Below are 110723 nucleotides of genomic sequence, written 5' to 3' on the forward strand. Positions count from 1 at the left end.
GTTCGGCAGGTCAGGGGTGATCAGCGCCTCGATGCTCGGCCTCGGCCGGGCCCTCGGCGAGACCATGGCGGTCGCCACGGTCCTCTCGCCGAGCTTCCTGATCAACGCCAGCGTGCTGGAGTCCGGCGGCGGGACGTTCGCGCAGAACATCGCCAGCCAGTTCAAGGAGGCCGGCTCCATGGGGCGGGACGCCCTGATCGCCTCGGGGCTGGTGCTCTTCCTGCTGACCCTGCTGGTGAACGGCGCGGCCCGGCTGATCATCGCCCGCCGCAAGGAGTACTCGGGGGCCAACGCATGAGCCAGACCAGCCACACCACCGTGAAGTCCGCCCCGGCGGCGGCCGATGTCCGGCCCAAGACGCTGCGCCCGCCCCGGCTGCCGCGCTGGTCGCTGGCCGCGCTGCTGCTCGGCTCCGCCGCCGTCGGCGTGGCCGCCGGGCTGCTCGGCGGGCTGGAGAGCCGGGCGCAGTGGGGCCTGATCGCCGCGCTTGTCTTCGTGGTCGCCCGCTTCGCGCTGACCTCCGCCGTCGAGGGCCGCAGGCAGGCCGTCGACCGGCTGGCGGCGACCCTGGTGTGGGCGAGCTTCGTGCTGGCGATGCTGCCGCTGGCCTCGCTGCTGTGGGAGACGGTCTCGCGCGGCGGTCCGGGCGTCGACTGGTACTTCCTGACCCACTCCATGAACGGGGTGCTCAGCTGGCAGGACGGCGGCGGGATCTACCACGCGCTGCTCGGCACCGTCCAACAGGTCGCGCTCGCCTCGGTGCTGGCGATCCCGGTCGGGCTGCTGACCGCCGTCTACCTCGTGGAGTACGGGCGGGGCCGGCTGGCGAAGGCGATCACCTTCTTCGTCGACGTGATGACGGGCATCCCCTCGATCGTCGCAGGCCTCTTCGTCCTCAGCCTGTGGATCATGATGCTGGACCTCGGCTACTCCGGCTTCGCCGGCGCCCTGGCGCTGTCCATCCTGATGATGCCGATCGTGGTCCGCTCCACCGAGGAGATGCTGAAGCTGGTCCCCGGCGAGCTGCGCGAGGCGTCGCTGGCGCTCGGCATCCCGAAGTGGCGCACCATCCTGAAGGTGGTGCTGCCGACCGCGATCGGCGGGATCACCACCGGCGTGATGCTGGCCCTGGCCCGCATCGCCGGCGAGACCGCGCCGATCATCCTGCTGGTGTTCGGCAACAACATGATCAACGCCAACGTCTTCGAGGGCGCCCAGTCCTCGCTGCCGCTCTACGTCTACGAGCAGTGGGCCTACGGCACCGAGGCCGCCTACGACCGGGCCTGGGCCGCGGCGCTGGTGCTGATCGCCCTGGTGATGATTCTCAACCTGGTCGCCCGCGGCATCGCCCGCTGGAAGGCCCCCAAGACCGGCCGCTAGGACCGTTAGGAGAGGTGCCACCCATCATGGCCAAGCGCATCGATGTCAGCGGACTGACCGCGTACTACGGCGCCCACAAGGCGATCGAGGACATCACCATGCACGTCGAGCCCGGCGCGGTGACCGCGTTCATCGGCCCGTCCGGCTGCGGCAAGTCGACGTTTCTGCGCACCCTCAACCGGATGCACGAGGTGACCCCCGGCGGCCGGGTCGAGGGCCGGGTGCTGCTGGACAACGAGGACCTGTACGGCCCGGGCGTCGACCCGGTGTCGGTGCGGCGCACCATCGGCATGGTCTTCCAGCGGCCGAACCCGTTCCCCACCATGTCGATCTACGACAACGTCGCCGCCGGCATCCGGCTCAACGGCGGCGCGCGGCGCAAGTCCGAGATGGACGAGCTGGTGGAGCGGAACCTCAGGGGCGCCAACCTGTGGAACGAGGTCAAGGACCGCCTCGCGCGCCCCGGTTCGGGGCTCTCCGGCGGTCAGCAGCAGCGGCTGTGCATCGCGCGGGCGACGGCGGTCGCGCCGGACGTGCTGCTGATGGACGAGCCCTGCTCGGCGCTCGACCCGGTCTCGACGCTGGCGATCGAGGACCTGATCGACAAGCTGAAGTCCGAGTACACCATCGTGATCGTCACCCACAACATGCAGCAGGCGGCGCGGGTCTCCGACCGCACCGCGTTCTTCAACCTGGCGGCGATCGGCCAGCCGGGCAAGCTGATCGAGATCGACGACACCCAGCAGATCTTCTCCAACCCGTCCGTCCAGGCCACCGAGGACTACATCTCTGGCCGCTTCGGCTGACGGCCCGCGTCCCCTCGCACCGAGAGTGGGGGAGGGGAACGCGGGCCGCTCACCGGCTACTTGGTGAGGTAGGCGTCGAGGATGGTCTGCTCCAGGGTGTTGCCCTGGCCGTCCTCGATCTCGGCGTGCAGCGAGACGCTGCCGCCGGCCTCGGGGCTCGGGATCTGGGCGACGCCGTCGACGACCTCGACGTCCTCCCAGGTCTCGCCCCGGTCGGTGGAGTAGGAGAGCACGAGCGCGTCGGCGTTGTCGGCGGCCGAACCCTCCACGAGCACCGGCACGTCCAGCGTCTCACCGGCCGGCGTTGTGCTGTCCAGCGCCAGCTCGGGGGTGAAGCGGACGGCGCTGAACGGCAGTTCCGTCGTCTCCTCGGTCGCCGCCGAGGTGAAGCTGTAGGCGGCGGTCACCTCGGTGGAGACGGCCGCGACGGGCGCGCTCCTGGCCACGGTGGTCTCCAGCCGGTACTCGGCCTCCTCGGCGGGCAGTTCGAACTGCGCCTCCTCGAACGGGCCTTCGGCCGTCGCGAACTCCTCGCCGTCGCGGTAGAGCGTGGTGCTGCCCGAGTCGTACTCACTCAGCACGGCGTTGCCGGAGCCGTCGGTGAACGGTCCCGTGGCGCCGTAGAGCAGCTCACCCTCGCGGAAGAGGCCGGTGCCGCCGTCGGCCGAGGGCCCGTGGACGCCCACGTTGAACGTGAGGTCGTAGGCCTCGCCCGCCTCGTAAACGGAATAGCTTTCGGCGTAGCCGTAGACCGCGAAGGGGAGCTCCTCGGTCTCCTGGATGAAGTCCATCGTCCAGCCGGTGCCCGCCCGGAGGCGGAGGTCGGTGGTCAGCGGCAGGGCCACGATCGGGGAGGAGATCCAGCCGGACGCCTCGGGGTAGACGAACAGCGAGCCGGTGGTGTCCGGGACCGAGGAGCCGACGGACGTCCGCACCAGCGCGGTCTCGTCCAGCCCCAGGTGTCGGGTCAGACCGGTGGGGAACTCGCCGGGGAAGGTCGTGGCGTCCGCGTAGCGGGTGCCCGTCTCGGCGTTCAGCCAGTTGGCGTCGGCGGTGCCGAGGAACGCGTCGGGGTTGTTCGGCGCGTCGAGCGCTCCGGTGCGGAAGCCCTCGGCCAGGCCGCCCGCGGACCAGCCGAAGACGAGGGTGGTCTCACCCGTTTCGGGGTCGCGCGCCTCGAAGCCGACGGACAGGTCGTTCTCCTCGGCGGTCTCGTCCTCGACCGTCCACTCGACGGGCGCGGCGACGGAGGCGTCGGCGTTCACCGTGGTGGCCTCGGACACCTGGACCTCGGGCTCCACCAGCCAGTCGAGGCCGGTCAGCTCCTCGGCCTCCTCGTCGATGAGGTAGTGGCCCACCTCGACCAGATACTCGCCCTCCGGGACCCGCAGGGTGGCGGTTCCGTCGGAGCCGAGCGCCGTGAAGCTCTCGAAGGTGGTCGTGTCGATGGCCGTCACGTCGAACTCCGCGGACGGGTTCCCCTCGCGGTCGGTGCCCTCGACGGTGAGGTCGAACTTCTCCGACTCGCGTGTCACGGCGCCGACCGTGGTGACGGTGGTGTCGTCGCCGGTCGCCGTGACGGTGAGGGTGTGCGCGCCGAACGCCTCGCCGGCGGCGGTGGAGGCCGTGACCTCGACGGTCGCGGTGGAGCCGGCGGGGACGGTGATCTCGTCGGCGCCCAGCGAGAACAGGCCGTCGGGCGCGGGGGCGCCCTCCGGGTCGGTGCCGCTCGCGGTCAGCTGGAGGGTGACGTCGGCGTCACCGAGGTTGCGGTAGGTCAGCTCCCGCGTGACGGGCTCCGCGTCCTCGTGCGGGAACTCCACCTGGCCGAAGTTGAGGTCGGCGCCGTCGGCGATCACGCTCTGCGCGAGGGCCGCCGGCACGTCGATGCGGCCGGTGCCCTGCTGGAACGGGGTGTAGCCGTCGGCGGTGATCGCCGAGCCGGACAGCGCCGCCTTCAGCTGCTCGCCGGTGAGGTCCGGGTTGGCCTGGGCCAGCAGGGCCGCCGCGCCCGCGACATGGGGGGTTGCCATGGAGGTGCCGGAGATCGCGACATGGGTGTCGTCGACCGGGGTGCCGTACTCCCAGATCGCGGCGCCCTCGGCGCCGGCGGCGGCGATGTCCACGCCGGGCGCGGTCACGTCGGGCTTCACGCCGCCGTCGCGCAGCCGGGGGCCGATGGAGGAGAAGTCGGCCAGCGCGTCGTCGTCGTCCACGGCGCCGACGGTCAGCGCGGACTGGGCGGTGCCGGGGGAGCCGATGCTCGCCTCGAAGGGGCCGCTGTTGCCGGCGGCGATCACGAAGAGGGAGTCGCTCTCGGCGGAGAGGGCTTCGACGGCCTCCTCCATGGGGTCGACCTCGGTGAGGGCCGGGCCGCCGAGGCTCATGGAGACGATGTCGGCGTCCTCGCCGACGGCCCACTCCATGCCCTCGATGATGTCGGACTCCCAGCCGCTGCCGAAGTCGTCCAGCACCTTGCCGTTGAGCAGCGAGGCGCCGGGCGCGACCCCGGTGTACGGGTCGCCGGTGCCGGCGACGGTCGAGGCGACATGGGTGCCGTGGCCGTCGCGGTCCGTGGCGGAGTCAGAGTCGGAGAAGTTCTGCTCGGCGATCACCCGGTCCGCCCCGAGGTCGGGGTGGTCGGAGGCGATGCCGGTGTCGAGGACGGCGACGGTGACGCCGGTTCCGTCGAAGCCGGCCTCCCAGGCGTCGGGGGCGCCGATCTGCGGCACGCTGACGTCCAGGGACTTGGTCACCACGCCGTCCAGCGCGACCGACTCGACGGCCGGGACCGTGGACAGCGTGGCCGCCCCTTCGGCGCGTTCGGTCAGCTCGCCCCACAGCGCGGCGGCGTCGTCGGCGTCCGCGACCGACAGCGCCTCGCCGTTGACGGAGGCCAGGGTGGCCCCGACCTCGGGGTCGGCGTCGGCGAACAGCTCGTCGGCGCTCCTGTCCCCGGTGTAGCTGACGATCAGCCGCAGCGCGTCCGCCTCGCCGCGCGCCTCGCGGAGCGCGGTGACATCGAAGAGCCGGCGGTCCAGCTTGCCGTCGTGGATCAACGGCAGCACGTCGGCCGGCAGCACCTGCACGCTGTCACCGACGCGCGAGGTGCGCACCGGTATCGACTCCCGGCCCTCGGCCGGTATCAGCCCGGTGACCTCGCCGTCGTGGCCGAGGACCACCTGGTCACCGGTGATCAACGTGACGCGTTCGCCCCTCGCCTGCCCCTCGGCGACGGTGGGCACCTCGCCGGCGCCCGACGTCTCCGCCTGGGCGGTGGTCGCGAGGCCGGCGGTGACGGCGAGCGCGACGGCCGTGGCGGTGGCGGCCGTGGTGACCCGGAACCGGGCCCGCCGGCCGGCGGGCCGGACGCCTTCTCTGCCTTGACGTAGTCTCAAATCTACCCCTGACAACAGTGGTTGACGGGAGAAGCGGCTCCTCCCCGACTCCGATCATTGGCGAGAAGAAGAGGCGGAGGCTATGCCTCCGGGTGGCGAGAAGCGTGTGAAAGGTGTGACCGGTTCGTGACCGTGGCGCCGCGCGGGCGTTTTCTGTACGGCCTCGTACGGTTTCTCGACGGGCCCGCGACCGGCACCGCCCGCCCGTCTCCCCGGCGGCTCAGCCGACGACGAGATGGACCAGCCAGTAGCAGAGCGCGGCCACCCCGCCGGCCGCCGGCATGGTGATGAACCAGCCGCGCACGATGGACCCCGCCACGCCCCAGCGCACCGCGCTGACCCGCCGGGTCGCGCCCACGCCCATGATCGCCGAGGTGATCACGTGGGTCGTGGAGATCGGCGCGTGGAAGAAGTACGACGCCGTGTAGAGCACCGAGGCCGCCGTCGTCTCGGCGGCGAAGCCACGCGGCGGGTCCAGCTCGATGATCCGCCGCCCCAGGGTCCGCATGATCCGCCAGCCGCCGGCGTAGGTGCCGAGCGAGAGCATCAGCGCGCAGGAGATCTTCACCCAGACCGGGATGCCGTCGTCCTCGTCCTGCACGTCGGCGATCACCAGCGCCATCACCACGATGCCCATGGTCTTCTGCGCGTCCTGCAGCCCGTGGCCCAGCGCCATGCCCGCGGCCGAGACGGTCTGCGCCATCCGGAAGCCACGCTGCGCGCGGTGCGGGTTGGCCCGCCGGAACGCCCACAGGATGCCGACCATCACCAGATAGCCGAGGACCAGGCCGATCAGCGGCGAGAGGAACATCGGCAGCACGACCTTGGTGAGCACCCCGCCCCAGTGCACCGTCGAGCTGCCGGCCAGCGCCGCGCCGACCAGCCCGCCGAAGAGGGCGTGCGAGGAGGACGAGGGCAGCCCGTAGTGCCAGGAGACCAGGTTCCACGCGATGGCCCCGACCAGCGCGGCGAAGAGGATCACCATCCCCTGCCGCCCCGTCGGGGTGGCGATCAGCCCCTCGCTGACGGTCTTGGCCACGCCCGAGCCCAGAAAGGCGCCCGCCATGTTCATCACGGCGGCCATTCCGAGCGCGATCCTCGGGGTCAGCGCCCGGGTGGAGATGGAGGTGGCGATCGCGTTCGCCGAGTCGTGGAAGCCGTTGGTGTAGGTGAAGAAGAGCGCGACGCCGATGACGACGACCAGTGCGAGGGTGTCCACGGTGGTCTCAGGACTCCTTGACCACGATGGTCTCCACCGTGTTGGCGACCGACTCGAAGGCGTCGGCCGCCTCCTCCAGCACGTCCACGATCTGCTTCAGCTTCATGACCTCGATGGCCTCGAAGCCGCCGTTGAAGAGCTGCGCCAGCAGCTTCCGGTGCACCTGGTCGGCCTGGTTCTCCAGGCGGTTGACCTCGATCCAGTACTCGTTGAGGTCGCGCATGTCACGCAGCCTCGGCATCGCGGCGGCGGTCAGCTCGGCGGCCCTGCCCAGCACCTCTATCTGGCTCTCCACACCCTTGGGCAGCTCGTCGATCTCGTAGAGGACCACGAGGTCGACCGCCTCCTCCATGAAGTCCATGATGTCGTCGAGGAGCGAGGCCAGCCGGTAGATGTCCTCCCGGTCGAACGGGGTGACGAACGACGAGTTCAGCTCGTGGAAGATCGCGTGCGTGACATCGTCCCCCGCGTGCTCCGCGGCGCGCATCCGCTCGCCGATCTCAACACGCGTAGCGGCGTCGGCGCCGAGCAGCTCCATCAGCAGTTTCGAGCCACTGAGCACGTTGTCGGCCGCGGTGGCGAACAGCTCGTAGAAGCTGGTCTCCTTCGGCTTCAGGCGAAAGCGCACGGCAGTTCCTCTGACGTTCAGCGGCTGTTGTCCCGTTGATGCTAAGTGCAGGAACCAGCCACGGCTAACCCTCCCACGTCCCGCGCCGCCGGACGCCTCAGCGACCGCCGTTGTACGGGCCGTAGGGGCCGTCGCTGCTGCTCCAGCCGCCGCCGCGTCCACCGCCACCGCCGCCGGTCACGGCGCGCAGCGCCGGGCGGACGTCGACGAGGTAGACGATGGTGGCCACGGTCGACACCAGCACCAGCAGCAGCCAGGGGAAGACCAGCTGAACGGCGACCGCGCCGCCGAGGATCATCAGCCAGGTCGGCTTGGTCTGCTTGTCCGCCGCGCGGAACGCGTCCTCCCGCTGGAGGGCCGCGTGGATCAGCGCGTAGCCGCTCATGATCAGCAGCCCGAGGAAGAGGTAGAACCACAGCGACAAAAACGTCTCGTAAAACATGCTCCGCCACCCACTGTCCGTTTGCGGCTGTTTGCCGATGGTTGCCGTCCACGCTACCGGCCGGGAGCCCCGGTCGGTAATGCCCAGGGTTCCCGGCCGTTGACGCGGTATGCGCTCAGTCCTTGGGCGGCATCTTCTTCGGCCCGGACGGGGCGGCCTTGCGGGTGCCGTTGGCCCGGCGCGGCTTGGCGGCGGTGGCCTTCTTCGCGGCGGGCTCGGCCGACGCCTCGGACTCCGCCGGTGCCTCGGGCTTCTCGGCGGCGGGCTTCTCGGTGGCGGTGGCCGCCGCCCTGGCCGCGGCCTCCGCCTCCTCGGTGACGCTGGCGGGCTCGGTGAACGGCTCGGCGGCCACCGGCTCGGTGACCGACGCGCGCTCCACCGTCACCTCGTCCCAGTCGCCCGCGCCCTCCTCCTCGGCGCGGCGGCGCTCGACCACGGTCTTGCCGCGCTCGGCGAGGCCGTCATAGGTCTCCCGCGCCTTGACCGCGTACTCAAGCGCCACTCCGACGCCGGTCAGCGCGGCGTGCTGGGCGCGCTCGCGGATCCGGGGCAACTGCTCGGGCGCCTCGGCGCGCAGCCGCTCCAGGGTGGCGGGCAGCTCGCGCAGCTTCTGCGCGGCGAGATCGGCGGTGCCGGCCGCCACATAGAGCGGCGTGGACTCGGTCAGCGTCTTCCGCAGGTCGTCCGTGATGGCCATGGTGGTTTCCCCTCCCGTGGGTTCCCGTGGGTCTCCGGGATTCGGTGGTCAGTGGTCGTCGTGCGTGGCGTGCGTCTCGTGCGCGGCGTGCGCGTCGCCTGTGTGGCGCCTCTCGTCGCCGCGCGGGGTCCCGGGCGTCGGCGCCTCGTCCGCCGCCCCGCGCGGCTCGGTCGCGGCGGTCGCGGCGGTCTCGGCACGGAACGAGGTGTAGATCTGGATCAGGGCCGCCTTCTGCGGCTCGGTCAGTCCGGGGTCGGCGAGCACCGCCTCGCGCACCCCGGGGCCCGGGGCCGCGTCGGCCTCCTCCTGTACCCGCTCGTCGAGAAAGCCGGCCTGCACGTAGAGCGTCTCGGCGGAGATCCGCAGCGCCTTGGCGAGCTGCTGGAGGATCTCGGCGCTGGGCCTGCGCAGCCCGCGCTCGATCTGGCTGAGATAGGGGTTGGACACCCCCGCCGCGTCGGCGAGCTGCCGCAGGGACAGCTGCGCCTGCCGCCGCTGCTCCCGCAGGAACGCGCCCAGGTCTCCCACACCGAGTGAAGCCATGCGCTCCAGCGTGCACCAACGTGCTAGCTATTGCAAGCGCCCTGCTTGCGGCAGGCTATGGGGTGGTCGAGGGTGCCTCAAGCACGAAGAAGAGGAAGCACATCCTGGTCGACAGGTCGTGGAAGTCGTCGGGGTACAGCTCGCGGGCGGCCGGATCGGGCTGTGGCTCGCTGATGACGGCCAGACGGAAGCCGGCCGCGGTGAAGGCGTCGGTCATCGCGTGCAGTGGCCTGCGCCAGAAGGTCATCCGGGCGGGCCGCCCCAGCAGGTCGGTCCAGTCCTGGGCGTACTCGGTGGTCGCGTGGTAGTCGGGCCGGGGGTCCTGGTGGGCGTAGTCCACGAAGGGGTGCTGCACCGACGTGATCAGTCGGCCGCCTGGCCTGAGCACGCGCCGCGTCTCGGCCAGCGTCGGCCCCCAGTCCTCCAGGTAGTGCAGCACCAGCGACGCGAGGACGTCGTCGAACGCGCCGTCGGCGAACGGCAGCGGGTCGCCCAGGTCGGCCACCCGCAGGTCCGCGCCGGCACCCAGCCGCCGCCGCGCCAGCTCCACCATTTCGGCACTGGAGTCGAGGCCGGTGACGAGGGCGCCTCGGTCGCGCAGCGCGGCGAACAGCGGGCCGGAGCCGCAGCCGGCGTCGAGAATCCGGCGGCCGGCCACGTCCCCGGCGAGGGACAGCATCGCGGGCCGCTCGTAGTAGGCGTTCAGGAGGCTGGTCTCGTTGAGGGCCGAGTAGGTCTCGGCGAAGCTGTCGTAGTCGTTCACCCGGGCGGCGGGTGCGGACTGGGCGCGGTCCTCGGCGGCAGGCACGTCGCGGTCTCCGTCTCGTCGTCTCGGCGCAGCGCACGGGCGCTGTCTCGATGCACTACGCCGGCCGGCGCGTCGCGGTTCCAGACGTCCTTGTCGCCGGCTTCCGGCGCGCGGGACGGGGCCGCGCCCGAGCGACCGCACGCCAGGTCCGACCGGTCCCGGCTTGACCCTCACGCGGCGTGAGGCGGGAGGGTCGGGGCCATGAGCGACCACTACGACGCGTTCGAGATCAGCCCCGTGCCCACGCCAGGCCCCGAGGCGGTGCCGCCGGAGCCGTTCCGTGGCATCTACGGGATGCCCGCCTTCGCCACCGTGCCGACCGACGACCTGGCGGCCTCCGTCGACTTCTGGGTGCGCGGGCTCGGCTTCTTCGAGCTGTTCGGCATCCCCGGCACGCTGGTGCACCTGCGGCGCTGGGCGTTCCAGGACGTGCTGCTCGTCTCGGAGGCCGAGGCCCAGGAACGGCCGCCGGCGATGGGTCTGAGCTTCGCGTGTGTGCTGAGCCAGCTCGACGGCGTCGTCGCGGATTGCCGCGCGCTGCGCCCCGACTCCGTCGACGGCCCTCGGGACACCCCCTGGAACACCCGCGACATCACGGTGATCACCCCCGAGAACGCGCGGATCGTGCTCACCGCGGCGAAGCCCTTCGACCCGGCGAGCCAGGAGGCGCGGAACCTGGAGGCCATCGGGATCACCGGCCCCGGCACCCGCCCCGGCCGGGGCGACAATGGGGAACATGGCTGAAGCCGTCGACGCCGACGAGCCCTCGGACGCCGGAGGGCTCACCGTCGGACAGGTCTCCGCGCGTCTGGGCGTGACGGTCCGGGCGCTGCACCACTGGGACGAGATCGGACTCGCCCGGCCGTCGTCGCGCACGGCCGCCGGGTACCGGCTCTACGGCGCCGGCGACCTGGAACGCCTGCACCGCGTCGTGGTCTACCGCGAGCTCGGGCTCGACCTGGACGCGATCCGCGCCGTCCTGGACGACTCGACGGCGGACGTGCCGGGCGCGTTGCGCGCGCAGCGCGCGCAGGTGGACGAGCGGATCGAGCGCCTCCAGCGGCTCGGCACCGGGCTGGACCGGATGATCGAGGCCCACGAGCGCGGCCTGCTGCTGACCGTCGAGCAGCAGGCCGCGCTCTTCGGCCCCGACTGGGACCCACGGTGGCCGGCCCAGGCGCGGCGGCGCTACGGGGACACGGCGCAGTGGCGGCAGTACGTCGAGCGTGCGGCCTCGCGCGGGCCCGAGGAGTGGGGGGCCGTCGCCGACGCCGTCACCGCCCTCGACCGCGCGCTCGGCGAGGCGATGGACGCCGGTGTCGCTCCGGGCAGCGCGGAGGCCAACGCGCTCGCCGAGCGGCATCGCGAGGTCTTCGCCTCGTACTTCCCCCTCACCCGGGGGATGCAGGTCTGCCTGGGCCGCATGTACGCGTCCGACCCGGGGTTCGCGGCGCACTACGACGGCGTCCGGGTCGGCCTCGCGGCGTGGTTCCGCCGCGTGGTGGACGCCAACGCGCGGGCCCACGGGATCGATCCCGACACCGCGACCTGGAGCTAGGTCGCCTCGTTTGGATCTTCGCGGGGGCGCGACGCCAGCGATGGGGGCACCTCCCAGGCCCCCGAGGGGCCTGGGGGAACCTCGCTGCGTTACCGAATCGCGCGAATACGACCAAGTATGAGCTGCGATCCGGCGCCTTGCGATGCACCGCATCATGGGGGCACCTCCCAGCCGCGAGGCTGGGGGAGCCGCGCCCTGATCCACGAAGATCCAAACGAGACAACCTAGGGCCGGCGTCCACCACACCGGGCACCCGCACCGGGCACCCGCGCCGGGCAGCCGCGTCCCGGGGCACCCACAAAAAAGTGGGTACTTGGCGTCGCCCGCCCCCGCCGTCAGGCTGGTGGGGGCGGCCGGGGCCGGGCCGTGCGGATGAGGGCGGGCGGTGGCTTCAGTGGGCGGGCGCGGTGCCCGCCTCGACGAGCCGTTCCAGGCGGCGGTGGCCCCAGTCGGAGAGCGGTCCCAGGACCTCCGACAGCTCGCGGCCGAAGGCGGTCAGCGAGTACTCGGTACGCAGCGGGAGTTCGTCGTAGACGCGTCGGTGCACCAGCCCGTCGGTCTCCATCTCGCGGAGCGCCGTGGTCAGCACCTTCTCGCTGACGCCCGGCAGCAGCCGGCGCAGTTCGCCGGGGCGGTGCGGGCCCGACTCCAGCTGCCAGAGCAGGGCGGTCTTCCACTTGCCGTCGATCACGGCGATCGCGGCGGTGACGCCGCACACCTCGGTGTCGTTGGCGCGGCTACGCGTCATCGATACCCCTTTTATCCGTGTTTGTGTATGGGTCGTTACCCGTTGGGTCAAGGAAACAAGAAGGCGGAGCACCATGGACGAGTCCACCACCACCGCACAACACCCCGCGACCGACCGGTCTTCCGTGACCGTGCTCGGGCTCGGGCCGATGGGCCGGGCGCTGGCCGGGGCGTTCCTCGCCGGGGGCCACCGGACCACCGTCTGGAACCGGACGCCGGGCCGCGAAGGCGCCCTGGTGGAACGCGGCGCGCTCGCCGCCGCCACCGCCGCCGAGGCGGTCGCGGCCGGCGAACTGACCGTGGTCTGCGTGGTCGACTACCGCGCCGTCGAGGGCGTGCTCGGCGGCGAGGGGGTGGCCGAGGCGCTGCGGGGGCGCACGCTGGTGAACCTGTCCAACGACATCCCGCAGCGCGTCCGCGCACTGGCGGCCTGGGCCGAGGAGCACGGCGTCGACTACCTCGACGGCGCGATCATGACGCCGACCCCCACCATCGGCACCCCCGACGCGGTCTATCTGCACAGCGGCCCCGAGGCGCCCTTCCGCCGGCACCTGCCGGTGCTGGAGGCGCTGGGCGCCGCCCACACCCACCTCGGGGAGGAGATCGGTCTTGCCGCCGCCTACGACATCGCGCTGCTCGACGTCTTCTACTCGGCGATGGGCGGCTTCGCCCACGCCCTGGCCGTCGCCGGCGCGGAGGGCATCGGGGCGCGGGAGCTGGCGCCGTTCGCCAACGGGATCGCGAAGATCCTGCCGCCGATCTTCGAGGAGCTGGCCGAGGAGGTGGACCGGGGCACGTTCAGCGGCGACGACAGCCCGATGACCTCGGCGGCGTCGGCGGCCTCGCACATCGTCGAGTCCTCCGAGCGCCACGGCATCGAGGCGGGGATCATGCGTGCCGTCCAGGGGCTGACCGACCGGGCGGTGGGGCTCGGCCACGGTGGGGACGGCTTCATCAGGATCACCGAGCTGCTGCGACGCGGCGCGCGCGCCACCGCCTGACCGACGGCGCGGCCAGCGCCCCGCAGCGGGCGAGGAGCACGGCGGCCGACGCGGCGGCGCCGGCCGCCGTCCAGATCACCAACGCCGGCCAGACGTACACGACCTGGCCGAAGGTGCCGCGCCGGCCCATGGCCAGCCCGCACAGTTCGGGCAGCCAGAACAGCAGCGCGAGGGGCGCGAGCGGCCACAGCAGCCCCGGCGCGGAGCGCCAGCGCGGGCGGTCCGCCGCGCGCCGTGCCCAGCGGCGCGCGCGCCGGGCGCCCCACCCGCCCAGTCCGATGGCCAGCACGGTGAGCGCCGCCAGCACCCAGTCGGCGGTGAGGGTGAACGGCCTGTGGTCGCCGGGCGCGCGGCCCTCGGCCAGGTCGACCAGCCCGTCGGCCAGCGCGACGGCGTCGTCGCCCGAGACCATCCCGGTGTTGGTGGCCACGGCGATGCCGACGCCGCGTTCCGGCAGCAGGATCTGTATCGCGTTGTGGGTGAGCAACTGCCCGGTGTGTCGCAGCTTCACGGGGCGCTCGCCCTCCGGGCTCACGCTCCACCCCATGGCGTAGTCCCGCCCCTCGGGCGGGGTGTGCGCCAGCCGCGCCTCGGCCTCCGGCAGCACCCGGCGGCCGTCGGCCGACACCCCGAGGGTGTGCTGGGCCACCAGCCAGTCGCCCAGGTCGTCGGCGGTGGTGACCACCCCGAACGCCCCGCCGGTGAACCAGCGCGGATGGTCCCGTTCGAAGAGCCGCCCGTAGGCGCGCACATGGCCGCGCGCGCCCTCCGGCATCTCGGCCGTGGAGTCGACGGTGACGCTGTCCTCCATCCCCAACGGGCGGAGCACTGCGTCGGCCAGATAGTCGGCGAACGGCTCCCCGCTCACCACCTCGACCAGCCGGGCGGCCACCGCGTAGTGGGTGTTGTGGTAGTGCCAGGCCGTGCCGGGGTCGTCCGCGAGGCGCGCGTCGCGCAGCGCGGCGACGGCCTCGGCGAGGCTGTCCGGCTGGGGGAGCACCAGGTCGGGGTGGGTCGAGTCGGCCATCCCCGAGGTCTGGTGGAGGAGTTGGCGGACGGTGATCTCCTCGGCCCTCGGGTCGGCCATGGCGAACTCCGGCAGCTGGTCGGCCACCGGCTCGTCCAGCGCGATCCGGCCGTCCGCCGCCAGCCGCAGCACCGCCCAGGCCGTCATCGACTTGGAGAGCGAGGCGACGGGCACCGGGGTCCGCGCCGTCAACGGCCGGCCCCCGGCGGTGTGGCCGTAGCCGGCGGCCCGCACCACCCGTTCGCCGCTGGTCACCGCGACCACGGCGCCCGGCAGCCCGGTGTCGTCCAGATAGTCGCGCACATGGGCGTCGACGGAGGCGGCGTCCAGCGTCGGCCGCCCGTCGGCGGCCCCCGCCGCCGGGGCCGCGCCGGTCAGCGCCAGCAGCGCGACGGCGCCCGCCGCGAGCCGCGGCGCCGCGCGGCGCCGGGGCGTTCGGGCGGTCCTCGGGGCGGTGGCCCCCGCGTCTCTTGTTGCGTCTCTCCACATGGCCGCCATCCCAGCGCGAGGCCCCCGGCCCCGGCACTGACCCGCGAGAGACGGAAAGGGTAGTGCGGGCACTACCGCGCGCCCCGCCGGCCGGCGGCTATGGTCGCCCGGTGCGTGAACGAACCGCCTGGTCCGCCCTCGCGCGGCACCCGCTGCGCTTCCTCGCCACGCCCTGGCCGTGGCGGGCGCTGCTCTACACCGCGAGCGGCGTCGTCCTCGGCGTGCTGGCCGCCGTCGTCCTGCTGACGCTCGCGGTGCTCGGCCTGGCGACGGTGGTCGTCGGCGTCGGCGCGCCGCTCCTGCTGGCGGTCGCGCTCTCCGGCGTGTTCGTGACCAGGGTCGAACGGTGGCGGCTGCGGCTGGTCGACCTCGACCCGGTGCCCGACCCGCACCGCGCGCCCCCGCGCCCCGGCGCGCGCGCCTGGGTGGCCGCCCGGCTGCGTGAGCCGGCCACCTGGCGCGAACTGGGCTTCACCGCCGTCTCGTTGACCGCGCTGTGGTGGCTCGACCTGCTGGTGCTCGGCTTCGCGCTGGGGCTCCCGGCGCTGCTGGCGTACTCCCCGGTGGACGACCCCTCGGCCTGGCCCTGGCTCGTGGTCGGCGTGGCGCTGCTGCCGGCGGCGCCGTTCACGCTGACCGCGTGGGCCGGGGCGCGGGCGGCGCTGACCCGGATGGTGCTGGCGCCCAGGGACGGGGAGTTGGGGCGGGAGTTGACCGAGGTCAGGGCCTCGCGGACGCGGCTGGTCGACGCGTTCGACGCGGAACGCCGCAGGATCGAGCGCGATCTGCACGACGGCGCCCAGCAGCGGCTGGTGGCCGTCACGATGCGGCTGGGCCTCGCCCGGCTGGACGCGGCCCCCGACTCGCCGGCGGAGCGCCAACTCGCCGACGCCCAGGAGGAGATCGGGTTGGCCATCGCCGAACTCCGGGAGCTGTGCCGGGGCGTGCACCCCAGGGCGCTCGTCGACCACGGGCTGGGCGCCGCGTTGGAGAACCTGGCGGACCGTTCCCCCGTGCCCGTCGCGCTGGACGTGGAGCTGCCGGAGCGGCTGCCGCCGGGCATCGAGAGCGCCGGATACTTCCTGGTCGCCGAGGCGTTGACCAACGTCGCCCGGCACAGCGGCGCCGCCGGCGCCGAGGTCGAGGCGCGGGTGCGGGCCGACGTGCTGACCCTCGCCGTCAGGGACGACGGGCGCGGCGGCGCGGCGCCGGCCGAGGGCGGCGGCCTGGAGGGGCTGGCCGACCGGGTGGACGCGGCCGGCGGGCGGCTGCGGGTCTCCAGTCCGCACGGCGGACCGACGCTGCTCCAGGCGGAGTTGCCGTGTCGCTGACCGTGGTGCTGGCCGAGGACTCGGCGCTGTTGCGGGACGGGCTGGTCGGGGTGCTGACCCGGTTCGGCCACCGGGTGGTGGCGGCCGTCGGCGACGCGGACGCGCTGGTCGAGCGGGCGTTGGCGCACGAGCCGGACGTGGTGATCACCGACGTGCGGATGCCGCCGGGCCACGGGGACGACGGCCTGCGGGCCGCCCTGGAGCTGCGCGCCGCGCGCCCGGGGCTGCCGGTGCTGGTGCTCAGCCAGTATCTGGAACGGTCCTATGTCGGCCATCTGCTGCGGCTCGGCGGCGAGTTGGGCGTCGGCTACCTGCTGAAGGACCGGGTCGCCGCGGTCGCCGACTTCGTCGCCGCGGTGGAACGCGTCGCGGCCGGCGGCACCGCGCTCGACCCCGAGGTGGTGCGCCAACTGCTGCGCCGCGGCGCCGACCCCGTCTCCCGGCTGACGCCGCGTGAGCACGAGGTGCTGGCGCTGATGGCCGAGGGCCTGGGCAACGCGGAGATCGCCGGCCGGCTCCATGTCTCGGGCGCCGCCGTCAACAAGCACATCGGCGCGATCCTGCGGAAGTTGGGGCTGCACGAGGACATCGCCGGCCACCGCCGGGTGTTGGCGGTCCTCGCCTACCTCGGCGGCGGGGCGTGATCCGCGCCGTTCACCACGGCTCACTCGTGAACAGCCGCGCGTCGTGCGGACGCGGGCGCCCGCCGTCGGGGTGGGCGGCCGGCGAGCGGTCGGCGGGGGAGGAGTGTTCGGCCAGCTCGGCGAGGGTGGCGAGCCCGGCCAGCACCGGCGCGCGGTGCCGCCCGCGCTTCATCCACTCCGGCAGCCGGGCGATCATGGACGACGTCGGGGAGAACGGGCCGCGCTCGCGCATCGTCGCGCCGACATAGGCGGCCAACGCCTCGACGTGCGCGGCGTTGTAGGCCCACAGCACATGGCCGACGCACGGCGTCCGCAGCCAGAGCGGCCGGCCGAAGAACGGGTCGTCCGACTCGCCGAGCACCGCGCCGACCAGCGCGGTGCCCTTCCGCTCCGCGTTCCACTCGCGGACCAGGCCGCAGCCGCCGCAGGCCAACCTGCGCGGCATGAACAGCAGTTCGCTGCCGTAGCGCGGCGCCGGCAGGTCCGGCCTCGGCACCACCACGGCACGCCCGCCGCAGCCGGGACAGACCACCAGCAGTCGGTCGGCGAACGCGGTCAGCGCCCCACCCAGGTCCCGATGCCGCCGAGGCCCCTCCGCGCGCTCCCCGCGCTCGTCACCCATCCCCCCACCCTGCCACCGGTGCCCGGCCGGGGCACCCGGGTATCGCGTCACCCCGGAACGGCGAACGCCCCCGCGCCCGCCGCCAGGGCCGCCGTGCGGGCGGCGGTGGCGGGGAGGGCCGGGTCGGCGGGGGCGCGCAGCAGGGCGAGGCGGTGGTAGACGGGCGCGGTGGCGGCGACCAGCAGCGCGCGGTCGTCCGTGGCGGCGCCCGGCAACTCGCCGCGCGCCGCCGCCCGTTCCACCACCGGCGCGCAGCGGCGGTAGCGGTCGTCCCAGAAGCGGCGCAGCGCCTCGGCGGCCTCGGGGGAGCGGAAGGACGCGGCGATCAGCGCCATGGCGATCGGCGGGTCCTCGGTGAGCCCGGCCGCGACCTCCTCGTTGAGCGCGGTCAGGTCGCCTTCGAGCGAGCCGGTGTCGGGCGGCGCCCAGCCGTCGTCGGCCGCCGAGTCCAGCACGTCGGCCAGCAGCCCGCCGACGTCCCGCCAGCGGCGGTAGACCGTGGTGCGGTGCACGCCGGAACGGGCGGCGACCGCGTCCACCGTCAGCCCGTCGTAGCCCTCGGCCACCAGCTGCTCGCGCACCGCCCCGTGCACCAGCGCGCGGACCCGGGCGGTGCGCCCCCCGGGGCGGCGGCGGGGCGCGGGCGGGTCCTGCGGCATGTCGGTTGACGGTGCTGGAGGCTCCATGGCAACATCCTAATGCAACTGTTGTCGCATTTATGGGGTGTCCTGGTGCTCATCCGAGGTGTTCGTCCGACCGCGCGGCCCGTTCCGGCCGCTCCCGCCTCGCACACCACGGAGCCCACCCTTGCGCACCCAGATCACCGCACACGACCTCACCAGGACCTTCGACGGCCGCCCCGTTCTCTCCGCGGTCAACTGCTCCTTCCCTGCCGGTGAACGCGCCGCCGTCGTAGGGGAGAACGGCTCCGGCAAGAGCACCCTGCTGCGGCTGCTCGCCGGCGTCGACCGGCCCGACGAGGGCCGGGTCGTGGTCCGCGCCGAGGGCGGCGTCGGCCACTTCCTCCAGGAGGAGACGCTGCCCGCCGACCTCACCGTCCAGCGGGTCCTGGACCGTTCCCTCGCCGAACTCCGCGCCGTGGAGAGCCGGTTGCGCGCCCTGGAGGCGCGGATGGCCGCCGACGAGCGCGTCGCGCTCGGGCCCGGGGGCGAGGAGTACGGCCGGCTGCTGACCGTCTTCGAGCTGCGCGGCGGCTACGACGCCGACGCCCGGCTGGAACGCGCGCTCGCCGGCCTCGGCCTGTCCGCCCTGCCGCCCGAACGGCGCGTCGGCACCCTCTCCGGCGGCGAGTTGGGCCGGCTGCGGCTCGCCGCGCTGCTGGCCGCCGCCCCCGAGGTGCTGCTGCTCGACGAGCCGACCAACCACCTCGACGACCGCGCCGTCGACTGGCTCGCCGACCACCTGCGCGGCCGGCGCGGCACCACCGTGCTGGTCTCCCACGACCGCGACCTGCTGGAACGGGTCGCCACCACCGTCTGGGAGCTGGACGCCGACCGCCGCCGACTCGTCCGCCACGGCGGCGGCTACGCCGGCTACCTCGCCGAACACGCCGCCGCCCGCCGCCGCTGGGCCGACGCCCACGCCGCCTGGCTCGCCGAGACCGAGCGGCTGACCGAGGCCGCCGCCACCACGGCCCGCCGCGTCGCGCCGGGGCGCGGGATCCGCGACGGCAACAAGATGGCCTACGACCGGGCCGGCGGCCGGGTGCAGCGCTCGGTCGCCGGCCGGGTGCGCAACGCGGAGGAACGCCTCCGCCGGCTGCGCGCCGACCCGGTGCCGCCGCCGCCCGAGCCGCTGCGCTTCCGCCCGGCGCTGCGCGCCGACGCCCTGACCGGCACGGTCCTCGCCGCCGAGGGGCTCGCCGTCGACGGCCGGCTCGCGCCGCTCGACCTCGCGGTCGAGGCCGGCGACCGGCTGCTGGTCACCGGGGTCAACGGCTCGGGCAAGAGCACCCTGTTGAGCGTGCTCGCCGGCGAACTCGCTCCGGACCGTGGCCGGTTCACCGCGCGTGGCCGCGTCGCCCGGCTCGGCCAGGAGCCGCCGCCGGCCCTTCCCGGGCAGACCCTGCTGGCGGCCTTCGCCGCCGGCAGGCCGGGCACCAGGGAGGAACACGCCGAACGGCTGCTGGCCCTCGGCCTGTTCGCCGCCGAACGGTTCGACGTGCCGGTGGCACGGCTCTCCACCGGCCAGCGGCAGCGTCTCGCGCTGGCCCGCCTGGTCGACGCGCCCGTCGACGTGCTGCTGCTCGACGAGCCGACCAACCATCTCTCGCCCGCGCTGGTCGAGGAGGTGGAGGCGGCCCTGGCCGACTATCCGGGGACGGTCGTCGTCGTCAGCCACGACCGCCGCCTGCGCGCCCGCTGGCGCGGCGAGCGCCTCTCCCTCACACCCGCACGCCCCCCGGCCGCGCCGGCTCCGCCCGCCCCGCCGTCGCCGTGGACCGCGATCGAGGTGCCAGACGGGCGGGCCGGCGGCCCCTACGCGCTGGCCCTCGGACCGGACGGCGCGCTCTGGTTCACCCTGGTCCACGCGGGGGCCGTCGGCCGGCTCGCGCCCGACGGGCGGATCGACACCCACCCGCTCGACGACCCCGGCTGCGCGCCCACGGTGATCGCGCCGGGGCCGGACGGCGCGCTGTGGTTCACCCGCTACGGCGACCACCGCGTCGGCCGGATCGACACCCGGGGCCGCGCCACCTCCTTCGCGCCGCCCACGCCCGAGTCCGGCCCGTACGGCATCGCGGCGGGGCCGGACGGCGCGCTGTGGTTCACACAGTCGCGCGTCGACCGCGTCGGGCGGATCACGGTGGACGGGCGCGTGGACGAGTTCCCGCTGCCCTGGCCCGGCGCCTTCCCCGCCGCGATCGTCGCCGGACCGGACGGGGCGCTGTGGTGCACGCTCAACCAGGCCGACGCGTTGGCCAGGATCACTGTGGACGGGCGGGTCAGCCGCCACCCGCTGCCTACCGAGGGCGCCGCGCCCGTCGGGCTGACCGTGGGCGCGGACGGCGCGCTCTGGTGCGCCGAGATCGGCGCCGGCCAACTGGCGCGGATGACGGCGGACGGACGGGTGGACGAGTTCCCGCTGCCCGACCGGGGCTGCCGGCCGCACGCCGTGCTGCACGGGCCCGACGGCCGCTGCTGGTACACGGCGTGGGCGGCGGGGCGGATCGGGGCGATGGACGCGGAGGGGAGTGTCGAGGAGTTCCCGCTCGACGACGCCGGGTCGGAACCCCACGGACTGGCCTTCGACGCGGCGGGGGCGCTCCACGTGGCCCTTGAGTCCGGCACCCTCGCCGTCCACCTCGCCGGTGGGGCGCCGGTCGACCACCCACCCAAGCCACCCACGTGAGTGCTCGTCCGCGGCCCGTCACTGAGCATTCGCGCAGTTCCCCGCGCCCCTTGGGGCGTCACCGGCCTGAGGTGAGTGCGTTCCCAGGCCGCCCACCGGCGGAGCCAGGGGCGCGGGGAACCGCGCGGGCAACCGGCCGCCGGGGATGCGGTCGACCACGAAACCGGACGGTCCGGCTCGTTGGTCGGCCGCGGCCCGGGCCAGAGGTCACACCTGGCCGGTGGGGGTCACCGCCAGGTGCCGCACGTTGACGCGGGGCGGCAGCGCCGCGAGGAAGCCGACCGTGGCGGCGATGTCGCCCGCCTCCAGCCACGCGTGCTGCTTCCGCGTGCCGGCCAGCCACTCCAGCGCGCCCTCGTCCGTCACGTGCTCCTGCAACTCCGTTTCCACGATGCCCGGTTCGAGCGCGGTCACGCGCACATCGCGCGGGCCCAGCTCGGCCCGCAGGTTCGCGGAGAGGTGGGAGACGAACGCCTTCGTCGCCGAGTAGACGGAGAACTTCGGGTAGACGCCGGTCGCCGCGACCGAGCTGATGTTGAACAGGTCGCCGACGCCCTTCTCCGCCGCCGAGCGCAGCAGTTGCGGAACGAACGCGGAGACCACGTGCAGCACCCCGCCCGCGTTGAGGTCGAGCTGGCGGCGCCAGAGGTCCAGCTCGCCGGAGTCGACGGCCGAGGAGAGCATCACCCCGGCGTTGTTGAACACCAGGTCGGCGTCGCCGAGTTCGGCGGCGATCCGCGAGGCCGCCGCGTTCACGGCCGCCTCTTCCGTGAGGTCGACGCCCAGCGGCAGCGCCGTGCCGCCGGCGCCCTCGATCCGCTTGGCCAGTTGCTCCAGCCGCTCCTCGCGCCGCGCCAGTAGCGCGACCCGGGCGCCCAGCTCGGCCAGGTGCTCGGCGGTGGCCGCGCCGATGCCGCTCGACGCGCCGGTGACGACGGCGACCCGGCCCGCCAGCGGGCGCCCGGTGGCGGTCGGGGTGGTGGTGACGTTGGTGGACACGCGGTGTCCCCTTTCCCTGGGTCGTTGGGGGAGCCGGTGGCGTCTCACCGCCGGCCGCCTCTCCAGCACACCAGCCGCCGACCCGCCGCGGGGCGCCCCACGAGGCCCCCTCCCGACCAGCCCCGCCCGGACCGGTACCGCCCGGACTGGTACCGGCAGGGCCACCCAGCGCCCCCCGTCCGTGCGCCGCCACCCCGCACACTGGGGGAGTGGACCGTGGTAGCGAACTCTCCGACTTCCTCCGCACCCGCCGGGCCCGGGTCACCCCCGACGCGGCGGGGCTGGCGCCCGACCCCCGCCCCCGCCGCGTTCCGGGGCTGCGCCGCGACGAGGTCGCGCGGCTGGCGGGCGTGAGCACCGAGTACTACACCCGGCTCGAACAGGGCCGGGCCCGCAACCCCTCGCCCGAGGTCGTCGAGGCGCTCGCCGCCGCGCTGCGCCTGGACCACTCCGAACGCGAGCACCTGGGCAACCTGCTGGCCCGCCCCCGCCCGGCGGCGGCCCGCCGCGCCCCGGCCAGCCCGCAGCGGGCGCGGCCGGGACTGCGGATGACGCTGGAGGCGTTGGAACGGGTCCCGGCGTTCGTCATCGGCCGCCGCACCGAGGTGCTGGCGACCAACCGGCTGGCCCGCGAGGTGATGACCGACTTCGACGGGCTGCCGGCCAAGCAGCGCAGCGTCGCCCGCTTCATCCTGCTCAACCCGGAGGCGCGGCACCGCCTGGTGGACTGGGAACAGGGCGCGGCCGAGACCGTGGCGATGCTGCGGCTGGAGGCGGGACGCTATCCGCACGACCGGCAGCTGACCGACCTGGTCGGCGAACTGATGGTGCGTTCACCGGAGTTCGGCCACTGGTGGCACGACCACCGGGTGCTCAGCCGCACCCACGGGCTCAAGCGCTACCGCCATCCGCTGGTTGGTCAGCTGGACTTCCACTACGAGTCGTTCCCGGTGCCGGGCGACCCCGACCAGGTGCTCTGCGTCTACAACGTCGAGCCGGAGTCGGAGACGGCCCGCGCGATCGACATCCTCGGCGGCTGGACGGCGACCCCGCCGCCCGCCACCCCGGACCGCGCCGATCACCGCGCCGATCACCGCGCCAACGGGCCGAGCGCGGGCTGAACGGGTCGAACGGGCTGAACGGGAACGGCCGGTCGCTTCCCGTTCAGCCCGTCCCCGTTCAGCCTCGCTCGGTTCCGCTCAGCCGAGCGGTCCCGTCGCCGCGTAGGCGCGGCAGGTGTCGCCCTCCCAGTCGGTCGCGATCTGGAGCAGTTCCGTGCCGTCGGCCGAAGGCAGCAGCGGGGAGCTGTAGTTGGGGCAGAAGTTGGGTTCCGCCGTCGGCACCTCGACCGGTGCGGGGGCCGCCCGCCAGGGGCCGGCGCCGCCCTCGGTGTTGACCAGCACGATCCGGCCGTTCTCGGCGGCGGTGGAACCGTCCGCGTTCAGCACCATCTGGCCGACGATCACCAGTTGACCGTTCGGGTTGCCGTCGGGCGCCGGGGACCAGGCGACGGTCGGCGCGGCGCGCAGGTACTTGCCGTCGGCGGTCTCCGGGCGGAAGCCCAGGTGGGCGGGGTCGCCCCAGTCCCAGCCGTCGGGCGAGACGCGGTAGTGGACCACGCACTGGTACTGGCCGCCGGGGTTGCAGATCTCGAAGATCATGAAGTACGAGCCGTCGCCCAGCTGCCGGACGACCGGCATTCCGGGCCGGTCGGGCTCCCAGGTGCTCGCGACGGTGTTCCGGTGGTCGCCCCAGGCGACGCCGTCGTAGGAGCGGGCGGCGACCAGCTTCTGGCTGTGCGCGGGGTCGGTCTCGTCCGCGTAGTGCGCGACCAGCGCGCCGTCGGCGGCGATCGAGAACTCCGGTTCCCACAGCCCGCCGTCGTTGGCGGCGACCGCGATCGTGGAGAGGTACTCCCAGCTGCGGCCGACGTCGTCGCTGGCCCAGACGCGCAGCCCCATCCGCCGGTCCGCCTCGTCGCCGCCGGCCGACGAGGCCCACAGCAGGGTGCCGGCGCGCAGGTCGCCGACCTGGCGCGGCAGTTCGTAGAGGGTGGTGCAGCACAGGCCCTGGCCGCCGGCGGAGTCCGGGTCGGCGACGGTGCCCACCCGCGTGAAGCTGTCGCCGCCGTCGGTCGACTCGTGGATGGCGCCGAGGCCGTCGCCGCCGTCGAAGGTCACGGTGCTGGCGAGCACCCGGCCGTTGGCCTCGCCGTTGTGCGCCAGCCGGATCACGCGCGGGTAGAGCGCGGTGCCCTCGGTGATCGGGGTGCCGGTCGCGGTCGGCGCCACGTCGGTGGACGCCGGGTCCGAGGGCGCGGCGACCGCCGGCGCCTCGGCTTCCGCGCCGGGGAACGCGGCCGAGGCCGCCGGCGCGCTCAGCAACGCGGCGCACAGCACGGCCACACCGGCACCCAGCAGCGTCGTCCGTCTGGCCCGGCGCGTCGATATCAGGCTCGTTCGGCTCATGGAGGTGGTGTCCCTGCCTTCTCTCGGTGGGGTCCGTCGACCACGCGGGGTGGTCAACGGGCGGACAGGCGGAACGCGTTGCCGGGCACCGTTCGGCGGGCACCCGACGCATCGCGCACGTTCAGCACGGTGCACCGTGCGCGGGCGAACCGCCAGACGGCGGAGGGGTTGCGGAGTTCCCCTTCATCGATGTAAAAGTCTCGTCCGCGCACCGCCCGAGGGGCGAGGTGGGTGAACGCACGGATGTCCGACCCGGAACGGTCCGCCGTCGGTCGCCGCTCTTACGGTCGCAGTTCGCGGAAGCCGAACGGCAGTTCCCGTAACCGGGATGGCGTGCAACGGTCAGAGATGGTCGAGAGCGGTCGGAAGCGGTTTTGCGCGGGGGCGCCTGGGAAGCAGCAAGCGGCGGCACCAGGACGGCCGGGCCACCCCGCGACAACCCCCGAGCCGCTCGGCGACGAAGAAGGAGACGAAGAAGGAGGCGAAGAGGAGACGAAGGAGGAACAGAACCGTCTCGCGCCCCGCCTGACCAGTCACGACCGGAGCAATCCACCCGACCCCTCGCGCCACCCGCACCAACCCGCACCACCCGCACCACCCGCACCAAGGACCGAACGCCGGAGCAACCGGGCTTCGCGCGATCGGCGACCAGCACGGAGGGACCCCAACGTGCAGCACCACCGGCTCAGCGACCTCCACCCGCGCGAGCGGCTCGCCGCCACACTGCCCCCGCCGGGCGCCTGGCGCCCCCTGCCGCCCGCCTCCGACCGGGCCGCGTGGAGCCGGGTCCCCGAGCCGCAGCGCCTGCGCACCCTCGCCCTCGCCGAGGCCCATCTCGCCGACGTGCTGCCCCCGTTGACGGACGACGGCTTCGCCGCCTACGGCCGCACCGGCGACCGGGCCCGCCACGAGCACGCCTACTTCGCCCGCCGCACCCGGCTGACCGCCGCCGTCGTCCACACCCTGCTGGCCGGGCCCGGCACCGCCACCGCCGAACTGGAGTCGCTGGTACGGCTGCTGTGCGCGGAGACGACCTGGTGCGTGCCCGCCCACGAGCTGGGCCGCGACACCGACGGGCTGCCCGCGCCCGACCCCGCGCGGCCGACCGTCGACCTCTTCGCCGCCGAGACCGCCGCCCTGCTCGCCTACACCCGGCTGCTGGTCGGCGAGGAACTTCCCGACGCGCTACGCGAGTTGATCGCCACCGAGGTCCGCACCCGGGTGCTCGCCCCGTTCCGCGCCAGGGACGACTGGTGGTGGCTGGGCCTCGCGGGGGAGCGGCTGAACAACTGGACCAGCTGGATCGTCGCCAACCTGCTGCCCACCGCCCTGCTGCTGGAGGACTCGCCCGAGACGCTGCTGACCGACGTCGAACGGGCCGTCGGCGCGCTGGACCGCTACCTCGCCCAACTGCCCGACGACGGCGGCTGCGACGAGGGCCTCGCCTACTGGTGGCGCTCCGCCGCCTCCTACTTCGAGGCCGTCGAGACCCTCGCCGACGCCACCGGCGACCAGGCCGCGCTGCGGATGCCGCGCACGGCCGCGCTGGTGCGCTACCCGGTCACCGCGCATGTCGCCGGACCCTGGTGGGTCAACTTCGCCGACGGCCCGGCCCGGCTGCCCAACGTCGAGCCGGGGCTGCTCTTCCGCTACGGCGCACGGGTCGGCGACCGCGAGGCCACCGAACTGGCCGCCGCCACCGCGCCGGCCGCCTCGCTGGACGCGCCCGACGTCTCGCTCGCCCGGCTGCTCACCCCGCTGCTCGACGACGCCTGGCACGCCGCCCGCGCCGACGGCCTCGCCCGGCCGCCGCTGGTCCGCCAACGGTGGCTGCCGTACACCCAGTTGCTCGTCGCCAGGGAACGCGAGGGCGACCCCGACGGCCTCTTTCTGGCCGCGAAGGGCGGCCACAACGACGAGTCGCACAACCACAACGACGTGGGCACGTTCCTCGTCGCCCACCGGGGTGCGCCGGTGCTGATCGACCTCGGCGTCGGCACCTACGACGCGACGGCCTTCGGGCCCGACCGCTACGGCGTCTGGACGATGGGCTCGGCCTGGCACAACCTGCCACTGGTCAACGACATCCCGCAGTCGGCCGGTGCCCGCCACGCCGCCACCGACGTGACGGCCGAACTCGACGACCGCGCGGCCTCGTTGACGATGGACCTGGCGACGGCCTGGCCGCCGGAGGCCGGCGTCCGCGCGTGGCGCCGCACGGTGGCGCTGCGCCGGGGCGGCCCCGGCGAACGGTCCGAGATCGCCGTCACGGAACGCTGGCGCCTCGACGCGCCGCCGCACGCGTTGGCGCTGCACCTGGTCACCACCCACCCGCCGGCCGCGGGGCCGACGCCGGGCAGCCTGCTGCTGGGCGCGCCGGGACGGCGGCTGCTGCTGGACTACGACGCGTCGGTCTTCTGCCTACTGGCGGAGGAACGCCCTCTGGAGGACCCGAAGTTGGCCGCCGTCTGGGGCTCCACCGTCCACCGCGTCCGCCTCCTCGCGACGGCCCCACCCGCGACCGGCACCACCCACCTCACCCTCCACACGGCGTGAGCCACGGTCCACCCCAGGGGCGCGGGGAACTGCGCGAGCAACCGCCCACCGGGCCGCACTCGACCACGCACCTGCTCGGCCCCGCTCGTTCGTCGTCCGTGGCCCGCCCCGGATGCGCCGCGCAGTTCCCCGCGCCCCTTCGGGTCGGCTCTGACCCGCACGTTTGTCGCTGGCCGGTGCCACGGTCCACCTCGGGGGCGCGGGGAACTGCGCGAGCAACCGTCCACCGGGCCGCACCGGACAAACGCACCTGCTCGGCCCCGCTCGTTCGTCGTCCGTGGCCCGCCCCGGATGCAGCGCGCAGTTCCCCGCGCCCCTTCGGGCCGGTTCTGACCCGCACGTTTGTCGCCGGCCGGTGTCACGGTCCACCTCGGGGGCGCGGGGAACTGCGCGAGCAACCGCCCACCGGGCCGCACTCGACCACGCACCTGCTCGGCCCCGCTCGTTCGTCGTCCGCGGCCCGCCCCGGATGCATCGCGCAGTTCCCCGCGCCCCTTCGGGTCGGCTCTGACCCGCACGGTTGTCGCCGGCCGGTGCCACGGTCCACCTCGGGGGCGCGGGGAACTGCGCGAGCAACCGCCCACCGGCCCGCACCCGGCCACGCACCGCGACCGCGGCGCACCCCCACTCACACCTCCGGCAGCCACACCTGCATCGGCCCCGCCTCCCGGTTCGCCCACAACCGATACGGAACCGCCGTCAGCGCCACCCGTTCCCACGCCACCCGTTCACGTTCACCCACCTCCCGCGCCCCCGCGGAGCGGTACAGCGGGGCGTCCGGCGCCGGCGCCGGCCGGGCCAGGCCCTCGCCGCGCAACACCACCGTTCCGCCCAGCAGTTCGGGCCGCCACTCGGCCTCCCAGCCCTCCGCGCCGGCCCCGCCAGCCACCGCGATGTCCCGCACATCGACCCCCGGATGGTCCGCCTGCTCCAGGCAGAAGACCAACGGCCCCCGCGCCAGCGCCGTCCGCCCGTGCGCCGCCCGCACCCACGGGTGCGCCACCACCGGCCGCACCGCCAACGGATACACGCCGCTCACCACCTCCCCGGCCCGCCAGCGCCGACGCAGCACCGTGAACCCGTCCACCGCCTCCCCGGCAACCCCGACGCCGTCCACCGCCCACTCCACCGGCGCGTCCGCCCAGCCGGGCGCCGGCAGCGCGATCCCGCACTCCCCTTCCGGCGCCCGCACCACCTCCACGCGCACCCCGCCCTCCCACGGGTACGCCGTCGTGACCGCCAACTCCAGCGTTCCGCCCGCCACTTCGGCCCGCACCCGCCCCTCGGCCAGCAGCAGCACCCACAGCGTCGCGGGGTCGACGGAGTCGACCGCGTACGCGTAGGCGGGCAGCGCCGCCACCAGCCGCGCCAGGTTCGGCGGGCAGCACGCCGTCCCGAACCAGGGACTGCGCCGGTGACCCCCGTTGTCCGCCAGCGGGTTGACGTAGAAGAAGTGCTCGCCGTCCAGCCCGACGCCCGACAGCAGCCCGTTGTGCAGCACCTGCTCCATCGCGTCCCGCAACTCCCCGGCCCCGCCACCGGCGCCGACCCCCGACCGCAGCAGCATCCGCCACGCCCACTGGAAGTGCGCCACGGACGCGCAGCTCTCCGCGTAGGCCCGTTCGTCGTCCAACTCCCAGGCCGCGCCGAACGCCTCGCCGTCGTGCCGCGCACCACCGCCGCCGGTCACATACCGCTTGCGGTCGGTGAAGTCGCGCCACAGCGCGTCGACCGCCGGGTCCAACGAGGCGGCGCTCTCGGGGAGTTCGGTCAGCAGGTCGGTGGCGCCCGTGTACAGGTAGAGGGCCCGCACCGCGTGCCCCACCACCTCCCGCTGCGCGGCCAGCGGCTCGTGGTCCAGGTGGTAGGCACGGCCGCCGATCGCCGGCGGGGTCGCGCCGTGCTGCTCGACGAACCACAGCGCCTGCTCCGCGTACCGCGGATCGCCGGTGGCCCGCGCCAGTTCGACCAGCGCGGTCTCGTACCCGGGGTGCCCGTCGGCGCCCGGGCGCCGACCGGGGCCGAAGACGCTCCAGACGTGCGCGGCGAACCGTTCCGCCACGGCGAGCAGCCGCCGTTCCCCCGTCGCCCTGAAGTGCGCCACGGCCGCCTGCACCAGGTGCCCGCCGCAGTACATCTCGTGCTCGTCCCTGAGATTGGTCCAGCGCCGGGCGGCGCGCTCGCCCATGAAGTACGAGTTGAGATAGCCGTCCTCGCCCTGCGCCGCCTCCAGGACGGCCACCACCTCGTCCACCCGCGCGCGCAGCGCGTCGTCCTCCGGCGTCTCGGCGAGCTGCCAGCAGGCGGCCTCCAGCCACTTGTGCACGTCGGAGTCGGCGTAGAACGCGCCCTGGAAGTCGGCGACCGGGTCGCCCGCCAGCAGCCCGCCGGCCCGCCGCAGGTTGTCGATCGCGCCGCACTCCTCGCAGCGCCGGTGGATGGTCTCCAGGGTGATCGTCCGGTTGCGTTCCCTCGCCTCGGCCAGCGGCCCCCCGGTCAGCGTCGCCGCGCCCAGCGGCACCGGCGACAGCCGCGCGCCCGGCGCGCCGCGCGGGTCGGCGGGGGCGGCGAGGGGCGTCTCGTTTCGGGCGGTCTCGGTCTGGGGCATGGCGGAACGTCCTCACTGTCGCGGCGGTTCGGGGTGTTTCACGATGGTGGGGGGAACGGGGTCAACGCACGGCGGGGCCGCCGCCCGAGTCACGGACCTCCAGCCGGCAGGGCTGGCGCACCAGCCCGGACTCGCGGTTGCCCTCGATCAGCGAGAGCAGCCGCCGGGCGGCCAGCTCGCCCAACCCCTGGAGGTCCATGTCGACCGAGGTCAACGGCGGCCGGGCGCCCTCAGCCAGCACGCCCCAGTTGTCGAAGCCGACGACGCCCACGTCCTCCGGCACCCGCCGCCCGCTCTCCCGCAACGTGTCCAGCGCGCCGCGCGCCAGCAGGTCGTTGCCGCAGAACACGGCATCGACATCCGGGAGTCCGGCCAGCAGCTCGGCGGTGGCCGCCCGGCCGAACTCCTCCCGCCACGGGCCGAAACGCACCCGCTCGTCCGGCAGCGGGACACCCGCCTCGGCCAACGCGGCGCGGAACCCGGTCAGTCGGTCCCGCACCGCCGCGTACTCCGGCGGGCCCGTGACATGGGCGAACGTGCGCCGCCCGGCCGCCAGCAGATGCTCGGCGGCCAGCCGCCCGCCCTGCTCGTCGTCGGGCAGCACGGACAGATCACCCGGATCGGAGGAACGCGAGTACGCGTAGACGACGGGCACCGGCAGCGGAACGCCCGCCAGCGGCGGGCGCGCGTCCGTGCGCACCCCGGTGACGACGATCCCGTCCACCCGGCGGGAGAGCAGCGACTCCAGATAGAACCGCTCCCGCTCGGGGTCGGCCCGCCCGTCGCAGAGGAAGACGGCGACCCGGCCGGCGCCCAGCGCGTTCTCCAGGCCGAGATGGAGCGGGATGTTGAACCGGTCGGCGCTCTCGGTGGAGAGCAGCCCGACGGTGTAGCTGCGCCGCTGCACCAGGCTGCGGGCGAGGGCGTTGGGCTGGTAGCCCAGCTCGTTGGCGGCGGCGAAGACCCGCTCGCGGGTCTCGTTCCGCAGCTGGCCCCGGCGGTTGAGGGCCTTCGACGCCGTGCTGATCGAGACGCCGGCCCGCGCCGCGACCTCGGTGATGGTGACCGCGCGCTGCTCGTCCGACATGTTCGGAAAACCCTTTCCGTGGCGAGACCGAAAGTTTCCCCACGGGGCGGCGGGCCGTCAAGGGTTGCCGTTGGCCGGCGAAGCGCCTACCCACCTGGCCGGTGCGGCACCGTGGGCGTCTGCGGCCCGCCACGGGGGTGTGGTGGGGGAGCGCCTACCCACCTGTCCGGTGCGGCATCGTGGGCGTCTGCGGCCCGTCCCGGATGCAGCGCGCAGTTCCCCGCGCCCCCTTCGGGGGCCGGTTCTGGCCTGCACGTTTGTCGCTGGCCGGTGCCACGGTCCACCTCAGGGGCGCGGGGAACTGCGCGGGTAACCGGCCACCGGGCTGAGGACGACCACTCACCTGGCCGGTGCGGCATCGTGGTCGTCTGCGGCCCGTCCCGGATGCAGCGCGCAGTTCCCCGCGCCCCCTTCGGGGCCGGTTCTGGCCTGCACGTTTGTCGCTGGCCGGTGCCACGGTCCACCCGGGGGGCGCGGGGAACTGCGCGGGTAACCGTCCACCGGGCCGAGGACGACCACCCACCGCGACCACGACCACACCGTCGTCGTCCGCGCCGCCCCGCCGCAGGCGCACCTGCACCAATCCGCTCCGCGGGTTACCGTCGGCTCATGGACCCTCGCCACGTCCGCGACCTGCTCGCTCGCGCGCCCCTCATGGCGCGCGAACTCCCGGGCTTCGGCGCCGGCGCCGACCCCGGTGCCGCGCCCGCCACACCCACCGAGCTCTTCGCCGCCTGGCTGGCCGAGGCCGTCGAGGCCGGCGTCCTCGACCCCGGCGCCGCGCTGCTGTCGACCGCCGGCTCCGACGGCCGCCCGGACGCCCGGATCGTCGCGCTGCGCGACGTCGAACCGGTCGAGTCCGCCTGGGTCTTCGCCACCGACGCGGCCAGCCCCAAGGGCGTGCAGCTGGCCCAGCGGCCGGCCGCCGCGTTGACGTTCTACTGGCCGCTCCAGGGCCGCCAGATCCGGGTGCGGGGCGATGTCACCCAGGCGCCGAAAGACGTCTCGTTGGCGGACTTCGCCTCCCGTTCACCGGCCTCGAAGGTGGCCGGCCTCGTCGGCCGCCAGTCCACGCCGATGGGCGCGCTGCCCGAGTGGAACGAGGCCGCCGAACGCGCGGGCCGTGAGCTGGCGGAGCACCCCGACGCCCACCCGCCGGGCCACACGGTCTACGCGCTCGCCGCGCACCACGTCGAGTTCTGGCAGGGCGACGCGGGCCGCCGCCACGTCCGGCTGGCCTACGCCCAACTCCCGGACGCCGACTGGGAACGCGCCCTGCTCTGGCCCTGACCTCGAACCCCCTGCCGGGCCCCGGGAATTGTCAGTGCCGGGTAGTAGAAAGGGTGGTGGCAGAAAGGAGCCACCACGTTGGCCGCTTGTCGTGGGTTCAGTCCTCGCCGTTCCGCCTTCCGCTCCCCCGTAGCCCGTGACCGACCAGATCCCCGCTCCGCCCCCGCCCCCCGCCGACTCATACGCCCCTGCCTCCGTGACGGCGACCACTACGCCTCGAACACACCCCGCCCGCGCGTTGATCCCCCCGCACCCAGCCGTTTCCGCTAGTTACTGAACGAACGCCCCGGGTCGCGCGCCGCGACCCGGGGCATGTGGGGGACGCCCGCCGCACACACGCGCGCAGGGGGCGGGTGGGGCCGTTCCCCGGCGCGGGTGGCTCGCGGGCCGCTAGGCTCTAGTCGCCTCACAAGGGCGCCCCGACTTCACCGCAGGACCGCCACAAGCTGTCCACTCCGGGGCCCCGACTCCGCCTGACCAGCGAACAGTTGACCTGCCATGATCCTCGCCCGACTCCTGCTCTTCCTCGGCTGCGGCACCATCATCGGTGCCCTGCTCTTCAGCGCCGCCGCCTGCACGGTGCTGCGCTGAGCGCGAGGCGCTGAGCCCTGAGCGCGCCGAACGCACCGTACTCGTTCAGACCGTACTCGTTCAGAAAGTGAGCGCACCGACCATCGCGTCCCTGCCACCCCTGCCACCCCTGCCACCCGTTCCCGCCTCTGCCCGCCTCAGTGCCGCCGGCCGTCGAGTGCGCGGGCCAGGATGGCCTCGATGACCTCGGACTTGGCGTCCGCGTAGTTCTGCACGTACTTCCAGTCGCGCTCCGCCAGCCCCCGCTTGGTCGCCGCGTACAGGTCGCGCTCCGCGTCGTACGAGCGCAGCCGGTCGCGGAAGGCGAGGACGCGCTGCACCTCGGGTGAACCCGCCGACAGCACATGGAGGTTGACCCCGTCCACGTCCTCCGCCGGCCGTTCCTTGCGCAGCACCCGGTGCTCGTGCCAGTCCGGCTCGCGGATGACGACCCGGTACCCCAGCGGCTCCAACGCGGGCGCGTAGCTCTCCTCGTCGCCCGAGTCCGGGACGACGAGCAGCATGTCGATGACCGGCTTGGCCGCCAGCCCCGGAACGGACGTCGAGCCGGTGTGCTCCAACCGGTGCGGCAACGCCCCCAACGCCCCGTGCAGCGCGGTCGCCTCGCCGGCGAACACGTCGGGCCACCGCGTGTCGTACTCCACGAACCGCACCCGCCCGTTGAGCTGACGCGGGGCGCCGACCATCGCCGCCTCGATGGCGGCGTCCGACATCCCCGTCGGCCGAACGAAGCTCAGCACCCGCTCCGCGACCTCACCGGGCGTCGCGTCGACGGTGTCGATCTCGGTGAACGCCTGCGGCAGCCATCCCGAAGCGGCCTCGTAGACGTCGAGATGCCGCAGTCGCCAGGCAACGGTCTCCTCCTGGCTCTCCGGCCCGGTCGCCGCGTGCACGCGTTCGACCAGCGTCTCCCGGTCCGCGTGCAGCAGAAACGCCCGCACCGGAATCCCGAACTCGGCGAAACCGGTGCGTAGTTCCTTCCAGTACTCCTCGACCAGCACGGTCTGCGGAATGACCAACGCGCCGCCGTCGATCTCGTCGAGCAGCCGCCGCGCGGTGTCCACGGTCAACGCGCGCCAGGCGCGCCACTGCTGGAAGTCGGTGACCGTGGTCGGGTCGAGCACTCTGCTCAGCAGGTGCCCCACCATCTCCGAGTCGAAGATCCGCGCACCCGGAAGTCGTTCCACCACTTCGTGGGCCGTGGTGGTCTTGCCCGCTCCAAAGGTTCCGTTCAGCCAGATGATCATTCGCTGAGGGTACCGGCGCCGGCTCACGCGGGCACCGGTGCCGACGGCGGCTAACCGACAGTTCGATCGCCGAAAGCGCTCAGAAACGAACGCCAGGTGGCCGTTCCGAAGTTCAGAACGGGCCCCTGCGCGCGCTTCGAGTCACGGACGGGAACGACGCCGGCGCAGCCGTCGGCGACCTCGACGCAGGTTCCGTATCCGCCGTCGCTGTAGCTGGACTTGCGCCAGCGGGCGGCGTTCAGGTGGGGGCGCTGGGTTGGCATCGTCTTCGGCCTTCCTGCGTGGCGGCGTGGCAGAGGTTTGCTGGGCGCCGTCTGTGTCAGCGGGTGAGGTGTTCGATGAAGCTTGCCCAGGCGTTGTTGGGGATGAACAGCGGTGGGTGGTCGGGGGCTTTGGAATCGCGGACGGGTACGACGCCGGCACAGCCGTCGGCGACCTCGACGCAGTTGCTGTCCCCGCCGTCGCTGTGGGTGGACTTGCGCCAGCGGGCGGCGCTCAGGTGGGAGTGTTCGGCTCGCATCGTCTCCTGCCTTCCTGCGGCGCGGCGCGGCGTGGAGAGAGACCCTGAGCGCCGCTCGCGTCAGCGGGTGAGGTGTCCTACGAAGCTTGCCCAGGCGTCGCTGGGGATGAACAGCGGCGCGTGGTCCGGGGTCTTGGAGTCGCGAACGGGAACGACGCCGGGGTAGCCGTCGGCGACCTCGACGCAGTTGCTGTTCCCGCCGTCGCTGTAGGTGGACTTACGCCAGCGCGCGGCGCTCAGGTCGGGGTGGGAGGCTCGCATGGCTTCTAGTCTTCCTTCATCAAGGTGTGGATGAACTCCAGAGAGTCCTGCTGGGACAGCGCGGAAGCGCTGATCTCATCGTAGGAGAGTTTCAGCTGCGTGACCGCCTCCGGCTCCTCCGTTACCTCGCCATGTTTGGCGCCTTCCTGATAGGCAGCAGAGGTGCCGTCCCAGAGCCAGAGCAGGGTGAGCGAGCCGCCGAGTAGTGCGTGCAGTCCCGTACTCAACGGCAGCACCTGAAGCGTCACATTGGGCAGCTTGGCGTCGTCGATCAGCCGTTGCAACTGACGTTTCCAGGCCGCCCGATCCTTCAGCGGACGTCCGAAGACCGCCTCGTCCAGCACAAAGCGCACATGGGCCGGAGACTCCTCCCGACGCAGCTGGAGTTGGCGTTCGATTCGCAGCCTCAGCTGCTCCTCCAACCTCGGCTCCTCGTCCGGCCGGTGCGGGGTGGACCACAGCAGCTCCCGGGCATACTCCTCGGTCTGGAGCTTGCCCGGCACCATCTGGCAGTTGAACTCCTGGATGACCCGGGCCTCGCCCTCCAACTCCATGAACCGCTGGTACCGGCCGGGATACGCCTCGTCCTTCGCCAACCACCAGAGGTTCTGGAGGCCGCGGCCCGTTCCGTAGACCTCGTCCAGTCGGCGGGCGGTCTCGAAGTCGCCGATGCGTTCGCCTCGTTCGAGTCTGTTGAGGTACGAGCGGTCGAACCTGGCGCGTTCGGACAGCGCGCCCAGCGACAGCCCGGACTCCTCCCGGAGCCTCGCCAACTCGTCCATGAACCTTTTGCGTGCCGGAGCAACGGACTTGGTGTCCGTCTTTGCGGTGGCGGCCATCAACTCCCCCTATCGAACTGATGGTTGCTACTTGTCGCCTGACCAAAGGGCATCGCGAAACCCCTGGTCAGCGTAGCGCTTGGGACCCAGTCTTGTAGTCACCTCGTTACAGGAAGCTAAAGGAATCCCGATGTCCGCCCTCCTCGCACCCCCCGTCCAGGAGTCCAGTTCCGCCGTCTTCAGCTGCGAAGTCCTCGCCGATGCCAGGGGGATCGAGACCTGGCGCCGAACCATCGCTCAGGTAATGCGGTCCTGGGGCGCGTCGGACGCGGCCGTGGAGATCGCTCGAATGGGTTTGTCGGAACTTCTTGCGAATGTGGTGCGCCACGTGGCCGTTCCGCGTTGCCGTCTGCTCGTTCTCTGCCTGGACGGGCGCGTGACGGTGGCGGTCGCGGACCGTTCACCGGAGATGCCGACCGTGCGCGAACCGAGCTGGGACGCGGAGTCCGGCCGTGGTCTGTGGCTGCTCCACGAGATGGCGGACGCGGTCGGCTGCTACCGGGAGTGCTACCCGACCTCGGGCGGCGAGGCCGTGGGGAAGGTCGTCTGGTTCGCGTGCGGGGGTTCGGGCCGGTGAACGCGAACCTGAACGTCGACGAACTCCTCGCGCCACTCCCCGCCCAGACCGACGACGACAACGCGTGGGTGAACGGCTGGTGTTGGCTCTGGTGCGGGTGGCGCTACACGAGCGTGCTGTGGATCGGCGCGGTCGGGACGTTCGGCGCCCAGGCCCCGCTCTTCGCCTGCGGCGACTGCCTGAACCGGTTGCACGCCATGGTGTGGGACTACGCGGAGGCGCAGCACGAACTCCCCACCGACGCATGTGGCCGCGTGGTGCCGCTCTACCGCCGTTCCGCGGACGGGCTGCGTTCGGGCGCGGTCCGCTACCGGCGCGGCGGCCGACACCGACGGGCGCGCAGCCCGTTGGGCGAACGCTTCCTGCGCGCGGTCACGGAGGGGGCGACGATCGATGGCTGACGCGCATGTCGTGCGGGGCGCGGATCGGGTGTTGATCCAGGAGCGGGGGCCCGGGGTGCCGGAGGGCATCTACGGCGCGGAGTGCATGAGTTGCGAGGCGGTCTCCCCGCTCTTCGACAACGACTCGCTGCCGGTGGCGGTCTGGGCGCTCCAGCACTCCCAGGACCGGCCCGACCACACGCTCTTCCTGGCCCGGACGGAATGCCACTGGCGGGTGGTCCCGCGCCCGGATGACCCGCCGCCGTCGTCGTCGTCCGGTCCGGGGTTCGTCGGTCCGGCGTTCGTCGGCTTGATGTGCCTGCTCACGGCCCTGTCGGGCCTTCTGCCTGCCCTGACCAGTTAACGCAAGGAGAAACCAGTCATGTTGACCACCATCAACCACTCCCCGATCCCGATCACGTTCCATGTGCTGGCCACGACGCAGAGCAACCACATGCTGATGGTGCGCGGGATGCGGGAGGACGGTCAGGAGGGCTGGGTCCTGCCCAACGGCCAGGTGCCGCCCGGCCGTTGCATCATCCTGACCGCCCGCGAGACGTTCCTTGAGGCAACCGGCTGCGAACGTGCCCTGTCGGAGGTGGTGGCCGTCACCCCGACGACGGACGACGAAGGCACGCTCAACGGGCTGACGTACGTCCTGGACGGCGGCGTCCTCCCGGACGTGCCGTCCAGGGACCCGAAGGAGGGGGCGAGTTGGGTCCCGATGCGGGAGCTGTACGAGCCCCCGGCCCTTTACCAGTACGCCATCATCGCCACCGGCCAACGCCGCCGCCTCCCCCTCCTCATCAACACCGACCGCCCGGAGGCGGCCTTCATCTGAGGGGCGGGAGGAGACTCTCGGCCTCGCCGATTTACGTTGAATCGGCCACCGGTCGTATCACTGTGCGGGCGGAGAGCGGGCGTGCCCGATCGAACTGTTAGATCGGCTACCGGGCACGCCCCCGCGCGTGCGGGGAGCAGGCGAGCGCCGAGCACGATGTGCCGCCGCCGGTGGGAACACCCCCACACGTGCGGGGAGCAGGTTCAGAAGGGCCGATCTACTGGTAGATCGGCGGGAACACTCCCGCGCGTGCGGGGAGCAGCCGGTGAACGGGCCGCCGCCGTAGTACTGCTCGGGAACACCCCCGCGCGTGCGGGAAGCAGACCCTCATCCCGCTGGCGGATGTGGATGAGGAGGGAACATCCCCGCGCGTGCGGGGAACAGCCGATCCCGATGATCAGGTCCGGGATGATGCTGGGAACATCCCCGCGCGTGCGGGGAACAGGGAGACGATCCTCGGCCAACGACAGAATTCCGCGGGAACATCCCCGCGCGTGCGGGGAGCAGCGTAGTCCTCGGTCTGGAGCAGGTCCGGGATGGGGAACATCCCCGCGCGTGCGGGGAGCAGGCGAGCCGGGCTGGCGAGAGCAGGACGGGTTGGGGAACATCCCCGCGCGTGCGGGGAGCAGGAGGGCCCGGCGTTCGGCCGCCGGCCACCACTGGGAACACCCCCGCGCGTGCGGGGAGCAGGAGCCACATGGCGCGGGCGTAGCCCACTCGCAGGGAACACCCCCGCGCGTGCGGGGAGCAGCCGGGAGGTGCTGACATGAGGCTGGCCGACCTGGGAACACCCCCGCGCGTGCGGGGAGCAGCGGAGGGCCCGCAGCGGACCTGCGGCGTGCACGGGAACACCCCCGCGCGTGCGGGGAGCAGAGTTCGCGACCTGCGGTTCTATCCGTGTCAGTGGCGGATTTTACTTACTTTACCTTCGGGCCCAAGGCGGCCACGTTCGCTGCACAGACGCCAGCGACCCTGACGTGTCACGGCTTCCCTCGCTCCCTCGGGTAGGCAACAGCCCTCATCACCACCCTAGTTGTGCGCGGCTCGTCCCTTCGCCCTTCCCGGAAATCGTTCAGCACACGCTCGCCCGCGGTGGCGGGTCCACTCTTCGGCCGGGGCCCGGCGGACCCCGACGGCCTTCGATGCGCCGTTCGCCGACCGGCTGAGGGGTCCTGCCACGAGGGCGGGGACGCGCAGTTGCTCGATGTGCTGCACCGGCTCGCCGCGACGTTGGGCATCCCGCCCTGACCGACATCGGCTACGGGTCAACCCCGACCCGTCGGCCATCGCCCGCGTTGCCCGAGCCGCCGTCGGCCTCCCGCGTCTGGAGCACGACCGCACAGCAAACGAGGATCGCGAACCGTCCCGACAAGGCGCCGAGAAGGGTTCAGAATCCGGAGCAGTGGAACCCGGCGCCACCCCGGGGCGACCATCCGGACCTCGGCCCGCCCAGCCTCAGTCCACAGCACGTAAACGGTCCACCGGCTCCGCCGACGTTCAGCCGATGTCCAGCCGATGTCCAGCCGACGTGCGCCGACGGCGCCGGTGGACCGTCGCGAGACTTCGAGGTCTAGTTCGACACTCACGGTGGCGTCCACGCATCCGTCGACGCGTCCGTCGGCGTCTCCGACGCCCCGCCCGCCCCGTAAACGAACATTCCATGAGGCGCCCTGAGTTTCTCGGACAGTCGCAGCCAGGACAAAGAGACTCAAACCAGCCGAAAGCGTGGGACCTGTCGGAGGCCCCGTTCACCAGGGGGCGGGGCCGTCGATGTCGAAGAAGCTGCCGGTGGGCCCGTCGGCGTGAAGCGTGGCGGCGTGTACGGCGACCTTGGCGCCCTCGGAGGGGTGTTGGCCGGAGGGGTCGGAGTTCATGTCGGTCTTGTTGGCGCCCGGGCAGACCGAGTTGACCTTGATCGGTGTGTCCGCGAGTTCGGCGGCGAGCCAGCCGGTGAGGCTGTTCAGGGCCGTCTTGGAAACCGGATAAGCGAACACCGGGAATGCTCTCTGTGCGGCCCTCTGAATGCTCTCGGGATCGTCCAGCGGACTCAGAGAGGCCATCTTGCTGCTGACGTTGACGATGCGGCCCTCGGGCGACTCCTTGATCAGGGGCAGGAATGCCTGGGTGACACGCAGCGGGCCGAAAAAGTTGACCTCAAGGTCCTCACGGACCGTTTCGAGGGAAACGGCGCTGGGAGGGCCCTCGCCTTCGACCTTGGCGACGGCGGCGTTGTTGACAAGCACGTCGAGGGATTCGTGCGCCGCCCCGATCTCGGCCGCGGCGGAGTGCACGGAGTTCTCGTCGGTGACGTCGAGAACGACGACGCGTATCTCGCCGTGGGTGGAAAGCGTCTCGGCTGCGGCTCGACCTTGGTCAGGGTCGCGCGAGCCGATCCAGACGGTATAGCCGGCCTCTGCCAGCTGCCGGGCCGTTTCAAGGCCGATTCCCTTGTTGGCGCCCGTGACGAGGGCCGTTCGCTTCGTGGAGTTGTTCACGCGTCAATCATGTTTGACGCCGCCGGTATCTTCCATAATGTTGAGTCCATGAATCTTTACGGATCGTCCAAGCCGGTCGGTGTCGCCGCCGCTGGCGACCCGATCGCGGATGCGGCCAGCCTCCTGCGTCCGCGCAGCTTCCAACATGGCGGCCTCAGGGGCATGGGTCCGTGGGCGGTGCGCTTCGAGCCGTTCCCCCACGTCCAGATCGGCGTGGTCGCGATCGGCCAGTGCTGGCTGACCACCGAGGGGCACGAGCCGGTGCTGCTGCGCCAGGGGGACTTCTACCTGCTGGGCGATCCGCCGTCCTACGCGCTGGCCACCGAGCTGGGGGCCGAACCGCGAGCCGCGACGTCGCTCGACCTGGCGGGAACACAGGTGGTGAACGTCGCGGACGACGGTGGAGCCGAGACGTACCTGTGCCGTGCCCACTTCGCCTTCGGCGATGCCGACGCGTCCGTCGTGGTCGACGCCCTTCCCCGCCTGGTCCACGTCCGCGCGACCGACCCGCAGGGCGAACTGCTCGGGCATCTGAGCCAACTGCTCGTGCGCGAGTTCGCGACCAACAGCCCGGGCAGCTCGCTGGTCCTGGACCATCTGGCTCAGATTCTGTTCGTGCACATGCTGCGCGCGCACGCCAACCGGAGGGAGGGGCCCGTCGGTTGGCTGGGGGCGCTCACGGACGACCGCATCGGCGTGGCGATGCGCGCCATGCACGCCGACGTGTCACGTCGTTGGACGCTCGCCGAGCTTGCCCGGCTGGCCAACATGTCCCGTTCCGCGTTCGCCGCCTCCTTCAAACAGCGGGTGGGCCGGCCGCCGTTGGAGTACTTGATCGAGTGGCGGATGAGCCTGGCCCGCGACGCCCTGCTCCGCGGCTCGTCGTCCATCTCCGAGCTTGCCACGGCGACCGGGTACGAGTCCGAAAGCGCCTTCAGCACCGCGTTCCGTCGAGTCGTCGGCTCGTCGCCACGGCAGTTCCGCGACCAGGCCCGCCGCGACGGCGCGGGCCTCGCGGCGCGCTCAGTCGCCCCGGGGTGGTGAGGTAGCACCCCGCTTTGACGTCGAGTGGGCTCCGGCTTCGCGTCCGCGTCCGGGCCCGTGTCCGGGTCCGTGTCCGGGCCCGCTTCGCGCCCGCGGTATGCCGTTGACGGACATCCGGCGCTGCGCCGAACTCGTCGCCGAAGGCCCGGGCAATGAAGGGCGACGCGCCTCGCTCCCGAAGCCGTGGCGAACCGCGACAAGCACGACCGGGGTGACCTTTGCGGTGAGCCGGTCGTTGGGCCAGGCGCGGGGGGCGTCGACCGGGTCCGTTTCGGGCGGGCTGCGGTGCGGGACAACGCGGAGCCGCTGCTCCCGCCACGAAGTGGGCGTGGCGGAACCATTGCGCTTGGCGGAATCGTTGAACTTGGTGAAATCGCCGGACTCGTCACGGTATGCGGCCTAAACTGTCGGCCGCCCGAGCCCGCCACGCACCCCCAACGGAGCCCCATGCGCCCGGCCCGCTACCAGCAGTTCGCCATCGACACGTACCGCGCCGCGGGTCTCGCCGCGGAGCCTTGGGAGGAGGGGACGCGCCGCCCGTACGGGGTGTGCGTCACGCTCCCGTCGGGTGCACGGTTGTGGCACGCGATCACCGCCCAGGCCCGTCCCGGGGATGACGGCAGCCAGCCGGAGGAACCGGTCGTCAAGGAGGCGCCCAACCCGCTGCCCCTGCCGGAGATCGAGACGGGCCGCGTGCCGGTGCCCCGACTGGAGCTGTACCTGTCGGCGTTGATCAACAACGCCGGGTCCGGGGAGATCGAGTCGGTGTACGGCTACTCGGATCGCTCAACGCCGCCCACAACTCCCGGATTCGGGGTGCGCTTCTGGAGCGAAGCGCGCATCTACGCGCCGTTCGTACGCTCCGCCGCGCCGGGCGGCAGGGACGGAGGCGCGGCGTTCGACCTGCCGGCGGAGATCTGATGACGAACGTCGCCTTTCCTGCCGGTGCCATCACCTCGCGGCACCGGCGGGCAGAAGCACGCCGGGGATCACCTCGCACGGAGCGGGGAGCACCTACCGGAGCCGGCAGGTGCTCGTTAGGGGTCGTCCCCGCACGTGCGGGGAGCAGGGCCTCGCGGAGTGGGGCGACTTCCTCGGCCCGGGGACACCCCCGCGTGCGCGGGGAGCAGACGATGGATGATTCGTTGTGGTCCCCGGGACTGGGGACATCCCCGGTGCGCGGGGAGCAGGCGTCGTGCCACCGGTGTACGAGTAGCCGGTGGGGAACATCCCCGCGTGCGCGGGGAGCAGCGGTCGAGCGGGTTGCCGCCGGTGATGTGCTGGGGGACATCCCCGCGTGTGCGGGGAGCAGCCGGGTGACGAGGTGATCGTGCCGGCACTGACGGGGACACCCCCGCGTGTGCGGGGAGCAGGACCCGGCGCTGAGCAGCAGCGGCGCGAGGAAGGGGACACCCCGCGTGTGTGGGGAGCAGGTGGCCCTGGCCGGCGGCGCTGCCGCCCTGCTGGGGACATCCCCGCGTGTGCGGGGAGCAGGATGACCAGCTCCTTGCAGGTTTCGACCAGGAGGGGACATCCCCGCGTGTGCGGGGAGCAGGTTCCGGCCGAGCTGTACGCGGTCGTCCAGCAGGGGACATCCCCGCGTGTGCGGGGAGCAGTCCACCGGGGAGTCGGCCACGACCTGAACCCAGGGGACATCCCCGCGTGTGCGGGGAGCAGAGCATGAGCGCGCTGTACGAGGCGCTGCGCGCGGCCTACGACCTGTGCGACCGGGGGACATCCCCGCGTGTGCGGGGAGCAGCCGACACCGCCCCCACGGCCGTGTTCGCGCCGGGGGACATCCCCGCGTGTGCGGGGAGCAGGTCGACCGGACTCCTCCGGCGTGGGCATCCGAGGGGACATCCCCGCGTGTGCGGGGAGCAGGACGCCGGGGCCGACGGCTTCGCCCCCACCCCGGGGACATCCCCGCGTGTGCGGGGAGCAGAGATGCTCGCGGCGCTCCAGCTCCTCCCGGATGGGGACATCCCCGCGTGTGCGGGGAGCAGAGCCGGGGCCTGGGCATCGGGTTCGACGCTGTGGGGACATCCCCGCGTGTGCGGGGAGCAGGGTACGTGGCTGCACTCCTACGTGGCCCAGAGGGGGACATCCCCGCGTGTGCGGGGAGCAGAGTTCGCGACCTGCGGGTTTATCAGCGGCAGCGGTGGATTTTACTTACTTTACCTCTGGGTCCCAAGGCGCCGCGCCCCTCCCATGTAGCGGTCCAACGGTCACGAGATGTCACTCGCTCCCCTTCCCCGTCGGCCGACCAATAGCCTTCGGCATCAGCTTAGTTGCACTGCTCCTTGGCTGAAGTCGTTCAGTCACACGCTCACCACGCTGATGGGCCGGTCCTTGGCCAGCGGTTCGCGACGGGGGTTTGCCATCCCTCGACGAGAGGCGGTATGCCCCGATGACCCTCCTTTCGCCGTTCACCGCCTTGCCGAGGCCCGGTCTCGGTGCGCGAGGATGGAGACGCACCTCCATCTCGCCGTGCGTTCCTTCCCGCAGTTCTTCCTCTCGACCGCCAGGAGGCGGAGGGTTCAGCGCGCGCCTGGCGCCGTCGGCGACATGACGACGTCACCGCCGTGGAGAAGGCGATCCATGCCCGTGCAGGGGCGTTGGCGGTCTTGCTGACGAGGCGCGGGCCCAGCCTGGCAGGCGGGGCTGTTCAGGGCGGTTCCGTTCCGGCGCCGCGATCACGCTAGCCGCTGAGAGGACGTTCCCCTGTGGCAGGCGCTATGGGCAGCGGCTCCTCGTTCCCGCGTCGTCGGCCGCCTGAAAGATTACCCGCTTGACTTCAACTTAACTTCAAGTTCTACGTTCTTCGCATGGACCCGCACCGTGCGCGGGCTCCACACCGAAGCGCTTGAAGGGAACTCTCCATGACGAACCAGCAGCTCTCCGACGCTGAACTCGCCAGTCAGCCCGCCGCGTACTGGACCGGTGTCGCCTACGAGGCGCTCATCGCGTACATCCGTGCCCGGCAGGTCGAAAAGGGTTATACCCAGCCCCAGTTCTGGCTGCTGCGCAACTTGTCGAGGAACGACATCTCGCCCGACGGAGAAGGGATGACCCTGCCCGAGCTGCGCCAGGCCATGACCTCCTATATCCGGCCCGAGGACGATCTGGCGGCGGAGGCCGAAGTGCTCCTGGGGCGCGGCTGGCTGACCCGGGACACCGAGGACCGGCTGTGGCTCACCGAGGAGGGGGAGCAGGCTCGCGTCGACATAGCCGGTGCCGCGCCCGCGATCAGAGCCGTCCTTCACGAGGGCGTCGACGACGCGGACTACGTCACCACGGTGAAGGTGCTGCAACGGCTGATCCACAACGCGGGCGGGACGGCCGCCTGACGCGTCCGCGAGCCCCGCACGCGCGGGGAGCAGAGTTCGTGAGCTGCTGGTTTGCTGGCGGTGGTGGCAATGCTTCCCGCGGACCGGCCTGTGGTCTCGAAGCGTCACGCCGGTCCCTCGTTCCCTCGTTCCGTCGGTTGGTCGACAGCTGCCGCCGGGGTGAGCCGGTTCGGCGGGGCGGGGCGGATACTGGACGGCATGGTTCTCGGCCCTGATGACGAGATTCGCAGCCGCGAGGAGTTGGCCGCTTTCGTACGTGCGCTGCACCAGGACTTCCTGCGTTCGGGTGGGGAGTGGGAGAACCAGACGCTCGCGACGTTTCTGGAGGCCCTGGCCGCTTGGGTGGACGATTCGCCGGGGTTCTACCGGAACTTCGGGAAGGAGCTGCCGGCCTCCGGTGACTGGACCTTTCTGGCCCGTGCGCTCCAGGCGGCCACGGTCTACGAGTAGCACGCTGACAGAATCCGGTGCCGCGCCGCGCGGCCAGGGCCCGCGCCCGTTCAACGTGGGCGCCGCCCGGTCCCGGTTCCCGTCGCGTGGAGCAGCCGCGCGGAGTAGGCGTTGAGTTCGATCGGGGCGTCCTCGCCGACGACCACCGTGCCCCCGAGGTGGGCGAGTCGGCGGCCGAACGCGTAGTTCGGCTCGAAGGCGAAGCTCATTCCCGGGGCCAGTTCCAGGTGGGGCAGGAACGTGGGGTGGTCGGGCACCCGGGGGTACCCCTCGGTGCCGGGGAGGCGGCTGAAGAGTCCGCGGCCCCTGCCCACGGAGAGTCCGGGGTTGAGCGAGTGCACCGCGATGAGGAACGGCCAGCCGTCGGCGGCGTCGAGTGGCGCGTGCATGGCGTCGACGAGTTCGCCGAACGTGTGCCCCGGGCGAAGCGCCCCGAGGCCGGCGTCGTAGGACGCGCGGCACACGTCCGCGGCACGGTGGAAGTCCTCGTGCACGTCACCGACGGCGATGGTGACCTGGTTCTGGGCGTGGCGTCCGCCGAAGCTGGAGAACACCTCGGCGTACACGACGTCGCCCTCCTCCAGCACCCGGGGAGGCTGGGCGCGTTGACCCCAGGCCGGTGGCCCCGCCGCCACCGCGTCCGGCCCCGACCACAGGTGCATGGCGGGGGGCAGTGACCCCCGGTCGTAGCCGGCGGCCATGCCCGCCGCGTACACCCGGCTCTCCGGAACGCCGGGCGCGGCGGTGGCCACCATGGCCTGGACCATCTCGTCGCCGATGCGGGCCGAGTGCCGCAGCACGGCGATCTCCTCCTCGCCGAGCCGCATGACGAGTTGGCCGAACGGGAGGTCGACCGGCGCGAAGACGGCGTCGGGGAAGTGGGAGAGGACGTTGTTCCAGAGGCCGTACGGGATGATGCCCTCCGGGTGCCACGGCAGGTGGGAGCCGAGGCCGATCACTCCGATGACCGCCCGGGCCAGGCCCAGTTCGCCGAGCGTGGCGATGAGGGTGTCGGAACGGCGGGTGCCGCGCAGCTGGTGCGGGGGGATCCACGGGGTGTCGCCGCGTCGGCGGGACTCCAGGTGGTCCATGACGCACATCGGCCCCGGCAGCAGGCAAACGGGCTCACCGGTTCCGGGAAGGACGACCGTCGTGCCGGCCCGCCCGTTGGTGAACCATGTGTCGTAGGCGACCGGTGCGGGGCCCGCGTCCTCGTGCTCGCCGAAGACCAGCAGCGCGTCGAGGCCCTCGCGGGCCATGAAGTCCCGTGCCAGGTTCCATCGGCGGTCGCGCTCGTTCATGGAGAAGACCGGTGTCCGGGCTTCGGTCATGCGCCAACTCCTCCCCTTGTACCCGCCGTTGGCGGGAGATCGGCGTGGATGACCAGCGTGGGTCGTCCGGCCGGGGGGAGCCAGGACCGCCCTGTCCCCGGCTTCGAGGAGGCCGGTCCGGCACATCAGCGGCGCGGCGTTCCCGAGTCAGCGGGGCGCCCGGAAGTCGTGCGTTCCGATCGTCCGCAGCAGCGCGAGCTTCTCGCGGGTGTCGGTGCCCTCGGTCGGGAAGAACGCCAGCACTCGGCTGTCCGCTTCGGGCGAGAGCAGGACCTCGCACGTCAGGTGCAGCACACCGACCTCGGGGTGCAGAACCCTCTTGCGGTCGAAGCGGCGCACCGCCACCTCGTGCCGTTCCCACAGTTCGCGGAACTCCCCGCTCCGCTCCCGCAGGTCGTCGACCAGGTCGGCGACATCGGCGTCGCCCCCGCGCCGCGCGGCGGTCGCCCGCAGGTCGTTGACGTGCGCGAGGGAGTGCCGTGGCCAGTCCTCCTCCGGGAAGTAGGTGCGCAGACCGGGTTCGGTGAACCACCGCCACACGACGTTCGCCGAGCGGCCGGCGCGGCCCCCGGTGCTCCAGCCCAGGGTGAGCGTGGCGACGGTGTTCTGCCACAGCACCTCGCCCAGATCGCTGACGACGCACGCCGGCACGTCGCCGAGCCGGTCCAGCAGGCTCATCACCCCGGGCCGTACGTAGCCGCCCGCGTAGCGGGGCGGGGCGGGGAAGCCGGCCAGGTGGTACAGGTGGTCGCGTTCGTCGGGGTCGCAGCGCAGCGCCCGGGCCAGCGAGGCCACGATGCTCGCGGAGGGGTTGGCGCCTCGGCGTTGTTCCAGCCGGGCGTAGTAGTCCGTGGAGATGTTCGCCAACTGGGCGACCTCGTCGCGCCGCAGCCCCGGGGTGCGCCGCCGCACGCCCTCGATCAGGCCGGCGTCGGAGGGGCGCAGCGACTCCCGGCGGCGGCGGAGGAAGTCGGCGAGTCCGGGGCGGTCGATCACCCCTCCAGTAGACCCCCGTGCTCGTCGTTCCGGACAGTCGCCAGCCACGGACAGCTTGTCCCTGGCTGGGGCGCCGCCCGGTCGTCGATCCTGACCCGGCCGGGTCCCGTCGGACCGCCCGGCGGCGACGACTTCGGAACTCGGGAAAGCGGCCGGAGATGCCAGAGAGCGGCTGGAGACAGCGGAAAGCGTCCGGAAGCACCCGGCAGCACCGGGAAAGCCAGGAGGAACGGACATGACCTCGATCCTGATCACCGGCGGCCACTCGGGCATCGGTCTCGCCGCGTCGCGGGCGCTCGCCGCGCGGCACGTCGACCTCGTTCTCGCGGGCCGCAGCGAGGAACGCGTGCGACCCGTCGCCGACGAGTTGAGCGCGCGGCACGGCGTCTCGGTGACGACGCTGACGCTCGACGTCGCGTCGCTCGCCTCGGTCAGGTCGGCCGCCGCGCGGTTGCGGACGTTGATCGCCTCCGGTGCCGTCCCGGGGCTCGACGCGATCGTCTGCAACGCCGGTGGGCGCTTCGACGGCGCCGTCTCCTACAGCCCCGAAGGGTACGAGACGACCTTCGCGACCAACTGCCTCGGCCACTTCCTTCTCGTCGAGCTGCTGTTGCCGAGCCTCTCCGAGCGGGGGCGCGTCGTCTACACCGCCAGCGGCACCCACGACCCGGACTCGATGGACGGCCGCCTGGTCGGCGCCGTCGTCGAGCCGGACGCCGAGGCCCTGGCCACCAACGGAAGGGACGGCGGCAAGGTGCTGTCCGCCGGCAAGCGCTACTCCACCTCGAAGCTGTGCACCGTGATGTACGCCTACGAGCTGGACCGCCGGCTCCGCGCGGCCGGCAGCGCGGTGTCCTCGATCGTCTTCGACCCGGGGGCGGTGCCCGGGACGGGTTTCCTCCGCGACATGCCGGGGCCGGTGCGTTGGGCCTCTCGTACGGCGGCCATGAAGTGGGTCTCCCGGCGCATGGGTGTCACCACCTCGGACGTGGGGTTCTCGGGCGCCTCGCTGGCGGCACTCGCCGCCGACCCCGACTACGCGCGGGTCTCCGGCAGCTACTTCCAGGCGCGCGAGGGAGTGCTCTCGGCCGTGCGCTCCGCGCGGCTCTCCTACGACACACGGCGCGCCGCACGGCTGTGGGACGACTCCGGGCGCCTCGTCGCCCTGACCGACGACGAGGAGCCGCCCCAGCTCCGGTCGTCCCAGCTCCGGTCGTCCCAGCTCCGGTAGGCCCCGGCTCCGTTGGTTCCCCACGGCGCCGGGGCGCGGGGTCACTGCCGCGGCGCGTCGTAGGCCGTGCGGGCGGCGGCGATCTCGTCGCGGTGTTGGCGGGTCCAGGCGACCAGCGGGGTGATCACGTCCAGGAGGGTGCGGCCGAGCGGGGTCAGGTCGTAGTCGACGCGGGGCGGGACGACGGGGTGGACGGTGCGGCGGACGAGGCCGTCGCGTTCGAGGCGGCGCAGGGTGAGGGTCAGCATGCGTTGGCTGATGTCGTCGATGGCGCGCCGCAGTTGGGTGAAGCGTTGGGTGCCCTCGCCGAGGAGTTCGATGACCAGCAGCGACCACTTGTCGGCCAGCCGGTCGAGCAGGTCGCGGATCTCGCAGCTGTGGGTCTCTTCGACGCGCGGCAGGCCGGCGCCGCCGGTGTCGGTGGGGTCGGTGGGGTCGGTGGGGTCGGTGGGGTCGGTGGGGTCGGTCGGGCCGTGGGTGTCCATGGTGTGCCTCGGTAACTCTGAAGTGCCTTCTTCCCTCGCCTCTCACGGTGCCGCATCGTGGGGTCGGTTACCAAACGGAACCACCCGTGGAAGGAGTGGGGGGATGGCAGCACCGGAGATCGGCGTGTTTCTGCCGACGATGACGGAGCACGGCGAGGCCCTGCCCGATGTCGCCGCCGCGGCGCGGCACGCCGAGGCGTTGGGGCTGGAGTCGGTGTGGGCGGTCGACCAGCTCGTGGCCGGCACCGGGGCCCCGCTGCTGGAGAGCACGGTCGCGTTGAGCGTGGCGGCGGCCGTGACCAGCCGGATACGGATCGCGTTCGGCGTGCATGTGCTGCCGCTGCGGCCGGCGGTCTGGACCGCGAAGCAGGTGGCGGCGCTGCAACAGGTCTCGGGCGAACGGGTGTTGTTCGGCGTCGGTGTCGGCGGCGACCGCCACCGCGCGTCCTGGGCGGCGGCCGGCGTGCCGAGCCGGGAACGGGGGCGGCGGACCGACGCCGCGCTGGCCGTGCTTCCCGACCTGATCGCCGGCCGCCCGGCGCAGGTCGGCGGCGAGTCGGTGCGGCTCGCACCCGGCGCCGTGGTGCCGCCGATCATCGTCGGCGGGATGGCCCAGGCCGCGCTGGCGCGCGCCGCCGCGTACGGCGACGGCTGGTTCGCTATGCCGACGTCCGACGCCCAACTGGCCGAGAGCGTCGACCGGTTGGCCGAGCTGGCCGCCGCGCGCGGCCGGCCGGTGCCCGAGGTGACGGGTGGCGTGATCGCGGCCGTCGAGGGCGACCCGGCGCGGCCCGACCACGAGGGGCTGGTCAGGCGGGTGACCGACCCGGACGGTGTGTTCGGGATGCCGCGCGAGGCCGTCGGGATGGTCGTCACCGGCGGCCCGGCCGCCCTCGCCGAGCGCGTCGACGGAGTCCGGCGCGCCGGCGCGCGGCGGGTGGTGCTGAGCGTCGCGGCGGGCGACTGGTACCGGCAGACCGAACTGCTCGCCGAGGCCGCCGCGTTGCTGTGAGGGCGTTGCTGTGAGGGCGGCGCGGTGAGGGCGGCGTGCTCCGAGGCGCGCCGAGAGACCCGGGCGCGGGTGGTTTGGGGGGAGTGGTGCCACTCGGTCGGGTGAAGGCGTGGTTGCGGTGGTATGTGCGGCGGCGGCAGGGTGTGCCGGCATGGATCACACGCAGCAGGCGATGGCCAGGCTCACCTCTGCCGGGGTCGGGTGCGTCGCCCTGACCTGGGTGGACAACGCCGGAATCACCCGGGTCAAGACCGTGCCGACCGCGCGGCTGAAGGACGCCGTGCGGAACGGGGTCGGCATGTCGCCCGTCTTCGATGTCTATCTGGTCGACGACTCGATGACCGAGAGCCCCGCGGTCGGCGGCCCCGACGGCGACCTGCGGCTGGTGCCGGACCTGGACCGGTTGACGACGCTGGCCGCGCAGCCGGGGTGGGCGTGGGCGCCGGTCGACCGGTTCCAGGCCAGCCGCGCGCCGTACCCGGGGTGCCAGCGGAGCTTCGCGCGGCGGCAGGCGGAGGCGGCGTTCGAGGAATTCGGGATCGAGCTGCTGATGGGGTTCGAGACCGAGTGGGTGGTCGACGCGGGCGCGCGGGGGAGCGGCCCCGCGTACGGGATGGCGCGGGTGGTCGAACTCTCCGACTATCTGCGGGAGTTGACCGAGGCGCTGGGCGCGCAGGGGGTGGCGCCGCTCCAGGTGCACCCGGAGTACGCCGTCGGCCAGTTCGAGGTCTCCGTCGCCGCGGCGGGGCCGGTCGCCGCCGCCGACCTGGCGGTGCTGGTGCGCGAGACGGTGCGCGGGGTCTCCGCGCGCCACGGGCTGCCGGCGTCGTTCGCGCCGATGGCCGGCGCTGGCGCCGAGGGGCTGGAGGGGCTGGGCAACGGGCGGCATCTGCATCTGAGCCCGTGGCGGGACGGCAAGAACCTGTGCCGGGGCGGCGACGGCCCGTTCTCCATGACGGCGGAGTGCGAGGCGTTCCTGGGGGGCGTGTTCCGCGAGCTGCCGGCGCTGTTGGCGCTGGGCGCGCCGTCACCGGCGAGCTATCTGCGGCTGCGGCCTTCCCGTTGGGCCGGCGCCCACCACTGCTGGGGGTTGGAGAACCGGGAGGCGGCGCTGCGTTTCGTCGCCGGTTCCCCGGACGACCTGGGCGGGGCGAACGCGGAGGTCAAGTCGTTCGACGGCGCCGCCAACCCGTATCTGGTGGTGGGCGGGGTGATCGCGGCGGGACTGGCCGGGCTGCGCGAGGGGTTGACGCTGCCGCCGCCGGTCAGCGGCGACCCGACGGGCCGGCCGGGGCTGCGGCGGCTGCCGGCGGAGCTGCCGGCCGCGATCGAGCACCTGGCGGAGTCGGCGGTGCTGCGGGAGGCGATGGGGGAGGAACTGCTGGGCGCGGTGCTGGCGGTGCGGCGGGCCGAGGTGGAGCTGTTCGCCTCGGCGACACCCGAGGAGTTGGTGGAGGCGACCCGTGACCGTTACTGAGGGACCGGTGGAGGCGACCCGTGACCGCTGCTGAGGACGTGCCGCCGGCCGTTGGGGAGACGTGGCCCGGGCTGCCGCCGCTGGTCGACCACCACTGCCACGGGCTGCTGCGCGAAGTGCCCACGGACGTGGGGCCGTTCGCGCGGTGGCTGAGCGAGTCGGACGCGCCGCCCGCGCCCGGCACCAGCTACTTCGACAGCGCGCTCGGCCTGGCCGTGCGCCGCTGGTGCCCGCCGGCGCTCGGGCTTCCGGCGTACGCGCCCCCCGAGGCGTATCTCGACGCGCGCCGGGCGCTGGGCGCGGCCGAGGCCGAACGGCTGCTGCTGCGCGCCGCCGGGATCGGCGCCCTGCTGGTCGACGACGGGCCGCTGCCCGGCGCGCCGCGCACCGGCGCCGAACTGGCCGGCGCCTTCGGCGCGCCCGCGTTCCGCGTCGCCCGGCTCGAACCGCTCGCCGAGGCCGCGGCCGACGCCGCCGGCCGGGGGACGGACGCCTTCCTCGCCGGCGTCGCCGAACGGATCGCGGGGGCGGCGGCCGGCAGCGTCGCGTTCAAGTCGGTGGCCGCCTACCGCCACGGCCTGAACCTGGAGCCGGCGGCGCCCAGCCGCGCCGAGCTGTGGACGGCGGCCGAACGATGGCTGCGCACCCGCCCGCCAGGCGGCCGGCTGGCCGACCCGGTGCTGCTGCGCCATCTGCTCTGGTCGGCGGTCGGGACCGGGCTGCCGCTGCAACTCCACACCGGCTTCGGCGACACCGACCTGCGGCTGCACCGCGCCGACCCGGCGCTGCTCACCGACTTCGTGCGGGCCGTCGCCCCGACCGGCTGCCCGCTGGTGCTGCTGCACTGCTACCCGTACCACCGGCAGGCCGCGCACCTGGCGGCCGTCCACCCGCACGTGTACGCGGACCTCGGGCTGACCCTGAGCCACGTCGGCGGGCGGGCGCCGGCGGTGCTGGCGGAGGCGCTGGAGCTGGCGCCGTTCGGCAAGCTGCTCTTCTCCACCGACGCCTACGGGCTGCCCGAGCTGTATCTGGTGGGGGCGCGGCAGTTCCGCTGGGCGCTGGCCGAGGCGCTGCGCGGCCCCGGCTGGCCGCGCGGCGACGCCGACCGCGCGGCGGCGCTCCTCGCGGCGGGCAACGCGCGCCGCCTCTACGACCTGCCGGAACGGGCACAGCGGTAACGGCGGCAACGGTCCCGCCGACGCGCAGCGGCGGTGCCCGCGGACAACAGCGGTGCCCGCGGACGACAGCGGTGCCCGCGGACGACAGCGGTGCCCGCGGACAACGGCGGTGCCCGCGGCAACGGCGAGCGCGTCAGCCCCCGCCGTCACCATCCCCCGCCGTCGTCGTCAGCCCTTCGTGAGCCCTCGTCGTCGTCAGCCCTCGTCGTCCACGCCGAAGAGCCGCAGCAGCTCCGTCCGGCCGAACATCCGCGCCGTGTCGATCGCCGAGGGCTGCCCGGCCGACGGGTCGGCCCCGGCCGCCAGCAGGGTGCGCACCACCGCCGACTCGTTCTTGAAGACGGCGCCGGCGACCGGCGTCTGCCCCTTGTCGTTGGCCCTGGCCGCGTCCGCGCCGCGCTCCAGCAGCGCCTCGACGGTCGCGACATGGCCGTGGTACGCCGCCAGCATCAGCAGCGTGTCGCCCCTGTCGTTGCTCAGATTCACCGGGACGCCGGCGTCCACATAGGCGGCGACGGTGTTCGTGTCCCCGTCCCTGGCCAGGTCGAAGACCTTCGCCGCGAGCTGGAGCACCTCGGGGTCGTGGGCGGGCTCGTTGCTCTCCGGTGCCGGGCCGGTCATGGGGTCTTCCTCCTCGATGGTGCTGTTTGGGCACAGCCTACGTACTCTGACTGACATGCTTGCCCGTTTGGCGTCGGCGACCCACTGGGACCGCCTGCTGCTGCTCCCGTTCGCCGCGCTGCTGGTGGAGACGGTGATGGTCGGCGTCGCCGCCGCGTCGGCGCAGGAACGGCTGCTGGAGGCCGTCGTCGGCTGGTTCGCCGTGGCGCTCGGGGTGCTGCTGCTGACCGTGCGGGACACCTGGCCGGTGCAGGTGGCCGTGCTGGTGCTGCTGCTCGCCATCGCCTACTACTTCATCAGCACGGTGGACGGCCCGACCGCGCTGGCGATCTACATCGTCGCCCTCTACACGGTCGCGCGCGGCGGCCGGTTGACGGCAGCGATCGCACTGGCCGTCGTCACGATGCTGATCATCACCTGGGGCGAGATCCTCACCGCCGAGGAACGCCATGTGGACAACATGGCCATGATGCTCTTCGGCGGCTGGTTCCTCAGCCTGATCGTCCTCGGCCACGCGGTCCGGCTGCGGCACGCGCACCAACGGGAGGCCGAGGCCCGGGTGCTGGCCGCCGAACGGGAACGCGACCTGCGCGCCCAGCAGTCCGCGACCGCCGAACGGCTGCGGCTGGCCCGCGAGCTGCACGACGTGCTGGGGCACAACATCTCGTTGATCAACGTCCGTTCCACCGCCGCGCTGCACCGCGCCGCCAAGCGGCCGGGGGAGACGGAGGAGCTGGTCGGCGCGTTGGAGCTGGTCCGCGACACCAGCAAGGAGGCGCTGCGGGAGCTGCGCGCCACGCTCGGCGTGCTGCGCCAGGTCGACGAGGAGGTGCCGGTGGAACCGGCGGCCGGCCTGGAACGCCTCGGCGAGCTGGTCGACCGCGCCGCCCGCACCGGCCTGGCGACCTCGGTCGAGACCCGTGGAGAGGCGCCGGTGCTGCCGCCGAACATCTCGCTGGCCGCGTACCGCATCGTGCAGGAGTCGATCACCAACATCACCCGCCACGCGGGCGCGACCCGCGCGCTGGTGCGCGTCGCGTACGAGGCGGACGAGGTGCGGCTGACCGTCACCGACGACGGGCACGGCGCGGAGCCGGGCGCCGAGGGCAGCGGCATCCTCGGCATGGCGGCGCGCGCCCGCGCGCTGGGCGGCGACCTCACCGCCGGCAACGGGCCGGACGGCGGCTTCCGCGTGCGGGCCCGACTGCCGCTGGACGCGCCGGAGCCGGCCCCGGCGTGACGCCCCAACGCGCGGCGCGGCCTACCCTGTTGGCCATGACCGCGACACGCCCCGGAGAACGGAACGGCCGACGAGTGCGGGTCGTTCTCGCGGACGACCAGATGCTGGTGCGGGCCGGGTTCCGATCGATCCTCTCCGACGAGGACGACATAGAGGTCGTGGGCGAGGCCGCCGACGGGGCCGAGGCGGTCGAACTGGCCGCCAGCCTGCGGCCCGACGTGGTGCTGATGGACATCCGGATGCCCGGCACGGACGGCCTCGCGGCGACCGAACGGATCGTCGCCGACCCGCGCCTGTCCGAGGTGCGGGTCGTCATCCTCACCACGTTCGACGTGGACGACTACGTGTACGGCGCGCTGCGCGCCGGGGCCTCCGGGTTCCTGGTGAAGGACACCGAGCCGATGGAGCTGCTGCGCGCGATCCGGGTGTGCGCGCGGGGCGACGCGCTGATCTCGCCGACGGTGACCCGCCGGCTGATCGCCGAGTTCGCCGGCCGGGCGCGGCAGCCCGACCCGAGCCCTCGGCTCAACGCGCTGACCGAGCGGGAACGCGAGGTCATGGGCCTGGTCGGCGCCGGCCTCACCAACGACGAGATCGCCCGCCGGCTGGTGCTCAGCCCCGCGACGGCGAAGACGCATGTCAGCCGGGTGATGACCAAACTGGGCGTCCGCGACCGTGCCCAACTGGTCATCCTCGCCTACGAGACGGGCATGATCACCCCCGGCTGGCTGACGTAACCCCTGCCGGGGCATGGGGCCAGGCGACTACTGACCTTGCCGGTCCGGGCGGGGTGTCGTCCTCGGCCCGGTGGTCGGTTGCTCGCGCAGTTCCCCGCGCCCCTGGTTGTGGTGGGCGTGGTCGGTCAGGTGTGGGTTCACGCTCGGCAGGTGACGGCCTGCTTGGGGGCGCGGGGAACTGCGCGAATGCTGGGTGGCGGGGGTTGGTCGACTATTCACGTGCGTGGCTTGGGTGGGTTGTCGGCGTGAGCCCGGCGTTGGGTTGCTCGCGCAGTTCCCCGCGCCCCTGCACTGCCGTGGGCGGCCTGTTTGGGGGCGCGGGGAACTGCGCGGTGCATCCGTGGCGGGGCGAGGACGACTACGGTGCGGCACCGGCAAGGTGGGTTGTCGGGCGCGGCCACGCGCAACCCGTGGGGTACGGGCGGGAGGCCGGATGCCACCCGCGCGGTAGGGCCGGTGTCCTCCGGGGGGCGACGCGGGGGAGGTGACCGTGGGCCCACCGTTGTCGTGTGACACCGAGGACCAGTCAACGCCACCGCCCGCCGGTCATCCGGGGGGCCGCCGTCGCGCGGGGGGAGGGCCGCCGTGGAGCCGCTCGCCGTCTTTCTGTTGGGCTGTTTCGCGGTCGGCTACTTCGTGGTCGGCGGCGCGGGGCTGGGGTTGGGCACGCTGCTGCCGCTGCTGGCCGGGAACGCGGCCGAGCGCGTCGCGCTGCGACGCGCGACCGCGCCGTTGACCCGGCTGGCGGCGCTGTGGCTGCTCGCAACGGGCAGTGCGTTGGCGGCCTGCTTTCCGTCCGTCGTGGGGGAGCTGGACGGAGTGTGGCCGACCCTCGGTCCGCTGGTGGGCGGCCTGCTGCTGCGCGCCTGGGGGCTGCGTACGCCTCCGGGCGCGGGGCGGCTGGCCGTCCGGCGGGATGTCGCACTGGTCGCCGGGAGCTGGCTGGCCGTCGTCGGGTGGGGCTGGTCGCTGGCCTCGCTGGTCGACGGCGGGGGAAGTCGGCCGGCCGGCCCGGCGACCGGGTTGTTCAGTGCGGCGCTGCTGGCCTGTCTGCTGCTGGCGCACGGCGTCGGCTTCGCCGCGCTGCGCGCGACGGGCGCGCCGTTCCAACGCGCGCGGCAGCTGGTCGGGCCGCGTGGCGCCTGGCCCTCGGTCGCGTTGACCTCGGTCACGGTGGCGGTGCCGCCGCTGCTGGCCGGCTCGCAGCTGCCGTTGGGCGGCCGGGCCGCGCCGCTGGGGGTGCTGGCCTGGCTGGTGCCCGCGCTGCTGCTGGGCCTGCTGGTGCTGACCGCGCTGCAACTGCGCCACTGGCGCCGTTGATCCGCGCGCCGGCGCCGGAGCCGGCGCCCAGCGCCTGGCGCACGCCGCGCACGCCGCGCGGAATGCGCGGCCCGCGCGGCCCGCGTACGACCGCCACCACCGCCGGGCGGCGACCGTCGTCCGCGTGCCAGGGCCCGACGCGTGGTCGGGCCGACGACCGCAGGAGAGAGGGTCCCAGGCCATGACGTCCACACCGCAGGGCGGAACGCGACCGCCCCGTCCCGAGGCCCCGCGGGGCCGGGGCAGCGTCTTCGCCCGCGTCGCCGGGTTCTCGTTCCGCCACCGGGCCGCCGCCGTCGGGCTGTGGCTGCTGGTGCTGGTCGGGGTCTGGGTGCTGGCCTCGGCCGTGGGCGACGACTACCGCGAGGACTACTCGCTGCCGGGCACCGACTCGCAGCGCGCGGTGGAGCTGCTGGAGGCGCACGGCTCCGACCAGGGCGGCGACTCCGTCTCGATCGTGCTCCACGACGAGGAGGGGATCGAACGGGCGGAGGTCCGCGAGCGCGTCGAGCCGATGCTGACCGAGGTCGGGGCGTTGCCGCAGGTCACCGGCGTGGTCAGCGTCTACGAGCAGCCGGGTGCGGTCGCCGGGGACGGCACCGTCGGCTATGCGACGGTCGGCCTGGTCGAGGCGTCGGAGCAGATCGAGGCCGAGGACGTCGAGGAGATCGTCGAGACCGCGAAGGCCGCGGCCGGCGACGGGCTGGGGGTCGAGGTCGGCGGGGACGCCACCCGCAAGCTGGCCGAGGGGGAGGGCGGCGCCGCCGAGGGCATCGGCATCCTGGCCGCGCTGGTCATTCTCGTCTTCATGTTCGGCTCGGTGCTGGCGGCCGGGCTGCCGGTGATCACCGCGCTGTTCGCGGTCGGTTCGACGCTGGGCGCGATCGTGTTGGCCTCGCACCTGTTCACGGTCGCCGACTACACCGTCTACGTGATGATGCTCGTCGGCCTCGGCGTGGGCATCGACTACGCGCTGTTGATCTTCACGCGGTACCGGGCCGAGCTGGTCGCCGGGTCCTCGCCGGAACGGGCGACGGTCTCCGCGCTGGACGCGGCGGGGCGGACGGTGTTCTTCGCCGGCTGCACGGTGATCGTGGCGCTGCTGGGGCTGGTGGCGCTGGGGCTCGGCTCGCTCCAGGGCGTCGCGTTCTCCGTGGCGTTGACGGTGCTGGCCACGATGCTGGCCTCGTTGACGCTGCTGCCGGCGCTGCTGGGGTTGTTCGGGAAGCGTTTCGCGCGGCACTTCACGGCGCGCGCCGCGAAGCGCGCCGCGCGCGGCCGGCCCGCGCCGGGCGCCGCCTGGCGGCGGCTGGGCGCGGCGGTGCAGCGCCGGCCGCTGGCGGCGCTGGCGGTGGCGGTGGTCGCGCTGGGCGCGCTGGCCGCGCCGGCGCTCAACCTGCGGATGGGCATGGCGGACGCGGGCAACGACCCGGTGGGCTCGACGAGTCGGGAGGCGTACGACCTGCTGTCGGAAGGGTTCGGTCCCGGCTTCAACGGGCCGCTGGTCGTGATCACCGACGGCGGTGAGGGCGGCGCCGAGGCGGCGGCCGGCGTGGCCGCCGAGCGGCTCGCCGACGTCGAGGGCGTCGCGGGGGTGACGCCGCCGGCGCCGACGGGGGACGGCGCCGTCGCGACGCTGGTGCTCTTCCCCGAGACGTCGCCGCAGGACGTGGCGACCTCCGACCTGGTCCACGCGCTGCGCGAGGACGTGCTGCCCGGTATCGAGGGGGAGACCGGCGCGGAGTACCTGGTGGGCGGCGCGACCGCCGCCACCATGGACTACTCGGAGAAGGTCGCCGAGCGGATGCCGCTCTTCGTGGCGATCGTCGTCGGGGTCTCGGTGCTGCTGCTGATGGCGGTCTTCCGTTCGGTGTGGATCCCGTTGAAGGCGGCGCTGCTGAACCTGCTGAGCATCGGCGCCGCGCTGGGCGCGATGACGCTGGTCTTCCAGGAGGGGTGGTTCGGCGTCGAGCCGGGGCCGATCGAGGCGTTCCTGCCGGTGATGATCTTCGCGATCGTCTTCGGGCTCTCCATGGACTACGAGATCTTCCTGGTCGCGCGGATGCACGAGGAGTGGGAACGCCACGGCGACCACCGGCTCGCGGTCCGCGAGGGGTTGGCCCACACGGGGGCGGTGATCAGCGCGGCCGGGGCGATCATGGTGGCCGTCTTCGGCGCGTTCATTCTCAGCCCCGACCGGATGCTCCAGCAGATGGGGTTCGGGATGGCGGTGGCGATCCTGGTGGACGCCGTGATCATCCGCTGCCTGATCGTTCCCGCGGCGATGCAGCTGCTCGGGCGGCACGCCTGGTGGCTGCCGGCGCCACTCGCCCGGCTGCTGCCGGCGGTGGAGCTGGAGCGCCACGACGCGCCTTCCCCGGATCGGGCTTCGCCCGAGGCGGACCGGGCGGCATCGGGGTCCCCGCGCTGAACGCGGCGTAGACGCCCTCGACGGCCCCGGGGCTGGGCACCCTGCCCAGCCCCAGGGGGCGTTCGGCCCTCGCCAGCGCCCGCGAGACCATCGCGCCCGCCGTCGCCAGCCGCTCCGCGAGCTGCCCGGCGGGCGCCTCGCGGACGGCGACGGCCTGCCGGATCACGTCGGTGAAGACCGACTGCACCCGTTTGTAGGCGAGATAGCGCGGCAGGTCGCGGGGGAGGCCCTCGGCGGCGCCCGGTAGCTGTTCCTCGACGGCGCCGGCCCAACGCAGCGTCATCGCCTGCTGCTGCCGCTCCGGGTAGTCCATGAGGTGGAGATGGGTCGCCAGGTCGTAGACCGGATCGCCGACCATCGCCAACTCCCAGTCGATGGTCCAGAGTTGGCCGTCGTTCTCCCCGACGATCAGGTTGTCCCTGTGCAGGTCGCCGTGGAGCAGGCAGAACGGCCGGTTGGTCATTCGCGCCGCCCCCCGCGCCAGCGGACTGGTCACGCTGAGTACGTCGGGGTCGACGCCGAGGGTCTGAAACAGGCCGGCCAGCGGTCGCCCGTGACGTGCGTAGACCCGCTGACGGGTGAACGCCACGAGGCCGCGCAGGAAGTCCCGGCTGGTGCGCGGCCGGCCGGGGACAGGGCAGCGGTGGACGAGCGCCATGGCGACCGGCGGTATCCGGGCCAGCTCGCCGAAGAGCGCGGTCAGTTGGTCGAGTTCGCCGCCGGTGAGCGGCGTTCCCGGCGGGCGGAGCGCGGACAGCGGCACGCCCTCGATGAACCCGTGCACCCTGGTGCCGTCGGGCCCCAGCCGGTACACGGGCGCGATGCGCTCCACGCCCAGTAAGGCGAGTTCGATCAGGACGTCCTCCTCGTCGAGGAAGCAGCGCGGGTCGAACCTGGTGACGCCGGGGCGGCTGCGCCCGGCCTTGATCCGTCCGGTGATGTGGTCTTGGCCCTCGGCGGGGAGCACCTGCCAGTCGCGGTGGTGCCCGCGGAGCAGTTGCCCGGACAACGGTTGGCTCATGATGGTGGCTTTCCGGCAGTGGGATCGTTACGGGTAGCGATACCGTACGCCGGGAGGAGTCCACTGTTGATGGCTCAAAAGGGTGCATCTGCACGGCCGTTGCCCTGACCGAGGGCGGCCAGTACCCACTGGAGGGAGCGCACCACGTGCCGCGCGCCGGCCGCGCGAAACGCGTCCTCCCCGGCGTCGTCGAGCGCGTACCCGAGAAACGGCACCCCGGCGGCCGTCGCCGCCGCGTGGTCGGCGAGGCTGTCGCCGATCATCAGCGAACGCGCCGGGTCGGCCCCGGTGCCGGCCAACGCGCGCAGCACCGAGTCCGGGTGCGGCTTCAGCAGCGCGAGGTCCCCGGTGCGTCCGTAGACCCGGCCGCCGACATAGCCGGTGAGCTGCTGCCGCTCCAGGTAACGCCCGGCGGCCAGGGGCGAGTTGTTGGTGGCGATGGCGACCTGACGGCCCCGCGAGGCGAGCGCCGCGATCAGCGCGGCGGCGTAGGGCGTGGGGCGGGCGGAGGCGGCGGCGCTGACCTCCTCCTGGGTGAGCGCCGCCTCCAGCCTGCTCAGCACGGCGGCCGACGGGCCCCTGCCGGCTATGCCCCGCAGCACCCGGTGTGGGTCCGACGACGTCCGCAGCTCGGCGGTCAGCAGCCCGGAGGCCGCCAACTCGTCGGTGAGCGACCGGAGCCTGACGGCCACCGACTCGGCGGAGCGCACCGCGAAGAGCTGGCAGACGGGACCGTCGAAGTCGAAGAGAACACAGTGTGCGTTACTTACGAGTCCCCTCATCTAACCGAGTGTGAGCGGTTGTGCCAGCGTTGACCAGAGGGACGTGAACCACTGGTGTGACTCTTCAACAAACGCCGTGTCCTCCGTGGAGCGGAAGACCTTCGAGTTGAGCCCGAGCACGTCGTAGATCTCCATCTGCTGCTGCTCGTACTCCACCACCCGGGAGACCACCTGGTAGTAGGCGGTCAGCACCTCGGTGCCGTTGAGGAGGTAGACCTTCTGCACGGGGGTGATCGGCACCTCCCTGATCTCGACCGTCACCTGCGGCACCAGCCGCATCTCGGCGAGGGAGGTCAGCTGGTGGCGCAGCGAGGTGGAGAAGGTCCGCGTCAGCTGGCGCAGCCGGGCGCGGGGGCGCTGGTCGGCCGGGTCGGAGACCAGCCGCGGGTAGGCGGGCGGCGCGTCGGGGCTGGGCAGCAGCACCCGCACCGTGATCGACCGGGGCGTCAACTCGCCCGCGGAGATGGCGATCATGGGGCCGGCGAGCGCGGAGTTGAGCGTCTCGGTGGTGAGGCAGAACGCGTCGATCGAGATGTCCTTGGACTGGAACGCCACCGCGATCCGGTCCGCCACCTCGACGCCGGCCGGCCGGGGGCTGTCCTGCCCGGGCAGCGCCACCACGGCGGGCGCTCCCCGGCCGCGCGCGGCGATGTACCCCTCCCGCTCCAGCGCGGCCAGGGCCTGTCTGACGGTGGTCCGGTTGACCCGGAACTCCTCCACGAGCGCCCGTTGCGTGGGCAGCTTGGCGCGCGGTGGCAGCTCTCCCGAGCGTATGCGGTCGCGCAGCACACCGGCGATGTGGTCGGGAGAGAGCGGATCGCCGAACGGATCGGTTAGCTCGCTCTCCGGGACGATCTCCTGACTCACGCCGTCACCATACAACTTTCGGCCAGATGCGGAAGGTTGATATGAGGACGTTTCCAAGACCGAGCCAACTGGGGAAAACATTCATATAGTTGGCGAACAACTTGGCCAACTTCTCGGAGTTCCCGAGAGTTCACTAGAAGTTGACGTGATGTAGGAGGGGTCATGCTCGTTTCCACCATCATCGTGGCTGCCTTCGGCATCGCGACGGAGCAGGCGGTGGAGGTCCAGTACGGACTGCCGGGACTGATCGGACTGTTGATACTGCGCACGGGTCTGCGGAAGCGGAACTTCACCTGTGCGTGTGTGGGAACCACTGTGCTGGTCACGCTGGCGGTCGGCTCCCTGTAAGGGGAGCGGACCGACCGGTGCGGGGGGTTCGGCGAACGACGCGGCGTGCGACGTCCGGATGATCCCGGGGCCCGGCTACGCAGGGGCCGGAACCCGGGGGCGGGATCAGAAGATGTCAGGGCACCAGGGGCGGCGCCCCGTGTGGAAGAGCAGGTCCGCACGGGTCGCCGCCCCGTTTGTCTCCTCCGACAACAGCCCGCAGGCCGCCAGCAGCGCCGCCGACTCCTCACCCAGATACAGCCGGCTCAACGCCGCGACATCCAGGCCGATGTCCGCGCTCCTGGTCGTCGGCACGCAGGTCGCGCCGCCCTCGCCGGCCGTCAGCAGGAAACGCCCCCCGGCCAGCCCCATCGCGTCCCCGACCTCCAGCACCAGCTCACCCTCGGCCGCGTAGCTCCTGGCGGTCAGCATCGCCGGCACGTCCAACGGCCGCAGCCACAGGAAGTCGGCGACCTCCGCCACCGTCGCCGCCCTGCGGTCCCCCAGCATCATCGGCAGCGTCGAGTCCGGCCGCGCCGCCCCCGTGTCCACCACGCTCACCCAGTCCAACGACAACAGCAGCCGGTACAGCGCCCGTTCCGCCACGTCGTCCTCCGCGTAGAGGAACGTCACCCGCGCGACCCCGTCGGACAGGCCCTGCTCCCACCGCTTCTCCACGGTGTAGCTCACCAGGCCCCTGACCACCCCGGACGCGTCCCGATAGACCGCGTTCAACCCCTTGGTCCGCGGCGGGGAGGTCTCGACCGCGCCGGTGATCCGGTCCCAGTAGAAGTCGCCCCGCTCCACCGCGCCCGGCGTCCGCGCCCGGAAACGGCGGTGCAGCTCCGGCAGCACCTCCCGGGCCTCGGAGTCCTCCACCATCGCCAGCTCGCCGTCCACGTCCGCCGGTGACCAGCGCGGATCCAGCGCCGCGCGACGGGTCAGCACCCGCCAGTTGACGAACGAGGTCGCCGGACCGAAGCCGTACCGTCCGTAGATCCGGTACTCGGCCGCGATCAGCGAGGCCACCGCGTCGCCGCGCTCCTTCGCGTTCCGCAGGTCGGCCTCCATCAGCCGCGTCAGCAGGCCACGGCGCCGATGCGTGCCGGTCACCGTCACCGCGGAGACCGCGTTGGCCGCCAACTCGGCGCCACCGACCGTGGTCAACCGCTGGTCGAAGCTGTTGAACGTCGCCACGCAGCGGTCCTTCTCGAAGAACCCCCGCGCCCGGCTCATCGACTGCCGCGCGAGGCGGACGTCGATCTCCTCCTGGGACACATCGGCTCCCCGATCGAGGAACCCCGCGAAGACAGCGCGCACCCACGCGCCGGAGGCGTCCCGGTCCCCGGCGACATCGCGCAACTCAAGCTCGGCCATGCGGGCGACCCTAAGCAGCGCTTTCACGTCGCGGCCAACGGTTTAATCTCGGCCGGATCGACGGCGGGCAACAGCCACCCCGGAAGGCCGAAGACGACCGGCCCGCCTCAGAACGCGGCCCGCACCTCACCCACCGGCTCCCCACCACCCAGCACCGGCGACCCCGGCAGCCCCGAGGCGTCGACCCCCCACACCGCCAGCACCCGGGACACCAACGCCGCCCCCGCCCGCGCCGAACCGTCCTCCACCTTGAAGGCGCACGCCCGCCCGTCCGGCAGCGCCACCGCCTGCACCCCCTCCGCGCCGCCCTTGGCCAGCGCCCCGGGAACGGCCCGCATCAGCACCGTGTCCAGCCGCCCCTCGCCGCCCACGTACTCCGGGTGCGCCCGCATCGCGTCCGCCACCCGCCGCAGCGGATCGTCCGCCGGCGCCGTCACCGCCGCGCGGAACGCCCTCGCCAACCCGGTCAGCGACAGCGCCGACAGCGGCGCCCCGCAGCCGTCCACCCCGACCGCGGTCTCCGGCTCGCCCGCGTACGCCACGATCGTCTCCCGCGCCAACCGCTGCACCGGATGCGCCGCGTCCAGATAGCCCTCGACCGGCCAGCCGTTGACCACGCTCGCAGCCAGCCAGGACGCGTGCTTGCCCGAGCAGTTCATCGCCAGCCGGCTCCGCGGGCCCTGGGCGGCGCCGAAGTCGGGCGTCGCCTCGGGGCAGGCCAGCGCCCCCTCGTCGAGCCCGTGCTCGGCCAGCATCCGTGCGGCCAGCATCCGGTGGACCTCAGCCCCGACATGGCTCGCCGCCGCCAGCGCCAACCGCTCGCCCTCCAGCGCCACCCCGGCCCGCAGCACGGCGGCGGCCTGCATCGGCTTGTTGCTCGAACGCGGGAAGAAGGGCTCGGCGACCTCGCCCAGCGCCCACTCCGTCCGCCCCTCCGCGTCCAGCACCACCAGCGACCCGCGGTGGCGACTCTCCACCACACCCGACCTGACGACCTCGGCCAGCACCGGGGAGCCGGGGCCCGTGGGAGCGTGGAAGGTGCCGGGGGCGACGGTCATCGTAAGGGTCCTCTCAGGGGGGATCACGCGGGGGTGAGACGTTCAACACAGCAGGTCGTCGACCTGCGCCTCGCCCTCACGGTACCTGCGGGCCACCTCGGCCCCGCAGCCGTCCGCCGTCCGGTGCAGCTCCTGCCGGCGCCGGGAGACCCGCTCCTCGTACTGCGCCAGCCTCGCCAGCGCCGTCGTCAGCTCCGCGTCGTCCAACCCGCTCAGGTCCGACAGCGCCACCTCGGACAGCACCTCCTCCGCCAGCCGCCGGTAACGCTCGCTCGCCGGGGTGGCCAGCGTGACGTGCCGGGCGGACGAACGGTGCCGCGAGGGCCCGTCGGCCAGGATGTGCGGCAGCTGGTCCAGCAGCCCCGCGTCCTGCCCGCCCCGGCGTCTCGCCTCCGCCTGGAGGATGTCGATCCGCCCCTGCAACAGCCGCCGCACGAAGCTGAGATCGGCCTCCTCGCGCCGGGCCGCGCTGCGCAGCTCGCGGAGCTGCGCGAGGCTCAGCTCCGCGAGCCCCCCGGCGGTCACCTCTCCCGGGCGCACCAGCCCCTCGCCCGGCTCCCGGTGTGGCGCCCTCGCGCTCGGTACGGTGACGGGCTGTGAGCCAGGTCCCGGTGTGATCATGCGCAATTGTCCCCTCGTCCCCATTTCGGTGCCGTGGTGCGGTACTGGTGCGGTACGTACCCCCTGCACGCATCGTGTCACTGTGTACCCACCGCGTGCAGCGTGTTGGCACCCATCCGGCGCTGTCCGTTCGATGCCGAAACGTTCCGCCACCGCCGAAAACGGCCGCTCGGCGCGTTGTTGCATGATGTCCCCATGCGAGCGGTGGTACAGCGCGTGGACGGCGCCTCGGTGACGGTGGACGGCGAGACGGTCGGCGAGATCGAGGGAGAGGGCCTGTGCGTCCTGGTCGGGGTGACCCACGCGGACACCCCGGAGACCGCGGTGCGGCTGGCCCGCAAGCTGTGGTCGCTGCGCGTCCTGGAAGGCGAACGCTCCTGCTCCGACGCCGGCGCCCCGCTGCTGCTGATCTCGCAGTTCACCCTCTACGGTGACGCCCGCAAGGGCCGCCGCCCGACCTGGGCCAAGGCCGCCCCAGGCGAGGTCGCCGAACCCCTGGTCGACGCCGTCGCCGACGCGCTGCGCGCGCTCGGCGCGACCGTCGCCACCGGGCGGTTCGGCGCCCAGATGCGGGTCGGGCTGACCAACGACGGCCCGTTCACCGTGCTGCTGGAACTCTGAACGGCCGGCCCCCCGCCGGGCCGCGCTGCCCTCAGGGGGCGACGACCGGCTCCTGGGCCGCCGGCGTCGCGTCGGCCAGCAGCGGGGCATCGCCCGGCACGTTCCGCTTGATCACGGCGAGCGCGATCGGGCCCAGCTCGTGGTGGCGCGCCGAGGTGGTGATCCGCCCCAGCTCCCGCCCCTCGGGGCCGTCCGCCGCCAGCCGCACCGGCGCGCCCGGCTCCGGCAGCGTCACCTCGCTGCCGTCCAGATGCAGGAAGACCAACCGCCTCGGCGGCCGGCCCAGATTCTCCACCCGTGCCACGGTCTCCTGACCCCGGTAGCAGCCCTTGTGTAGATGGACCGCCGTGTCCAGCCACCCCAGCTCGTGCGGGATGGTCCGGTGATCCGTCTCAAGCCCCAGCCGCGGCCGGTGCCCCTCCACCCGCAGCGCCTCGTACGCCAGCACCCCGATCGCGGGGCCGTTCGCCCCGGCGAACGCGGGCAGCTCGCCGCGCGGCAGGAACACGTCCCGCCCGTACGGCGTCTCCCGCACCGGCGCCCCTGCGGGCGCCTCCGCGATCGAACCCGCCGGCAGATGCACCACCGCGAACTCGGCCGTCCGGTCGGTGACTTCCACCCGGTAGAAGAACTTCATGCTCTCCAGGTACGCGAGCAGCGCGGCTGCCGCGCCCGGCTCCGTGTGCGCCCAGGTCGTCTCGCCGTCGTCGACGAGATAGAGCACGTGCTCGATGTGGCCCTTGGCGGAGAGGATCAACGCCTCCGTCGCCTGCCCCGGCGCGAGACCCTCCACGTGCTGGGTGAGCAGCAGATGCAGCCAGCTCAGCCGGTCGGGCCCGGTGACCGAGAGCACCTCGCGGTGCGAGAGGTCGACCAGCCCCTCGCCTTTCGCGAGGGCGCGCTGTTCACGGAAGAGATCGCCGTAGTGGGCGGCGACCCCCAGATCCGGCTCCCGCGCGGCGACGGCGCCGGGCAGCTCCAACAGGGGACTGGCGTGCGACGACATGCCCCCAGCGTACGTGGCCTCCGGCCGGGGTGGGTTGTCGGCGTGAGCCCGGTGTTGGGTTGCTCGCGCAGTTCCCCGCGCCCCTGCACTGCCGTGGGCGTGGTGGGTTGGGTGCGGGTTTCGCTTTCGGCAGGTGGCGGCCTGCTTGGGGGCGCGGGGAACTGCGCGGTGCATGTGTGGCGGGGGTTGGTCGACTACTGACCTTGCCGGTCCGGGTGGGTGGTCGTCCTGCGGCCCGGTGTTGGGTTGCTCGCGCAGTTCCCCGCGCCCCTGGTTGTGGTGGGCGTGGTGGGTTGGGTGCGGGTTCACCTGTGGCCGGTGCCGGCCTGCTTGGGGGCGCGGGGAACTGCGCGGTGCATGTGTGGCGGGCCGCACGCGACCACGGTCCGCACCGGCAAGGTGGGTTGTCGGCGTGAGCCCGGTGTTGGGTTGCTCGCGCAGTTCCCCGCGCCCCTGGTGTGGGCTGGCGTGGTGGGTTCGGTGCGGGCTTCGCCTTCGGCAGGTGGCGGCCTGCCTGGGGGCGCGGGGAACTGCGCGGTGCATGTGTGGCGGGCCGCACGCGACCACGGTCCGCACCGGCAAGGTGGGTGGTCGTCCTGCGGCCCGGTGGTGGGTTGCTCGCGCAGTTCCCCGCGCCCCTGCGCTGCCGGTGGGCGGCGGGGCCAGACGACTACGGAGCTTCGTGGCCGGGTGGGTCGTCGTCCGCGGCGCCAGCGCAGCGACCGCAGCGGCCGAAGATCGCGAAGTGGCGGAGGTCCGTCTCGAACCCGAACCGCTCGCGCAGCGCGTCCGCGAACGGCTCGGCCAGCTCCAGCTCGGCCTCGATCACCCGCTCGCAGTCCCGGCACATCAGGTGCAGGTGGTCGTGGCGCTCCGCCAGGTGATACGTGGGGGCGCCGTGCCCGATGTGCGCGTGGGAGACGAGGCCCAGCTCCTCCAGCAGCTCCAGCGTCCGGTAGACCGTCGAGATGTTGACCCCGCCGGCGGTCCTGCGGACCTCGGCCAGGATGTCCTCGGGCGTGGAGTGGTCCAGCTTGTCGACGGCCTCCAGCACCAGCTGACGCTGGGGCGTCAGCCGGTAGCCGCGGCTGCGGAGGTCGTCCTGCCAGTCGGTGCTCACCACGTGGCCCAGTGTAGAAGGGGAGAGCGGGTGCGCGGCGCCCGCGAGGGGGAGGCACGGACCCCGTGCGAGGGGAACGACGGGGTCCGTGCGAGGAGGCATGACCCATCCTGCTCCCGCCGACGTCAAACCGCCGTAAGGAACGCCGCCCGGGGAGGGCATAGTGGTGCGCCACGAACGGATGACCGCGACGACAGGGGATGGTGTGCGATGGATCTGGGACTGACCGAGCGCGTCTACGTGGTGACCGGCGGCACCAGGGGGTTGGGCCGGGCGACCGCCGAGGCGCTGGTCGCCGAGGGCGCCCGCGTGGTGGTGTCCTCCCGCGGCGAGGAGGCCGTGGCCACGGCCGTGGCGGAGCTGGGGGAGGGGAACGCCGCCGGGCTGGTCGCCGACCTCGCCGCGCCGGAGACCCCCGAGCGGCTGCTGGCGCTGGCCGGCGAGCGGTTCGGCCGGTTCGACGGGGCGCTGCTCTCCGTCGGCGGCCCGCCGCGGGCGACGGCCGCCTCCGCCACCGACGAGCAGTGGCGGGCCGCGTTCGAGAGCGTCTTTCTGGGAGCCGTGCGGGCGGCGCGCACCTTCGCCGGCGCGCTGGCCGAGGGGGAGGGCGGGGCGTTGGGCCTGGTGCTCTCCAGCTCGGCCCGTTCGCCGATCGACGGCCTCGGCATCTCCAACGGGCTGCGTCCCGGGCTGGCCATGGCCGCCAAGGACATGTCCGATGAGTTCGGGCCGCGCGGGGTGCGGGTGCTGGGCCTGATGCCGGGGCGGATCGCCACGGACCGCACCCGGGAGCTGGACGCCGCCGCCGACCCGGAGGCGAGGCGCCGCACCAGGGAGGCGATCCCGTTGGGCCGCTACGGGGAGCCGGCCGAGTTCGGCCGGGTCGCCGCGTTCCTGCTGTCGCCGGCCGCGGGCTATGTCACCGGCACCACGGTCCCGGTGGACGGTGGCGCGCTGCGCACGCCCTGAGGCCGGCGGGACCCGCCGAGTCCCCGAAGGGGACCCCGCGTCGGCTCACTTGAAGAAGGCGATCCCGTCGTCCGGGAGGTCCTTCAGGTCGCCGATCCACTCCCGTGGGTTGACCGTCTTCTTCAACTGGGCCGACATGTAGGGGCGCAGCGGCACCTCGGGGGTGGCCTTCTCGCCGACCCACATCAGGTCGCTGTCGACATACCCGTAGAGCCGCTTGCCGCCGGTGTAGGGCGGGCTGGCCTGGGTGCGGGCGATGGCGTCCGTGGCCAGGTCGATCTGGGGCTTGCCGTCGGCCAGTTCGCCGTACCAGACCTCGACGACGCCCTGGTCGCGGACCAGCACCGCCTCGATCTGGCGCTCGGTGTCGATCCGCCAGAAGCCGTGCTCGATCTCCAGGGGTGCCTTGCGCGCCCCGGTCTCGTCGAGCCGCCAGGAGCGCGCGGTGTACTCCAGGAAGTCCCGGCCGTCATGGCTGAAGGTGACCTCCTGCCCGAAGTTGCTCGCCTCCTCGCCCGGGAAGTCGACGACGCCGGCACCCTGCCAGGTGCCGAGGAGGAAGGCGAGCGGGACCAGCGAGGGGTCGAGGTCGGAGGGAATCTCGATCATGGTCAGCGCTGCCCCTGGTAGAGCTTCACCACGACCAGCCCGGTGAACGCGGTGGTGCCGACGGCCACCAGGACCATCAGGGTGATGAAGAATGCCTCAAGCACGGGAAGCTCCTTGCGCTCGGCGCCGGATGTGAAGAACGTTCCCGGCCGAGTCTAGTGGCCACACTCCTGGGCAGCTTCGGGAGGTGGGCCGCCTGAGGCACACGGTGTGGCACACGCGCCAGAGGACGCCTTGACCGTTTTGTGATCACCGCGACTGAACGTGTTTGGCCATTCTCGCGTCTAAGCGCGTGGAAAGGATGTGATCATGAGTTGTCCAAATTGTGGCGGGACCATGTATCAGGGTCCGCAGGGAGACTGGGTCTGCGCTACCTGCGGCACGACTCGCTAGCCTCCGGACCCGCCCGGCTACGGTGGTCCCATGGCTCAGAAGCTGGTGGTGAAGGTGACGGCGGGGGCGGACGCCCCCGAGCGTTGCTCGCAGGCGTTCACGGTGGCCGCGGTGGCCGCGGCCAGCGGGGTGGAGGTCTCGCTCTGGCTGACCGGGGAGTCGGCCTGGTTCGCGTTGCCCGACCGGGCCGCGGAGTTCCAGTTGCCGCACGCGGCTCCGCTGCCTGAGTTGATCGAGACCGTCCAGGCCGGTGGCCGCGTGACCCTGTGCACGCAGTGCGCGGCGCGCAGGGGAATCACGGAGGACGACGTGATGGAGGGGGTACGCATTGCCGGAGCACAGGTCTTCGTGAGCGAGATCATGCCCGAAGGCGTACGGGCCCTGGTCTACTGACCGGCCCGAGCCGCAGGACAAGGAACGCCGGCGACCGAGCACGGGGCAACATTCAACGGGGAGACGAAGAGGCCGCGCCCGAGAGAGGGGCGCGGCCTCCGCGTGTCCGGATACGTCCGGACGTGGTCGTTCCGCTTGTGGAGGCCGCCCGGGGCGGCCCGCACGCGGCTCAGACGGCGATGCTGACCTCCGTCAGGCCGCCCCGCTGGGCGACGACGCTGCGGTCGGCGGTGCCGCCGGGCACCAGGGCCCGGACGGTCCAGCTGCCCTCGGCCGCGTAGAACCGGAACTGGCCCGTCGCCGAGGTCGGTACCTCGGCGGTGAACTCCCCGGTGGCGTCCAGCAGGCGGACATACCCGGTGACCGGCTCGCCGTCCCTGGTCACCGACCCCTGGATGGTGGTCTCACCCGCCGTGACGCCGCTGGCGTCCGGGCCGCCGGCCTTCGCTCCGCACATGTCTTCCCCTTCTTCCTCAGGTTCCCTGCCGGACGTCGCCGCTCACGGCGTCGCCGGGTCGCTTGCCCTGGCCGGTTACTTGGCCGGGCCGGTCTCCACCGGGACGCCGACGAGCGAGCCGTACTCGGTCCAGGAGCCGTCGTAGTTCTTCACGTTGGGCTGGCCGAGAAGCTCGTGCAGCACGAACCAGGTGTGCGCGGAGCGCTCACCGATGCGGCAGTAGGCGATGGTGTCCTTGGCCAGGTCCACGCCCTCGCCCTGGTACAGCTCCTTCAGCTCGTCGTCGGAGCGGAAGGTGCCGTCGTCGTTGGCCGACTTGGACCAGGGAACGTTGCGGGCGCTCGGGATGTGCCCGCCGACCTGGGACTGCTCCTGCGGCAGGTGCGCCGGGGCGAGCAGCTTGCCGCTGAACTCGTCGGGGGAGCGCACGTCGACCAGGTTCTGCTCGCCGATGGCGGCGACGACCTCGTCGCGGAACGCGCGGATCGAGGTGTCCTGCGCCTGCGCCCGGTACTCGGTGGCGGCGCGGGTCGGCACCTCGGCGACCAGGTCGCGGGAGTCCAGCTCCCACTTCTTGCGACCGCCGTCCAGCAGGCGGACGTCCGCGTGGCCGTAGAGCTTGAAGTACCAGTAGGCGTAGGCGGCGAACCAGTTGTTGTTCCCGCCGTAGAGGACCACCGTGTCGTCGTTGGCGATGCCCTTGGCGGAGAGCAGCTTCTCGAAGCCGTCCTGGTCGACGAAGTCGCGGCGGACCGGGTCCTGGAGCTCCTGCTTCCAGTCGATCCGGATCGCGTTCTTGATGTGGTTCTTCTCGTAGGCCGAGGTGTCCTCGTCGACTTCCACGAGCACGACCTTCGCGTCGTCGAGGTGGGCCTGGACCCAGTCGGCGTCCACCAGGACGTCACTGCGGCTCATGCGGTTCTCCTTGAGCGAAATGAGGCGGAAAGGGGCTGCCGCAGGGGCGCACGCGCGCGTGGACGGGCGCGGGGCGCACGGGTGAGCGTGTGCGCGGACGCGGCGGGGAAGGGGGCGTGGGATCAGCCGAGGCGACGACAGAGCATGGCCGAAACGCGGCAGAGATCCACCGCGCGCCGCTTGGTGAGCCCCCCGGCGGGGGTGCCCGTCGCCTGCCGCATCATGTCCGTGATCGTACGGAGCGTCCCCGCGCCGTGTCACCGGCGTTCCGCATTCTGAGACGACAGCGTCTGCCATGCGGACGCCCATTGGGCGACCTGTTCGGGGGCGCGGAGAACCGCGCGCATGCTGGCCACCGGCCCGCGCTCGACAACGGCGCGGTACCTGACGGGTGGGTTGTCGGGCGCGGCTGACGGCGCGCGCCGGGGACCACCAGGGGCGCGGGGAACTGCGCGGGCAACCGGCCACCGGCCCGCAGTCGACAGCGGCGCGGAACCCGACAGGCGCGTCGTCGCCCGCGGGCCAGCGCCCAGCGTTACCCGCTGACGCGCATGTTCTCCCCGTCCACGACGACCCTCAGCCCCTCCTCCGTGGGCTCCAGGTCGGTCAGGGAGAGCCCCTCGGGCAGGCCGGCGATGGTCCGTTCCTGGTTGATCTGCTCCTGCGCCGTCCGGCGCACGTCCTCGCCCGGGAGGTCGGGCAGCTCGTCCTCGTCGACCGTGAGGGAGACCTTGTCGTCCTCCAGGTTGACCTCGCCGGTCACCTCGCCGACGTCCAGGGTCTGGCCGAGCGCGCTGGCCTGGAGCACCAGCAGCAGCCGCCCGTCGCCGGCGTACTCGAACTCCACGCCGAAGCCGTTGCCGCTCAACGCCAGCAACTCGCCGTAGGCGCGGGTTAGTTCGGTGTAGCTGATGATTCCCTCGCCGTGCGCGGTCGCCGCCGTCGCCTCGGTGAAGCCGCCGGTGAGCTCGACGTCGTTCAGTTCGACGTCCAGGTTCTGGATGCTCACCTCCTGCTCGTCGACCGTGGCGATGTACGACTTCACGCCCAGGTCCACGTGGCCCAGCTCGCTGTCGAGGACCTGGGTGAGGAACGGGATGCCCTTGATCGACACGCTCGGCTCGTTCTCCAGGCCGAGTCGGTCCTGGACGCGGGAGGCCACCTCGTTCTGGGTCACGTAGAGCGCGACCCGGTCGGCGATCGTGGCCAGTACGGCCAGGACCACGACCACGATCAGGCTTATTCGCAGTGCGCGCATCGGGTGGCGAACCCCCAGGAGAAGACGTGTCCGAAAAGCAGCGCGAGCCTAACCCGTAGCACCCTTACCAGGCAGGGGTGCCCGTTCCTTGCAGCACGCCCGTTACACGCTTCGGCAGGGACACGACAGGCACACGACGGCCTGTCCCCGGGGGCGCCGGCGGGCCGGCGGCCGGCTCAGAGGAGGGCTACGGCCAGCGGATAGACCGCCGGTGCCACCGCCGTCAGCGGCAGCGCCACCCCGGCCGTGAAGTGGACGAACCTCGACGGGAAGTCGTAGGAGGCGACCCGCAGCCCGAGCAGGGCGCACGCCCCGCCGGCCGCGCCCAGCGCGAGCGCCGGCGTGCCGATGTCCTGGCCGCTGGCCCACAGCCCGACGCCGAAGCCGGCCGCCAGCGCCAGCGGCGACGTCAGAGCCGCCGGCCCGGGCAGCGCCCGCACCACCGTCGCCGCCGCCACCCCGCCGGCCGCCACCGCGACCGCCGTGCCCGACACCTCGACGGCGGCCAGCAGCGCGCCCGCCACCACCGTCAGCAGCGTCGAGGCCGAGGTCGCGGTCAACGAGTCCAGCCGCTCGTCGGACGAACCGCGGTGGCGCAGCTGGAGCACGATCACCAGCAGGAACCACACGCCCAGCACGCCGAGCAGCGCCCCCGGCACGTCGTCCTCGTCCACCACCAGCACCGCCGCGTCCGCCGCCAGCCCGCCGGCGAACGCCAGCACGATGCCCTGCCTGGCCGGCCACATCCCGTTGAGCCGGAACCAGCCAGCAGCCGTCACCGCCTGGAGCAGCACCACAGCCGGCAGCGCCGCCCACTGCCCGAAGGACGCGCCCGCCGCCAGCAGCCCCGCCAGCACGGCGGTCAGCAGCGCCGGCTGCCACCCCGGGCTGATGATCGGGGAACGGGCCCGATGCCGCGCCCTCGTCGCCCCCTGGCCGGCCGACGCCTCGGCGTCCGTCCCCGGCGCGGTCCTCGCGTTCACACTCGCCCTCCCGGCCTGGCCGTCCTCCGCGTGCGGACCGCTCATCGCGCACCCCCGGCGAACGGCGGCAGCACCTCGACGGTGCCCCCCTCCGTCAACGCGACCGAGGCGTGCTCCCGCCGGCCGACCTGCGCGCCGTCCACCAGGAAGGCGCAGCGCGCCAGCACCCGGTCGAACTCGGCGCTGTCGGCGTGCCGCCGCTGCGCCGCCGCGAGCGCCTCGGCCAGGTCGGCCGCGTCATAGGGTTCCTCCGCCGTGCCGGCGGCTGCCTTGGCCGCCGCCCAGTACCGGATCGTGCCGCTCGCCATCTTCTCCGCTCTCCGCCCACCGGCCGGGAGTGTGCCGACCGGGAGTTTGTGGTGCCGCCCCATGATGGCCCCTGCCGCGCCCGGCGCACGCCTCCGGCCCACCGGCGCCCCCCTTCACTCCCCGGCGTGAACGACGTAACGCCGGTGAAACGCGCGGGAAACCGAAGGAGACCCTCGGGGAGACCAGTGTGATACACGCCCCTGCGCGCCGGTCACCGCTTCGGCTATGCTGCTGGATCAGAGGGACCCGGGCGAAGACGCCGATACGGGTCCTTTCGCGCTTTCAGGGCCCAGCCGCTCGACCGTCCCGCGCCAGGACTGAGGAAGGAAAGCCTTCGAGATGAGTTCGCTGCTACTCCTGACCAACGCGCTCCAGCCGTCCTCCCAGGTACTCCCCGCGCTCGAACTCCTCCTGCACAACGTGCGGGTCGCCCCCGCCGAGGGCCCCGCGCTGGTGGACGCCCCCAACTCCGACGTGATCCTCGTCGACGGCCGCAGGGACCTCCCGCAGGTGCGTTCCCTCTGCCAGCTGCTCCGCTCCACGGGCCCCGGCTGCCCGCTGATGCTCATCGTCACCGAGGGCGGCCTCGCCGCCGTCACCGCTGACTGGGGCGTCGACGACGTGCTCCTCGACACGGCGGGCCCCGCCGAGGTCGAGGCCAGGCTGCGGCTGGCCACCGGCCGCCAGCAGCTGACCGCCGACGACAGCCCCGCGGAGATCCGCAACGGCGACCTCTCCGTCGACGAGGCGACCTACAGCGCCAAGCTCAAGGGCCGGGTGCTCGACCTCACCTTCAAGGAGTTCGAGCTGCTCAAGTACCTGGCGCAGCACCCGGGTCGGGTCTTCACCCGCGCCCAGCTGCTCCAGGAGGTCTGGGGCTACGACTACTTCGGCGGCACCCGCACCGTGGACGTCCACGTGCGGCGGCTGCGCGCCAAGCTCGGCCCCGAGCACGAGTCGCTGATCGGCACCGTGCGCAACGTCGGCTACCGCTTCGTCGTCCCCGAGAAGGAGAAGGCGGCGGAGAGGGAGCAGGCCCGCGCGGTCACCCGCGAGGCCGAGCAGGTCGTGAAGGAAGCCGCCGCGCGTCGCGACTGAACCTCCCCGCACGGTGCTCGCGCCGTACCCCGGAGTAACCGACGGGGTGGCGGCGGAGCGACCGGGGTCGGGTGACGGCGGAACGTGATGATCCGTATCCCAAGGGGCGGTTGCGCGCGTAGACTTCCCCCGTGGCCAAGGTGACGCGGGACGATGTGGCGCGACTGGCGGGGACCTCCACCGCCGTCGTCAGCTATGTCATCAACAACGGTCCGCGCCCGGTGGCCGCGGGCACCAGGGAGCGGGTCCTCGCCGCGATCAAGGAGTTGGGGTACCGCCCCGACCGGGTCGCCCAGGCGATGGCCTCCCAACGCACGGACCTGATCGGGCTGATCGTGCCCGACGCGAGACAGCCGTTCTTCGCCGAGATGGCACACGCGGTCGAGCAGGCCGCCGCCGAGCGCGGGAAGATGGTCCTGGTGGGGAACTCGGACTACCTGGACGAGCGCGAGGTGCACTACCTGCGGGCGTTCCTCGGGATGCGGGTCTCCGGGCTGATCCTGATCAGCCAGGGCCCGAGCGAGCACGCCGCCACCGAGATCGACGCCTGGGACGCCCGCGTGGTGCTGCTGCACCGCAGGCCGGAGGCGATCGACGACGTGGCCGTCGTCCTGGACGACATCGGCGGCGCCGAGCGGCTCGTCCACCACCTGCTGGGACACGGCCACCCGTATGTCGCCTGTCTCGGCGGCGTCGACTCGACGCCCGAGCTGGGCGACCCGGTCACGGACCATGTCACGGGCTGGCGGCGGGCGATGGAGGTCGCCGGGCTCTCCACGGAGGGCCGGCTCTTCAAGGCCCCCTACAACCGCTACGACGCCTACCGCATCGCCCTCGACCTGCTCGCCGGCCCCGACCGCCCGCCGGCGCTGGTCTGCGCGACGGACGACCAGGCGATCGGCGTGCTGCGCGCGGCGCGTGAGCTGCGGATCGACGTGCCGGGGGAGTTGGCGGTCGCGGGCTTCGACGACGTGAAGGAGGCGTGGCTCACGGACCCGCCGCTGACCACGGTCGGCTCCGACCGGGTGGCGATGGCGCGGGCCGCGGTGGATCTCGCGATAGGTGACCACCAGGGCGGCACGCCGCCGGAGCGGTTGCGCCAGTTTCCGGTGACGCTGCGGTTGCGCGCGTCCTGTGGCTGCCCCGGCACGGACGCCTAGCGCCGGCGGGGCGCAGCCGACGACGCACGCGGGTGGCTTGGGTGGGTTGTCGTCCTGCGGCTCGGTGTGTGGTTGCTCGCGCAGTTCCCCGCGCCCCTGTTGGGCCGGTGGGCGGCTTGGGGGCGCGGGGAACTGCGCGAATGCTGGGTGGCGGGGGTTGGTCGACTACGGAGCTTCGTGGCTGGGTGGGTTGTCGGCGTGAGCCCGGTGGTGGGTTGCTCGCGCAGTTCCCCGCGCCCCTTGGTTGTGGTGGGCGTGGTCGGTCAGGTGCGGGTTCACCTTCGGCTGGTGACGGCCTGCCTGGGGGCGCGGGGAACTGCGCGAATGCTGGGTGGCGGGCCGCACGCGACTATGGTTCGCACCGGCCAGGTGGGTTGTCGGCGCCGGAGGCGCAATCCGACGGAGTGCCGTCTTCGAGGAGGCGGCGGGGGCCGCTGCCCTCGCGGGCGCAGATGTCGTACGGGTTGGCCAGCATGCAGCTCTCCAGCGACAGACAGCCGCACCCGATGCACTCCGTGAGGTCGTCCCGCAGCCGTACCAGCTGGCGGATCCTGGCGTCCAGGTCGGCCCGCCAGGAGGCGGAGACCTCCGCCCAGTCCGCGGGGGTCGGCGTGCGTTCCTCCGGGAGCCGCGTCAGCGCCTCGCGGATCGCCTGCAACGGCATCCCCACGTTCTGGGAGACCCGGATGAACGCGACCCGGCGCAGCATCTCGCGGTGGTAGCGGCGTTGGTTGCCCGAGGTGCGGCGGCTGCTGATCAGCCCCTGCGTCTCGTAGAAGCGCAGCGCGGACGTCGCCACCCCGCTGCGTTCGGCGAGCTGGCCGATGGTGAGTTCCCTCGCGATCCGTGGTGGCGCGCTCTCGGTGGCCATGGAAGCCATGCTAATCCGGTGCGCGGCCGGCCCCGGCCGCTCCGGGCCGCCATCGGGTAGCGTGGACAACCGTGCGCTGAGGAGGGGGAGTTGCCGATGGGACGCCTGGTCGCCATCAGTGACCTCCACGTTCGGTACCCGGAGAACCGGGCGATCGTGGAGCGGTTGACGCCCGAGTCCGACGACGACTGGCTGCTGGTCGCCGGCGACATCGGCGAGGTGATGGCGGACATCGAGTGGACGTTGACGGTGCTCGCCGAGCGCTTCGCCCGGGTGATCTGGACGCCGGGGAACCACGAGCTGTGGACCCCCAAGGAGGACCCGGTCCAGCTGACCGGCGAGGCCCGCTACCGGCATCTGGTGGCGCTCTGTCGCCGGCTCGGCGTGCTCACGCCCGAGGACCCCTACCCGGTGTGGGAGGGGGAGGGCGGGCCGGCCGTGATCGTGCCGCTGTTCCTGCACTACGACTACTCGTTCCGGCCCGCCGGCACCCGCACCAAGGAGCAGGCGATGGCGGTCGCCGAGGCCGCGGGCGTGATCTGCACCGACGAGTACATGATCACGCCGGACCCGCACCCGAACTCCGAGAGCTGGTGCGCGGCGCGCCTCGCGTACACGGAGGAGCGGCTGGCGAACGAGCTGCCCGAGGGGCTGCCGACCGTTCTGGTCAACCACTATCCGCTGGTCCGCGAGCCGACACGGGTGCTGCGTTACCCCGAGTTCGCGCTGTGGTGCGGCACCGAGCGCACCGAGGAGTGGCCGGTCCGCTACCGCGCGGCCTGCGTCGTCTACGGGCATCTGCACATTCCCCGGCTGATCCGGCACGCGGGCGTTCCGCACCAGGAGGTGTCCCTGGGGTACCCCAGGGAGTGGAAGCCGCGCGCCGCCGAGCCCGGGCGTCTGGTGCCGATCATGCCGGGAGTGGGGGCCGCACGGTGATCGAGGAGTTGTTGCCGCCGCCGCTCGCCGTCGTCGAGTCGTTCGGCGACCCGGAGGAGCCGCCGGCGCTCTTTCCGGAGGAGGAGCGCGTGATAGCGCGCGCGGTCGACGGCAGGCGCCGGGAGTTCACCACCGTGCGCCACTGCGCGCGGCAGGCGCTGGCCGCGCTCGGCGGCCCGGCCGTGCCGCTGCTGCCCGGCGAACGGGGCGCGCCCGGCTGGCCCGACGGCTATCTCGGCAGCATGACGCACTGCCGCGGCTACCGGGCGGCGGCCGTCGCCCGCGTCGGCGAGGTCGTCGGCGTCGGCATCGACGCGGAGCCGAACGAGCCGCTGCGCGACCGCGACGTGCTGCGGCTGATCGCGCTGCCCGAGGAACGCGAGATGCTGGCCCGGCTGGACGCCTCCCACCCCGGGGTCTCCTGGGAGCGGCTGCTGTTCAGCGCCAAGGAGAGCGTCTACAAGGTGTGGTTCCCGCTGACCGGCAAGTGGCTGGACTTCGAGGAGGCCCGGCTGGTCATCGACCCGGAGGCCCGCACCTTCGAGGCCGAGCTGCTGGTGCCGGGCCCGGTGGTGGAGGGTGCGAAGATCCAGAACTTCTCCGGGCGCTGGACGTCCGGGAGGGGGCTTTTGGTCACCTCGATTTCACTGTTTCCTGGTTTGCCCGAGTGATGCCGTCGCTAGCCTGCCGCTGACCGTTTCGGCGAGCGGAGGTGCCGCGGTGCGAGCACGAAGACTCGGAGTTCGGTGGTTCGGGGGGGCCGTGACGACGGCGGCGTGCTGCGCCTGCCTCACGTCCTGCCTGCCGTGGGACAAGGGGGGCGGCGGCCCCACGGACGAGCCGGCCCGCCCGGCCGCCGCCGGCGAGCTGGACGGGGTGTGGCTCACCGGCGAGGACGAGAACGACTCGATCCTCACGATCAACGACGACCAGGTCTACTTCACCGAGAGCCAGAGCGGCGAGGGCGACACCTGCGAGGGCACCGTCGTCAACGGCCTGATCCAGCTGGAGAGCTGCGAGCGCAACGGCGGGCGGGTCTTCACGGAACGCAGCGCGCACGCGCTGCTCCAGGGCGACGACCTGCGCCTGACCTGGGTCTCCGGCGAGCAGGAGACCTACACCCCGATGCTGGACGTCGCAGGGCGGGAGTGAGACGGCGGGCCGCCGCCGGGTCGGCGGCCCTCACCCGGCGAACTCGACCACCCGGTCGGCCGCCGGGAGGTGCGCGCGGTCGTGGGTGACCAGCACGGTCGCCGTGCCGCGTTCACGGGTGAGGCGGGCGATCAACTCGACGACGGCGGCGCCCCGTTCGTGGTCCAGCGCGCTCGTCGGCTCGTCCACGAGCAGCACCGCGGGGTCGTTCGTCAGGGCGCGGGCGAGGTTGACGCGCTGGCGCTGGCCGCCGGAGAGCCGGTGCGGGCGGCGGCCGGCGAGGTCGGCGAGGCCGACGGCGTCCAGCAGCTCCATGGCCCGGCCGCGTGCCCCGCGCGCCGCGCGGCCACCGAGCCCGGCCATGACCTGGAGCTGTTCGACGGCGGTGAGCGACGGCAGCAGGTGGGGGTGCTGGAAGGCGATCCCGATCCGCCGCCCGCGCAGCTCGGTGAGGGCGCCGCGCCCCATCCCCGTGGTGCGGACGCCGTCGACCGTCACGGTCCCGGTGTCGGGGGTGATCAGCGTGGCGGCGACCGCGAGCAGGCTGGACTTCCCCGAACCCGAGGGGCCGACGACGGCGGTCAGGCAGCCTCCCGGCACGCTGAGGTCGACCCGGTCCAGCGCGGTCAGCCGCGTGTCGCCGTCGGGGTAGGTGAGGGTGACGTCGTTCAGTTCGAGGCTCATCGGACGCTCCCCAGGGCGGTCAGCGGGTCGACCGCGGTGATGCGGCGGATCGCCAGCGCCGCCCCCAGCGTGCCGAGCGCGATCAGCACCGCGGCCGGGCCGACGAGGATGGCGGGCGTCAGGACGAACGGCACCGTCGAGCCGAGGAGCGCCCCCACGGCTGCGGCCAGCGCCGTGCCGAGGAGGGTGCCGCCGGCCAGCAGCACGAGCGCCTGCCCGACGGCGTCCGCGAGCAGCCGGGCGGTGGAGGCCCCCAGCGCCTTCAGGACGGCGACGTCGCCGGCCCGCTGGACGGTCCAGACGGTGAAGAACGCGCCGACGACCAGCGCGGAGATGGCGAAGAGGAAGCCGCGCATCAGCCGCAGCGAACCGTTCTCCGCCGCGTAGGAGCCGATCGCGGTGAGCGAGTCGCCGGTGCGGACGGTCGTGGTGCCGGCCCTCCGGTCGGTGGCCGCGATGTCGGCGCCGGCGGTGGTGGTCAACGCGAGCACGGTGCCGGCCGGCTCCGTGGCCTCGCCGGACGGCGGGGCGACGGCCCGCCAGTCGTCGAGGCCGGTCCAGACGACGGGCGTGTGGTTGTGGAACGCGTCGCCCCGCACGTCGGCCACCCGCAGCTCCCGGCCGGCCAGCGTGAACGGGTCGCCGGCGCTGACGCCCAGCTCCTCGGCCGCGGCACGTGAGAGCACCGCCGAACCGCCGCCGAAGGCGTCGCCCGCCGGAACCAGCCGGGACCCCGGCGCGACGCCGAGCACCGAGACCCCCGCGCCGCGCTCCCCGGCGCTGGCGCGGGTGGTGGCGATCCCCAACGGTTCGGCGCTCTCGACGCCGGGCGCCTCGGACCACAGCCGCCACTGCCGCTCGGTGACGGCGGAGTCGGCGAACGACAGGTCCTGGCCGGCGTCGGGTGAACGGAACGCGATCCGGTCGGCCGGCAGCCCCGCGATCGCCGAGACGTTCCGCTGGGCCAGGCCCTCCGTCAGCCCGGACAGCAGGCCGACGAGCAGGGCGACCAGCAGGATGACGGTTCCCGTGAGGGCGAAGCGGCCCTTGGCGAACCTGAGGTCCCTCCAGGCGACGAACACGACCGGCCCTCCTCTCCGTGGTGGTTCTCGTGGCGGTTGGTGTGCCGTTCCACCGTCGCCGCCGGGCCGCCTTCCGCGCTTCTGGCGGGGGAGGGCACTTCGCGGGCCGAAGGGCGGCGCGCGGGTTCCATCGTTCGATGGAGGCGCGGGGGCGTCGGCCTCCGTAGCCTCGAAGGCATCGTGAAAGCCTCGAAAGCGCCGTGAACCCCTCCCGCACGCCCACGCCCCCGGCCCTCGACTGGTCACTGCACCTGCTGGTCGTCGGCCTGCTCGCGCTCGCCGCCGCGCGGGCCGTCGCCGACGGCCGGCCGCACGCCGGCGCCACCGTCGCGGTCGCGGCGGCGTGCGCCCTGGCGTACGCGGCGGGGCCCGCGCTGCTGGCGCCGCGCCGTTCGCCGTCGGCCGCGGGGTGGTGGTTGGCGGGTGTCGGGCTCGGCTGGCTCGCGCTGCTGGCGCTCACGCCCGACGCCGCGTGGTCGGCGTTCCCGCTGTACTTCCTCCAGCTCCATCTGCTGTCCCGCCGCTTCGGGCTCGCCGCCGTGGCCGGCACCGCGCTGGCCGCCGTCGTCGGCTTCGCCGCCCACCAGCGGGAGTTCGGCCTGGCCATGGCCGTCGGCCCGGCCCTCGGCGCGGCCGTCGCGGTCGCGGTGGTGTGGGGGTACGAGGCCCTTTACCGGGAGAGCGAGGCCCGCCGCCGGCTGATCGAGGAGCTGACCGCGACCCGCGCCGACCTGGCCGCCGCCCAGCACACGGCGGGCGTGCTCGCCGAGCGGGACCGGCTGGCCCGCGAGATCCACGACACCCTCGCGCAGGGCCTGGCCAGCGTCCAGCTGCTGCTGCGCGCCGCCGAACGCGCCCTGCCGGACGCGCCCGAGCAGGCGGCCGGCCACATCGACCGGGCGCGGCGGGCCGCCGTCGACAACCTCGCCGAGGCCCGCAGCTTCGTCGCCGCCCTCGCCCCGCCGGCGTTGGAGGGCACCACGCTGGCCGACGCCCTGGAACGCCTCTGCGCCACCACCGCCGACCGACACCGGCTCGCCGCGCGCTTCCACCGCGCCGGCACGCCGGTGCCGCTCGCGACCGGGCACGAGGCGGCGCTGCTGCGGATCGCGCAGTCGGCGCTGGCCAACACCGTTCTGCACGCCGAGGCCGCCGGCGTCGAGATCACGCTCGGCTATCTCGACGACCGCGTCACGCTCGACATCGTCGACGACGGGCGCGGCTTCGACCCGGCGGGGCTGCCCGCGCCGGACCCCGACAACGGCGGCTTCGGGCTGGCCGCGATGCGCGCCCGCGTGCGGGCGCTCGGCGGCACGCTCACCGTGGAGTCCGCACCGGGCCGGGGCACGGCCGTCGCCGCCCGGGTGCCGCTGGCCGGTTCCCCCGACACCGGCCCCGACACCGGCCCCGCCACCGACCCCGCCACCGGGAACGAGGCCCGCCCGTGACCGAACACGCGCCCGTCCGCCTGCTGCTCGCCGACGACCACCCGGTGGTCAGGGCCGGGCTGCGCGCCGTTCTGGAGACCGAGGAGGGCATCGAGGTCGCCGCCGAGGCCGCCACGGCCGAGGAGGCGGTGGCCCGCGCCGCGAGGGGGGACATCGACGTGGTCCTGATGGACCTCAGGTTCGGCGCCGGCATGGGCGGCGCGGAGGCCACCGCGCTGATCACCGCGCGGGAGGGCGCCCCGCGCGTCGTGGTCGTCACCACCTACGACTCGGACGCCGACACGTTGCCGGCCATCGAGGCGGGCGCCACCGGCTATCTGCTGAAGGACGCCCCGCCGGAGGAGCTGGCCGCCGCCGTCCGCACGGCCGCGGCGGGCCGCACCGCGCTGGCGGCGACGGTCGCCGACCGTCTGCTGCACCGACTGCGCGCACCGGGAACGGCACTGACCCGGCGCGAGACCGAGGTGCTCGGGCTGGTCGCCGACGGGCTCTCCAACCAGGCGGTCGCGCGGCGGCTGCATCTCACGGAGGGAACGGTGAAGTCCCACCTCGCCCGCGTCTACGCCAAGCTCGGCGTCGACTCACGCACGGCGGCCGTCGCGACCGCGACCGACCTGGGGCTGATCCGCCGCTGACGCGGCGCTGACGCGCCGCTGAGGCGCGGTGACGTTCCCCGTCGCGTGGCTGGTGCGCCGCTGGCGTGGCGCTGAGGCGTGGGTGGTACTCCGCGGTCCCCGGCGCGCGCCGTCATGTGAGCTGACCCTCGCGGGCCCAAGCCGCCCACCGGGGTGGAAGGGGCGCGGGGAACTGCGCGGCCAGCCCAGCGCCGAGCCGCACCCGACAACCCACCCGTCAGGTACCGCATCGTTGTCGTCCTCAGGCCGCCACCCAGCATTCGCGCAGTCCCCCGCGCCCCTGGGGTCCGGCGCGGCTCAGCGCAGCGCTCACGCTGCGGGGTGCGGTCGGCTGGTGTCGCCGGCCGCACCCCGGGGGTCTTGGACGCGTGTCACTCCACGACGGTGATCCGGTCGGCGGCCGGCGGGTCGAGCGGGGCCTCGGCCGAGGAGTTGGCGGTCAGATAGTCCGCGAGGGCGGCCATGTCGTCCTCGCCTACCAGCGGGTTCGTCCCCTCGGCCAGCGTCGGGAGCCCGTCGCCGCCGCCCGCGAGGAACGAGTTGACCGCGACCCGGTAGGTGGCCGACGGGTCCAGCGGCTCACCGTTCACCGTCACCGAGTCGGCGACGATCCGGTCCGCGCCCGAGGCGGTGAGGTCCAGCGTGTAGGAGAAGCCGTCGGAGGGCTGGAGGATCTTCGGCGACGCCTCGTTCTCCCCGGAGACCTGCTCGGTCAGCACGGTCAGCAGCTGCTCGCCGGTGAGGTCGAGCAGGTTGACCGTGTTGGCGAACGGCTGCACCGTGAAGCCCTCGCCGTAGGTGACGACGCCGTCGCCCTCGTCGCCCGAGGCCGCGTAGGTGAGGTCGGCGCGCACGCCGCCCGGGTTCATCAGGGCCAGGTCGGTCGACTCGTCGAGGCTCAGCGCGTGCGCGAGCTGCGCGTCGGCGATCAGGTCGCCGGCGGGGAACTCGGGGGTGCCCGCGCCGCGGCCGGGGATGTCGGCCGAGATCCAGCCGATCGGCTCGTTGGCGATCGGGTCGGCCAACTCGCGCCAGAAGTCGAGCAGTTCGGTCATCTCGCTGACCGGCTCACGTTCCCGGTCGACCGCCACGTTGCTGCCGGTGACCGAGGTGCGCACGATGTCGCCCGAGCGGCGGTCGTAGGACATCGACAGCTCGGTGAAGAGCCGCCCGTTGGAGGCGGCGGAGGTCACCAGCCGGTCGTTGCCCTCCGGGTCGGGGACGGCGCAGACATAGGGCTGGTGGGTGTGGCCGGTGATCAGCGCGTCGACGCCGGCGTCCGTCCGTTCGGCGATCTCCACGATCGGGCCGGACAGGTCGCCGCCGTCGACGTCGCACTCGGCGTTGTACGCCTCGGCGGCCGGGTAGCCGCCCTCGTGGACCAGCGCGATCACCGCGTTCACACCCTGGCGCTCCAGCACCTCGGTGTAGTGGTTGATCGTCTCGACCTCGTCGAGGAACTCCAGGCCCTCGATGCCCTCCCGGGTGACGATGTCGGCGGTGCCCTCCAGCGTCACGCCGATGAAGCCGACCTTGACGCCCTTGAGGTTCTGCACCGCGTAGGGAGCCATCACCGGCTCGCCGGTGTCCTCGTCGACGACGTTGGCCGCGAGGTAGGGGAAGTCGGAGCCAGCGAACTCACGGTCGTCCGCGTAGCAACCGTCCTCCGGGTGGCAGCCGCCCTCCTGGAGGCGCGTCAACTCCGCGAAGCCCTCGTCGAACTCGTGGTTCCCGACCCCGGCGACATCCATGCCGAGACCGTTGAGCGCCTCGATCGTCGGCTCGTCGTGGAAGAGGCCGGAGAGCAGCGGGGTCGCGCCGACCAGGTCGCCGGCCGCCACGGTGACGGAACGGTGCTCGCCCTCCCGCGCCTCGTCCAGCGCGCCGGCCAGATACTCGACGCCCCCCGCCTCGATGGTCTCGGTGGTGCCGTCCTCGTGCTCGTGCAGCAGCTCGCCGTCGGAGCCGGTGGGCGGCTCCAGTGCGCCGTGCAGGTCGTTGAGGGCGAGCACCTGGAGATCGACGGTGGGCCCACCCCCGTGGTGCGGTCCGCCGCCGCGCTCCTCGGAGTCGGCGTGCGCGCCGGGCGCGGTGAGCGCCAACGCGCCGGCGGCGGCGACCGCGAGCGCGCTCCCGGCCAGTCTGTACCTGTGGCGTAGCTGCATGGCTGACGACGTCCCTCTCGGCGATCGTTCGCGACGGATCCGCGATGGTGGGGGCGGGATTCAGCCGCACCCTAGCGGTTACGCGCGTAGCACGTCAGCGCCGTACGTGTAACAACGAAGTGAAGGGAAAACCGCCGCGCGGGGCTTAGAGTCGCTGGCATGACCGAAGTCGTGGTGCGGGACGAGGTGTCGGGGAACGAACTGGCCCTGGTGGAACGGCTGATCGAGGAGGCGGCCCGGCGCGACGGGCAGCCGGCGGTCTCCGAACAGGGCCGGCTGCTGCTGCGCGGCGGCGCGCGGGACGGCGTGCGCCATCTGCTGCTGCGGGAGGGCGACGAGCTGCTCGGCTACGCCCAGTTGGACGGCACGGACACCGTGGAGCCGCCCTCCAGCGAGCTGGTCGTCGACCCGGCGCACCGGGGACGGCGGCTCGGGATGACCCTGGGGCAGGCGCTGTTGCGGGAGTCGGGCCACCGGCTGCGGCTCTGGGCACACGGCGCGCACCCGCCCGCGCGCCGGCTCGCGCGCCGGCTCGGCCTCACGGAGTTCCGCGAACTGCGCCAGCTGCGTCGGCCGTTGGCCGACCTCGACCTGCCGGACCCGGTGCTGCCCGAGAGCGTGACGGTCCGCGCGTTCGTCCCCGGCGCGGACGACGCCGCCTGGCTGGCGCTCAACGCGGCGGCGTTCGCCCACCACCCCGAGCAGGGCTCGTTGACCCAACGCGACCTGGACGCACGGAAGTCCGAGGAGTGGTTCGACCCCGCGGGCTTCTTCCTCGCCGAACGGGACGGGGCGCTGCTCGGCTTCCACTGGACCAAGGTGCACGCCGCCGAGCGGCTCGGCGAGGTCTATGTGCTCGGCGTCGCCCCCGAGGCCCAGGGCTCCGGCCTCGGCCGCGCGCTGACCACGGTCGGGCTGCGCCACCTCGCGGCGGACCGGGAGCTGCCGACGGCGATGCTCTACGTCGACGCGGACAACGCGGCGGCCGTCCGCGTCTACGAGTCCCTCGGCTTCCGCACGCACGAGACGGACGTGATGTACCGCACGGAGACCTAGCCGGTCGGGCTTTCGGGGAGCGACCACTCGCCTGTCTGGTTCGGGTTCGTTGTCGTGTGCGGCCCGTCACTCAGCATGCGCGCAGTTCCCCGCGCCCCCTGGTGATCCCGGGCGCGCGCTGTCAGCCGCCTGCGGGCGACCACTGCGGCCCCGGTGCTGAGCATGCGCGCGGTTCGCCGTGCCCCTTGGGGGGCTGTCGGTGGCGGCGGATGGCCAAGGGGTGGGGCAAGGGTCCACCGGGGTACTGTCCGAATATGAGTGGTGGTGGCAAACGGGAGGGGTACCTCTCGGAGGCGGACCGGCGGCGGCTGGCGCGTGCGGTGGTGCTCAAGGGCTGGTCGCTGCGGCGCGCCGCGGCCAAGTACGGCGTCTCGCCGCGCACCGTGAAGCGCTGGGCCGAGCACTACCGGCCGGAGCTGGACGGCGGCGCGGGTTCGCCCCCCGCGGGTAACCCGGGCGTCGTGTCCCGTTCGCCCGGATGGCGGGAGAATGGCGACATGACCTCCACCGCGCACAACGGGCGCACCGCCGTGGAAGCCGAGCGCACGCCCCCCGACGCGAGCCCCCACTCCGCGCTGCCCGACCAGCGGCTTCCGGACACCCCGGGAGCGGGGGAAGCCGAGGAGCACGGCGGGCTCCCCGCACCGGGAGAGCCGGGGAAGCCGGGAGAGCCGGGCGGGCTCGGAGAGCTGGGAGAGCTGGGCGACGGCGAGTCCCCCTCCGTGCTCGACGCGGAACTACTCGGCCGCGCCACCGCCGCCGCCACCGCCGAGCCGGTCGAGGAACCGGACGGCGCGCTGCCCCCGCTGCCGCAGGACCGGTTCCTCGACCGCGAGCGCAGCTGGCTGACGTTCAACGAGCGGGTCCTGGAACTGGCCGAGGACCCGAGTACCCCGCTGCTGGAGCGGGCCAACTTTCTGTCGATCTTCGCGAGCAACCTCGACGAGTTCTTCATGGTGCGCGTCGCCGGCCTCAAACGGCGGATCGCGACCGGCGTCGCCACCCGTTCCCTCACCGGCCGCCCGCCCCGCGAGGTGCTGGAAGACATCTGGGGCGTCGCCAGGGAGCAGCTGGCTCGGCAGGCCACCTGCTACCAGCGGGAGGTCAACCCGCTCCTCGCCGAGCAGGGCATCCACCTGCTGCGCTGGCCCGACCTCGCCGAGCACGAGCAGACCGCGCTGTTCTCGCTCTTCCGCAAGCGGATCTTCCCCGTGCTGACCCCGCTGGCGGTCGACCCGGCGCACCCGTTCCCCTACATATCCGGGCTCTCCCTCAACCTCGCCGTCGTGGTGCGCAACCCGGCCACCGGCCATCGGCACTTCGCCCGCGTGAAGGTCCCGCCGCTGCTCTCCCGCTTCCTTGAGGTCTCCCCACAGCGCTACGTCCCCGTCGAGGACGTCATAGCCGCCCATCTGGAGGAACTCTTCCCCGGGATGGAGGTCCTCGCCCACCACGTCTTCCGCGTCACCCGCAACGAGGACCTGGAGGTCGAGGAGGACGACGCGGAGAACCTGCTCCAGGCGTTGGAGAAGGAACTGCTGCGCCGCCGCTTCGGGCCGCCCGTGCGCCTGGAGGTGGAGGAGTCCATCGACTCCGAGGTGCTCGACCTGCTGGTGCGGGAGCTGAAGATCCGCCGCGAGGAGGTCATCGCCGTCCCCGGGCCGCTGGACCTGACGGGGCTCGGCTCGATCGCCCGGCTGGACCGGCCGGAGCTGAAGTACCCCAAGTTCGTCGCCGGCACCCACCGCGACCTCGCCGAGGTGGAGTCCGCCTCGGCCCCCGACGTCTTCGCCGCGCTGCGCGAGCGCGACGTGCTGCTGCACCACCCGTACGACTCGTTCTCCACCTCGGTCCAGCGCTTCCTCGAACAGGCGGCGGCCGACCCCGACGTGCTGGCCATCAAGCAGACGCTCTACCGCACCTCGGGCGACTCGCCCATCGTCGACGCACTGATCGACGCCGCCGAGTCCGGCAAGCAGGTGCTGGTGCTGGTCGAGATCAAGGCACGCTTCGACGAGCACGCCAACATCAAGTGGGCGCGCAAACTGGAGGAGGCCGGCTGCCACGTCGTGTGGGGGCTCGTCGGCCTGAAGACACACTGCAAGCTCTCCCTCGTGGTCCGCCAGGAAGGCGAGGAGCTGCGCCGCTACGCGCATGTCGGCACGGGGAACTACCACCCCAAGACGGCCAGGGTCTACGAGGACCTCGGGCTGCTCACCGCCGACCCGGACGTGGGCGCCGACCTCTCCGACCTGTTCAACCGGCTCTCCGGCTACTCCCGCAGGGACAACTACCGCCGGCTGCTGGTCGCGCCGCGCTCCCTGCGCGAGGGGCTGATCTCCCGGATCGGCCGCGAGATCGAGAACCACCGCGAGGGCCGCCCGGCCTGGGTGCGTTTCAAGTCCAACTCCATCGTCGACGAGGCCGTGATCGACGCCCTCTACCGCGCCTCCCAGGCCGGCGTCCCGGTCGACATCTGGGTGCGCGGGATCTGCGCGCTGCGCCCGGGAGTTCCGGGGCTGTCGGAGAACATCAGGGTCCGCAGCGTGCTGGGCCGCTTCCTTGAGCACTCGCGGGTCTACTCCTTCGCCAACGGCGGCGACCCCGAGGTGTGGCTGGGCAGCGCCGACCTGATGCACCGGAACCTGGACCGGCGGATCGAGGTGCTGGTGCGGGTCGCGGACCCGGCGCACCGTTCGACGTTGACCAGGCTGCTGGCCACCGGCACGTCCGACCGGACCGAGTCCTGGCACCTGCACTCGGACGGCCACTGGCGGCGGCACGCGACCGACTCGGTCGGGCAGCCGCTGCGGCGGGTGCAGGAGACGTTGATCGACGCACGGAGGAAGCGGCGTGGTGCGGGAAGCTGACGGCGCCCGCGAGGCGCCGGTGATCATGGCCGCCGGCTGCGTGCTGTGGCGGTCCGCGTCCGACGGCGGGATCGAGTTCGCGCTGGTGCACCGGCCGCGCTACGACGACTGGTCGCACCCGAAGGGGAAGCTCGACCCCGGCGAGACCGCCAGGGTGGCGGCGCGCCGCGAGGTGCTGGAGGAGACGGGGATGCGCTGCGAGCTGGGGCAGGCGTTGAGCACCCAGCGCTATCCCCTGCCGGGGGGGCTTCTGAAGCGGGTCGACTACTGGTTGGCGCGGGCGACGGGTGGGCGCTTCGTGCCCAACGAGGAGGTGGACGTGGTGCGTTGGCTCTCGGCCCCGGAGACGGCCGACCACCTGACCTACCCCCAGGACCGCGCGCTGCTGGTCGAGGCGGCGGGAGCCCTCCGCGCGGGCGGGGCGTAGTCCCGGCGGCGGCCCGTTCGGGGGCGCGGGGAACTGCGCGGTGCATTCGTGGCGGCGGTCGGACGACGACGGTGCCGTACCGGTCGGGTGGGTTGTCGGCTGCGGCCCGGTGTCGGGTTGCTCGCGCAGTTCCCCGCGCCCCCTTGATGGGCTGGCGCCGTCAGCCAGGGCGGGCCCCGGCCCCCTTGACGGGCTGGCGCCGTCAGCCAGGGCGGGCCCCGGCCCCTTTGACGGGCTGGCGTGGTCGGACCCGTCAGGCCGTCGCCGCGGGCGCCAGCGCCGGCCACGCCACCGTGACCTCGCCCTGGCGCCAGCGCCGCGGCCCGTCCGTCAGTGGCCAGTCCGCGCGCAGCGCGGCGACGGCGCGCAGCCACCGCTGCCGCACGCCCAGCGGCGCGTAGGCCGCCGCCGAGGCCCATGCCCGGTCGAAGTCGCGTAGGAAGGCGTGCACCGGCTCACCGGGCACGTTCCGGTGGATCAACGCCTTCGGCAGCCGTTCCGCGAGGTCGGACGGCGCGCCCAGCGACGCGAGCCGGGCCGCGAAGGTCACCGTGCGCGGCCCCTCCGGGCCCAGCGCCACCCACACCTGGCGGCGGCCGATCTCGTCGCAGGTGCCCTCGACCAGCAGCCCGTCCGGCGCCAGTCGGGAGCACAGCGTCGCCCACGCGCCGGCGACCCGCTCCTCGTCGTACTGGCGCAGCACGTTCGCCGCCCTGACCAGCGTGGGCCGTTCGCCGCCCGGCAGCGCCAGTTCGAAGCCGCCGTGCGTGAAGGCGAGCCCCGGTTCGGTCCAGGGGCGGGCGGCTGCGACCCGCTCGCGGTCGATCTCCACGCCGACCACCCGCACGTCGGGGCGGACCGCGCGCAGCCGGTGCAGCAGCTCGACCGCGGTCCAGGGCGCGGCGCCGAACCCGAGGTCGACGGCGAGCGGCCGGGCGGCCGAGCGGAGCGCGCGGCCGTGGGTGGCGGCGATCCAGCGGTCCATTCGCCGCAGCCTGTTCGGATGCGTCGTCCCCCTGGTCACCTGCCCCTCCGCCATGCGAGGGAGCGTAACCCGCGCGCGGGAACAGCCGCGCCCGTCGCACGGTTGTTTCGGGGAGGTCCGCCGCCACCTTCGTTCGAGGAGCCCCTGTGCCGCACATCCGCCGGGTAGCGATGTTCAGTGTGCACACGTCACCGCTCCACCAGCCGGGCACCGGGGACGCGGGCGGGATGAACGTGTACATCGTCGAGTTGGCCCGCCAGCTCGCCGCGCTCGGTACCGAGGTCGAGGTCTTCACCCGGGCCACCGAGGGCGGCCTCGAACCCTGTGTGGAGCTGGCCCCCGGCGTCCTGGTGCGGCACATCGACGCCGGCCCCTACGAGGGCCTGAGCAAGGAGGAGCTGCCGGCGCAGCTGTGCGCGTTCACCCACGGGGTGACCCAGGTCTGGGCGGCCAGGGCGCCCGGCTACTTCGACCTGGTGCACTCGCACTACTGGCTCTCCGGGCACGTCGGCTGGCTGGCAGCGGAACGCTGGGGCGTGCCGCTGGTGCACGCCATGCACACCATGGCCAAGGTGAAGAACGCGGCGCTCGCCACCGGCGACACGCCCGAGCCGGCCGCCAGGGAGATCGGCGAGACCCAGATCGTGCGCGCCGCCGACCGGCTGATCGCCAACACGGCGGAGGAGGCCGGGCAGTTGGTGCGCCACTACGACGCCGACCCGGCGCGCACCGCCGTCGTCCACCCCGGGGTCAACCTCGACGTCTTCCGTCCCGCCGACGGCCGGGCGGCGGCCCGCCGCCGGCTGGGGCTGCCGGAGGACGGCGTGGTGCTGCTCTTCGCCGGGCGCATCCAGCCGCTGAAGGGGCCGGACATCCTGCTGCACGCCGTGCGCGAGCTGGTCGACGGCGACCCGGGCCTGCGCGAACGGCTGGTGGTGCCGATCGTCGGCGGGCCCAGCGGTTCCGGCCTCGCCCGCCCCGAACGGTTGCAGAAGCTCGCGGTGCGGCTCGGCATCGCCGACCTGGTGCGGTTCCGGCCGCCGGTCGCCCAGGACCGGCTCGCCGACTGGTACCGGGCGGCGAGCGCGCTGGTGATGCCGTCCTACAGCGAGTCGTTCGGCCTGGTCGCCGCCGAGGCGCAGGCCTGCGGCACGCCGGTGGTGGCGGCGGCCGTCGGGGGGCTGCCGGTGATCGTGGGGGAGGGGGAGACGGGGTTCCTGATCGGCGGCCACGACCCGGCGGAGTTCGCCGGCGCGCTGCGCCGCTTCTGCGACCACCCAGGGCTCGTCGACCGGTTCGGCGAGGCGGCGCACCGGCGCGCGGCGCGGTTCGGCTGGGACACGGCGGCGCGGGAGACCCTTGAGGTGTACGGGGCCGCGCGCGAGGAACGGCGCTTCGCCGCGTCCGGCCTACGATCGGCGCATGGCTGACGCAGACCCCGGTACGACGCCCCAGGATCAGGACCAGGACCAGGGCCCGGCCCGCGTGATCGAGGAGGCGCTGCGCGACTCGGGCGCCGACTGGGAGAACCCGCACCCCGGCCACTACGTGGTCTCGCTGCCGGGCACCCGCAAGCTCTCCACCACCTGCTCCCTGGTGGTCGGGGAACACGCCCTGTCGGTCAACGCGTTCGTGGTGCGCCGCCCCGACGAGAACCACGAGGCGGTCTACCGCTGGCTGCTGGAGCGCAACACCCGGCTGTACGGGGTGGCGTTCGCCGTCGACCGGCTCGGCGACGTCTATCTGACGGGGCGGCTGCCGCTGGCGTCGATCACGCCGGTGGAGATCGACCGGCTGCTGGGGGTGGTGCTGGAGAACGCGGACGGCTCGTTCAACACGCTGCTGGAGCTGGGGTTCGCGTCGGCGATCCGCCGCGAGCACGCGTGGCGCGTGGCCCGCGGTGAGTCGACGCGCAACCTGGACGCCTTCCGCCACCTGACCGAGGGCCGGTAGCGACCGCCCGCCCGGGCAGCTCGGCACCGTCGTCGTCCTCCCCCCGCCACCCATGCACCGCGCAGTTCCCCGCGCTCCCCAACAGGCCGTCACCGGCCGAGGGTGAACCCGCACCAGACCGACCACGCCCACCCCCACCAGGGGCGCGAGGAACTGCGCGAGCAACCCACCACGGGGCCGCGGTCGACGACCCACCGCGACCACGACGCACCCACCACGACCACGACAAACCCGCCGCGACCACGACGCACCCGCCGTCGATTCACCCCGAAACCGCCGGAGGCAACCGCTGCTCGGCCCAGATGACCTTGCCGTCCCTGCTGTGCCGCGTTCCCCACCGGTGCGCGTAGTGGGAGACCAGGAAGAGCCCGCGCCCGCCCTCGTCCGTCGCCGCCGCGTTGCGGACGTGCGGCGAGGTGCCGCTGTGGTCCGACACCTCGCAGATCAGCGACCGGTCGCGCAGCAGCCGCACCCGGATCGGTCCGAGGCCGTGCCGCAGCGCGTTGGTCACCAGCTCCGTGACGATCAGCTCCGTGCCGAACGCGACCGGGTCCAGCCCCCAGTCGGCCATCGCCTCCGCGACCCTGGCCCGGCTGGCCGGGACGGCCGAGGAGTCCTCGGGGACCTCCCACTCGGCGACGCGGTCCGGCGCGAGCCTGCGCGTGCTGGCGATCAGCAGCGCCACGTCGTCCGTGGGGTGCTTCGGCAGCATCGCGGCGAGCACCGCGTCGCAGGCCGGCGACGGCGCCGCGGGCGCGGCGGCGAGGGCGCGGCCGAGACGCGCCAGCCCGTCGTCGATGTCGCGGTCCCGCGACTCGACCAGTCCGTCCGTGTAGAGCCCGATCCTGGTGCCCTCCGGCAGTTCGAGCGTGACGGTCTCGAACGGCATCCCGACTCCGACGCCGAGCGGCGGGTGGGCGGGCAGCTCGGCGAGTTCCACGGTGCCGTCGGGGTAGGCCAGCACCGGCGGCAGGTGCCCGGCGCGGCCCAGGACGCAGCGGCCGTCGACCGGGTCGTAGATCGCGTACAGGCAGGTGGCGCCGGTCAGCGGGCCCGTCGGGTTGAGGCCGCCGTTCTCCTCGCTGCGTTCGGCCAGCTCGTCGAGGCGTCCCAGCAGGTCCTCGGCCGTCAGGTCGAGCGCGGCGAAGTTGTGCACCGCCCCGCGCAGCAGCCCCATCGTGACGGCCGCGTGCAGCCCGTGGCCGACGATGTCGCCGACGACGAGCGCGACCCGAGCGCCGGAGAGCGGGATCACGTCGAAGAAGTCCCCGCCGACGCCGGCCTGCGCCGGCAGGTAGCGGGAGGCGGCGACGACGGCCGACTGCGGCGGCACCTCGGTGGGCAGCAGGCTGCGCTGGAGCGCCTCCGTCATGTCGTGTTCCCTGGTGTAGCGGCGCGCGTTCTCCACGCAGACGGCGGTCCGCGCGGCCAGCTCCTCCGCCAGCGACAGGTCGTCCATGTCGAACGGTTCGGGCCGGTCGGGCCCGCGCCAGAAGCCGGCGAGGCCGACGACCACGCCGCGCGACACCAGCGGCGCGGTGATCAACGAGTGCAGCCCGGCGTCCAGCATCCGTCGCGCGAAGGTGTCGTCGCCGCGGTGCCACCACTCCTCGGCCGCCAGGTCGGCGGTGAGCACGGGCCGGCCGGCCAGCAGCTCGGCGACCTGCGGCGTTCCGCCCTCCAGCCGGAACGCGGTGCCCGCCGGGTGCAGCGGCGCGGCCGGCCCGGCCGGGCCGACGGCGGCCCGCCGGACGCGTTCCTCGGCGCCGACGGCCTCCTCGCCGCGCAGCACCGCCTCGGCGAGGTCCACGCTGACGAGGTCGGCGAAGTCGGGTGCCGCCACCTCGGTGAGTTCCTCGGCGGTCCGGCGCACGTCCAGCGTGGTGCCGATGGCGACGCTGGCGCGGTAGAGCAGCGCCAGCCGGCGCTGGGCGGCCTCCGCCTGCCCGCTGAGCACCCGCATCTCGGTGGTGTCGCGCAGCGTGGTGACGGTGCCGGGGCGTTCGCCGCCGTCGTGGATCAGCCGGTGGTTGACGGTGATCAGCCGGTCGCCCCAGAGGTGCACCTCGTCGGTCACCTCCCGGTCGGAGGCCAGCAGCCGCACCGTTCTGCGGTCCAGTCCCAGCTCGTCCACGCGTCGCCCGGTCGCGTCGGGCCCGAGCCGGAGGAGCCGTTCCGCCTCCTCGTTCACCAGCGTCAGCCGCTGCCCGGTGTCCAGGATCAGCACGCCCTCGCGCACCGCGTGCAGCACCGCGTCGTGGTGCTCGTACATGCGGGTGATCTCGGCCGGGCCCAGGCCCCTGGTCTGCCGCAGCAGGCGCCGGCTGACGAGTGCCGTTCCGCCGGTGACGAGCGCGACGGCGAGGAGCGCCGAGCCGACGGCCAGCGGCAGCTCGTCGGAGATCAGCAGGTTGACGGTCCTGACGGTGACGCCGGCGCTGACCATGCCGACGGTCTCGCCGTTCTCGTCCTCGACGGGAACGGTGGCCTGGTGCAGCGGGCCGAGCGTGCCCTCCAGCGACTCGGTGACGGTCTCCCCGGCGCGGACCGGGTCGAGGCTGCCGACGAACTTCTTGCCGATCCGGTCGGTCTTGGGGTGGGTGTAGCGGACGCCCTCGTAGTCGAGCACCACGATGAAGTCGACGTCGGAGCCCTTTCGCGCGGCCTCGGCGCGCGGCTGGAGCAGCCGGGTGGGGTCGTCGGACTCCAGGGCCTCGACCATGCCGGGGCCGTTGGCGAACGACTCGGCGGCGCTGAGGCTGCGCTGGACGGCGGCCCGCGTCTTGTCGCCGCGGGACTGGAGGATCAGCGCGGTCACGGCGGACGTGGCCAGCAGCAGGACGATGACCAGCTGGATGAGGAACATCTGCCCGACCACGCTGCGCCCGCTGAGCACCGTCCCGAAGGCCCGCCCGCGCGCCCGGCGGAGCCCGTCGAGGACGGAACGGAGGATTGCCCGCATTTTTCCACTCTGCACCAGGCGGCGTCCGGGGGCCGGGTTTCCGTCTCCGGGGGCTCGTCTACGCTCGGCACATGGCCGACGCACCGTACAAGCTGATCCTGCTCCGCCATGGCGAGAGCGACTGGAACGCGAAGAACCTCTTCACCGGGTGGGTGGACGTCAACCTCACCGAGAAGGGCGAGAAGGAGGCCGTTCGCGGCGGTGAGCTGCTGAAGGACGCCGGGCTGCTGCCGGACGTGCTGCACACCTCGCTGCTCAAGCGGGCCATCCGCACCGCCAACCTGGCGCTGGACGCCGCGGACCGCGCCTGGCTGCCGGTCCACCGTTCGTGGCGGCTGAACGAGCGCCACTACGGCGCGCTCCAGGGCAAGGACAAGGCGGCCACCCTCGCCGAGTTCGGCGAGGAGCAGTTCATGAAGTGGCGCCGTTCCTACGACACGCCGCCGCCCGAGCTCGCCGACGGCGCCGAGTGGTCGCAGAGCGACGACCCGCGCTACGGCGGCATCCCCAGCGAGCTGCGCCCGCGCACCGAGTGCCTCAAGGACGTCGTCGAGCGGATGCTGCCCTACTGGTACGACGCGATCGTCCCCGACCTCGACGCCGGCCGCACCGTCCTCGTCGCCGCGCACGGCAACAGCCTGCGCGCGCTGGTCAAGCACCTCGACGGGGTCTCCGACGAGGCCATCGTCGGCCTGAACATCCCCACCGGCATCCCGCTCCTCTACGAACTGGACGCCGACTACCGCCCGCTGACCCCCGGTGGCCGCTACCTCGACCCCGAGGCCGCCAAGGACGCCATCGCCGCGGTGGCCAACCAGGGCAAGAAGTAGCCGGGGCCCGCACGGCAGAGCCCCCGTCGTCGCCCGCGCCCGGGCGACGACGGGGGCTCGCGTGCGTCAGCCGCAGTTTCCCCCGCACTGGCAGGAGGAGCCCGACTGGCAGCCGCAGCTGCAACCCGAGCCGCAGCCGCAGGCGCCCGGTGGGGTGGGTGAGACGGCCATGGGTGAGTCCCCTCTTCGGCGGTGTGTCCCCCTCATTGGATGTCCGCACCACCCGGGAGCGTCAACGGCGCAACGGCAGCGCGCGGGCGTGCGCCCGCGCGCGACCGCGGTAGCGCGCGGGGCTCAGGCACCGGCCTCCGGCTCCGGCGTGAACTCGTCCGCGTGCTCCCCCGTGACCAGGAACACCACCCGCCGCGCGATCGACACCGCGTGGTCGGCGAACCGCTCGTAGTAACGGCCCAGCAGCGTCACGTCCACGGCCGTCTCGATGCCGTGGTTCCAGCGGTCGTCCAGCAGATGGCTGAAGAGCGTCCGGTGCAACGAGTCCATCTCGTCGTCGTCCTGCTCCAGCTGCATCGCCAGCTCGACATCCTTGGTCAGCAACACCTCCGTGGCCTTCGCCATCAGCCGCTGCGCCAGCTGCCCCATCTCCAGGATGGTCGCCGACAGGTCGCGCGGCACGGCCGAGTCGGGGAAGCGCAGCCGCGCCACCTTCGCCACGTGCTGCGCCAGGTCGCCGCAGCGCTCCAGGTCGGCGCTCATCCGCAGGCTGGTCACCACGATCCGCAGATCGGTGGCGACCGGCTGCTGCCGCGCCAGCAGCGCGATCGCCGCGTTCTCCAGGTCGCGGTGCATCTCGTCGACCTTGTCGTCGGCCTCGATCACGTTCTCGGCCAGCCGCAGGTCGGCGTCCAACATCGCGGTCGTGGCCCGCCCTATCGCGGAGCCGACGAACCGCGCCATCTCGACCAGGCTGTCGCTGATCGCATCCAGTTCCTCGTGGTACGCGTCACGCATGACTGTCCTTCCTCACCCGACACATCCCGAACACATAGGTTGCCGCGTCTCAAGCTCTGTCCGGAAAGCAGCCGTTTCCGCCCCGTCAAGTGAACCATCGCTGTCACCAAGGTGAACTCTCCCGGGCGTCCGGACGAGCATCTTCGGTCAGCTCTGTGGCACCGGGCCCGCGCGGCATAACCTGAGGATATGGACGTGAACGCGGCGGTCGCCGCAGTGGCGGCGATCGCCGGTCTGTGCACCGGCGTGGTCGCCATGCTGGCGTTCCGACTCAGCGAGCGCGAACGGCGCGGCCGTCCCCCGCGTAGCGCACAACCGGCCGAACCCACGCTTCCGCCCGGCGTCGACACCGTGCTCTCCGTGCTCCGCTCCTCCGCGGTCGTGCTGGACGAGAGCGACGCCGTGCTCAAGGCCAGCTCCGCCGCCTACGCGCTGGGCCTGGTCAGGGGCGGCCGGCTGGCCGTCGAGCCGATGCTCAAGATGGCCAGGGACACCCGCAGGGACGGCGAGATCCGGCAGCTGGAGCTCGACCTCCCGCGCCGCGACCGCCCCGGCCGCGCCGACCTGCTCGCCGTCTCCGCCCGCTCCGCCCCGCTGGGCGCCCGCCTGGTGCTGCTGCTGGTCGAGGACCTCACCGAGGCCCGCAGGATCGAGGCGGTCCGCAGGGACTTCGTCGCCAACGTCAGCCACGAGCTGAAGACCCCGGCCGGCGCGCTCTCCCTCCTCTCCGAGGCGGTGCTCGACGCGGCGGAGGACCCGGAGGCGGTCACCCGCTTCGCCGGCCGGATGCAGAACGAGGCGACCCGGCTCACCAACCTGATCCAGGAGCTGATCGACCTCTCCCGGGTCCAGGACAACGACATGCTCAGCCAGGCGGAGCTGGTCTCCGTCGACGAGCTGGTCACCGAGGCGATCGACCGCTGCCGACAGCAGGCGGACGACAAGGGCATCACCATCGCCTCCGGAGGCACCGCCGGCCTCTCCGTCTGGGGCAACCGCGGCCAGCTCGCCGCGGCCCTGGGCAACCTGGTGGAGAACGGGGTCAACTACAGCCCCCCGCACACCCGGGTGGCCATCGCCGGCTCCCTGGTGGCGTCCGCCGGAGGCGAGCAGGTCGAGATCGCCGTCACCGACCAGGGCATCGGCATCCCCGAGACCGACCGGCAGCGGATCTTCGAACGGTTCTACCGCGTCGACCCCGCGCGCTCCCGCGCCACCGGCGGCACCGGACTCGGCCTGGCCATCGTCAAGCACGTGGCCGCCTCGCACGGCGGGGAGGTCCTCGTCTGGAGCGCCGAGGGCCAGGGCTCCACCTTCACCCTGCGCCTGCCGGAACCCGGCAGCGCCCGAGAACGCCATCTGGCCGTCCGCCGGGACCGGGACGGCCTCGGCGGCACCCTGCACGAACCCGCCGAGTTCCCAGAACAGGCCGAGCTCGACCCCGAGGTCGACGGCCAGGCGGACCCCCAGTCCACCCGCACCAACGAAACCGCCCGGGAGGTCCTCCCGTGACCCGAGTGCTTGTCGTCGAGGACGAGGAGTCGTTCAGCGACGCGCTGTCGTACATGCTCCGCAAGGAGGGCTTCGAGGTCGCCACGGCGGCCACGGGCCCAGACGGGCTGGACGAGTTCGAGCGCAACGGCGCCGACCTGGTGTTGCTCGACCTCATGCTGCCCGGGCTTCCCGGCACCGAGGTCTGCCGCCAGCTGCGTGGCCGTTCCAACGTCCCGGTCATCATGGTGACCGCGAAGGACAGTGAGATCGACAAGGTCGTCGGCCTGGAGATAGGAGCCGACGACTACGTGACCAAACCCTTCTCCTCCCGCGAACTGGTGGCCCGCATCCGCGCGGTGCTGCGTCGCAGGGGCGAGTCGGAGGAGGAGAGCCCCATCGCCCTGGAGGCCGGACCCGTCAGGATGGACGTCGACCGCCATGTGGTCACCGTCGCCGGACGGAAGGTCGACCTGCCGCTCAAGGAGTTCGACCTGCTGGCCATGCTGCTGCGCAACGCCGGCCGCGTGCTGACCAGGATGCAGCTGATCGACCGCGTCTGGGGCGCCGACTACGTCGGCGACACCAAGACCCTGGACGTGCACGTCAAGCGGCTGCGCGCCAAGATCGAGCCGGACCCGGGCGCGCCCCGCTACCTGGTCACGGTCCGCGGCCTCGGCTACAAGTTCGAGCCCTGACGGGCCCGTTCCCCGCGCTCCCCACGCCCCCCGGGACTGACCGGGGGCGTGGGGAGCCGCGCGGGCGCCCCCACCGGGCCGCGGTGGGCAACGCGATCGCCGGGCCCCGGACGGCTGTCGTCCGTGACCCGGCGATGAAGCGACGCGGGATACGCGATACGCGATACGGGGTGCGGTCAGTCCTGCGCGTCCACACCGTCGGCGGCGGCGCCGTCACCCTGGGCGTCGGCGTCCGCCTCCTCCTCGGTCCCGGCACCGGCGTTGTCCTCGGTGTCCTCGGCGCCCTCGGTGCCTTCCGCGTCCTCGGTGCCCTCGGCGTTCCCGTCGCCCTCCACACCCTCGGCACCTTCGGTGCCCTCGGTGCCGTCGGCGTCCTCGGTGCCGTCCTCGGCGCCAGGCTCCTCCTCGACGGGGACCTCCTCCGCCGGCGGCGGCGCCCACGCCTCGTAGTACACGAAGGCGCCGGACGCCGGCACCACGCGCGCCGAAAGATCGATCTCGCCGGTCTCGCTCAGCAGGAAGACGAGCTGCTGCGCGTTGCCCAGCCGCACCTCCGCCGCCTCGGTGTCGACGACGACGGCCGTCGCGTTGCCCTCGCCGCCGAGCGCGACGGAGCCGCCGGCCGGGACGGTGACGCTGGTCTCACCCTCGGCGGGGGTCAGCTCCAGCCGTTGGCCCGAGTCGCCCAGGCCGACGGCCTCCAGGGTCTGGTCCTCGGTGCCGTTGTTGATGAGCCGGGCGCTCAGCCCGGCGCGGTCCTCGCCCTCCGGCAGGATGACGTTGACGCTCTGCACCTTGATGTCGTCGACATGGGCGGACGCGTTGTCCGGTCGGACGTTGTTGGTCTCCGCGTCGACTCCGGCCCCGCAGGCCGTCGCCGCGAACAGCGGGAACGCGAAGAAAGCGGCGGCCACGCCGCGTCGAAGGCTGCTGCTCACGGCGGCGGCATCTCCTCGGACGGTCTGGATGATCTACTTCGGCCGCCTCAGGGTACCGAGTCACTCGGACGGTCCTGCACCCGGGCCGGTCTCCGACGAACTGAAATGGCGATCAAGAGGCTTTCCGTTGATCAATTCTTCGGGTTCGGGGACACTCCGAGCGCGGCCATTCTGTCAACCATGACAAAACGGACAGCTTTCCCTCTTCGGGGGAACTTCTTTCTCTTCTCTCCGGCTGCCCGGCCGGAACTTCCAGGTTTGGCAAACCGGGCCCCCACCTGCGGATACCCGCCGCCGAGGCGCGCCCGAAGCACGTCACCGGCGCCCTTGTCAACCCCCGAGATGCGGCCTGACCTGCGGAAACGTCATTCAAAGGCGCGTTCCGCCGTGTTAGGATGGAGAGCCACGGAAGGGGTACCTGTCACATGACGTTCAAGGTTGGCGACACCGTGGTCTATCCCCATCACGGCGCCGCGCTGATCGAGGCCATTGAAACTCGCCAGATTAAAGGCGTGGACAAGACTTACCTGGTACTCAAGGTCGCTCAGGGCGACCTTGAAGTGCGTGTGCCGGCGGAAAACGCCGAACTCGTCGGTGTGCGCGACGTGGTTGGGCAGGACGGACTGGACCGGGTCTTCGAGGTGCTGCGCGCCCCGTACGCGGAGGAGCCGACGAACTGGTCGCGCCGTTACAAGGCCAATCTTGAGAAGCTCGCCTCCGGCGATGTCATCAAGGTCGCCGAGGTCGTCCGCGACCTGTGGCGTCGCGAGCGTGAGCGCGGCCTCTCCGCAGGTGAGAAGCGTATGCTCGCCAAGGCCCGGCAGATCCTGGTCAGCGAGTTGGCCCTGGCCGAGTCCACCAACGAGGACAAGGCCGAGTCGCTGCTGGACGAGGTTCTCGCTTCCTGAGAAGTGCCGTACGGCACACGTCTCTTCGATTCGCTTTCCGGCTTTCGCCGGCGTCATGAACGTGTGACGACCTCACGTGTCACAGCGCCCGAAGGTATGCGCCATACCGCGACGGGCGCTGTGGCGCGTGTGGACGCAGCGCGCCGTGGGCTCACGCCCCCGTCTCGGTCCCGCCTCGTCGCCGACCGTCGCGGTCGACCCTGCTGATCGGTGCCAGAAGTGTGCCGGGCTGGTGAAGCTTCGCTACGACCGGTTGTCACGGAAGGGACCAGTCGTGTGAGCCCGGCACGCTCAGGCCATACCCATTCCCGCCCTGAGAGCAAACCTGCACCGGTCATCAATGTCAGATGTCACCTCGTTCAACGAAGAGTTCACCGCGGAGCCGTCCCCCGAGGGGACGCCGCCCGCGCCCGCCGCGGCCGTGATTCCGGCGGCCGGCCTTGGCCTGCGGCTCGGTCCCGGGGCGCCCAAGGCGCTCCGCCCCCTCGGCGGCACCCCCATGCTGGTCCACGCGGTGCGCGCCATGGCCAGGGGCCGGACGATCGCGCTGGTCGTCGTGGTCGCCCCCGCCGAACAACTCACGCTGGTGCGCTCGTTGCTCGACGAGCACCCGCCGCCGCCCGGCGTCGAGCAGCTGGTGGTCGCCGGCGGCGCCACCCGCCAGGAGTCGGTGCGGCTCGGCCTCGCCGCGCTGCCCGAGTCCGTGGGGGTGGTGTTGGTGCACGACGCGGCGCGGCCACTCGTCCCGGTGGAGACCGTGGACGCGGTCACCGCCACGGTGCGCGCGGGCGCCCCCGCCGTGGTCCCCGCGCTCCCCGTGACCGACACGGTCAAGGCGATCGCCCACCCCGGCGCCCCCGGCGAGCCGGAACCCGTGGTCGCCACCCCCGAACGCGCCCTGCTCCGCGCCGTGCAGACGCCCCAGGGCTTCGACCGCGCGACGCTGCTCGCCGCGCACGAGGCCGCCACCTCCGACCTGGCGACCGACGACGCCGGCCTCGTCGAACGGATGGGCGTCGAGGTCGTGCTGGTGCCCGGCCACGAGGAGGCGTTCAAGGTGACCAGGCCGCTGGACCTGCTGCTTGCCGAGGCCGTGCTGGCCCGGCGGAGGATCAACGATGGCTACTGAGAAGCCCGTTCACGCGCCGCCCCTGCCCAGGACGGGCATCGGCACCGACGTGCACGCCTTCGAGGCCGGGCGCCCGCTGTGGTGCGCCGGGCTGCACTGGCCGGACGCCCGCTTCGGGCTGGCCGGGCACTCGGACGGGGACGTGGCCGCGCACGCCGCGTGCGACGCCCTGTTCTCCGCGGCCGGGCTCGGCGACCTGGGCGCGCACTTCGGCACGGACCGGCCCGAGTGGGCCGGCGCCTCGGGGACGGCGCTGCTGGGCGAGGCCGCCCGGATCGTCCGCGACGCCGGTTTCACGATCGGCAACGTGGCGATCCAGGTCATCGGCGTCCGCCCGAAGATCGGCACCCGGCGCGAGGAGGCGCAGCGCGCGCTGTCCGAGGCGGCCGGTGCGCCGGTCTCCGTCTCCGGCACCACGACCGACGGCCTGGGGCTGACCGGCCGCGCCGAGGGGCTGGCCGCGATGGCGACCGCGCTGGTGCTTCCCCCACCCGTCGGCTGAGGCCGGTGGGCCGGCGCCCGGGGGGCGCGGGGCGGCCCGGGTGCCTACTACTCTTGAGGCGTGACCATTCGCCTGTATGACACCAGCAGCCGGCAGATCCGTGACTTCAGCCCGCTTCGGCCCGGCTGCGTCTCGATCTACCTCTGTGGCGCCACGGTGCAGGCCCCGCCGCACATCGGTCACATCAGGTCGGGACTGAACTTCGACATCATGCGCCGGTGGTTCGCCTACCGCGGGTACGACGTCACGTTCGTCCGCAACGTCACCGACATCGACGACAAGATCATCGCGAAGAGCGCCGAGCTGGGCCGCCCCTGGTGGGCGATCGGCTACGAGAACGAGCGGGCCTTCGGCGCCGCCTACGACGTTCTCGGCTGCCTGCCGCCCGACTACGAGCCGCGGGCGACCGGCCACGTGCCGGAGATGGTCGAGATGATGCGTGCGTTGATCGGAGGCGGTCACGCCTATCCGGCGGACGGCAACGTCTACTTCGACGTGCGGAGCTACCCCGGCTATCTCCAGCTCTCCAACCAGGAGTTGGACCAGCTGCTCCAGCCGGCGGGCGAGGGCGAGACGGGCAAGCGCGACCCGCGTGACTTCGCGCTGTGGAAGGCGACCAAGCCGGGGGAGCCCAGCTGGGAGACCCCCTGGGGTCCCGGCCGTCCCGGCTGGCACCTGGAGTGCTCGGCCATGGTGCGCAAGTACCTCGGTCCCGCGTTCGACATCCACGGCGGCGGGATCGACCTGGTCTTCCCGCACCACGAGAACGAGATCGCCCAGTCCAAGGCGTACGGCGACCCGTTCGCGAGCTACTGGGTGCACAACGCCTGGCTCACCATCGGCGGCGAGAAGATGAGCAAGTCGCTGGGGAACTCGGTGCTGGTCTCCGAGATGGTCAGGCGCTGGCGCCCGATCGTTCTCCGCTACTACCTGGGCACCCCGCACTACCGTTCCGCCATCGACTACAGCGAGGCGGCGCTGGCCGAGGCGGAGACCGCCTTCGCCAGGATCGAGGGCTTCCTCCAGCGCGGCACCGAGCAGGCGGGCGAGGTCCCGCCGGCCGGGTCGGTGCCCGAGGACTTCGCCGCCGCGATGGACGAGGACTTCGGCGTTCCCCAGGCCCTGGCCGCCGTGCACACCACCGTGCGCCAGGGCAACGCCGCCCTGGCCGAGGGCGACAAGGAGTCGCTGACCGCCCTGATGGCCCAGGTCAGGGCGATGCTCGGGGTGCTCGGCCTGGACCCGCTCGACCCGGCCTGGTCCGGTGGCGGCTCGCGGGGCGCGGAGCTGACCGGGGTGGTGGACACGCTGGTGGCGCTCGTCCTCGACCAGCGGCAGGCCGCGCGCGAACGCAAGGACTACGGCACCGCCGACGCCATCAGGGACCAGCTGAAGTCGGCCGGACTGGTCATCGAGGACACCCCCAACGGCCCCCGCTGGGAGCTCGGCTGACCGCCGAGCCCCGACGCCCACACAGAACACGAGACTTCCATGCCAGGCAATCCCAACCGTCGCACCAGCAACAAGAAGGGCCCCCAGATCGGCAGCGGCGGACAGCGCCGCCGCGGGCTGAGGGGCAAGGGGCCGACCCCGCCCGCCGAGATGCGCACCGGCCACGCCAAGAAGCGCGCCGCCGAGGTCAAGGCGCGCCAGCAGGCGTCCCGCCAGGGCGCCAAGCGCGGCCAGAAGTCGGCCAACGAGCTGGTCGTCGGGCGCAACCCGGTGCTGGAGGCGCTGCGCGCCGGGGTGCCGGCGAACGCGCTGTACGTCCAGCAGTTCCTGGAGAGCGACGACCGGGTCACCGACGCCGTCAAGCTCGCCGTGGCCAGGCCGGACCTGCATCTCGTCGAGGCGCCCAAGCCCGAGCTGGACCGGCTCACCGCCGGCCTCAACCACCAGGGGCTGGCGCTCCAGGTCCCGCCGTACGACTACGCCCACCCGGACGACCTGCTGGAGGCCGCGGCCGACTCGGGCCGTGACCCGTTGATCATGGTGCTGGACGGGGTCACCGACCCGCGGAACCTGGGCGCCGTCGTCCGTTCGACGGCCGCCTTCGGCGGACACGGGGTCGTGGTACCGGAGCGCAGGGCGGCGGGGATGACGGCGTCGGCCTGGAAGACCTCGGCCGGCACCGCCGCCACCACCCCGGTGGCCAGGGCCACCAACCTCACCCGCGCGCTCCAGGCGTACCAGCGCGCCGGGGTCTTCGTGGTGGGCCTCGCGGCCGACGGCGAGGCCGAGCTGACGGACCTCGACGCGTTGGACGGGCCCGTGGCGATCGTCGTGGGCAGCGAGGGCAAGGGGCTCTCCCGGCTGGTGGGGGAGACCTGCGACCTGCGCGTCCGCATCCCGATGCCGGGCGGCGCCGAGTCGCTGAACGCCGGCGTCGCGGCGGGAGTCGCGCTCTACGCGGCGGCGGCGCGCCGGGCGTGAGCGGTCGCTGAACGGGCGCGCGTCCGGGCGTGAAGGCCGCTGCACGGAGGCGCGCGTTGGGGGACGGCGGCTGCCGAAGCGCCGGGCGGCGTGCGGGAGATGACGCGCGCCGGCCCGCCAACCCGCGCGCCCGCGTGACTTTGACGGGTCGCGGACAGACTTTGTCGACGCGAGGCAGTGTCTTAACGCGGTGTCACTCGGTTAGATGAGTGTGGACACCAGAACACTCCGCGGCCGACCGATGGACGAGCCGGTGCTGAGCATGGTCAAGGTGCCATGCGACCCGGCGCAGGTCATCGTGAACCACGCCAGTTTCCGGGTGCGGCTGGCCACCCCGCCGCCCGTGAGCATCGTCGTGCCCGAAGCGCTCGGGGGCCCGGTGCCCGCCGCGGTGTCGCCGGCCAGGCGCCGGCCCCTGGTGTGGAGCGGACAGAGCGCGCCGGGGGACCGCGCGGCAGGCTCGCTGCTCCAGGCGGTGCGCGAGGCCGGCGGCCCCGGCGCCCCGGGCTCCGGCGAGAGCCTGGCCACCGACACGCTGCCCCGGATTCCCGCCGGGGCCAGGCCGGTTCAGCGGACCGGCACCGTCGTCGCCCCCCGCGCCCCGCATCTCGGCGAGACGACGGCGCCGCTGCCCCCGGTGCCGGACGCCCCGGACGACGGGGGCGAGTTCGAGACCGGGGAGTTCGAGACCGGCGAGTTCGCCGCCGTGCCCGAGGGCGAGCCGGCGCCGCGTGGGGCGCGCGGCCGGGGGCGCGGCCGACGCGCCAGGGCGTTCCACACCGACCGCCGGCTGAGCCTGGGCCTGGTGCTGCTGCCGCTGCGGCTGCTGCTCGGCTTCATGGCGATCTACGCGGGGATGGGCAAGCTCACCGACCCGGTCTACTTCGACGGCGGCGACCGGGGCTCGCTGCGCAACTGGCTGGGCTCGATGGAGCCGTGGGCGGTGGCCGCCCCGCTGCACGACTGGGCGGTGGCGCACCCGGTGGGCGCCGGGCTGACCGTGGCGTTCTGCCAGATCGTGGTCGGCGTGCTCACCCTCTTCGGGCTCTGGCAGCGGGCCGCCGCGCTGCTGGGCGCCGCGCTCTCGCTGGCGCTGCTGACCACGGTCAGCTGGCAGAGCGGCCCGGCCTACGACACCCCCGAGATCGTTCTCTTCGCCGCCTGGACGCCGCTGGTGATCGCGGGCGCGCCGCTGCACTCGCTGGACGCGAGGCTCGCCGGCGAGGCGTGGCGCAGGCTCGGGCCGCGCGCGCCGCTGAGCGCGCTGCGCCGACGGGTGCTGCGGCGCGGCACGCTGCTGGCGTCGCTGCTGCTCGGAGTGGCGCTGCTGGTCGGGTCGTTGCTGGGCAGCGCGGTGCGTTCGTCGCAGTTCGCCACCGTGCCCGAGCCCGGCGAGCCGCCGCGCAACCACCTCCCCGGTGAGTCGCTCATCGACGAGGAGGAGGAAGCCCGCCTGGAGCGCGAGCGGGAGGCCGCCGCCGAGGCCGAGCGGCGCGAGGAGGCCGAGCGGGAGGCGGCCGAGGAGGAGCGGGAGGCCGTCGAGGCGGAGGAGCCGGAGGAGACCGCCCCGGGCGGCACCGCGCCGAGCGAGCCGGCGCCGGACGCCGGCTCCCAGGAGCCGGAGCCCGAGGCGCCGGCCGAGGAGCCGCAGGACTCCGCGCCGGCCGCGCCGCCGGCCGGCCCCGAGGACGGCGGAGCCGACCCCGGCACCGGCGACGAGACCCCGCCGGACAGCGGCGAGGGCCAGGACGACGGGGGTGATCAGGGCAGCCCCGACCCCCTCGGCGGGCTGCTCGGTTAGGTGGGGTTCTAGGAGAGTGAGCCGAATAGCGGCTGCCGCCGCGGTGGGTTACGGGCGTGCCGGGGGTGGGGTCTCACCCTTGCTCCGGCGCGTGGTTCCTCGCGCCCCGTTCCGCTGACGCGTGCGGGGGCGGCGGCGCCCGAACGGTGTTTGGGCGGCGGGGGGTTCCCCGGCAGACTGGCGCCGTGCACGAGGACCCCGCCACACGAAGGGCACTGCGCCATGTCGCCGGGCTGGCGGTCGGCGGCCCGCTCGATCCGACGCTGCCGCTGACGCTCAACTTCCACCCCGACCGGCTCGCCGACGGGGTGCCGATCCTGCGCCGGATGGCCGAGGACGGCGTGTATCTCTCCCAGTTCGCCACCGGGACCAGCAACGGCGGTCTCACCGCCCACCCGGGCGGCGACCGTTGGCACTGGGAGAGCCGCATCTTCGGCGCCGCCTACGACGCGGCCCCCGCCCGAGTCCGCCCGGTCTACGGCGCGTTGAACCACCGCCTTCGCGCGGTCGGCGCGGCGCCGCGGTTCGGCTCGGCGCACTTCCGGCTGGTGCCCGAGGTGTTGGCGCGCAGTACCTTCTGCTACCCGGACAGCTCGGCCGAGCCGACGGCCTTCGGCGTCGCGGCCCGCTGCGACCTGGTGGCGCGGGCGTCGGCCGGCGACCTTCCGGCGCTCGACCCGGCACTCGACGGGTATGTCGAGGCGCATGTGCACGGCCAGGTCGCGCTGGCACGCGACGTGGCCGCGCTGGTGCTCGACCCGAGCCACCGGGGCACACCGGTGGCCGAGGCCGCGGTCGCGCTGGGCTGCCCGGTGGAGTGGCATCCCGGGTTCCGGCTGTCGCTCGAAGTGCTGGAGGCCAACGCGGGGTTCCGCGGCCCGGCGGCGGTGGCGCTCGGCCGGCGGCTGGCCGAGCACGGGACGCTCGACCCGCGGATGATCGGCGACGCCGCGCGTTCCGGCGCCCACGACGCGCAGGAGTTGAAGTGGCTCTGGCACTGCCTCGTCCGCTTCGGCACCCCAGGACAGCCGTAGGGCGCGGGGGCCCGCGCGTGAAGGCGCGGACCTAGGCCGTCTCGTTTGGATCTTCGCGGGGGCGCGACGCCAGCTACGGCACTTCGCTGCGTTACCGAATCGCGCGAATACGACCGAGTATGAGCTGCGATCCGGCGCCTTGCGATGCACCGCATCTGACGCCGCGCCCTGATCCACGAAGATCCAAACGAGACGACCTAGATCCCAACGAGACGGCCTAGCCGCCGAGTTCCCTGGCCGCCTCGGTCAGGTCCTTCGCGGTGTCGATGGCCCGCCAGTAGGCGCCCTGGGAGAGCGGGAAGCCGGCCAGCCGGCGCGCCCTGGCCAGCCGGGGGAAGGTGTGGCGCTCGTGGTCGCCCCGGTCGGGCAGCAGCGCGGTGAACTCGGCGGCGAAGACGTAGACGCCGGCGTTGATCAGGTAGGGCGAGGGCGGGGCCTCGATGAAGTCCAGCACATGGCCGAACTCGTCGGTCTCCACCGCGCCCCAGGGGATGCGGGGGCGGGCCAGCGCCAGGGTGGCCAACGCGTCCCGCTCGTCGTGGAACTCGGCCATCTCGCGGAGCGAGAAGCGGGTCCAGATGTCGCCGTTGGTGGCGAACCACGGCTCGTCGGGGCGCGGCAGTGCGGCGGCGGCGTACTTGAGGCCGCCGCCGCGCCCCAACGGCTCCTGCTCGACAACGGTGTTGACCCGCAGCGGCAGCTCGTTCGACGCGAGCCAGTCCTGGAGCACCTCGGCCAGATGACCGCAGGAGATCACCGCGTCCGTCACGCCCTCGGACGCCAGCCAGCGCAGCTGGTGGCCGATGATCGGCTCGCCGGTGCCGGGGATCTCCACCATCGGCTTGGGCCGGTCGTCGGTGTACGGGCGGAGCCGGGAGCCCTGCCCGCCGGCCAGGACGACGGCCTGGCTGGGGTGTGTCGCGGCGTCGGATGCGGCGTTGCTCATGGCCGCAGCCTATGTGGCGTCAGTCGACCTGGGCCACGCCGGCCGCGAAGGAGGTGTCACAGACGGGACGGGAGAAGCGCTGGGCGCGCTGGGCGCTGCCGTACTTCTCGACGGCGGCCTGGCCGAGCGTCTGGGCGATCTCGGCGCAGTACGGGGCGAGCGACGGGTCCTCGTCGACCGCGGCCTGGAGGCCGGTCAGCGCCACCGAGGGGTCCTGGTGCCGCAGCGTCGTCAACAGACTGTCGCGCAGCAGGTCCTGGGGCGCGTGCGCCTCCTGCTCGGCGGCGGCCGTGAGCATCTGGACCTCGGAGGGAGGGGAGGCCCAGGGCACGCGCGTGACGGCGAGCGTGCCGGAGAGCACCAACACGGCTGGCAGGGCGACGGCGAGACTTCTGCCGATGTGGCGGAGTGCCTGGTTCACGGTGTCTTCCTCGCGCTTCCTCGCGAAACGGTGACGCGAAACGTTGGGTGGGAGGCGTGCGTTCGTGGCGCGGCGCGGGTGACCGGCCACGGGCCAAACCGGGCTCCGGGAAGGGGCCTTGTGGATGGCACGAGCCGAATCGTAGCGAGGTGTGGCGGGTTGATGGCATTCCGTCACTCGCACGAGTGATGCCGTGCGGGGTTTTCTTCGCGGGGCGTTGACGAGGGCGTTGACCTCCGTCGGTTCTTGTCGCCCGCTGCGCGGGAAAGCGCGCGGAGGCGCCGGGGAGGCCGGGGACGCCGGTGGCATGGGGGCTGCGAGGGACACGCGGAACGCCGAAGGGCCGCGCCCCCACCCGGTGTACGGGTGGGAACGCGGCCCCGGTGGCGCGCTTCGGGTCAGTCGCTGAGGCGCTCGCCCGAGCCGGCGGCGAAGACGTGGGTCTCGCCGGGCTTGGGCTCGATGTTGAGCTTGCTGCCCTTCTCCGGGACGTGGCGGCTGTCGACGCGGATGACCAGGTCCTTGACCTCGCCGTTGAACTCGGCGGTGCCGAAGACGTAGGCGTCGGCGCCGGTCTCCTCGACGACGTTGACGGTGACGGCGAGGCCGGCGCTGGCGTCCTTGTCGGCCTTGGCCAGGGCGCTCTCGGTGTCGCCGTCGACCACGCGGAAGTGCTCGGGACGGCAGCCGACGACCACGTTGCTGTCGCCCTTGTCCTGGGCCTCGGTGAGCGTGGAGCGCTCGATCGGGACCACGCTGTTGCCGAACTTCACGCCGCCGTCGGTGATCGGGACCTCGACCAGGTTCATGGCGGGGGAGCCGATGAAGCCGGCGACGAAGAGGTTGGCCGGCTTGTCGTACATGTTGCGCGGGCTGTCGACCTGCTGGAGCAGACCGTCCTTGAGCACCGCGACCCGGTCGCCCATCGTCATGGCCTCGACCTGGTCGTGGGTGACGTAGACGGTGGTGACGCCCAGGCGGCGCTGGAGGCCGGCGATCTGGGTACGGGTCTGGACACGGAGCTTGGCGTCCAGGTTGGAGAGCGGCTCGTCCATGAGGAAGACCTGCGGCTCACGGACGATGGCGCGGCCCATCGCGACACGCTGGCGCTGACCACCGGAGAGCGCCTTCGGCTTGCGGTCCAGGTACTCGGTGAGGTCGAGGATCTTGGCGGCCTCTTCGACCTTCGTCCGGATGTCCGTCTTGTTGACGCCGGCGATCTTGAGCGCGAAGCCCATGTTCTGGGCGACGGTCATGTGCGGGTACAGCGCGTAGTTCTGGAACACCATCGCGATGTCCCGGTCCTTCGGGGGAAGGTGGGTGACGTCCCGGTCACCGATGTGGATCGAGCCGCCGTTCACGTCCTCCAGGCCGGCGAGCATCCGCAGGGAGGTGGACTTCCCACAGCCGGAGGGGCCGACGAGGACCAGGAACTCGCCGTCCTCGATCTGGATGTCGAGCTGGTCGACGGCGGGGGTGTCGGCGCCCGGGTAGACCCGGGTGGCCTTGTCATAGGTGACCGTAGCCATGTCGTGTTGTCTCCTTCTACCGGCAGGAACGTGCCGGACGATCCGAGTAGGAAGGTGTGACGACCATGTGAATGGACGCAGGGTGAACCTAACTCGAAAGCAATATAAAAGTCAGTACCTACCGGCAAGAAAATCCTCGTCCCTCCC

Annotated in this window: 103 protein-coding genes, 3 pseudogenes and 2 CRISPR repeat arrays (1 of these 108 running past the window's edge); of the genes and pseudogenes, 55 read left to right on the plus strand and 51 right to left on the minus strand. The window is 73.2% G+C overall.

What is annotated here, in order from left to right; genetic code table 11:
- The 3 genes in view from pstC to pstB are tightly spaced (at most 26 nt apart) and all read left to right on the plus strand, a layout consistent with a single transcriptional unit that may run on beyond the window.
- Positions 1-298, plus strand: partial view of a phosphate ABC transporter permease subunit PstC gene (gene pstC / locus FH715_RS17715; protein ID WP_139646437.1) — the 3' portion only. It extends 689 nt beyond the left edge of the window; the window shows 298 of its 987 coding nt (coding positions 690-987); its start codon lies off the left edge, out of view; it ends in the stop codon at positions 296-298.
- Positions 295-1380 carry a phosphate ABC transporter permease PstA gene (gene pstA, locus FH715_RS17720; protein WP_139646439.1) on the plus strand — a complete coding sequence of 362 codons (1086 nt, stop codon included), beginning with the start codon at positions 295-297 and terminating at the stop codon, positions 1378-1380. Before pstC ends, pstA begins: the two co-directional genes overlap by 4 nt.
- Before the next feature lie 26 nt (positions 1381-1406).
- Positions 1407-2186: a phosphate ABC transporter ATP-binding protein PstB gene (gene pstB, locus FH715_RS17725; RefSeq protein ID WP_139646441.1), complete on the plus strand. Its 780-nt coding sequence runs from the start codon at positions 1407-1409 to the stop codon at positions 2184-2186.
- 56 nt (positions 2187-2242) lie between these two features.
- On the opposite strand, the gene FH715_RS17730 is transcribed toward pstB, so the two are convergent.
- From FH715_RS17730 to FH715_RS17760, 7 genes are all read right to left on the minus strand, one after another.
- The gene (locus FH715_RS17730; RefSeq protein WP_139646443.1) at positions 2243-5584 is read right to left on the minus strand and encodes a S8 family peptidase; all 3342 of its coding nucleotides are present in this window, start codon (positions 5582-5584) and stop codon (positions 2243-2245) included.
- A 220-nt stretch (positions 5585-5804) separates the two neighbouring features.
- The gene (locus tag FH715_RS17735) at positions 5805-6803 is read right to left on the minus strand and encodes an inorganic phosphate transporter (protein ID WP_139646445.1); all 999 of its coding nucleotides are present in this window, start codon (positions 6801-6803) and stop codon (positions 5805-5807) included.
- A gap of 7 nt (positions 6804-6810) precedes the next feature.
- Positions 6811-7431 (minus strand): DUF47 domain-containing protein, encoded by a 621-nt coding sequence (locus FH715_RS17740; protein ID WP_097233764.1) that lies wholly within the window; start codon positions 7429-7431, stop codon positions 6811-6813.
- A gap of 97 nt (positions 7432-7528) precedes the next feature.
- Positions 7529-7873: a DUF2516 family protein gene (locus FH715_RS17745; RefSeq protein WP_139646447.1), complete on the minus strand. Its 345-nt coding sequence runs from the start codon at positions 7871-7873 to the stop codon at positions 7529-7531.
- 115 nt (positions 7874-7988) lie between these two features.
- On the minus strand, positions 7989-8570 hold the full coding sequence (locus FH715_RS17750) for a hypothetical protein (RefSeq protein WP_139646449.1): 582 nt from the start codon (positions 8568-8570) through the stop codon (positions 7989-7991).
- Positions 8571-8618: 48 nt separating this feature from the next.
- Positions 8619-9113 carry a helix-turn-helix domain-containing protein gene (locus tag FH715_RS17755; protein WP_139646450.1) on the minus strand — a complete coding sequence of 165 codons (495 nt, stop codon included), beginning with the start codon at positions 9111-9113 and terminating at the stop codon, positions 8619-8621.
- Positions 9114-9168: 55 nt separating this feature from the next.
- On the minus strand, positions 9169-9921 hold the full coding sequence (locus tag FH715_RS17760) for a class I SAM-dependent methyltransferase (protein WP_211367697.1): 753 nt from the start codon (positions 9919-9921) through the stop codon (positions 9169-9171).
- 201 nt (positions 9922-10122) lie between these two features.
- On the opposite strand from FH715_RS17760, the gene FH715_RS17765 reads away from it, so the two are divergent.
- Both FH715_RS17765 and FH715_RS17770 read left to right on the plus strand, forming a co-directional pair.
- Positions 10123-10665: a VOC family protein gene (locus tag FH715_RS17765; RefSeq protein ID WP_139646451.1), complete on the plus strand. Its 543-nt coding sequence runs from the start codon at positions 10123-10125 to the stop codon at positions 10663-10665.
- On the plus strand, positions 10658-11479 hold the full coding sequence (locus tag FH715_RS17770; RefSeq protein WP_139646453.1) for a MerR family transcriptional regulator: 822 nt from the start codon (positions 10658-10660) through the stop codon (positions 11477-11479). Before FH715_RS17765 ends, FH715_RS17770 begins: the two co-directional genes overlap by 8 nt.
- 391 nt (positions 11480-11870) lie before the next feature.
- Here FH715_RS17770 and FH715_RS17775 read toward each other — a convergent pair whose 3' ends face one another.
- Positions 11871-12227, minus strand: coding sequence for a winged helix-turn-helix transcriptional regulator (locus FH715_RS17775; protein WP_097233771.1), 357 nt, complete (start codon positions 12225-12227; stop codon positions 11871-11873).
- A gap of 73 nt (positions 12228-12300) precedes the next feature.
- Between FH715_RS17775 and FH715_RS17780 the strand changes: the two genes are divergently transcribed.
- A complete protein-coding gene (locus tag FH715_RS17780) occupies positions 12301-13227 on the plus strand; it encodes an NAD(P)-dependent oxidoreductase (RefSeq protein WP_139646455.1) in 927 nt (308 codons plus the stop codon).
- Here FH715_RS17780 and FH715_RS17785 read toward each other — a convergent pair.
- Complete coding sequence (locus FH715_RS17785; protein WP_139646456.1) at positions 13187-14743, minus strand: serine hydrolase domain-containing protein; 1557 nt, start codon at positions 14741-14743, stop codon at positions 13187-13189. The genes FH715_RS17780 and FH715_RS17785 overlap by 41 nt on opposite strands.
- A 110-nt stretch (positions 14744-14853) precedes the next feature.
- On the opposite strand from FH715_RS17785, the gene FH715_RS17790 reads away from it, so the two are divergent.
- On the plus strand, positions 14854-16074 hold the full coding sequence (locus FH715_RS17790; RefSeq protein WP_139646458.1) for a sensor histidine kinase: 1221 nt from the start codon (positions 14854-14856) through the stop codon (positions 16072-16074).
- Entirely contained in the window at positions 16065-16718 is a 654-nt protein-coding gene (locus tag FH715_RS17795; protein WP_139646460.1) for a response regulator transcription factor, read from the plus strand. Before FH715_RS17790 ends, FH715_RS17795 begins: the two co-directional genes overlap by 10 nt.
- A gap of 10 nt (positions 16719-16728) precedes the next feature.
- Here the strand turns inward: FH715_RS17795 and FH715_RS28980 are convergent, their stop codons facing one another.
- Both FH715_RS28980 and FH715_RS17805 read right to left on the minus strand, forming a co-directional pair.
- Complete coding sequence (locus tag FH715_RS28980) at positions 16729-17340, minus strand: hypothetical protein (protein WP_246108818.1); 612 nt, start codon at positions 17338-17340, stop codon at positions 16729-16731.
- 47 nt (positions 17341-17387) lie between these two features.
- On the minus strand, positions 17388-18026 hold the full coding sequence (locus tag FH715_RS17805) for a TetR/AcrR family transcriptional regulator (protein WP_139646462.1): 639 nt from the start codon (positions 18024-18026) through the stop codon (positions 17388-17390).
- A 121-nt stretch (positions 18027-18147) separates the two neighbouring features.
- On the opposite strand from FH715_RS17805, the pseudogene FH715_RS29330 reads away from it, so the two are divergent.
- A pseudogene (locus FH715_RS29330) lies at positions 18148-19776 on the plus strand (ABC-F family ATP-binding cassette domain-containing protein); the annotation flags it as partial.
- 45 nt (positions 19777-19821) lie between these two features.
- Positions 19822-20712: pseudogene (locus FH715_RS29555) on the plus strand (Vgb family protein); the annotation flags it as partial.
- A gap of 207 nt (positions 20713-20919) precedes the next feature.
- On the opposite strand, the gene FH715_RS17815 reads toward FH715_RS29555, so the two are convergent.
- Positions 20920-21711: an SDR family oxidoreductase gene (locus FH715_RS17815; protein WP_139646464.1), complete on the minus strand. Its 792-nt coding sequence runs from the start codon at positions 21709-21711 to the stop codon at positions 20920-20922.
- 209 nt (positions 21712-21920) lie between these two features.
- Between FH715_RS17815 and FH715_RS17820 the strand changes: the two genes are divergently transcribed.
- A complete protein-coding gene (locus tag FH715_RS17820; protein WP_139646466.1) occupies positions 21921-22832 on the plus strand; it encodes a helix-turn-helix transcriptional regulator in 912 nt (303 codons plus the stop codon).
- A gap of 78 nt (positions 22833-22910) precedes the next feature.
- On the opposite strand, the gene FH715_RS17825 is transcribed toward FH715_RS17820, so the two are convergent.
- Positions 22911-24179, minus strand: a complete 1269-nt coding sequence (locus tag FH715_RS17825) for a sialidase family protein (RefSeq protein WP_139646468.1) — start codon at positions 24177-24179, stop codon at positions 22911-22913.
- A gap of 669 nt (positions 24180-24848) precedes the next feature.
- Between FH715_RS17825 and FH715_RS17830 the strand changes: the two genes are divergently transcribed.
- A complete protein-coding gene (locus tag FH715_RS17830) occupies positions 24849-26735 on the plus strand; it encodes a heparinase II/III family protein (RefSeq protein ID WP_170184756.1) in 1887 nt (628 codons plus the stop codon).
- Between the two features lie 628 nt (positions 26736-27363).
- On the opposite strand, the gene FH715_RS17835 is transcribed toward FH715_RS17830, so the two are convergent.
- Complete coding sequence (locus FH715_RS17835; RefSeq protein WP_139646472.1) at positions 27364-29343, minus strand: glycoside hydrolase family 127 protein; 1980 nt, start codon at positions 29341-29343, stop codon at positions 27364-27366.
- 61 nt (positions 29344-29404) lie between these two features.
- Positions 29405-30430, minus strand: a complete 1026-nt coding sequence (locus FH715_RS17840; RefSeq protein WP_139646474.1) for a LacI family DNA-binding transcriptional regulator — start codon at positions 30428-30430, stop codon at positions 29405-29407.
- A gap of 609 nt (positions 30431-31039) precedes the next feature.
- Between FH715_RS17840 and FH715_RS17845 the strand changes: the two genes are divergently transcribed.
- Positions 31040-31720: a pyridoxine/pyridoxamine 5'-phosphate oxidase gene (locus FH715_RS17845; protein ID WP_246108820.1), complete on the plus strand. Its 681-nt coding sequence runs from the start codon at positions 31040-31042 to the stop codon at positions 31718-31720.
- A 728-nt stretch (positions 31721-32448) separates the two neighbouring features.
- Here the strand turns inward: FH715_RS17845 and FH715_RS29455 are convergent.
- Genes FH715_RS29455 through FH715_RS17870 form a run of 5 tightly spaced genes read right to left on the minus strand, consistent with a single transcriptional unit; the run spans position 32449 to position 35178 of the window.
- Complete coding sequence (locus FH715_RS29455) at positions 32449-33558, minus strand: GrpB family protein (protein WP_139646477.1); 1110 nt, start codon at positions 33556-33558, stop codon at positions 32449-32451.
- Positions 33559-33608: 50 nt separating this feature from the next.
- A complete protein-coding gene (locus FH715_RS17855; protein ID WP_139646479.1) occupies positions 33609-33821 on the minus strand; it encodes a DUF397 domain-containing protein in 213 nt (70 codons plus the stop codon).
- 56 nt (positions 33822-33877) lie between these two features.
- The gene (locus FH715_RS17860) at positions 33878-34078 is read right to left on the minus strand and encodes a DUF397 domain-containing protein (protein WP_139646481.1); all 201 of its coding nucleotides are present in this window, start codon (positions 34076-34078) and stop codon (positions 33878-33880) included.
- 60 nt (positions 34079-34138) lie between these two features.
- The gene (locus FH715_RS17865; RefSeq protein WP_139646483.1) at positions 34139-34339 is read right to left on the minus strand and encodes a DUF397 domain-containing protein; all 201 of its coding nucleotides are present in this window, start codon (positions 34337-34339) and stop codon (positions 34139-34141) included.
- A gap of 5 nt (positions 34340-34344) precedes the next feature.
- Positions 34345-35178, minus strand: a complete 834-nt coding sequence (locus tag FH715_RS17870) for a helix-turn-helix domain-containing protein (protein WP_139646485.1) — start codon at positions 35176-35178, stop codon at positions 34345-34347.
- Positions 35179-35308: 130 nt separating this feature from the next.
- Here FH715_RS17870 and FH715_RS17875 point away from each other — a divergent pair, with 130 nt between their 5' ends.
- From FH715_RS17875 to FH715_RS17890, 4 genes are read left to right on the plus strand one after another with little or no spacing between them, the layout of a single operon-like run.
- Complete coding sequence (locus FH715_RS17875; RefSeq protein ID WP_139646488.1) at positions 35309-35755, plus strand: ATP-binding protein; 447 nt, start codon at positions 35309-35311, stop codon at positions 35753-35755.
- Positions 35752-36156 (plus strand): hypothetical protein, encoded by a 405-nt coding sequence (locus tag FH715_RS17880; protein WP_139646490.1) that lies wholly within the window; start codon positions 35752-35754, stop codon positions 36154-36156. The genes FH715_RS17875 and FH715_RS17880 overlap by 4 nt, the downstream gene beginning before the upstream one ends.
- A complete protein-coding gene (locus FH715_RS17885; protein ID WP_139646492.1) occupies positions 36149-36499 on the plus strand; it encodes a DUF7848 domain-containing protein in 351 nt (116 codons plus the stop codon). The genes FH715_RS17880 and FH715_RS17885 overlap by 8 nt, the downstream gene beginning before the upstream one ends.
- Positions 36500-36517: 18 nt before the next feature.
- Complete coding sequence (locus FH715_RS17890) at positions 36518-36976, plus strand: hypothetical protein (RefSeq protein ID WP_139646494.1); 459 nt, start codon at positions 36518-36520, stop codon at positions 36974-36976.
- 111 nt (positions 36977-37087) lie between these two features.
- Positions 37088-37849: a CRISPR direct-repeat array (repeat unit 29 nt; unit sequence GGGAACACCCCCGCGCGTGCGGGGAGCAG).
- Positions 37850-38724: 875 nt separating this feature from the next.
- Here the strand turns inward: FH715_RS17890 and FH715_RS17895 are convergent.
- Positions 38725-39471 carry an SDR family oxidoreductase gene (locus FH715_RS17895; RefSeq protein WP_139646496.1) on the minus strand — a complete coding sequence of 249 codons (747 nt, stop codon included), beginning with the start codon at positions 39469-39471 and terminating at the stop codon, positions 38725-38727.
- Between the two features lie 48 nt (positions 39472-39519).
- On the opposite strand from FH715_RS17895, the gene FH715_RS17900 reads away from it, so the two are divergent.
- The 4 genes from FH715_RS17900 (at position 39520) to FH715_RS17915 (ending at position 44312) form a co-directional block, all read left to right on the plus strand.
- Positions 39520-40515 (plus strand): AraC family transcriptional regulator, encoded by a 996-nt coding sequence (locus FH715_RS17900; RefSeq protein WP_139646499.1) that lies wholly within the window; start codon positions 39520-39522, stop codon positions 40513-40515.
- Between the two features lie 447 nt (positions 40516-40962).
- The gene (locus FH715_RS17905; protein WP_139646502.1) at positions 40963-41436 is read left to right on the plus strand and encodes a hypothetical protein; all 474 of its coding nucleotides are present in this window, start codon (positions 40963-40965) and stop codon (positions 41434-41436) included.
- Positions 41437-41980: 544 nt separating this feature from the next.
- Positions 41981-42640: direct repeats of the CRISPR family, unit length 29 nt; unit sequence GGGGACATCCCCGCGTGTGCGGGGAGCAG.
- Positions 42641-43394: 754 nt separating this feature from the next.
- Positions 43395-43862, plus strand: a complete 468-nt coding sequence (locus FH715_RS17910) for a helix-turn-helix domain-containing protein (protein WP_139646504.1) — start codon at positions 43395-43397, stop codon at positions 43860-43862.
- A gap of 198 nt (positions 43863-44060) precedes the next feature.
- Positions 44061-44312 (plus strand): DUF7660 family protein, encoded by a 252-nt coding sequence (locus tag FH715_RS17915; protein WP_246108821.1) that lies wholly within the window; start codon positions 44061-44063, stop codon positions 44310-44312.
- A 50-nt stretch (positions 44313-44362) separates the two neighbouring features.
- Here the strand turns inward: FH715_RS17915 and FH715_RS17920 are convergent, their stop codons facing one another.
- Together FH715_RS17920 and FH715_RS17925 are read right to left on the minus strand one after the other, a co-directional pair.
- Positions 44363-45643, minus strand: coding sequence for an aminopeptidase P family protein (locus FH715_RS17920; RefSeq protein WP_170184757.1), 1281 nt, complete (start codon positions 45641-45643; stop codon positions 44363-44365).
- Positions 45644-45790: 147 nt separating this feature from the next.
- Positions 45791-46639, minus strand: a complete 849-nt coding sequence (locus FH715_RS17925) for a helix-turn-helix transcriptional regulator (RefSeq protein WP_139646508.1) — start codon at positions 46637-46639, stop codon at positions 45791-45793.
- A gap of 235 nt (positions 46640-46874) precedes the next feature.
- Between FH715_RS17925 and FH715_RS17930 the strand changes: the two genes are divergently transcribed.
- Positions 46875-47870, plus strand: a complete 996-nt coding sequence (locus tag FH715_RS17930) for an SDR family NAD(P)-dependent oxidoreductase (protein ID WP_139646510.1) — start codon at positions 46875-46877, stop codon at positions 47868-47870.
- A gap of 41 nt (positions 47871-47911) precedes the next feature.
- Here the strand turns inward: FH715_RS17930 and FH715_RS17935 are convergent, their stop codons facing one another.
- Positions 47912-48355: a winged helix-turn-helix transcriptional regulator gene (locus FH715_RS17935; protein WP_139646512.1), complete on the minus strand. Its 444-nt coding sequence runs from the start codon at positions 48353-48355 to the stop codon at positions 47912-47914.
- Positions 48356-48458: 103 nt separating this feature from the next.
- Between FH715_RS17935 and FH715_RS17940 the strand changes: the two genes are divergently transcribed.
- From FH715_RS17940 to FH715_RS17950, 3 genes are all read left to right on the plus strand, one after another.
- A complete protein-coding gene (locus tag FH715_RS17940) occupies positions 48459-49367 on the plus strand; it encodes an LLM class flavin-dependent oxidoreductase (RefSeq protein ID WP_139646514.1) in 909 nt (302 codons plus the stop codon).
- 151 nt (positions 49368-49518) lie between these two features.
- Complete coding sequence (locus FH715_RS17945) at positions 49519-50844, plus strand: type I glutamate--ammonia ligase (RefSeq protein WP_139646516.1); 1326 nt, start codon at positions 49519-49521, stop codon at positions 50842-50844.
- 20 nt (positions 50845-50864) lie between these two features.
- A complete protein-coding gene (locus FH715_RS17950) occupies positions 50865-52025 on the plus strand; it encodes an amidohydrolase family protein (protein ID WP_246108822.1) in 1161 nt (386 codons plus the stop codon).
- Between the two features lie 195 nt (positions 52026-52220).
- Here the strand turns inward: FH715_RS17950 and FH715_RS17955 are convergent, their stop codons facing one another.
- Positions 52221-52646: an ankyrin repeat domain-containing protein gene (locus FH715_RS17955; protein ID WP_139646519.1), complete on the minus strand. Its 426-nt coding sequence runs from the start codon at positions 52644-52646 to the stop codon at positions 52221-52223.
- Positions 52647-52701: 55 nt separating this feature from the next.
- Here FH715_RS17955 and FH715_RS17960 point away from each other — a divergent pair, with 55 nt between their 5' ends.
- From FH715_RS17960 to FH715_RS17975, 4 genes are all read left to right on the plus strand, one after another.
- Positions 52702-53886, plus strand: a complete 1185-nt coding sequence (locus FH715_RS17960) for a sensor histidine kinase (RefSeq protein WP_139646521.1) — start codon at positions 52702-52704, stop codon at positions 53884-53886.
- Between the two features lie 35 nt (positions 53887-53921).
- A complete protein-coding gene (locus tag FH715_RS17965; protein ID WP_139646523.1) occupies positions 53922-54623 on the plus strand; it encodes a response regulator in 702 nt (233 codons plus the stop codon).
- Positions 54624-55208: 585 nt separating this feature from the next.
- Positions 55209-55943 carry a cytochrome d ubiquinol oxidase subunit II gene (locus tag FH715_RS17970; protein ID WP_139646525.1) on the plus strand — a complete coding sequence of 245 codons (735 nt, stop codon included), beginning with the start codon at positions 55209-55211 and terminating at the stop codon, positions 55941-55943.
- Positions 55944-56124: 181 nt separating this feature from the next.
- Positions 56125-58374: an MMPL family transporter gene (locus FH715_RS17975; protein ID WP_139646527.1), complete on the plus strand. Its 2250-nt coding sequence runs from the start codon at positions 56125-56127 to the stop codon at positions 58372-58374.
- Between the two features lie 289 nt (positions 58375-58663).
- On the opposite strand, the pseudogene FH715_RS29005 reads toward FH715_RS17975, so the two are convergent.
- The 3 genes and pseudogenes from FH715_RS29005 to FH715_RS17990 all read right to left on the minus strand — a co-directional run.
- Positions 58664-59395, minus strand: a pseudogene (locus FH715_RS29005) (phosphotransferase family protein); the annotation flags it as partial.
- A gap of 74 nt (positions 59396-59469) precedes the next feature.
- Positions 59470-60177, minus strand: a complete 708-nt coding sequence (locus tag FH715_RS17985; protein ID WP_139646531.1) for an HAD family hydrolase — start codon at positions 60175-60177, stop codon at positions 59470-59472.
- Complete coding sequence (locus FH715_RS17990; protein WP_170184758.1) at positions 60178-61044, minus strand: winged helix-turn-helix domain-containing protein; 867 nt, start codon at positions 61042-61044, stop codon at positions 60178-60180.
- 162 nt (positions 61045-61206) lie between these two features.
- Between FH715_RS17990 and FH715_RS17995 the strand changes: the two genes are divergently transcribed.
- Positions 61207-61392, plus strand: coding sequence for a hypothetical protein (locus FH715_RS17995; RefSeq protein ID WP_097233202.1), 186 nt, complete (start codon positions 61207-61209; stop codon positions 61390-61392).
- Positions 61393-61497: 105 nt separating this feature from the next.
- Here the strand turns inward: FH715_RS17995 and FH715_RS18000 are convergent, their stop codons facing one another.
- The 3 genes from FH715_RS18000 to FH715_RS18010 all read right to left on the minus strand — a co-directional run bounded on the left by FH715_RS18000 (position 61498) and on the right by FH715_RS18010 (position 64427).
- Positions 61498-62748, minus strand: a complete 1251-nt coding sequence (locus tag FH715_RS18000; protein ID WP_139646535.1) for a GNAT family N-acetyltransferase — start codon at positions 62746-62748, stop codon at positions 61498-61500.
- 107 nt (positions 62749-62855) lie between these two features.
- Positions 62856-63806 carry an asparaginase gene (locus FH715_RS18005; RefSeq protein WP_139646537.1) on the minus strand — a complete coding sequence of 317 codons (951 nt, stop codon included), beginning with the start codon at positions 63804-63806 and terminating at the stop codon, positions 62856-62858.
- A 42-nt stretch (positions 63807-63848) separates the two neighbouring features.
- Positions 63849-64427: an RsiG family protein gene (locus tag FH715_RS18010; RefSeq protein ID WP_425472739.1), complete on the minus strand. Its 579-nt coding sequence runs from the start codon at positions 64425-64427 to the stop codon at positions 63849-63851.
- Between the two features lie 195 nt (positions 64428-64622).
- Here FH715_RS18010 and dtd point away from each other — a divergent pair, with 195 nt between their 5' ends.
- The gene (gene dtd, locus FH715_RS18015) at positions 64623-65048 is read left to right on the plus strand and encodes a D-aminoacyl-tRNA deacylase (protein WP_139646539.1); all 426 of its coding nucleotides are present in this window, start codon (positions 64623-64625) and stop codon (positions 65046-65048) included.
- A gap of 31 nt (positions 65049-65079) precedes the next feature.
- Here the strand turns inward: dtd and ygfZ are convergent, their stop codons facing one another.
- A complete protein-coding gene (gene ygfZ / locus FH715_RS18020; protein ID WP_139646541.1) occupies positions 65080-66054 on the minus strand; it encodes a CAF17-like 4Fe-4S cluster assembly/insertion protein YgfZ in 975 nt (324 codons plus the stop codon).
- Between the two features lie 670 nt (positions 66055-66724).
- Positions 66725-67177 (minus strand): Fur family transcriptional regulator, encoded by a 453-nt coding sequence (locus FH715_RS18025; protein ID WP_139646543.1) that lies wholly within the window; start codon positions 67175-67177, stop codon positions 66725-66727.
- A gap of 207 nt (positions 67178-67384) precedes the next feature.
- Here FH715_RS18025 and FH715_RS18030 point away from each other — a divergent pair, with 207 nt between their 5' ends.
- The gene (locus FH715_RS18030) at positions 67385-68143 is read left to right on the plus strand and encodes an SDR family oxidoreductase (protein WP_139646545.1); all 759 of its coding nucleotides are present in this window, start codon (positions 67385-67387) and stop codon (positions 68141-68143) included.
- A gap of 45 nt (positions 68144-68188) precedes the next feature.
- Here the strand turns inward: FH715_RS18030 and FH715_RS18035 are convergent, their stop codons facing one another.
- Complete coding sequence (locus FH715_RS18035; protein ID WP_139646547.1) at positions 68189-68752, minus strand: heme-binding beta-barrel domain-containing protein; 564 nt, start codon at positions 68750-68752, stop codon at positions 68189-68191.
- Positions 68753-69175: 423 nt separating this feature from the next.
- Between FH715_RS18035 and FH715_RS18040 the strand changes: the two genes are divergently transcribed.
- Positions 69176-69538, plus strand: a complete 363-nt coding sequence (locus FH715_RS18040; RefSeq protein ID WP_097233193.1) for a DsrE family protein — start codon at positions 69176-69178, stop codon at positions 69536-69538.
- A 169-nt stretch (positions 69539-69707) separates the two neighbouring features.
- On the opposite strand, the gene FH715_RS18045 is transcribed toward FH715_RS18040, so the two are convergent.
- From FH715_RS18045 to FH715_RS18065, 6 genes are all read right to left on the minus strand, one after another.
- Positions 69708-69995, minus strand: coding sequence for a DUF1416 domain-containing protein (locus FH715_RS18045; protein ID WP_139646549.1), 288 nt, complete (start codon positions 69993-69995; stop codon positions 69708-69710).
- Between the two features lie 75 nt (positions 69996-70070).
- A complete protein-coding gene (locus FH715_RS18050) occupies positions 70071-70910 on the minus strand; it encodes a sulfurtransferase (protein WP_139646551.1) in 840 nt (279 codons plus the stop codon).
- Between the two features lie 122 nt (positions 70911-71032).
- Positions 71033-71134 carry a putative leader peptide gene (locus tag FH715_RS29560; RefSeq protein ID WP_425472741.1) on the minus strand — a complete coding sequence of 34 codons (102 nt, stop codon included), beginning with the start codon at positions 71132-71134 and terminating at the stop codon, positions 71033-71035.
- 311 nt (positions 71135-71445) lie between these two features.
- Entirely contained in the window at positions 71446-72168 is a 723-nt protein-coding gene (locus FH715_RS18055; RefSeq protein ID WP_139646552.1) for an LmeA family phospholipid-binding protein, read from the minus strand.
- Positions 72169-72344: 176 nt separating this feature from the next.
- Positions 72345-73151, minus strand: coding sequence for a hypothetical protein (locus FH715_RS18060; RefSeq protein WP_211367699.1), 807 nt, complete (start codon positions 73149-73151; stop codon positions 72345-72347).
- Between the two features lie 41 nt (positions 73152-73192).
- Positions 73193-73459: a MoaD/ThiS family protein gene (locus FH715_RS18065; RefSeq protein ID WP_139646553.1), complete on the minus strand. Its 267-nt coding sequence runs from the start codon at positions 73457-73459 to the stop codon at positions 73193-73195.
- 340 nt (positions 73460-73799) lie between these two features.
- On the opposite strand from FH715_RS18065, the gene FH715_RS18070 reads away from it, so the two are divergent.
- Both FH715_RS18070 and FH715_RS18075 read left to right on the plus strand, forming a co-directional pair.
- On the plus strand, positions 73800-74558 hold the full coding sequence (locus tag FH715_RS18070) for a winged helix-turn-helix transcriptional regulator (RefSeq protein ID WP_139646554.1): 759 nt from the start codon (positions 73800-73802) through the stop codon (positions 74556-74558).
- A gap of 131 nt (positions 74559-74689) precedes the next feature.
- On the plus strand, positions 74690-75718 hold the full coding sequence (locus FH715_RS18075) for a LacI family DNA-binding transcriptional regulator (RefSeq protein ID WP_139646557.1): 1029 nt from the start codon (positions 74690-74692) through the stop codon (positions 75716-75718).
- 349 nt (positions 75719-76067) lie between these two features.
- On the opposite strand, the gene soxR is transcribed toward FH715_RS18075, so the two are convergent.
- Complete coding sequence (gene soxR / locus FH715_RS18080; protein WP_139646560.1) at positions 76068-76589, minus strand: redox-sensitive transcriptional activator SoxR; 522 nt, start codon at positions 76587-76589, stop codon at positions 76068-76070.
- A 96-nt stretch (positions 76590-76685) separates the two neighbouring features.
- Here soxR and FH715_RS18085 point away from each other — a divergent pair, with 96 nt between their 5' ends.
- From FH715_RS18085 to FH715_RS18095, 3 genes are all read left to right on the plus strand, one after another.
- Positions 76686-77528 carry a metallophosphoesterase family protein gene (locus tag FH715_RS18085; RefSeq protein WP_139646695.1) on the plus strand — a complete coding sequence of 281 codons (843 nt, stop codon included), beginning with the start codon at positions 76686-76688 and terminating at the stop codon, positions 77526-77528.
- Positions 77525-78199, plus strand: coding sequence for a 4'-phosphopantetheinyl transferase family protein (locus FH715_RS18090; RefSeq protein WP_139646561.1), 675 nt, complete (start codon positions 77525-77527; stop codon positions 78197-78199). Before FH715_RS18085 ends, FH715_RS18090 begins: the two co-directional genes overlap by 4 nt.
- A gap of 91 nt (positions 78200-78290) precedes the next feature.
- Complete coding sequence (locus FH715_RS18095) at positions 78291-78680, plus strand: hypothetical protein (protein WP_139646563.1); 390 nt, start codon at positions 78291-78293, stop codon at positions 78678-78680.
- A gap of 30 nt (positions 78681-78710) precedes the next feature.
- Here FH715_RS18095 and FH715_RS18100 read toward each other — a convergent pair whose 3' ends face one another.
- Together FH715_RS18100 and FH715_RS18105 are read right to left on the minus strand one after the other, a co-directional pair.
- Positions 78711-79364 carry an ABC transporter ATP-binding protein gene (locus FH715_RS18100; RefSeq protein ID WP_139646565.1) on the minus strand — a complete coding sequence of 218 codons (654 nt, stop codon included), beginning with the start codon at positions 79362-79364 and terminating at the stop codon, positions 78711-78713.
- Positions 79361-80446, minus strand: a complete 1086-nt coding sequence (locus FH715_RS18105; protein WP_139646567.1) for an ABC transporter permease — start codon at positions 80444-80446, stop codon at positions 79361-79363. The genes FH715_RS18100 and FH715_RS18105 overlap by 4 nt, the downstream gene beginning before the upstream one ends.
- A gap of 200 nt (positions 80447-80646) precedes the next feature.
- On the opposite strand from FH715_RS18105, the gene FH715_RS18110 reads away from it, so the two are divergent.
- On the plus strand, positions 80647-81894 hold the full coding sequence (locus FH715_RS18110; protein WP_139646569.1) for a sensor histidine kinase: 1248 nt from the start codon (positions 80647-80649) through the stop codon (positions 81892-81894).
- The gene (locus FH715_RS18115) at positions 81891-82529 is read left to right on the plus strand and encodes a response regulator (protein WP_139646571.1); all 639 of its coding nucleotides are present in this window, start codon (positions 81891-81893) and stop codon (positions 82527-82529) included. The genes FH715_RS18110 and FH715_RS18115 overlap by 4 nt, the downstream gene beginning before the upstream one ends.
- Before the next feature lie 371 nt (positions 82530-82900).
- Here the strand turns inward: FH715_RS18115 and FH715_RS18120 are convergent, their stop codons facing one another.
- A complete protein-coding gene (locus FH715_RS18120; RefSeq protein WP_139646573.1) occupies positions 82901-84694 on the minus strand; it encodes a bifunctional metallophosphatase/5'-nucleotidase in 1794 nt (597 codons plus the stop codon).
- Between the two features lie 159 nt (positions 84695-84853).
- On the opposite strand from FH715_RS18120, the gene mshD reads away from it, so the two are divergent.
- The 3 genes from mshD to FH715_RS18135 all read left to right on the plus strand — a co-directional run bounded on the left by mshD (position 84854) and on the right by FH715_RS18135 (position 89047).
- Positions 84854-85750 (plus strand): mycothiol synthase, encoded by an 897-nt coding sequence (mshD, locus tag FH715_RS18125; protein WP_139646575.1) that lies wholly within the window; start codon positions 84854-84856, stop codon positions 85748-85750.
- 254 nt (positions 85751-86004) lie between these two features.
- Complete coding sequence (locus FH715_RS18130; protein ID WP_170184759.1) at positions 86005-88620, plus strand: RNA degradosome polyphosphate kinase; 2616 nt, start codon at positions 86005-86007, stop codon at positions 88618-88620.
- Positions 88621-88645: 25 nt separating this feature from the next.
- Positions 88646-89047, plus strand: coding sequence for an NUDIX hydrolase (locus tag FH715_RS18135; RefSeq protein WP_139646698.1), 402 nt, complete (start codon positions 88646-88648; stop codon positions 89045-89047).
- A 253-nt stretch (positions 89048-89300) separates the two neighbouring features.
- Here the strand turns inward: FH715_RS18135 and FH715_RS18140 are convergent, their stop codons facing one another.
- Positions 89301-90086, minus strand: coding sequence for a class I SAM-dependent methyltransferase (locus tag FH715_RS18140; RefSeq protein ID WP_139646579.1), 786 nt, complete (start codon positions 90084-90086; stop codon positions 89301-89303).
- 116 nt (positions 90087-90202) lie between these two features.
- Here FH715_RS18140 and mshA point away from each other — a divergent pair, with 116 nt between their 5' ends.
- Both mshA and FH715_RS18150 read left to right on the plus strand, forming a co-directional pair.
- On the plus strand, positions 90203-91462 hold the full coding sequence (gene mshA, locus FH715_RS18145) for a D-inositol-3-phosphate glycosyltransferase (RefSeq protein ID WP_139646700.1): 1260 nt from the start codon (positions 90203-90205) through the stop codon (positions 91460-91462).
- Positions 91455-91985, plus strand: a complete 531-nt coding sequence (locus tag FH715_RS18150) for a type III secretion system chaperone family protein (protein ID WP_139646580.1) — start codon at positions 91455-91457, stop codon at positions 91983-91985. The genes mshA and FH715_RS18150 overlap by 8 nt, the downstream gene beginning before the upstream one ends.
- 262 nt (positions 91986-92247) lie before the next feature.
- Here FH715_RS18150 and FH715_RS18155 read toward each other — a convergent pair whose 3' ends face one another.
- Positions 92248-94947: a SpoIIE family protein phosphatase gene (locus FH715_RS18155; RefSeq protein ID WP_342782178.1), complete on the minus strand. Its 2700-nt coding sequence runs from the start codon at positions 94945-94947 to the stop codon at positions 92248-92250.
- 71 nt (positions 94948-95018) lie between these two features.
- Between FH715_RS18155 and FH715_RS18160 the strand changes: the two genes are divergently transcribed.
- Complete coding sequence (locus FH715_RS18160; protein WP_139646582.1) at positions 95019-95777, plus strand: phosphoglyceromutase; 759 nt, start codon at positions 95019-95021, stop codon at positions 95775-95777.
- 294 nt (positions 95778-96071) lie between these two features.
- Here the strand turns inward: FH715_RS18160 and phoU are convergent, their stop codons facing one another.
- Positions 96072-96746, minus strand: coding sequence for a phosphate signaling complex protein PhoU (gene phoU / locus FH715_RS18165; protein ID WP_097233176.1), 675 nt, complete (start codon positions 96744-96746; stop codon positions 96072-96074).
- Positions 96747-96935: 189 nt separating this feature from the next.
- Between phoU and phoR the strand changes: the two genes are divergently transcribed.
- The gene (gene phoR / locus FH715_RS18170) at positions 96936-98258 is read left to right on the plus strand and encodes a two-component system sensor histidine kinase PhoR (protein ID WP_139646584.1); all 1323 of its coding nucleotides are present in this window, start codon (positions 96936-96938) and stop codon (positions 98256-98258) included.
- On the plus strand, positions 98255-98935 hold the full coding sequence (gene phoP, locus FH715_RS18175; protein WP_139646586.1) for a two-component system response regulator PhoP: 681 nt from the start codon (positions 98255-98257) through the stop codon (positions 98933-98935). Before phoR ends, phoP begins: the two co-directional genes overlap by 4 nt.
- Before the next feature lie 176 nt (positions 98936-99111).
- On the opposite strand, the gene FH715_RS18180 is transcribed toward phoP, so the two are convergent.
- Positions 99112-99873, minus strand: a complete 762-nt coding sequence (locus FH715_RS18180) for a DUF461 domain-containing protein (RefSeq protein ID WP_139646587.1) — start codon at positions 99871-99873, stop codon at positions 99112-99114.
- A 425-nt stretch (positions 99874-100298) separates the two neighbouring features.
- Between FH715_RS18180 and FH715_RS18190 the strand changes: the two genes are divergently transcribed.
- From FH715_RS18190 to FH715_RS18220, 7 genes are all read left to right on the plus strand, one after another.
- Positions 100299-100781, plus strand: coding sequence for a CarD family transcriptional regulator (locus FH715_RS18190; protein ID WP_097233172.1), 483 nt, complete (start codon positions 100299-100301; stop codon positions 100779-100781).
- A 340-nt stretch (positions 100782-101121) separates the two neighbouring features.
- The gene (gene ispD, locus FH715_RS18195; protein ID WP_139646589.1) at positions 101122-101910 is read left to right on the plus strand and encodes a 2-C-methyl-D-erythritol 4-phosphate cytidylyltransferase; all 789 of its coding nucleotides are present in this window, start codon (positions 101122-101124) and stop codon (positions 101908-101910) included.
- Entirely contained in the window at positions 101900-102412 is a 513-nt protein-coding gene (ispF, locus tag FH715_RS18200; protein WP_139646591.1) for a 2-C-methyl-D-erythritol 2,4-cyclodiphosphate synthase, read from the plus strand. Before ispD ends, ispF begins: the two co-directional genes overlap by 11 nt.
- Positions 102413-102472: 60 nt before the next feature.
- The gene (gene cysS, locus FH715_RS18205) at positions 102473-103864 is read left to right on the plus strand and encodes a cysteine--tRNA ligase (RefSeq protein ID WP_139646593.1); all 1392 of its coding nucleotides are present in this window, start codon (positions 102473-102475) and stop codon (positions 103862-103864) included.
- Between the two features lie 39 nt (positions 103865-103903).
- Complete coding sequence (rlmB, locus tag FH715_RS18210; protein WP_139646595.1) at positions 103904-104845, plus strand: 23S rRNA (guanosine(2251)-2'-O)-methyltransferase RlmB; 942 nt, start codon at positions 103904-103906, stop codon at positions 104843-104845.
- Positions 104846-105050: 205 nt separating this feature from the next.
- On the plus strand, positions 105051-106646 hold the full coding sequence (locus tag FH715_RS18215) for a DoxX family membrane protein (protein ID WP_139646597.1): 1596 nt from the start codon (positions 105051-105053) through the stop codon (positions 106644-106646).
- A 185-nt stretch (positions 106647-106831) separates the two neighbouring features.
- Positions 106832-107680 carry a DUF3626 domain-containing protein gene (locus tag FH715_RS18220; RefSeq protein ID WP_246108823.1) on the plus strand — a complete coding sequence of 283 codons (849 nt, stop codon included), beginning with the start codon at positions 106832-106834 and terminating at the stop codon, positions 107678-107680.
- A 217-nt stretch (positions 107681-107897) separates the two neighbouring features.
- Here the strand turns inward: FH715_RS18220 and FH715_RS18225 are convergent, their stop codons facing one another.
- The 3 genes from FH715_RS18225 to FH715_RS18235 form a co-directional block, all read right to left on the minus strand.
- The gene (locus FH715_RS18225) at positions 107898-108626 is read right to left on the minus strand and encodes a nucleotidyltransferase family protein (protein ID WP_139646599.1); all 729 of its coding nucleotides are present in this window, start codon (positions 108624-108626) and stop codon (positions 107898-107900) included.
- A 19-nt stretch (positions 108627-108645) separates the two neighbouring features.
- Entirely contained in the window at positions 108646-109047 is a 402-nt protein-coding gene (locus FH715_RS18230; protein WP_139646601.1) for a hypothetical protein, read from the minus strand.
- Positions 109048-109445: 398 nt separating this feature from the next.
- On the minus strand, positions 109446-110576 hold the full coding sequence (locus tag FH715_RS18235; RefSeq protein WP_139646604.1) for an ABC transporter ATP-binding protein: 1131 nt from the start codon (positions 110574-110576) through the stop codon (positions 109446-109448).
- Positions 110577-110723 lie beyond the last annotated feature (147 nt).

Origin of the sequence: Streptomyces sedi, assembly GCF_006335015.1 — a bacterium.
Lineage (GTDB): Bacteria > Actinomycetota > Actinomycetes > Streptomycetales > Streptomycetaceae > Streptomyces > Streptomyces sedi.

What these genes read in the sequence shown, in the direction of transcription:
- pstA (WP_139646439.1), top strand. Translation starts at nt 295, where the DNA reads ATGAGCCAGACCAGCCACACCACCGTGAAGTCCGCCCCGGCGGCGGCC.
- pstB (WP_139646441.1), top strand. Translation starts at nt 1,407, where the DNA reads ATGGCCAAGCGCATCGATGTCAGCGGACTGACCGCGTACTACGGCGCC.
- FH715_RS17745 (WP_139646447.1), bottom strand. Translation starts at nt 7,873, where the DNA reads ATGTTTTACGAGACGTTTTTGTCGCTGTGGTTCTACCTCTTCCTCGGG.
- FH715_RS17750 (WP_139646449.1), bottom strand. Translation starts at nt 8,570, where the DNA reads ATGGCCATCACGGACGACCTGCGGAAGACGCTGACCGAGTCCACGCCG.
- FH715_RS17755 (WP_139646450.1), bottom strand. Translation starts at nt 9,113, where the DNA reads ATGGCTTCACTCGGTGTGGGAGACCTGGGCGCGTTCCTGCGGGAGCAG.
- FH715_RS17765 (WP_139646451.1), top strand. Translation starts at nt 10,123, where the DNA reads ATGAGCGACCACTACGACGCGTTCGAGATCAGCCCCGTGCCCACGCCA.
- FH715_RS17770 (WP_139646453.1), top strand. Translation starts at nt 10,658, where the DNA reads ATGGCTGAAGCCGTCGACGCCGACGAGCCCTCGGACGCCGGAGGGCTC.
- FH715_RS17775 (WP_097233771.1), bottom strand. Translation starts at nt 12,227, where the DNA reads ATGACGCGTAGCCGCGCCAACGACACCGAGGTGTGCGGCGTCACCGCC.
- FH715_RS17780 (WP_139646455.1), top strand. Translation starts at nt 12,301, where the DNA reads ATGGACGAGTCCACCACCACCGCACAACACCCCGCGACCGACCGGTCT.
- FH715_RS17785 (WP_139646456.1), bottom strand. Translation starts at nt 14,743, where the DNA reads ATGTGGAGAGACGCAACAAGAGACGCGGGGGCCACCGCCCCGAGGACC.
- FH715_RS28980 (WP_246108818.1), bottom strand. Translation starts at nt 17,340, where the DNA reads ATGGGTGACGAGCGCGGGGAGCGCGCGGAGGGGCCTCGGCGGCATCGG.
- FH715_RS17805 (WP_139646462.1), bottom strand. Translation starts at nt 18,026, where the DNA reads ATGGAGCCTCCAGCACCGTCAACCGACATGCCGCAGGACCCGCCCGCG.
- FH715_RS17825 (WP_139646468.1), bottom strand. Translation starts at nt 24,179, where the DNA reads ATGAGCCGAACGAGCCTGATATCGACGCGCCGGGCCAGACGGACGACG.
- FH715_RS17835 (WP_139646472.1), bottom strand. Translation starts at nt 29,343, where the DNA reads ATGCCCCAGACCGAGACCGCCCGAAACGAGACGCCCCTCGCCGCCCCC.
- FH715_RS17840 (WP_139646474.1), bottom strand. Translation starts at nt 30,430, where the DNA reads ATGTCGGACGAGCAGCGCGCGGTCACCATCACCGAGGTCGCGGCGCGG.
- FH715_RS17845 (WP_246108820.1), top strand. Translation starts at nt 31,040, where the DNA reads ATGGACCCTCGCCACGTCCGCGACCTGCTCGCTCGCGCGCCCCTCATG.
- FH715_RS29455 (WP_139646477.1), bottom strand. Translation starts at nt 33,558, where the DNA reads ATGATCATCTGGCTGAACGGAACCTTTGGAGCGGGCAAGACCACCACG.
- FH715_RS17855 (WP_139646479.1), bottom strand. Translation starts at nt 33,821, where the DNA reads ATGCCAACCCAGCGCCCCCACCTGAACGCCGCCCGCTGGCGCAAGTCC.
- FH715_RS17860 (WP_139646481.1), bottom strand. Translation starts at nt 34,078, where the DNA reads ATGCGAGCCGAACACTCCCACCTGAGCGCCGCCCGCTGGCGCAAGTCC.
- FH715_RS17865 (WP_139646483.1), bottom strand. Translation starts at nt 34,339, where the DNA reads ATGCGAGCCTCCCACCCCGACCTGAGCGCCGCGCGCTGGCGTAAGTCC.
- FH715_RS17870 (WP_139646485.1), bottom strand. Translation starts at nt 35,178, where the DNA reads ATGGCCGCCACCGCAAAGACGGACACCAAGTCCGTTGCTCCGGCACGC.
- FH715_RS17875 (WP_139646488.1), top strand. Translation starts at nt 35,309, where the DNA reads ATGTCCGCCCTCCTCGCACCCCCCGTCCAGGAGTCCAGTTCCGCCGTC.
- FH715_RS17885 (WP_139646492.1), top strand. Translation starts at nt 36,149, where the DNA reads ATGGCTGACGCGCATGTCGTGCGGGGCGCGGATCGGGTGTTGATCCAG.
- FH715_RS17890 (WP_139646494.1), top strand. Translation starts at nt 36,518, where the DNA reads ATGTTGACCACCATCAACCACTCCCCGATCCCGATCACGTTCCATGTG.
- FH715_RS17900 (WP_139646499.1), top strand. Translation starts at nt 39,520, where the DNA reads ATGAATCTTTACGGATCGTCCAAGCCGGTCGGTGTCGCCGCCGCTGGC.
- FH715_RS17905 (WP_139646502.1), top strand. Translation starts at nt 40,963, where the DNA reads ATGCGCCCGGCCCGCTACCAGCAGTTCGCCATCGACACGTACCGCGCC.
- FH715_RS17910 (WP_139646504.1), top strand. Translation starts at nt 43,395, where the DNA reads ATGACGAACCAGCAGCTCTCCGACGCTGAACTCGCCAGTCAGCCCGCC.
- FH715_RS17915 (WP_246108821.1), top strand. Translation starts at nt 44,061, where the DNA reads ATGGTTCTCGGCCCTGATGACGAGATTCGCAGCCGCGAGGAGTTGGCC.
- FH715_RS17920 (WP_170184757.1), bottom strand. Translation starts at nt 45,643, where the DNA reads ATGACCGAAGCCCGGACACCGGTCTTCTCCATGAACGAGCGCGACCGC.
- FH715_RS17930 (WP_139646510.1), top strand. Translation starts at nt 46,875, where the DNA reads ATGACCTCGATCCTGATCACCGGCGGCCACTCGGGCATCGGTCTCGCC.
- FH715_RS17935 (WP_139646512.1), bottom strand. Translation starts at nt 48,355, where the DNA reads ATGGACACCCACGGCCCGACCGACCCCACCGACCCCACCGACCCCACC.
- FH715_RS17940 (WP_139646514.1), top strand. Translation starts at nt 48,459, where the DNA reads ATGGCAGCACCGGAGATCGGCGTGTTTCTGCCGACGATGACGGAGCAC.
- FH715_RS17945 (WP_139646516.1), top strand. Translation starts at nt 49,519, where the DNA reads ATGGATCACACGCAGCAGGCGATGGCCAGGCTCACCTCTGCCGGGGTC.
- FH715_RS17955 (WP_139646519.1), bottom strand. Translation starts at nt 52,646, where the DNA reads ATGACCGGCCCGGCACCGGAGAGCAACGAGCCCGCCCACGACCCCGAG.
- FH715_RS17960 (WP_139646521.1), top strand. Translation starts at nt 52,702, where the DNA reads ATGCTTGCCCGTTTGGCGTCGGCGACCCACTGGGACCGCCTGCTGCTG.
- FH715_RS17965 (WP_139646523.1), top strand. Translation starts at nt 53,922, where the DNA reads ATGACCGCGACACGCCCCGGAGAACGGAACGGCCGACGAGTGCGGGTC.
- FH715_RS17975 (WP_139646527.1), top strand. Translation starts at nt 56,125, where the DNA reads ATGACGTCCACACCGCAGGGCGGAACGCGACCGCCCCGTCCCGAGGCC.
- FH715_RS17985 (WP_139646531.1), bottom strand. Translation starts at nt 60,177, where the DNA reads ATGAGGGGACTCGTAAGTAACGCACACTGTGTTCTCTTCGACTTCGAC.
- FH715_RS17995 (WP_097233202.1), top strand. Translation starts at nt 61,207, where the DNA reads ATGCTCGTTTCCACCATCATCGTGGCTGCCTTCGGCATCGCGACGGAG.
- FH715_RS18000 (WP_139646535.1), bottom strand. Translation starts at nt 62,748, where the DNA reads ATGGCCGAGCTTGAGTTGCGCGATGTCGCCGGGGACCGGGACGCCTCC.
- FH715_RS18005 (WP_139646537.1), bottom strand. Translation starts at nt 63,806, where the DNA reads ATGACCGTCGCCCCCGGCACCTTCCACGCTCCCACGGGCCCCGGCTCC.
- FH715_RS18010 (WP_425472739.1), bottom strand. Translation starts at nt 64,427, where the DNA reads ATGATCACACCGGGACCTGGCTCACAGCCCGTCACCGTACCGAGCGCG.
- dtd (WP_139646539.1), top strand. Translation starts at nt 64,623, where the DNA reads ATGCGAGCGGTGGTACAGCGCGTGGACGGCGCCTCGGTGACGGTGGAC.
- ygfZ (WP_139646541.1), bottom strand. Translation starts at nt 66,054, where the DNA reads ATGTCGTCGCACGCCAGTCCCCTGTTGGAGCTGCCCGGCGCCGTCGCC.
- FH715_RS18030 (WP_139646545.1), top strand. Translation starts at nt 67,385, where the DNA reads ATGGATCTGGGACTGACCGAGCGCGTCTACGTGGTGACCGGCGGCACC.
- FH715_RS18035 (WP_139646547.1), bottom strand. Translation starts at nt 68,752, where the DNA reads ATGATCGAGATTCCCTCCGACCTCGACCCCTCGCTGGTCCCGCTCGCC.
- FH715_RS18040 (WP_097233193.1), top strand. Translation starts at nt 69,176, where the DNA reads ATGGCTCAGAAGCTGGTGGTGAAGGTGACGGCGGGGGCGGACGCCCCC.
- FH715_RS18045 (WP_139646549.1), bottom strand. Translation starts at nt 69,995, where the DNA reads ATGTGCGGAGCGAAGGCCGGCGGCCCGGACGCCAGCGGCGTCACGGCG.
- FH715_RS18050 (WP_139646551.1), bottom strand. Translation starts at nt 70,910, where the DNA reads ATGAGCCGCAGTGACGTCCTGGTGGACGCCGACTGGGTCCAGGCCCAC.
- FH715_RS29560 (WP_425472741.1), bottom strand. Translation starts at nt 71,134, where the DNA reads ATGATGCGGCAGGCGACGGGCACCCCCGCCGGGGGGCTCACCAAGCGG.
- FH715_RS18055 (WP_139646552.1), bottom strand. Translation starts at nt 72,168, where the DNA reads ATGCGCGCACTGCGAATAAGCCTGATCGTGGTCGTGGTCCTGGCCGTA.
- FH715_RS18065 (WP_139646553.1), bottom strand. Translation starts at nt 73,459, where the DNA reads ATGGCGAGCGGCACGATCCGGTACTGGGCGGCGGCCAAGGCAGCCGCC.
- FH715_RS18070 (WP_139646554.1), top strand. Translation starts at nt 73,800, where the DNA reads ATGAGTTCGCTGCTACTCCTGACCAACGCGCTCCAGCCGTCCTCCCAG.
- soxR (WP_139646560.1), bottom strand. Translation starts at nt 76,589, where the DNA reads ATGGCCACCGAGAGCGCGCCACCACGGATCGCGAGGGAACTCACCATC.
- FH715_RS18085 (WP_139646695.1), top strand. Translation starts at nt 76,686, where the DNA reads ATGGGACGCCTGGTCGCCATCAGTGACCTCCACGTTCGGTACCCGGAG.
- FH715_RS18100 (WP_139646565.1), bottom strand. Translation starts at nt 79,364, where the DNA reads ATGAGCCTCGAACTGAACGACGTCACCCTCACCTACCCCGACGGCGAC.
- FH715_RS18120 (WP_139646573.1), bottom strand. Translation starts at nt 84,694, where the DNA reads ATGCAGCTACGCCACAGGTACAGACTGGCCGGGAGCGCGCTCGCGGTC.
- mshD (WP_139646575.1), top strand. Translation starts at nt 84,854, where the DNA reads ATGACCGAAGTCGTGGTGCGGGACGAGGTGTCGGGGAACGAACTGGCC.
- FH715_RS18130 (WP_170184759.1), top strand. Translation starts at nt 86,005, where the DNA reads ATGAGTGGTGGTGGCAAACGGGAGGGGTACCTCTCGGAGGCGGACCGG.
- FH715_RS18135 (WP_139646698.1), top strand. Translation starts at nt 88,646, where the DNA reads ATGGCCGCCGGCTGCGTGCTGTGGCGGTCCGCGTCCGACGGCGGGATC.
- FH715_RS18140 (WP_139646579.1), bottom strand. Translation starts at nt 90,086, where the DNA reads ATGGCGGAGGGGCAGGTGACCAGGGGGACGACGCATCCGAACAGGCTG.
- mshA (WP_139646700.1), top strand. Translation starts at nt 90,203, where the DNA reads ATGTTCAGTGTGCACACGTCACCGCTCCACCAGCCGGGCACCGGGGAC.
- FH715_RS18150 (WP_139646580.1), top strand. Translation starts at nt 91,455, where the DNA reads ATGGCTGACGCAGACCCCGGTACGACGCCCCAGGATCAGGACCAGGAC.
- FH715_RS18155 (WP_342782178.1), bottom strand. Translation starts at nt 94,947, where the DNA reads ATGCGGGCAATCCTCCGTTCCGTCCTCGACGGGCTCCGCCGGGCGCGC.
- FH715_RS18160 (WP_139646582.1), top strand. Translation starts at nt 95,019, where the DNA reads ATGGCCGACGCACCGTACAAGCTGATCCTGCTCCGCCATGGCGAGAGC.
- phoU (WP_097233176.1), bottom strand. Translation starts at nt 96,746, where the DNA reads ATGCGTGACGCGTACCACGAGGAACTGGATGCGATCAGCGACAGCCTG.
- phoR (WP_139646584.1), top strand. Translation starts at nt 96,936, where the DNA reads ATGGACGTGAACGCGGCGGTCGCCGCAGTGGCGGCGATCGCCGGTCTG.
- FH715_RS18190 (WP_097233172.1), top strand. Translation starts at nt 100,299, where the DNA reads ATGACGTTCAAGGTTGGCGACACCGTGGTCTATCCCCATCACGGCGCC.
- ispD (WP_139646589.1), top strand. Translation starts at nt 101,122, where the DNA reads ATGTCAGATGTCACCTCGTTCAACGAAGAGTTCACCGCGGAGCCGTCC.
- ispF (WP_139646591.1), top strand. Translation starts at nt 101,900, where the DNA reads ATGGCTACTGAGAAGCCCGTTCACGCGCCGCCCCTGCCCAGGACGGGC.
- rlmB (WP_139646595.1), top strand. Translation starts at nt 103,904, where the DNA reads ATGCCAGGCAATCCCAACCGTCGCACCAGCAACAAGAAGGGCCCCCAG.
- FH715_RS18215 (WP_139646597.1), top strand. Translation starts at nt 105,051, where the DNA reads ATGAGTGTGGACACCAGAACACTCCGCGGCCGACCGATGGACGAGCCG.
- FH715_RS18225 (WP_139646599.1), bottom strand. Translation starts at nt 108,626, where the DNA reads ATGAGCAACGCCGCATCCGACGCCGCGACACACCCCAGCCAGGCCGTC.
- FH715_RS18235 (WP_139646604.1), bottom strand. Translation starts at nt 110,576, where the DNA reads ATGGCTACGGTCACCTATGACAAGGCCACCCGGGTCTACCCGGGCGCC.